Below are 112,345 nucleotides of genomic sequence, written 5' to 3'. Positions count from 1 at the left end.
CCTGCCAGGCCGCCGCGTGACGTCGGTCGTGCATCCACACACCCAGCCACAGCACCATCACACTGGCAAACAAGGCCGTTGCGCCTTCGAGCAATTCGCGCTGGGCGCCGCTGACGTCAATCACATAAGCGGCCAGCCCCCAGGTCGCCAGACCAGCCAGCAGCGCCAGCCCCCAACCGACGTTGACGCTGCGAACCGCTGACTGTTGACCGGTATTGCGCAGGAACGCCAGGATCGCCGCCAGCACCAGAATCGCTTCCAGCCCTTCGCGAAGCAGAATCAGCAAGCCCGAGATGTAACTCAACGACCAGCTCAAACCGTCGCCACCCAGCAAATTCGCCGACTCCGTCAGCTTGGCCTTGGCCGCGTCCAGGCGCTGCTCGGCCTGCTCGACCGACAAGCCATCCTGCAACGACTGACGGTAGGCCATCAGCGCTTTTTCAGTGTCCTTGCGCACATTGGCATCGACGTTATCCAGCGAACTTTCCACCAGCTCGAAACCTTCCAGGTAAGCGGCTACCGACAAGTCATAGGCTTGGTCGTGATCACCGGCGCGATACGCCGCGATGCTCTTGTCCAGGGTGGTGGCGGTGTAGTCGAGCAACTGCGCCGGGCCACGCTGCACTTGTGGCGGCTGGGCACGCTGGGCGCGAAAGGTGGCTGCCGCTTCAGGGCCCTGCGCCGCGAGGATTTCGGCCGGTGTCTGGCGCGCCAGATCAGCGAGGTTAAAGGTCTGTCCGCTTTTAGCGGCCGCCGGATCGGCGCTGAAGCTGGCGATGTACGTCGCCAGGTCCCAGCGCTGACGGTCGTCGAGCTGATCGGCAAAGGCCGGCATGTCAGTGCCTTCGACGCCCATGCCAAGCGTGTTGTAGATCGCGTAGAGACTCAGATGATCCAGGCGCGCCCCATCGCGCAGGTTGGCGGGCGCAGGCTCCAGGCCGACACCGGCGGGACCGTCGCCGGCCCCGCTGTCACCGTGGCACACCGAGCAATTCTGCGCATATAGCGGCGCACCGCGGGCCGGGTCCGGGGTGATCACCGGCGCCTGACTGACCTCATACGCCACCGCCAGTCTGGCCCCCAGTTGCCGCGCCAGGCGGGCGACCTCATCGCCGTCCTGATGCGCGGTGATGGCGCTGCGCAAGGCGGCGACGCCTTGTGTCAGCTCTGCTTTCTCAGGTTTGGCTGGCAGCGCAACGATCAGCCCTTCCAGGCGCTGGGTAAATTCCAGTTGCTCGCGGTATTCAGACTCGTCGACAACTTTGCCCGCCTGCACCGTCGCCGGATAATCCGCCCCGATGTAATCCAGTAAATGCAGCGCCTGGGGGGCGCCCTCCAGGGTGTCGGCCAATAGATTGGCGCTGCATAGCGCAAACAACGGCAGCGCTAGCCAGGCCAGAAAACGGTACGGGGCAGTCATGAATGACTCTCAGATGGAAATAAGAAGTAACACATTGTTCACTTCCAATGACCTTGACTCAAGGGTTGATGTGTTTCTGAAGCAGATTTCATCGGATCTTCACGCTTGGAAGTGATGTCACAAAAACTGCATTACGAGATTAAAAAGCCATTACATAGCCAACGGCCATGTTTATAATCCCGCCGCCCTCTTATTGTCCGAAGGCATAAAAGCTCCTCCGGTTATGAGGAACCGACAGCGCCCGGCGCTCGTCCGTGGATCGTCCCAGCCCGACCCGCACCCCCGGCTGATACCTCAGGGAAGAAGTATTCATGGCATCCCGTGCCGCTCTTTCGATCGCCCTCGGCGCGATCACCTTGTTGTCTGGCTGCTCTGCGTTTCGCAACTACGACAGCGAATTGGCCCAGACCAATCAGCAACTGGCTTCCGGCAACGTCGACGCGGCGTTGACCCTGCTGGAGAAGAACAACACCAGCCAAGACAAAGACCTGCTGTATTTCTTCGAAAAAGGCGAACTGTTGCGCGCCAAGGGCGACCTGCCCGGCAGTCAGGCTGCCTGGTCCAGCGCCGATCAGCAGGTGGGTCAGTGGGAAGATGCAGTCAAGCTCGACACAGGCAAATATCTGGCACAGTTCGGCAGCTTTCTGGTCAACGATAAAGTTCGACGCTACGAAGGCTATGACTACGAAAAGGTCATGCTGACCACGCAGATGGCCCTGAACCAGCTGGCCGTGAACGACTTCGACGGCGCGCGGATGCAGATCAAGAAAACCCACGAGCGCGAAGCGGTGATTGCCGACCTGCGGGACAAGGAATACCTCAAGCGCGAGGAAGACGCCGAGAAGCAAGGGGTCAAGACCGAGTACAAGGACCTGCAGGGCTACCCGGTGGCCAGCCTCGACGCGCCGGAAGTGATCAGCCTGAAAAACAGCTATCAGAGTGCGTTCAGCCATTACCTGGCCGGGTTCGTCTATGAAGCCTTGGGCGAAAAAGACCTGGCCGCTCCGGGTTATCGCAAAGCCGCCGAACTGCGTCCGAATACGCCGTTGCTGGAGCAGGCATTGATCAACCTCGACAAGCCCGCTGGCAAGAAGGATGAAAGCGACATCCTGATTGTGGTGCAGAGCGGCCTGGCGCCGTCCCGGGACTCGATCCGCATTCCCCTGCCCCTGCCCATCAGCGGCAATGTGGTGATCACGCCACTGTCATTCCCCCTGATCAAGCCTGACACCTCCACCGCCACGTTCACTCAAATCGGTGTCGACGGTCGTCAACTGGACCTGACCCAGCTCAACAGCACCACAGCCATGTCCCGCCGCGCCCTGCGCGACGACATGCCCGGCATCATCCTGCGCACAACCGTGCGCGCGATCACCCGGGGCGTGGCGCAAAAACAGATCAACGAAACCAATCCCCTGGCCGGCCTCGCGGTGGGCCTGACCTCGGCCGTGCTGGAAGGCGCGGACACCCGGACCTGGCGTACCCTGCCGGACTACACCCAAGTGGTGCGTCTGCGCCTGAAAAAAGGTGAACACCACGTCACCTTGCCGAGCGCGGTGGGCGGTTCGGTGGTCAAGGTTACCGTCGATCAGCGTTACCAGGTCATCAGCCTGCGGGCGGTGGGCAATCAGGTCTTCGCCGGTGGCCTGGCCGCCCAGGTGATCCCGAGCACCAACCCGACCGCCGTCGCCAGCATCAAGCAACCTTAAGAACGGAGTCTTCTTCAAATGCGTTTAAAACTGATCACCCTCGGTGTCCTGGCCTTGCTGGCCGGTTGCGCCACCCCTGCGCCGCCGGAGCCGGGCAGCGCCGCCAGCAAAGTCGTGGCCATGGGCAAGCAGAAAAACATCGTGGTCGGCGCCATGCGCGTGGCCCGGGAAAACGGCTACCTGACCGTCAATGTGCAGTTGAGCAACACCAGCTTCAACAACAAGACGATGTACTACCGCTTTGCCTGGTTGGGACCGGAAGGCTTTCCGGTTGCCGAGGAAGAAACCTGGAAAAGCCTGACGCTGTACGGCGAACAAACCAGTTTCCTGCCGGCTATCGCACCGACCCCCAAGGCTGTGGATTTCCGATTGGAAATCAATACGCCTTGAGCCACACACCTGTGGGAGCGAGCTTGCTAGCGATAGCAATGCATCAACCAGCAATGCGCTTGGCTGACAGACCGCTATCGCGAGCAGGCTCGCTCCCACAAAAGGCTCTACTGACTGGCACCACGCGTTAACCCTAATTTTTCAGCTTTCGAGAGCACTCCCATGTTTGTACGCATTTCATCCCTCGCCCTGGCCGCCCTGCTGGTCAGCGGCTGCGCCAACAACTCTCCGGTTCTGGGCAGCAAGAACATCAGCTACGGCGACACCAAGGCCGTGGAAACCGTGACCAACGAATTCGGCTCCACCGACCTGCAAATGATCGCCGAGTCCATGACCCGCTCCCTGGCCCAGTCCGGCATTTTGCAGGGCCGCCCGGTGGTTCAGGTCTATGACGTGAAGAACAAGACCAGCGAGTACATCGACACCCGCGAGATCACCACCAGCATCAAGACCCAATTGATGAAGACCGGTGCGGCACGTTTCGCCAGCGACAACAACGCCATGGACAGCCAGGTTGACCAGCTCAAGCTGCAAAACCAGAGCGGCCTGTACAAGAAAAGCACCGTGGCCAAGACCGGCAACATGATCGCGGCCAAATACCGCCTCGAAGGCTCCATCAGCTCGATCGTCAAGCGCAGCAGCGACTACAAGGACGTCTTCTACAAATTCAGCCTGCAATTGATCGACGTCGAAAGCGGTCTGGCCGAGTGGATGGACGAGAAAGAAATCCGCAAGACCACGGAGCGCTAAGCCATGTGCACATGGATCGGCATCATGGCCCTGGCCTGCGCATTCGGCGCCCAGGCGGCCCCGAAAGTCGCGGTCACTGACCTGGCGTACCAGCAACGGGTGGAGGAATACATCCACACCGTTTCGGCCCAGAGCAACTTCCAGGCGAACCCTTACAGCGCCAGCGCTTCGTCGAGCTACGACGAGATGGAAGCCACCACCAGCTACATCGAGCAGGGCGAACTGCGCAAGTTCACCGGCGACATCAAGGGCGAAATCCTGCGCAGCGGGATGTTCCAGCTCGTGCAAGGCACGCCCCACACCGCTTCGTCCACGGGCGACGTCTATGACGTGATCAAGCGAATCAAGGCCGGGCACTTCAAGGGCGCCGATTACGTGCTGTTCGGCACCGTATCGGACATCGACTTCACCCGCGACATCAATGAACTGGCCAATACCAACAGCTACTCGGCCGTGCTCGCCTTGACCCTGGTGGCGGACTTCAGCCTGATCAACACCAAAACCTACGAAATCACCTCGGCCTTCACCGCCATGGGTGAAGGCCAGGACACCAAGCTGCTGAATCATCGGGACGTACGCATCAACCTCAACCGCCCGCGAGTCGTGCGCGAGGTGTCCAAGGCCCTGGGTGAGGACGTAGCGCGGCAACTGAGCGAACAACTTGGCGGGCCGAACTACGAACAAGCCGGCGAGCCTGCGCCGCGCAACAACCTACCACGGGATACCGCGCCGGTCATTTTGCGCTAAGCGGTTCAGCGATTATTTTGTGGCGAGGAGATTTATCCCCGCCACATTGGAACCGGCGGGTTAGACCGAGGCTTTGCGAATTGTCGCCAGCAACCCCGCCGCACCAATGAACAGCCCGGCAAAGGTGCGGTTCATTCGACGCTGCTGTTTCGGAGTGCGCAGCAGGCGCAGGACTTTGGATGCCAGCCCGGTGTACCCGGCCATGACGATGAGGTCGACGCAAACCATCGTCACACCCAGGATCAGGTATTGCTTGATCAGCGGGGCATGGGGGTCGATGAATTGAGGCAACACCGCAAGCATGAACACCAATGCCTTGGGGTTGCTGATGTTGACCAGAAAACCGCGAAACACCAGCGCCAAAGGCTTGCCGATAGGCCGCACGGCCGCGTCATCACTGAGATCGCCCGGGATGGCTCGCCACTGCTTGACGCCCAGATAAACCAGATAGGCCACACCAAACCACTTGATCGCATAAAACGCGGTCGCCGATGCGGTGAGGACCGCGCCGACACCGGCGGCGACAATCACGATTTGCAACGCCAGACCCAATTGCAGGCCCAGGGCATTCCAGTAGCCGCGCCAGAAACCGTATTGCAGACCGCTGGACATCGATGCGATGGCACCAGCACCCGGCGAAAGACTGATCACCCAGCAAGCGGCGAAAAACGCCAGCCATGTCTCCAGCACCATTGCACACCTCGGCTCAGATTCGTTGAAACCACTAAGCTAATGCGCCGCCGGACGGTTGACCACAGATATTTAACGATCGAGACCCGCTTATTCGACGAACCCGCCGACCGGAAACGCCTCGTTGCCGCGCCAGCGTCGAACTGAACGTTGGAAGAACAGGCTGTTGGGCACTTGCACCATGGAACTGCCCGTACCGAGTTCCTCGGGTTCGATCAAGGTGGTGTAAAGCAGGTTGATGGCCACCACCCGCCCCTTGATGCCGGGCTTGTCGGTGGACTCCACCAGCTCAACTACATCGCCCAGACGAAACGGCCCGACGGTGTAGATCAAAATGGCGCACAACAGATTGGACAGTACGCTCCAGATGGCGAAGAACGCCACCGCCGCCACCGCGACGAACCCCGACAGCGCGGTCCACAGCACCGTGGCCGAGACGCCCAGGCGTTCAAGCACCACCAGCACCGCGCTGCCCATGATCAGCCAGCGCAGCACACCCCGCAGGATGATCACCAACTGGGACGGTAACGGGTAGCGCTCGGCAAGGCCCGTGAGGGCCCGCGCCACGCAACGCTGTGCGATGTAGCCGGCCAGCAGGATCAGCAGTATTTGCACACCGAGCCAGATCGGCTCGACCCACATGACGGGTATCGGCAAAGCCAAGGCTTCCATCAGGACAGTGCCTCCAGCTCCGCTTGCAGGTTTTCCAGCAGTTCCAGGGCTTGCATCCACGCCTCCTCAAGCTCCGCTTCCCGAACCTTCAGCCTGGCCTGTTCGGCCAGCAGATCGCGCAACTCATCCTTGCGCGCCGCTTCGTAGAGACCGCTGTCGCCGAGGCTGGTTTCGATCTTTTGCAGTTTTTCATGCAGCTTGCCCAGTTCGACTTCGAGCTTGTCGGCCTCACGCTTGTGAGGCGCCAACTGCTGACGCAATGCGGCGGCGGCCTGGCGCTGGGCTTTCTTGTCGGTCTTGTCCGGGTTAACCGGCGTGGTACTGACCGGTGCGTTGCGCTGACGGTAATCCACCAGCCAACGGGCATAGTCTTCCAGATCACCGTCGAACTCTTCGACCTTGCCGTCGGCCACCAGGAAAAAATTATCCGTGGTGCTCTTGAGCAAATGCCGGTCGTGAGACACCACCAGCACCGCGCCGCTGAATTCCTGCAAGGCCATGGTGAGGGCCAGGCGCATTTCCAGATCGAGGTGGTTGGTCGGTTCGTCGAGCAGCAACAGGTTCGGCCGGCCCCAGGCGATCAATGCCAGCGCCAGGCGAGCCTTTTCACCACCGGAAAAATTCAGTACCGGCTCATCGATGCGCGCACCACGAAAGTCGAAACCACCGAGGAAATCACGCAGGGTCTGCTCGCGTTCGTTCGGTGCCAGACGCTGCAAATGCAGCAGCGGGCTGGCCTTGGCGTCGAGAGAATCGAGCTGATGTTGGGCGAAGTAACCGACCACGGTGTTCTCGCCCCGGGTCAGACGCCCGGCCAGGGGCTCGAGCTCGCCGGAGAGATTCTTGATCAGGGTCGACTTACCAGCACCGTTCGGGCCCAGCAGGCCGATCCGCGCACCAGGGGTCAGCTGCAGCTTGACCTTCTCCAGCACGGTCTTGTCGCCATAACCCAGACGCGCATCCGACAGGTCGATCAGCGGGCTGGAAATCTTGGTCGATTCGCGGAAAACAAAATCAAACGGTGAATCGACGTGGGCCGCGGACAGTTCTTCCATCCGCTCCAGTGCCTTGATCCGGCTCTGGGCCTGACGGGCCTTGGTGGCCTGGGCCTTGAACCGGGCGATGTAGCTTTCCATGTGCGCACGCTGCGCCTGCTGCTTCTCGTAGGCCTGCTGTTGCTGGGCCAGGCGTTCGGCACGGGCCCGCTCGAATGCGCTGTAGCCGCCACGGTACAAGGTGAGCTTGCGCTGGTCGACATGGGCGACATGATCCACCACCGCGTCGAGGAAATCGCGGTCATGGGAAATCAGCAGCAATGTGCCGGGATAGCTCTTGAGCCAGTCTTCGAGCCAGATGATGGCGTCGAGGTCCAGGTGGTTGGTGGGCTCATCGAGCAGCAGCAGGTCCGAAGGGCACATCAGGGCCTGGGCCAGGTTCAAGCGCATCCGCCAGCCACCGGAGAAATCCCCAACCTGACGGTCCATCTGCTCATTGGTAAACCCAAGGCCTGCCAGCAGTTTGCGTGCGCGGGCATCGGCGGTGTAGCCGTCGGCGCTGTCGAGCTCCGCGTGCAGACGGGCCTGTGCGGCGCCATCGTGTGCCGCCTCGGCCGCCGCCAGGTCGCGTTGGACCTGACGAAGGCGCAGGTCGCCGTCAAGCACGTAGTCCACCGCCAGGCGCTCAAGGGTGTCGACCTCTTGGCGCATGTGGGCGATACGCCAATCGGCGGGCAGCAGGCAATCGCCCGAGTCCGGGTGCAGTTCACCTCGAAGCAGGGCGAACAGGCTCGATTTGCCGGCGCCGTTGGCACCGATGAGGCCAGCTTTGTGGCCGGCGTGCAGGGTCAGCTCGGCGTCTTCTAGCAGACGTTGCGGGCCACGCTGTAAAGTCAGGTTCTGAAGTCGAATCATAATGGCGGCGGAGTCTACCAGCTTCGCTCGCAACTGGCGCGAGTAGCACGATGTCCTCTGATCTATGGAGCTTTTCCCTCGACCTCTACGCCAAGCCTGGTGTGGAACAAACCTGCCTGGCGCTGCAGGGCGCCGGCGCCAATGTCTGCCTGCTGCTTTGCGGGCTGTGGCTGGAACAGCGCGGGGTAGCCTGCACTGAACAAAGACTGCAACAGCTTCAGCAATGGGTCGGCCCTTGGGACACGGACGTCGTTCAGCCCTTGCGCACGCTCCGTAACCAATGGAAAGCCCGCGCCCTTCAAGACACGGCACTCGATAGCCTGCGCGAGCAGGTCAAGCGACTGGAACTGGAAGCCGAGCGACGATTGCTGGAGCGACTGGAGACTGCGACCAGGGACTGGCCTGGGGAACAACCCAAAGATTCAGCGCAATGGCTGCAAGGACTCGTGGCGGGCGCCGACCAAGGGAACCGCGACGCGCTGCATCAGCTGCGCGTCGCGGCGTCCAGCACTTAGGAAGCGCGGGTTGGGGTGTTGCTGCTCGGCGCCGGGGCGGCGCTCGGGTTCAGCGCCGGGGTCGCAGTGCTGGCGGTTGGCGCAGGGGTCGCTGCAGGAGCCGGAGTCGATGTCGCAGGCTTGGCCGCCGGAGCAGTCGAAGGTTTTGCGGCAGCAGGCGTTTTCACGGCGGGTTTCGCAGCAGGCTTGGCCACAGGCTTGGCGGCGGCAGGCTTCGCGGCGGGTTTGGCAGCAGCCGGCTTGGCAGCCGGTTTAGCCGCAGCTTTGGCAGGTGCTTTGACAGCGGCTGGCTTGGCAGCGGGTTTAGCTGCAACTTTGGCGGGCGCTTTGGCAGCGGCTGGCTTGGCAGCCGGTTTGGCGGCGGGCTTGGCAGCAGCCGTTTTTGTAGCAGCTGGCTTGGCAGCCGGTTTAGCCGCGGCGGTTTTTGTCGCTGCGGGTTTGGCGGCGGCTGTTTTAGCGGTCGGTTTAGCAGCTGGCTTGGCGACAGGTTTAGCGGCTGGCTTGGCCGCCACTTTGGCCGCCGGCTTGGCGACAGCTTTAACGGCGGTTTTTTTCGCAGCAGGTTTTGCAGCGCTGGCAGCAACCGGTTTTTTCGCAGCCGGTTTAGCGGCTGGTTTGCTCGCTGCTTTGGCCGGCGCTTTTGCGGCAGGTTTGGCAGCTACCTTGGCCGGTGTTTTTGTCGCGACAGGTTTAGCGGCCGGTTTTCTGGCCGATACAGCGGCAGCGGCAGGCTTGGCAGCACGAAGGCTCAGTGCCTTGCCCACGGCTTCTTGCACACGACCGACGCCTTGGGCCAGTTTCAGGCTTTCCTGGGCATCACGCTTGAGTTGCAGAATATAGGCGCGGGTTTCGGACTGACGATCCTTCAAGGCATCGAGCAGATCTTCGAGTTCTTTCACAGCGTCTTTGGCCTTGGCTTGTGCCTTGGCCTTGCCGGCGGTGGCCGCGTCTTGCAGTTTGGTGCGCGACTTGTGCAGTTTTTCCTGCGCTTTGCCGCGTTGTTTTTCCAGTTTGGCGAGCAGTTTTTCAGCATCAGCCAGGGCTTGGGAGCAGGCGTTTTCCAGATGCTCGAGCAGACTGCCCGAAAGTTGTTGGAGCAAGTGCAACGGAGTGTTTACTGGCTTCTTGGTGGCCGACATGGTTTACCTCCTGACTGACGTGAGTGCGGCTCATACTAGACCTCTGCTGCAACCGCCGCTAGGGCATGTTGACAGTACACAAGACGTTGCGTTGCAAGGGACGAAAAATCTTCTACCCCACTGCCGGGGCAAACCACCTTTGCGGATATCGGCACTGGCATAATCCCCTCCATTCGAGGCCGGAGAACACTACATGTCGCGTCACTTGTTTTTATTCCTTTGCATGGTTTGCTCCATGGCTCAGGCCGCAGAAAAAACCAGCGCAAACGACGCTCATGACCTGGCGTACAGCCTGGGGGCAAGCCTGGGTGAACGTCTGCGCCAGGATGTGCCCGACCTGCAGATCCAGGCGTTGGTCGAGGGTCTGCAACAGGCTTATCTGGGCAAACCATTGGCCCTCAAGGATGAGCGCATCGAACAGATACTGGCCGACCATCAGGCACGGCTGACGTCGTCACCGGCGACACCGCAGATCGAAGCGGCACTGAAAACCGAGCAGAAATTTCTTGATGAGGAAAAAGCCCGGCCCGGTGCTCAGCAACTGGCAGATGGCATTCTGCTGACCGAACTCAAGCCCGGCAATGGCGCCAAGGCCGGCCCTCACGGCAAGGTCCAGGTGTTGTATGTCGGTCGATTGCCAGACGGCACCGTGTTTGATTCCAACGGACAAGCGCAGTGGTTCAGTCTCGACAGCGTGATTGACGGTTGGCGCAGTGCATTGCCGCAAATGCCGGTAGGCGCAAAATGGCGACTGGTCATTCCTTCGACCCTGGCCTACGGCGCCGAAGGAGCCGGGGATGTCATCCCCCCGTTCACGCCGCTGGTGTTTGAAATCGAGTTGCTGGGCGCGACGACCTGAAGTTGACTCCAAAAAAAAACGGTGCGCAATGCGCACCGTTCTTTTGATTCTGCAAAAATCCTCAAGCCTGGGCCGGCGCTTCTTCCTTGTGGGAGTTGTGCAGCACTTCGATCAGGCAGTCTTCCAGTTCGAAACGCTCGTGCAGCAAGCCACCCAGTTCCTTGAATTTTTCCGCTACGCATTTGCCTTCATCACACAGGTCATTGAAGGCCAGCAGTTTTTCGGTGATGACGTCGATACGCGGGTAGATTTGCTCGGCGAGCTCCAGGCCACGTTTATCGTTGAAGGCCTTGGCCTCACTCGTCAGTTGTTCGTATATCTCGAAATGACCGGCAGACACGTAGTCGACCAGCACACCGCAGAACTCCTGCAACGGCTTGCGGCTTTCACTCAGCGCTTCAGGCCTGTCGCCGAGAGCATCATAGGCCCGAACCAGTTCGTGACGCTCCTGCAACCAGCGGTCGATCAGCAGATGCACCCCACCCCAGCGTTCCTGAGCATTCTGACAACTTTCGAGCATGGTGATTTCTTCCCTTGTGAGTCATGCCCCTCGCAGCCTGCGCACCGCCTGAAATGATCAGGGACAAGCCAGACACAACATGATCGAGCGGCATAAATCCGATAACACGTGCGGGCCAGATTATGCCCGCACGACAACCGCTTCAAGGTACGCAGGAGATAAAGTTCATACAAGTGTTTAATCCATGACCCGGACCAGTTGCGCCGTTGTGCCGCTGAGCGGTCGTATCAGAGCGTTCCAGACAAGGCGCAGCAACAGATAGGACATCACAAAAGACACGGCGAGAAAAAACAACAGGCTCCATTCGGGAAGACTCAGATCGAACAGGGTCCAAGTGATGCTCGCGCAGTCGATCGCCCCCTCGAGTACACGATGTACAGCGCCCCACCACGAACTCACTGCCTTGAGGTGATCGATACAATCGGGCAACTGCTCCAGCGAGTCGCCTTGCACCAGAACCTGACGCCATGCCAGCGTCAACCCGCTCGACGCGAAAACCAGTCCCATCGCCCCGTAGCAGATGCTGCCTTTCTGAGCAGGACCATGCAGGCATGCGGCGAGACAGTTCATCAAAAACAGCATCAGGCACAACCGTTGCAAAACACACAGGCTGCAAGGCGTCAGACCTACCGCATATTCAAGGTAACTGGCGATACCAAAAACCAGAGCGGCGGCGATGAAAGCCATGAAAAACAAGAAGCGTGAGCAAGCCAAAGACATGGCGGTTCCGTAACAGAAGAGACAGGCCGTTACGGTAGAGGAAAGGCCGCCGGCCTTTCAAGGCGGGGCCGTGCAGACACTTCACCAGGGGTGTAGGGAATTCCCGACAAGCAAGAGAAGATTAAGCGCAGCTTGCTGTAGGACTTTACCGAAGGCATTGCTAACGCCATTAGGGGCATCAATAAACACGTGGCGAGGGAGCTTGCTCCCTCGCCACAATGATTCATACAACCCTCAAGAACGACTCACTCTCTCTCAAGTGGCCAAAACCTGAGCCGGGACCGGCAGTGGCGCGGCCAGCAAGCGCTCATCCAGTAACCCCAAGCCTTCCTGGAAGAGCTGGTTGCTGCGCTCGGCATCCCCCAGTTGCGCCAGCAGTCGCGCCAGTTCGGCGCAGGCCTCGGGATTGCGCTGCAGGCGCAAACTGCTTTCCAGATAATCCCGTGCCTTGCCCCACAAACTGTTTTGCAGGCACAGGCGGCCCAGTGTCAGCAGCAGGCCAGGGTCGTTCGGGTGATCCTTGAGCCAGCCTTCTGCCGCTTGCAGTTGGCGGCCCGGATCATTGCCGCGGACCAACCCGTACAGGCGCGCCAGGTGACTGTCATAGTGACGTTTGAGCGCCGCCCGCAGCACCTCTTCGGCCTCGGCCTGCGCCCCGAGTTGCCGCAGTTGCTCGGCATAGGCCAACACCAGCGCCGATTCCTGGCGTTGTGCGGACGACAGTTGTTGCCAGGCACGGTTAAGCGATTGCAACCCGACACTGCCGTCTTCGTCACGGTGGGCCGCCAGGGTGAGGTTTTCGCCCCAGGCCCGACGCTCCAGTTCAGCCAGCTCAGCCGGCGGCAGGACTTTGTCCTTGCGCAGCTCCGGCAACAACCGGACCACCGCAGACCAATCCCCGCGCTGCTGATGCAGACGTTGCAACTGACGCAGGGTCTGGGCGTTATGTGGGTGGCGATCATGCATGGCTTGCAACGTGTTCAATGCACCGTCGGTGTCGCCGCGGTCCATCTGCAATTGTGCGTGCGTCAGGGCAATCGCCAGCTCAGCCTGGGGCTGACGTTCAAGGGCACGTTCCAACAGGCTGTCGCACTGTTCGTAAAGACCTTGCTCATTGGCCGCACGGGCGGCGCCAAGGTAATACAGCAACGGTTGGCGCTCGGCTTCAGCGGCGCGATGCAAGTGGCGCTGGGCACTGGCCCAGCGACCTTCGGCCAGGTCCAGTTGCCCGTGTTCGATTGCCACCTGCACCCGCCGGCTGCGGTTGCGGCGCGACCATGGGTTGACCACGCCAGTGGAGGTCGTCACCAGGCCAACCAAGGCCCTCACGCCCCGCCACACCAGCCAGAGCACCGCCACCAGCGCCAGGGTGACCCAAAGGCCGGCCTCGTATCGGAAGTTCTTGTATGCCACCAGCACGTAACCCGAATGTTCGGCGATCGCCACGCCCAGCAAGGCAGCGACGGCGATGACCACGAACATAATCACGTAGAGGCGTTTCATGGCGTGGCCTCCTGCTCATCAGGTTTGGCCAGCGGCTTGACCGACTCTTCGGCGTTCAGGTTGCGGCGCTCCAGATAGGCCTGAACGCTGCTCAGGGTCCCTGTCAGATCCGGGGTCGCAACCGTCACCGGCTGCCTGGCCAGCTCGGCCACGCGCTCAAGCATGATTTTGCTTTGCGGGTTGTCCTGGTTGAAGTTGTTCTTGAGCACATCATGCGCTTGAGCCAGCGCTTGGGTGTACACCGGGGCCTGGCCGTTGAGAGCGGCCCATTGCGCCTGCTCCAGGGCCAGGCTCAAGGCCAGGCGCACCTGCACCAGACTCTGCCCGGCCAAGAGCGGACGGACATTCTCATCCGCGTTGAAATCGATACGGATATAGCGCGATATCTGGTCCCACCACTGCGCCCAGCGGCTGGCGCCATCGCCATCGGCGGTCAAGCCCAGCAACGACTCACCACGATCCTTGTATTCGGGGGCCAGTTCCGTGAGTTGCAGCACCTGGTCACGCAAGGCCCCCAACTGCAGGAACAGCCCGGTACGATCCGGCTGCTCGGTACTGCGCAACGCAGCAAGGGTCTTGGCCAGTTGCTCGCGAGCGGCGAATGAGCCAGGGTCGTTTTGCTCGCGCAGGATTTCGTCAGCACCCTGGACCAGGGCCTGGGCACTGCTGATGTCCTGCAGGGCGGAAAGACGCAGGCTGGCCAGGCGCAGCAGATGTTCGGCTTCGGCCAGGCGCCAGTCCTTGCGGCTGGCACCGAGCACGGTTTCCAGGCGCTGGTTCAGTCGTTGTTGATCACCCTGCAACTGGGCGACCTGACGCCGACGCTCTTCCAGCTCTTGCGCCGCAGGCAATTGAGCCAGACGCTCACTCAGGCGTTGCTCATTGAGCTTGAGGGTCTGGGCCTGATCATTGAGCGCCTGAACCTGAGTGACCTGCTGCTGGTTATTGGCTTGCAGATGACGCACCTGCCACACGCCCCAACCACCAACGGCCACGCCGGCGGCTCCCAACAACAACGCGACAATGGCCAGCCCGTTGCCGCGACGCGGCGCCTTCGGAGCAGGGGTTTCAACCGGCGTATCGATCGCGGGTTGGTCTTGATCTTTTGGCAAGGCTGTTTCGCTCACGTATCCATCCTTTGCATTAGAAAACGGCACGGACTGATCCCGTAACGCCGCCAGCAAAGCCGCAGCACTGGCGCCACGGCAATCCACAACTGTCAGGGCCCCGGCGGCACGGGCCATCTCAGCAACCCTTGGGCTTGGAACGAACAACGGTAACCGCGCCAGCGCGGGCCACTCATCGCCAGCCAACCGCTGCAGATGCTCGAAGCTCTGCCCACTGCTGACCACCAGCGCGTTCAAGCGTTCCGCTTTGACCCTTGCCGCCAACTCACCTTCTCGGTAATGCGGCAGGCTGCGCCGGTACAGTTCCAAATAATCGACACTAGCACCTTGCTCGCGCAAGCGCTCCGCCAGCAAGCCGCGCCCGCCCTCGCCACGCACAATCAAAACCTTGGGATTGGGTCGGGTGATAGCCTGGCGTAACACCAGATGCTCCAGCAAGGCTTCGCTGTCATCGCCGTGGTCGGGATAAAACACAGTGAGGCCGGCATCGATAAGGATCTGCCCGGTCGCCGCCCCCACGCTGAACCATGGCTGGTCTGGCGGCTGGGGCCAATATTGGCGCAGCAGCTCCACACACAAACGTGCGGCGGGCTTGCTCACCACAATCACGGCACAGTACTGGTCCAGCCGTTGAAAAGTCTCCCCCATGGCGTCGGACATGGGGACCGACTCGATATCCAGCAACGGCAGGCTGCTGCTGTAGATCCCGGCCTCGGCCAGGACAGCCGCCAGGGCCGACGACTCGTCGACCGGCCGGGTCAGCAGCAGCCGCCAGCCCGTCACGCGTGGCCCGCCTCGCCGTAGACCTTCTTGAGAATGTCGTCGGCACCCTGGCCGAGCAGGTCTTCGGCTACCCGGACACCCAGCGCTTCGGCATCGCGGCGCGGCGCATGGGCCTCGGCACTGAGCAGTCGGCCACCGTTCGGATCACCCACCAGACCGCGCAACCAGACCTGCTCGCCTTCGAGTACGGCGTAACAGGCGATCGGCACCTGGCAACCGCCATTGAGGTGTTTGTTGAGGGCGCGCTCGGCGAAGACCCGGGTGGCGGTGTCGTCGTGATGCAGCGGTGCCAACAGGGCATGGATCTCGCTGTCGGCGCTGCGACATTCGATACCCACCGCCCCCTGCCCACCGGCCGGCAGGCTGTCATCGACGCTGATGGCCGACGTGATGCGATCTTCAAAACCGAGGCGGATCAGGCCGGCGGCGGCAAGGATAATTGCGTCGTACTCACCGGCATCGAGTTTGGCCAGGCGGGTATTGACGTTGCCCCGCAGAAAGCGGATTTGCAGGTCTGGGCGGCGGGTCAGCAACTGCGCCTGGCGACGCAGGCTGGAGGTGCCGACCACACTCCCGGCGGGCAGGGCGTCGAGGCTTGCAAACGTGTTGGAAACGAACGCATCGCGTGGATCTTCTCGCTCGCAGATGCAAAACAGGCCCAGGCCTTCCGGAAAGTCCATGGGCACATCTTTCATCGAGTGCACGGCGATATCGGCTTCGTTGTCCAGCAGCGCGGTTTCCAGCTCCTTGACGAACAGGCCCTTGCCGCCGATTTTCGACAGCGGCGAGTCCAGCAGCTTGTCGCCGCGACTGACCATGGGCACCAGCGTCACGATCAGGCCGGGATGGGCCTCTTCCAAACGGGCTTTGACGTATTCGGCCTGCCAGAGGGCCAAGGCACTTTTACGGGTGGCGATGCGGATCTCGCGAGGGGACATGGATCAATCCGTACTTAAAAGATACGGCGGATAATAACAGCTCAGTCAAATTCGCTTTGACTTGAATCACGACCCCAAGGCCTCCCTGGCCGTCAATGTCCTGGAAATGGAACGCGCTAAACGGCTTGGACGCCTTGGAACCTCAAGCTAAAGCTGTTGCATCATCTTCCGCACGCCGGCCACGTGCCGCCGGCTGACAATCAGCGCGTCGCCATTGAGGCCTTTGAGAAACAGCTGGAAATGCCCAAGGGGTGTGCGCTGCAAACGCTCGATACGCTCGCGAGCCACCAAGGCGTTGCGGTGGATGCGCACGAAGCGTTCACCGAACTCGTCTTCAAGAGCCTTGAGTGGTTCGTCCAGCAACACCTCGCCGCTCTCGTGACGCAAGGTCACGTATTTATGGTCGGCGATAAAGTAGACCACCTGATTCAATGGGATCAGTTCAATGCCTTTGCGAGTGCGCGCACTGATGTGGCTGCGCGGGCCGCTGCCGCTTTCGGCGGCCGGACGGGTCAACGCCGCCAGTTGCACGCGGTTGGGCCGCTCGGCCTTGCGCAAGGCCTCGACCAGCGCCTCGGCAGTGACCGGCTTGATCAGATAGCCCACGGCGCCGGCCTGCAGCACCTCCGGCGGGAAGTCGTCCCGAGTGGTGCAGAACACCACCGCGGGCGGTGACTCACGCTCGCACAACTTCGCCGCGACCTGCAAACCGTCCAGGCCAGGCATGCGAATGTCGAGCAGCACGATATCCGGCTTGTGGCTATCAATAAGGGCCAACGCCTCTTCGCCATTGGTGGCGCTCGGCTCCAGGACACTGTAACCCTCGAGTTCGCCAACCATTCGGCTCAGGCGCTCACGGGCCAGTGGTTCGTCATCAACGATCAGGACATTCATATTGCGCTGGATTCCTGCGTGAGTCTCGCACAAGGATAGCGTAGACAGGGGAAGTGACATCCGTCACCGCGATCCACGCTAAGACTCGTTCGAGGGCCAAAAAGTGCCGCGAGGCGGTTACCTATCTTTACCCGCGCCTGCCAATCGATGCTTGAGGCCTGTTGTCGCACGGCGCCGTCGTAGGAATTGTTAACACTCCATCTGACCAATACGAGCCCCCCTCTTCTATTCGTCCAATGCTCCGTGGATGAAAAAGTAAAAGTCCTACAGTCCACTGTAGACGGTTGCCGCGCCGATATTGCTCAATCGAAAAATATCGTTGTGCAAAAAACCCATTAAATGCTCGGCTTGTGCGCAAAAAACCTGCCGACCAGTGCCAGCGCCAGTCCCGGCAACCCTGCTATCATCCGCCGCAGCCTTTAACCGCTACTTTTTCCACAGCCGATCACGAGCGAATTCATGAGCACTGACAAGACCAATCAGTCCTGGGGCGGCCGCTTCAGTGAACCCGTCGACGCCTTCGTCGCCCGCTTCACCGCCTCCGTCAACTTCGACCAGCGCCTGTATCGCCACGACATCATGGGCTCGATCGCCCACGCCACCATGCTGGCCAAGGTCGGCGTACTGACCGATGCCGAGCGCGACAGCATCATCGATGGCCTGAAAACCATCCAGGCTGAAATCGAGGCCGGCCAGTTCGACTGGCGCGTCGATCTCGAAGACGTGCACATGAACATCGAAGCGCGCCTGACCGATCGCATCGGCGTGACCGGCAAGAAGCTGCACACCGGCCGCAGCCGAAACGACCAGGTGGCCACCGACATTCGCCTGTGGCTGCGCGATGAGATTGACCTGATCCTGGGCGAGATCACCCGTCTGCAAAAAGGCTTGCTGGAGCAGGCCGAGCGCGAGGCCGAGAGCATCATGCCGGGCTTCACGCACCTGCAAACCGCTCAACCTGTAACGTTTGGGCATCACATGCTGGCCTGGTTCGAAATGCTCAGCCGCGACTACGAGCGCCTGGTGGACTGCCGCAAGCGCACTAACCGCATGCCCCTGGGCAGCGCCGCGCTGGCCGGCACCACGTACCCGATCGATCGTGAATACACCGCACAGTTGCTGGGTTTCGACGCCGTGGGCGGCAACTCGCTGGATAACGTTTCGGACCGCGATTTCGCCATCGAATTCTGCGCCGCCGCGAGCATTGCGATGATGCATCTGTCGCGCTTCTCCGAAGAACTGGTGCTGTGGACCAGCGCGCAATTCCAGTTCATTGACCTGCCGGATCGCTTCTGCACCGGCAGTTCGATCATGCCGCAAAAGAAAAACCCCGACGTGCCGGAGCTGGTACGCGGCAAGAGTGGTCGGGTGTTCGGTGCGCTGATGGGCCTGCTGACCCTGATGAAGGGCCAGCCGCTGGCCTACAACAAGGACAACCAGGAAGACAAGGAACCGCTGTTCGATGCCGCCGATACGCTGCGTGATTCGCTGCGGGCCTTTGCCGACATGATCCCGGCGATCAAGCCCAAGCATGCAGTGATGCGCGAAGCGGCCTTGCGCGGCTTCTCCACCGCCACCGACCTCGCTGATTACCTCGTACGCCGTGGCCTGCCGTTTCGTGATTGCCACGAAATCGTCGGCCATGCCGTGAAGTACGGCGTGGACAACGGCAAGGACCTGGCGGAGATGAGCCTGGACGAGTTGCGCAAGTTCAGTGACCAGATCGAGCAGGACGTGTTTGCCGTGCTGACTCTGGAAGGTTCGGTCAATGCCCGCGACCACATCGGCGGCACAGCGCCTGCCCAGGTGAAGGCTGCCGTGGTGCGCGGCCAGGCGATGCTCGCCAGCCGTTAAAAGCCGAAAGCATCGCGAGCAGGCTCGCTCCCACAGTGGATCTTCAGTGAACGCACATGTGTGAACACAGGGAGATCAAATGTGGGAGCGAGCCTGCTCGCGATGACTCACTTCAAAACACCACAAAACTCACTTCTTGGCAGCAATCATCGCCAAAAACGCTGGCATCTCTGCCTCCCTGTCGGCCGCAATCCGCTGCACATTCGGGTTCTGCTCCAGCCGCTCCATCAGCCCCTTGGCCGCCGGCATATCCGCCAGCAAGTCGATATCGAACACTTTCCGGCCCACCTGGCACGCCAGCGATACGCTGTAGAGGAAATACAGATCGGCCAGGCTCAGACTGTCACCCGCCACGTAGGGCGAGAATTTGCCGTGACGGCCGAGCGAGGCGAACCCCAGCAGCAATTCGGCCTTGGTCTTTTCCTTGATGGCGTCGGGTACCGATATGCCGAAAAACGCCTCGGCGTAGCAAGCCCGTCCCGGCAGCTCGATGTACAACTCGATTTCCCTGCACAAAGCCAGCACCTGGGCACGCTCGAACGGGTCGCTGGGCAACAGGGCTTTGCCCGGCTGGGTTTGTTCGATGTATTCGAGGATCACGCTGGTTTCGTTGATAAACCCTTGCTCGGTCTTGAGCACCGGCACCTTGCCCCGTGGACTGATGGCCAGCACATCGGGGGTCTGAGCGCCGTAGAACGGCACCTCTTCGAAAGGCAGGCCCTTCTCCAGCAACGCCAGCTTGACCATGTTGTAATAATTGCTGACGGAAAAACCATAAAGCTTGAGCATGACAAGGCCTCCAGGCCGTGCGGGGTTGGCAGCCTTGCGTTATAGACCGTCGAACCATCTCTTGCCAGACGCATCACCGCGCTGAATGCAGGTAAACTGGCGACCTTTCTCCAAGGAGCCTGCCGTGAGCGAGCCAACCGATATCGACACCGACGAAGAAGAGTTCGTCGAAAACACGCTGATCCAGGCCATCGAAAACCAGATCGAAAATGACAACCCGCCAGCGGCCAAGGCCGTTTTCAATAAATTGACCCTGGTGGGTTACGAGCGCGAAGAAATTCTCAACCTGATGGCCCATGTGCTGGCAGTGGAAATTGACGCGATCCTCGAAGAAGACCGTGCGTTCGATACCCAGTGGTACGAAACGGCGTTGCGCGCTCTTCCCGAGTTGCCGCCAGAAAAGAAATAAGGTCTCACCGACTGTGGCGAGGGAGCTTGCTCCCGCTCGGCTGCGCAGCAGCCATCAAGCTATTGGGACCGCTTCGCGCTCCAGCGGGAGCAAGCTCCCTCGCCACAACGAATTACGCCTGCGGTCACCCAAAACAAAAAAAGCATGACGCTGACACTGGACAGCTTGGCCGAGTGCGCTCACTTTAGTGACGCTGTCGACCAAATTCCTAGAAAGTCTGGAGTCCTTATGTCGCTTACCCCTGAGCTGGTTGCCGAACTGGAAATCCTTGCACTCTTCAACCTGGACAGTTCCCAGGAAGGCCTGAAAATCCATCAGACCGCTGCCCCCTCTGCCATCGCTGCCGCTAAACGCCTGTTCGAAAAAGACCTGATAACCCAGTCCGACGGTGGTTACCTGACCAGCCTGGGCCGGGATGCCGCCGAGCATGTGCAAAGCCTGCTGACCATTCTCAACGTCGTAAAAGAAGCCGCCTGATTCCTCCTGTCGCCCACGGAAATCTCCTTCATCGAGGTTTCCGCAGGCGCCCTGGCGCACTGTGTAAAAATTCTGACGTCAAAAACATACATTCAGCTTAAGAAATCCCGGGTTCGGGCGCTAAACTGCCACCACCTGTGATCTCCCACGTTCGACGCCGCGAGCCGGTTTGAGCTGACATGACCCGCAATCACGAAATACGCCCCGATCTGGACGAGGGAATCGACCGCAAGGTCCTGAGCCAGTTGCGCGCACGTTTTCTCAAGCTCAACAGCGTACGGATGGATCGCGCCCTGGAAGGTCTGTCGACCCGCCAGCAAAGCGTGCTGACGCTGTTGCCGTTGTTTTTCCACGTCAATCACCCGCTCCTGCCCGGCTATGTCTCAGGCAGCACACCTGCCGGGCTGTCCAACTATGAGCCCGACGCCAGCGTCCTCGCCGAAGCCCAGCGGCTGACCCGCTCGTTCTCCTACAAGCCGCGCCACGGCAGCAATCCGCCGCGACCGATTCTGGGTCTGTTTCTGATGGGCAGCCTCGGCACCCTCGCCCAAGCGGATCAAAGCGACATGGATGTGTGGGTCTGCCATGGTCCGGACCTGAGCGAGGACGAACTGGCCGAACTGCGCAAAAAATGTCTACTGCTGGAAACCTGGGCGGCGACCCAGGGCGCTGAAGCGCATTTTTTCCTGATCGACCCGGCGCGCTTTGTCCGCGGCGACCGGGACACTCAGCTCAGTTCCGACGATTGCGGTACAACCCAGCATTACCTGCTGCTGGACGAGTTCTACCGCACGGCGATCTGGCTGGCCGGACGCACGCCGATCTGGTGGCTGGTGCCGGTGTATGAAGAAGAAAACTATGAGCAGTACACCCACACGCTGATTTCCAAACGCTTCATCCGCGCCGATGAAACGCTCAACCTGGGGCACCTGGCCTATATCCCGCCGGGAGAATTCATCGGCGCCGGCCTCTGGCAATTGTTCAAGGGCATCGAGTCGCCCTACAAATCAGTGCTCAAGCTGCTGCTGATCGAAGTCTACGCCAGCGAACACCCGGACGTTCGCTGCCTGAGCCTGCGCTTCAAACAGGCGGTGTTCGCCAACCGCCTGGACCTGGAAGAGCTGGATCCCTACATGGTGGTTTACCGTCGTATCGAGGAGTACCTCAACGCCCGAGGTGAATCCGAACGCCTGGAGCTGGTGCGCAGGGCGCTTTACCTGAAGGTCAATCGCAAGCTGACCGGCCAGGGGCGCAGCACGGGCTGGCAACGGGTTCTGCTTGAGCGTCTGGCCCGGGAATGGGGCTGGGACCCACGGCAACTGGCGCTGCTGGACAGCCGCAGCCAGTGGAAAGTGCGTCAGGTCAGCAACGAACGGCGGGCGCTGGTCAACGAACTGACCTACAGCTACCGCTTCCTGACCCAGTTCGCCCGCACCGAAAAAACCGTCAGCCTGATCAACAAGCGCGACCTCAACGTCCTGGGCCGGCGGTTGTATGCCGCATTCGAACGCAAGGCCGACAAAGTCGAGTTCATCAACCCCGGCATCGCCCCGGACCTGGCCGAAGACACCCTGACGCTGGTGCAGTCACCGAACAAGAAAGAACCCGGGCAGAACCAGTGGGGCCTGTACAACGGCAGCCTCAACGCCCTGGAGTGGGAAAACTTCGCACCGATCAAACGCTGCCGCGAGTTGCTGGAGTTGTTGACCTGGTGCCATCGCAACGGTGTGATCGACAGCAGTACGCGCCTTGCGCTGCACCCAGGTAGCAGCGACCTGAGTGAGTTTGAGCTGTTCAACCTGCTGGGCAGCCTGCAACAGTCCATCGCCCTGCCGCTGAGCACGGTAGATGAAGAACAGCTGTTGCGCGCCAGCGTGCCCAGCGAAGTGCTGATACTGGTTAACGTCGGCGTCGATCCGCTCAAGCATCATCGCGACCTCAATATCCTGATGACCACCGAGCGCACGGACTCCCTGAGCTACGCCGGGGTTCGGGAGAACCTGGTGCTGACCCTGGATCAGGTCACGCTCAACAGTTGGAACGAGGTGCTGGTCAACCGCTTCGACGGCGAGCACGCCCTGCTCGACTGCCTGCGCGATTACCTCAATGACCTGCCCGTCACTCAGCGCCAGCCGCGTTTGCAGGTACGCTGTTTCTGCCACAACCGCGCGCAGTTCATTGCCCGCCGGGTCGAGGAAGTCATCGAAACGGCGCAGACCCTGCTGCTGAGTAGGCTCAACCACCGCTATCTGCTCCAGGTCCAGCAGCACTACCACGTATTGGAGCTGGTGCCGGGCCAGGTCAATCACGTGGCCCTGGGCAGCCTGTCGGCGCTGATGGATTACCTGGGCGAGGAGCTGACGGCCTACAGCCCTCTGCATCTGGATCCGATGGCTCTGGAGGACCATGACCTGGCGCTGATCCTGCCCATGGGGCAGCCCGAGTGCATTCAGGTGTTCTACCGGGTCAACGAGGACGACGCTGAGCTGTACGTGCTCGATGAGCTCAATGCCCTGTGGCAACAGCGCTTGCCTTATCACGACGACCACAGCCTGCTGCTGCCGCTGCAGCGCTTCCTGCAATCGGTGCTGTACCGCCGCGACGCGTTACTGCCGATGGATGCCACCCAGCCATTGCCCCTGGAAACCCTGTACTACCAGCTCCTGCCCTCGGGCAGCGGGCGGGCACGGCGGATCGAGGCGCGGCAGGCGCCGCAAACGCCAGTGAACAAGCCGTTCTATGACGTGCAGGCAATCATCGGCAAAGCCACTCATGGGCAGGTGCACGTCACCCTGTATTGCGATCAGCGGGAGTTTTCGGAGCTGGAACATGGCGACCAGTTGTTCCGCGTGGTCGCCAGGGAGATCGTCGAACAGCGCCGTGAGGCCGAACGCTATCGCTGCTACATCACCGACCTGGACCTCTCGGGTCTTGTGGGTGATGGGGCCTGCTCAAGTAATTTGTACCTGCGCTACAAGGCTGACCTGGAACGCGCCCTGAACGAGGCGCTGGCCTTGGTCTGAAGCGCCTAGAGGTGGAAATCGCCGCCCGCTTCCGGCTGGTATTCCACGGCCAGCAATGTCAGTTTCAGCGTCTTGCCGCCCGGCGCCGGCCAGTCGATGTGCTGGCCAACCTTCAGGCCCAACAGTGCGCTGCCTACCGGGGCAAGGATTGATATCTTGCCTTCGTCGGCATTGGCGTCCTGTGGATAAACCAGGGTCAGGTGATAGTCCTTGCCGCTGCTTTCTTCGCGGCAGTGCACACGCGAATTCATGGTCACGACATCGGCGGGCACTTCATCGTGGCCTACCACGGTGTCGGCACGATCCAGTTCGGTTTGCAACGCAATCACGCCCGGCAGCGTTTCATCAAGGCTATCGATCAGGCGCTCCAGACGCTGTACGTCCAGACGTGTAAGGGTGATGGAAGGTACGGTCATGATTCAGGCAGACTCCTTTGTTCTGCACGAAAAAAGCAAAACCCCGCCACAAAAAGACGGGGTTTTCACGGGCCTCGATGAGTTGAGGCGTAGCTGGACACTATCACAGCTCAATAAATAAACAACCCGGGCCAAATCTACCCATTGTCATGGGGAGCAGAATTACTGTGGCGCGGGGATTGTGGGAGCAGAGCTTGCTCGCGAAACAGGCGCCTCGATTTCTGGAAGAACGCGTCGTCTTCATAGCGGGCAAGCCTTGCTCCCGCACAGTGGGCGATTACACCAGAGATTTGCGTTTGGCCGCCTCGGCGCAGATGACCCGCCGGCGCTCATCATCGGCCGAGCGCCATTCGCGGATATCCTCCACATGACGGAAACAACCGAGGCAGACCTTCTGCTCATCCAACTTGCACACGCTGGTGCACGGAGAGGGCACTGCGGGGCTGACGTTGCTGTAGAGCGGTTTGGGCGGCCGCGCCGGAGTGTTCTGGCTCACGCTGTCAAAGGCCTTCGAAATCCAGTTCCACTCCGGCTTGCTGCTTGACGATGCGCTCAAGCATTTCGCCCAATTGCTCTTCGCTCTTGTCGCACATCCAGCGTTCGCTTTCCTCGTCGTAGTCGAAGTGGAAACCGCCGGACACCGCCGCCAACCACAGTTGCCGCAACGGCTCCTGGCGGCTGAAAATCAACTGGCTGCCATTTTCGAACTTGACGGTCAGCACCCCGGCGGAGCTTTCCAGGTCGATGTCCAGCTCGCTTTCGTCGAATACATCCTCCAGCGTTTGCTGGGTCGCATCGACCAGATCGTGGAAACGGGCTTCAGTCAAACTCATTGCGGCAACCTCGAAAATGTCTGCTCATGCTCAAGCGCCGCAAGATACGGACGCTTCCCGGCGATTGCAAAGGATATACCGACCGACGACAGCCGGCTTTGGGAAAAGCCTCCCGGCGCCGGACGGGAACCCCGTTGCATAGGCAAGCTGCCGGGTGGCCGGTATACTCCGGCGCAATTAACGCATTTTCAAGGATTTCGCCATGAAGCGCCTGATCTCTTCCCTTGCTGCGCTCGTCGCGGTTGCTTGCCTTGTGACAGCCTGTGGTCAAAAAGGTCCGCTGTACCTGCCCGACGACAGCAAATCCCCTGAAGAACAGGCCAAGTCGTCGCAATCCAAGTCCCACGCGCACGATACCCACACCACTTATTAAGGGAACGCCATGGACGCTTTTAACTACCGTGGCGGGGAGCTGTTCGCGGAAGGGGTTGCCTTGTCCGCGCTCGCGGAACGTTTCGGCACGCCAACCTACGTTTATTCCCGTGCACACATCGAAGCCCAGTATCTGGCCTTCGCCGATGCTCTGGCCGGCATGCCGCACCTGGTATGTTTCGCCGTAAAGGCCAACTCCAACCTCGGTGTACTCAACGTCCTGGCACGCCTGGGTGCCGGCTTTGACATCGTTTCCGGTGGTGAGCTCGAACGCGTGCTGGCCGCTGGCGGCAGCGCCGACAAGATCGTTTTTTCCGGCGTAGGCAAGACCCGTGAAGACATGCGCCGCGCCCTGGAAGTGGGGGTGCACTGCTTCAACGTCGAATCGACCGATGAGCTGGAGCGCCTGCAACTGGTCGCCGCCGAGATGGGTGTCCGCGCGCCGATCTCTTTGCGCGTGAACCCGGACGTTGATGCCGGCACGCACCCGTACATTTCCACCGGCCTCAAGGAAAACAAGTTCGGCATCGCCATTGCCGACGCCGAGGATGTGTACGTGCGCGCGGCCCAACTGCCGAACCTGGAAGTGCTGGGCGTGGATTGCCACATCGGCTCGCAACTGACCACCCTCGAACCTTTCATCGATGCCCTCGACCGCCTGCTGGCGCTGGTTGACCGCCTCAGCGATTGCGGCATCTACCTGCGTCACATCGACCTGGGCGGCGGCGTCGGCGTGCGCTACCGCGACGAAGAGCCGCCACTGGTGGCCGACTACGTCAAGGCGGTGCGTGAACGCCTCGACGGTCGCGACCTGGCCCTGATGTTCGAGCCGGGCCGCTACATCGTTGCCAATGCCGGCGTGCTGTTGACCCGGGTCGAATACCTCAAGCACACCGAGCACAAGGATTTCGCCATCGTCGATGCGGCGATGAACGACCTGATCCGCCCGGCGCTGTACCAGGCCTGGATGGACGTCACCGCGGTGCGCCCTCGCGCTACCGCCGCCCGCAGCTACGATATTGTCGGCCCTATCTGCGAAACCGGCGACTTCCTGGCCAAGGGTCGGGAGCTGGCGCTGGAAGAAGGCGATCTGCTGGCCGTGCATTCGGCCGGGGCCTACGGGTTTGTCATGAGTTCCAACTACAACACTCGCGGCCGCTGCGCCGAAGTGCTGGTGGACGGTGATCAGGCGTTTGAAGTGCGTCGCCGCGAGACGGTAGCCGAGTTGTTTGCCGGCGAAAGCCTGCTGCCGGAGTAAAACCATGCTGCTGCGTTTTACCAAGATGCACGGCCTGGGCAACGACTTCATGGTCCTCGACCTGGTCAGCCAGCACGCGCACATCCTGCCCAAGCATGCCAAACAATGGGGCGACCGGCACACCGGTATCGGTTTCGACCAGTTGCTGATCGTCGAGGCGCCCAACAACCCGGACGTGGACTTCCGTTACCGGATCTTCAACGCCGATGGTTCGGAAGTCGAGCAGTGCGGCAACGGCGCCCGCTGCTTCGCCCGATTCGTGCTGGACAAGCGCCTGACCGCCAAACGGCAGATTCGCGTCGAGACTAAAAGCGGCATCATCGAACTGGATGTGCGCAACGACGGCCAGATCGGCGTCAACATGGGCGCCCCGCGCCTGGCACCGAAGGACATTCCGTTCGAAGCGCCGGCCCAGGCCTTGAGCTATCAGTTGGAGGTCGACGGCACCACGGTGGAACTGGCGGCAGTATCCATGGGCAACCCCCATGCCGTCTTGCGAGTCAGCGATATCAACAGCGCGCCAGTGCATGAGCTGGGGCCGAAGATCGAAAATCATCCGCGCTTCCCCGCGCGGGTGAATGTCGGTTTCCTGCAGGTCATCGACCGCCACCGTGCGCAATTGCGCGTCTGGGAACGCGGTGCCGGGGAAACCCAGGCGTGCGGCACCGGCGCCTGCGCGGCGGCAGTCGCCGCGATCAGTCAGGGATGGATGGATTCGCCTTTACTGATCGACCTGCCCGGTGGACGCTTGTCCATCGAATGGGCAGGCCCCGGCCAACCGGTGCTGATGACCGGCCCGGCAGTACGCGTATACGAAGGACAAGTTCGTCTTTGAGTGAGTCAAACCCATGACCGACAAGCCACAGGTTCCAGCCCCGCAGCCCGACGAATCCCCCAGCCATCCGGACGCCGCAGCCGTGGCCGCGTACCTGGAGGCTCACCCGGACTTCTTCGTCGAGCATGAAGAACTGCTGGCGACGATGCGCATCCCCCACCGCCGCGGCGACACGGTGTCGCTGGTCGAGCATCAGATGAAGATTCTGCGCGAGCGCAACATCGAAATGCGCCATCGTCTTTCGCACCTGATGGACGTAGCTCGGGATAACGATCGGCTCTTCGACAAGACCCGTCGCTTGATTCTGGCGCTCATGGATGCCAACAACCTCGAAGACCTGGTGATGAGTGTCGAAGACAGTCTGCGCCAGGATTTCCAGGTGCCTTTTGTCAGCCTGATCCTGTTTGGCGATAACGCCATGCCAGTGGGGCGCTGGGTAACCCACGCCGACGCCCAGACAGCCATCGGCGGATTGCTCACGGAGAACAAGAGCGTCAGCGGCAGCCTGCGCGAACATGAGCTGGACTTCCTCTTCGGCGAAGAACAGCGCAAGCAGATCGGCTCCACCGCTGTCGTCGCCATCGCCCACCAGGGCGTACATGGCGTGCTGGCCATTGCCAGCCGTGATCCGCAACACTACAAAAGCTCGGTGGGCACGTTGTTTTTAAGCTACATCGCCGAAGTCACCGGCCGGGTCCTGCCGCGCATGACTGGTTCACTGCGCTCGGTACGCTGATGATGGAACGGCAGCTGGACGCCTACTGCGAACACCTGCGCAGTGAGCGCCAGGTGTCGCCCCACACGCTGTCGGCCTATCGCCGCGACCTGGAAAAAGTGTTGGCCTGGTGCCAGAAGCAAAACATCGGCAGTTGGGCAGCCTTGGACATCCAGCGCCTGCGCAGCTTGGTCGCCCGCCTTCATCAACAAGGGCAATCCTCCCGCAGCCTGGCGCGACTGTTGTCAGCAGTGCGAGGCCTGTACCACTACCTCAACCGCGAAGGGCTGTGCGATCACGACCCCGCCACCGGCCTGGCACCGCCCAAGGGCGAACGCCGGTTGCCCAAGACCCTGGACACCGATCGGGCCCTGCAATTGCTGGAAGGCGCTGTCGAGGATGACTTCCTGGCGCGACGGGACCAGGCGATTCTCGAATTGTTCTACTCCTCCGGCCTGCGGCTTTCCGAACTGACGGGGCTTAACCTGGATCAACTGGACCTGGCCGATGGCATGGTCCAGGTGCTGGGCAAGGGCAGCAAGACACGTTTGCTGCCCGTTGGCCGCAAAGCCCGTGAGGCCCTGGAGCTGTGGCTGCCGTTGCGGGCGCTGACCAACCCGGCCGACGACGCGGTATTTGTCAGCCAGCAAGGCCGGCGTCTCGGCCCGCGGGCGATCCAGGTGCGGGTCAAGGCCGCCGGTGAACGCGAACTGGGACAGAACCTGCATCCCCACATGCTCAGGCATTCCTTCGCCAGCCATCTGCTGGAGTCTTCCCAGGACCTGCGCGCCGTCCAGGAACTGCTCGGCCACTCCGACATCAAGACCACCCAGATCTATACCCACCTGGACTTCCAGCACCTGGCAACGGTCTATGACAGTGCCCACCCAAGGGCCAAACGAATCAAGGGCGACGAATCATGACCATCGAGCTCATCACTTTCGACCTCGACGACACCCTATGGGACACCGCCCCGGTGATCGCCAGTGCCGAGGCCATCTTACGCCAGTGGCTGACCGACAACGCCCCGAACCTGGGCAGCGTGCCGGTGGAGCATCTTTTTACCATTCGCGAGCAAGTGTTGCGCGAGGAGCCCGGCCTGAAGCACCGCATCAGCGCACTGCGCCGACGAGTGCTGTTCCGTGCCTTGCAGGACGCCGGTTATGACCAGTGGCAAGCCTCGGAGCTGGCGGACGAAGCGTTCGAAACATTCCTGCACGCCCGTCACCAACTGCAAATCTTTCCCGAGGTGCAGCCTACCCTGGAAATTCTGGCCAACCATTTCGCCCTCGGCGTGGTCACCAATGGCAACGCCGATGTACGTCGCCTGGGACTGGCGGATTATTTCAAGTTCGCCCTGTGCGCCGAGGACATCGGCATCGCCAAGCCTGACGCCCGGTTGTTCCACGAAGCCTTGCAACGCGGCGGCGCCACGGCGCAAACCGCCGTGCACATTGGCGATCATCCGGGTGACGACATCGCCGGCGCCCAACAGGCCGGCTTGCGGGCAATCTGGTTCAATCCGGCGGGTAAAACCTGGGATGCCGAGCATGTACCGGATGCAGAGATTCGCAGCCTGACCGAGCTGCCGGGGTTGCTGGCGGGGTGGCATAGCCAACCCTGAACCGCCTGTTTTGTGGCCACAAGAACTCAAATTGTGGGAGCGAGCCGCGGCGCCTGGCCTGAAGATTTTTATAGCCCATGAAAAAGCCCGCAGCGACGGCGGGCTTTTTCAGCAAGCAAGAAGCAGATGCTCAGATCGGGCGGCTGCCGTACTTGTTGTCCGGTTTCTTGGGCGGATCCGCAACAACGTTGGCCTCCACTTCCTGCACTTTACCGCCTCGGGCCAGGAACTCCTCCATAGCCTTGGCGAGCGCATCACGCTCCTTGTTCTTGGCCTCTACGCTCGGCAACTCGTCGACCGAAACCGCCGCCTTGGCCTTGCCTTTGGCGGTTGGCGCCGGTACATCGGCCCCATCGTCATCGGCGACGTCTTCAGCCGCCGCTTCCAGGCCTTCTTCGGTCTCGTCTTCGTCACCTACTTCGAGGTCGTCGTTTTCCAGATCATCGTCGCTCATGTTCTACCTCATGACTTGCGAAAAGCAGATTAGTTATAGCCCAGCTTCGCCGTCTGTCGAAGGCTGCCAGAAAAAATTCAACATCCGCCGGCAATCAGCGGTTACTCCCCATCACCGTACAAAGTGGCGAGGACTTTACGAGCACCGCCATGATCACGGTGCTCGCCCAGATAAACACCTTGCCAGGTACCCAATGCCAACCGTCCCGCCGTGACCGGCAGGCTAAGCTGACACCCCAGCACGCTGGCCTTGAAGTGCGCCGGGAGGTCGTCCAGGCCTTCGTCGTTGTGCTCATAATCGGCGGTTCCTTGTGGGATCAGCCGATTGAAAAATCGTTCGAAGTCTCGACGCACCGCCGGATCGGCGTTCTCGTTGATGGTCAACGAGGCCGAGGTATGCTGCAGCCACAGATGCAACAGACCGACACGACATGCCCGGAGTTCAGGCAGGCCGGCGAGCAACTCGTCCGTTACCAGATGAAAGCCCCGAGGCCTTGCCCGCAGGGTTATCAGCGTCTGTTGCCACATACAGATCTCCGCACGTTCGGCGCGCATTCTAGCGCGCTCTGGGAAAAAACAAAGGGCCTAATACGCCTGCTTTGGTGTAAGCCGATGGCGGTAGAAAAACCCATGTCGCGTACATAACAAAAGACGTCGGAAAAACCGGCACATCCTGTGAGCAATGACAAACTCCAGACAAAAAAATGCCCGGCGAACCGGGCATTTTTTATTGCGTGTACTTACAGATTGTAGCCACGCTCGTTGTGCTGGGCCAGGTCCAGGCCGACCGCTTCTTCTTCCTCGGAGACACGCAGACCCATGACGGCGTCCAGGACCTTGAGAATGATGAAGGTGACGATCGCGGTGTAGATCACCGTGAAGCCTACACCCTTGAGCTGAATCCACACTTGCGCGCCGATATCAGTCACGGTGCCGAAGCCACCCAGGGCCGGCGCTGCGAACACACCGGTCAGGATCGCGCCCAGGATACCGCCAATGCCGTGCACGCCGAAGGCGTCCAGGGAGTCGTCATAGCCCATTTTGCGCTTGAGGGTAGTGGCGCAGAAGAAGCACACCACACCCGCCGCCAAGCCGATGACCAGGGCGCCCATCGGGCCCACGGTGCCGGCAGCCGGAGTAATCGCCACCAGACCCGCCACCACACCCGAGGCAATGCCCAGTGCGCTTGGCTTACCGTGGGTGATCCACTCGGCGAACATCCAGCCCAACGCCGCAGCAGCGGTTGCAATCTGGGTAACCAGCATTGCCATACCGGCGGTGCCGTTGGCCGCGATGGCGGAACCGGCGTTGAAGCCGAACCAGCCTACCCACAGCATGGCCGCACCCATCAAGGTGTAACCCAGGTTATGCGGTGCCATCGGGGTAGTCGGGAAGCCCTTGCGCTTACCCAGTACCAGGCACGCCACCAGGCCAGCAATACCGGCGTTGATGTGCACCACGGTGCCGCCAGCGAAGTCCAGCACACCCCAGTCCCACATCAGGCCGCCGTTGCCGGACCAGACCATGTGCGCAATCGGTGCATACACCAGGGTGAACCACACGGCCATGAAGATCAGCATGGCGGAGAACTTCATCCGCTCGGCGAACGCGCCGACGATCAGGGCCGGGGTGATGATGGCGAACGTCATCTGGAAGGTGATGAACACCGCTTCAGGGAACAGGCCAGTCAGGCTACTAGGCGTGAGGCCCGCCAGGAATGCCTTGTTCAGACCGCCGACGAACGAATTGAAGTTGACGACGCCCTGCTCCATCCCCGTGGTGTCGAACGCAATGCTGTAGCCATAAATGACCCACAGGATGCTGATCAGACCGGTAATGGCAAAGCATTGCATCATCACGGAAAGAATGTTTTTCGACCGAACCATACCGCCGTAGAACAGCGCCAGGCCGGGAATAGTCATGAACAGTACAAGAATTGTGGCAGTGAGCATCCAGGCAGTGTCGCCGGAGTTCAGGACTGGGGCTGCCGCTTCTTCTGCCATGGCCAGGCCAGGCGTTACGAAGGACAACAGGGCTCCTAGCCCTGCGAATTTACGCAGAGTCATATTGTTTTCTCCTGGGGCGTTGGGTTTGGCGGCTTAGATAGCGTCGGTATCGGTTTCGCCGGTACGGATGCGAATAGCCTGTTCCAGATTGACCACAAATATCTTGCCGTCACCAATCTTGCCGGTATTGGCGGCCTTGGTGATCGCCTCGATAACCCGGTCCAGATCCTTGTCGTCAATGGCGACATCGATCTTCACCTTGGGCAGGAAATCAACCACGTATTCCGCGCCGCGATACAGCTCGGTGTGACCTTTCTGCCGACCGAAGCCTTTGACCTCAGTAACGGTAATGCCCTGCACGCCGATTTCGGACAGCGACTCGCGCACGTCGTCCAACTTGAACGGCTTGATGATGGCAGTGACTAGCTTCATGAAACTTTCTCCCGAATTGGTGGACTTGCCCCAGGAAAACAAACCCGACTCAAGTCTAAGCGCAGTGCCTGGCTTTGTAACGCATCGTCGGCCCAAGTTGCCCGACCGGTGCCAGCTAACCACTCTGACGAAGCTCCCCGCCTCGCCGGCTGCACTGCATTCGTCACAGCGACTGCATCAGTGCATGGGTCATCAGCCACTAAGCAGAAACCTTGCCATCTGTGCCCAAACCTTCTGATTTCAGTCTCTTACCCACTGTGCCGGCTCGCGCCGCACCCCGAACAGGAACAATACGCACAACAACAGTGCGGCGATGCCCGGTCCAGTGCGCGAAAAGCGTGCACTCCTTGCTCGCCAATTGAATATAGACGCTGCGTGATACACTGCCCTCATCGTTTTCAGGACACCTGCCATGCTTGCGCCCAAAGACCTCCTCGACGCCCTCAGCGGCCACGCCTCCCGCCTGTTGAGCGGCGACACACCCCTGCCCAAAAGCGAAATCGAAAGCCAGTTCAAGGCCCTGCTACAAAGCGGGTTCAGCAAGCTGGATCTGGTCAGCCGGGAAGAATTCGACAGTCAGATGGTCGTACTGGCCCGGACCCGGGCGCGGTTGGAGAGCCTGGAGGCGAAAGTGGCGGAGTTGGAGGCGAAGATAAATCCTCCTACCAAATAAAATCCCCAGCAGGAGCTGCTGAAAGCTGCGATTTTTTGTCTCGCTCCCCTGCAACGCTTTTTTGCCGAGACCTCAAGCCGACTAGGTCAGCCACTCGCGGCTCGCTGAGATTGACCTTGGGCCAGCGCAAGCGGCAACTCCAGGGTAAAGAGCGCGCCCTTGCCCGGCCCCGCGCTCTGCACTGTCAGCTCGCCGCCCATCTCGTGCGCAGCCAGAATGCAACTGTGCAGGCCAAAGCCGTGACCGTCGGCACGCGTCGTAAAACCATGCTCGAACACCCGGTTGAGATTGTCCCTGGAGATACCCTCGCCGTTGTCCTCGACCTCGATCCGCACACGCTTGTCGTCAGTGGCCTTCAGACGCAGGGTAATGCGCGACGGTCGATCCGCCACCGAATCAAGCGCCTGCTTGGCGTTGTTGATTAGATTGATCAGTATTTGCAGCACCTTGTGCTTGTCCAGCGACATCATCGGAATATCGGCGAGCTCCTTGATCAGCGTCACATGATGACGCGCCAGGGACACATCGCAGATGCGCACCACATCCTCGATCAGCTCTCGCAGCGAACCCGGCTCCAGCACGCTGGAGTTACCGGCATAGGACTGCTGGGTGGCGACGATTTCCTTGATATGGTCGATGCTCTTGGTCAGCTGCACCAACTCATCGATCATGCTCCGCTGCTCGGCTGCCAGGGCTTCGGCCAACTTGCCAAGATAGCCGGGTAGCGCGCGACCTTTCGGATCGCTGCTGATAAAGGCGCCGAGATCATCGGAATGCTCCTTCATCAATTCAGCAACCCTGATCACCCCCTGCCCCTTGGATGCGTGCACTTTCTCGTACAAGAGTCGGGCTGACACATTGACGCTATTGAGTACATTGCCCACGTTGTGCAGCACATTGGTGGCGATTTCCGCCATACCGGCCCGGCGCGCGGTAGTGACCAGTTCGGCCTGCGCCTCACGCAACTCGTCATTGACCCTGGCCAGTTGCTGCGGGCTGGGGATCTTAAGGGCCGCAGGCACTAGCCGAACCAGCAGGATGGCAGTAATCACCGAGGCGATAGCAGTGATTACCTTAACCAGCGCCGACAGCCAATAGTAGGGCTGCCAGATGGTCAGGATTTCCATCACATGGCTGGTCCCGCAGGCCAGGATGAACACACCAAAAGCCGTCAGCATCCAGTCAAAAGGCACGTCTTTGCGCTTGTGGATAAAGTACAGAAGGGTGAAGGGGATGGAGATGTAGGACAGGGTGATCAAGCCATCGGCAATGACATTGGTCCACAGCAAATCCGGCCGCCACATATAGCAATGCCCATGGGGTATAAAGCGCTTGTCGGTTAACAGAGCCAGCAGATCGTTCATGGGCCACTCACTCCCTGTGCCGTAGATGCCGATTGGACAAATCGGAGTCTAGCAGGGGCTGGGGCGGTCATTTCGAAGGCTCCGTGAAACGACCGCAGAGCCCTGCTGAACGAACGCGCGCCCTATCGCCATCGTGTTCGCGGGGGTGATCGGCCATTAGTAACCGCAACATCCTGGCAAAATTTTCGCCTTCGATTGCCCCACCGAAAGCCTATCCCACGACTAACCTTCAAGAGCCGCAGGACGCGGCCCCTTATTCACTCAAGGAACGATTGCATGTCGCTCGCCATTGTCCATAGCCGCGCCCAGGTGGGGGTGGAGGCTCCTGCCGTTACCGTTGAAGTCCATCTGGCCAATGGCTTGCCATCACTGACGATGGTCGGCTTGCCTGAAGCGGCGGTGAAGGAAAGCAAGGACAGGGTACGCAGCGCGATCATCAATTCGGGCCTGAATTTCCCGGCGCGGCGCATCACGCTGAACCTGGCGCCGGCGGATCTGCCCAAGGACGGCGGGCGGTTCGACCTGGCGATTGCCCTGGGGATCCTGGCGGCCAGCGTACAGGTGCCAACCCTGATGCTGGACGATGTGGAATGTCTCGGGGAGTTGGCGTTGTCCGGCGCGGTGCGCCCGGTGCGCGGTGTGTTGCCCGCGGCGCTGGCGGCGCGCAAGGCCGGGCGTACGCTGCTGGTGCCGCGAGCGAATGCCGAGGAAGCCTGTCTGGCATCGGGGCTGAAGGTGATCGCGGTGGACCATTTGCTCGAAGCGGTAGCCCACTTCAATGGCCATACCCCGGTGGTGCCTTATGTTTCCAACGGGCTGCTCTCGGCGAGCAAGCCCTATCCTGACTTGAATGAAGTACAAGGCCAGGTCGGGGCCAAGCGCGCATTGCTGATCGCCGCTGCGGGAGCTCATAACCTGTTGTTCAGCGGACCACCAGGCACCGGCAAGACATTGCTGGCGAGTCGTTTACCGGGGTTGTTGCCGCCACTGGCTGAAAGTGAAGCCCTGGAGGTCGCCGCGATTCAGTCGGTCGCCAGTTGCGTACCGTTGAGCCATTGGCCGCAGCGCCCGTTTCGTCAACCGCATCACTCGGCGTCCGGCCCGGCGCTGGTGGGTGGCGGCTCAAAGCCGCAACCGGGAGAGATCACCCTCGCCCACCATGGCGTGCTGTTTCTCGATGAACTGCCGGAGTTCGACCGCAAGGTTCTTGAGGTCTTGAGGGAGCCGCTGGAATCGGGCCACATCGTGGTTTCGCGCGCTCGTGACCGGGTGCGCTTTCCGGCGCGTTTTCAGTTGGTGGCGGCGATGAATCCCTGCCCCTGTGGATACCTTGGCGAGACCAGTGGCCGATGCTCGTGTACGCCGGACATGGTGCAGCGCTACCGCAATAAACTCTCCGGCCCCTTACTGGACCGCATCGACCTGCACCTGACCGTCGCCCGGGAAGCCACGGCGTTGAGCCCCAAAAGCGAATCCGGTGCGGATACGGCTACCGTAGCCGAGCAAGTGGCCGAGGCCCGCGAACGCCAGCAAAAGCGCCAGGGCTGTGCCAACGCGTTCCTGGATCTGCCGGGTTTGCGTCGGCATTGCAAGTTATCCACAACCGATGAAACCTGGCTGGAAACCGCCTGCGAACGACTGACCCTGTCGCTGCGAGCCGCCCACCGCCTGCTCAAGGTCGCCCGTACGCTGGCGGACCTCGAGCAAGCGGATCGAATCAGTCGGGAGCACTTGGCCGAAGCATTGCAGTACCGGCCCGCCACGCCCTGATGGGCATCATGGCTTGCTCAGGTCCACCAGCGGCGTATTTCGTACTTCGGTTTCCTGGGCGCCCTGGATTTCATCGATACGTTTGAGGGCTTTATCCACGGCACCTTTATCAGCCAACAGGCTGTAGTGGATCTGGAACTGCTTGTGCTCTTTTGGCGCGATGGTGGGCACCAGGCCCAGTGGCCGTTGATACCGGCGGTTATAGGAAAAACTGGTGCCCGGCTCCAGCCCGGTCACGTAACCCTGACCTTGGGTATCGGTGTTTTTCCACAGGGAGAACACGGGGAGCGTGCCGGTGTTGAAGCCCACCGATACACCGAGGCTACCGGCCTTGTTGTGCAGCACGGTGAGGGTGTCGCCCTTGGCATCGGCATAAGGCACGACGTTGTAGACGGTTTCGTCGTAGTCCTTGGTTGGCCCTCGGTAGGTTTGCCAATCCGCCAGATCGCCCTTGGCCTTGTCGTTGAACGGCGAGACCTGCTTGACCGGCGCCGCGAAGCGAGCCCCCTGCTCCAGGAACGGTGTACTGAAATTGCTGTGGTAAAGCGCTTGGTATTCCTTCGGATAGTCGCCGTTGTTGGTCAGCGTGTCCTTGAGTGCGAAGCTCACGCTGCCGGGCTCGGTCAGCAGTTCGGTTTGTACCGAGAAATCGACTTTCTTGAAGGCTTGTTCCTTCAGCTCGCCCCGCAGAGTAATCGCATAGGGCGGTTTTTCATCGATGTGCAGCGTCACTTTGTTGGCCGGGATGTTGGCGGCGCGGCCATGCAGCGTCAGCAGCTCGCCGTTGTCCATGCCGGGATGGCCGACCCATTCGTAGCCACAGCGGGTCACCAGCTCGTTGAAGCCTTCGAGCCAGCCCAGTCCACCGCGGCCGTTGAGCTCAATAAACGATGGATTGACCACTTCCTTGACCGGCGAATCCCAGCCCATACGCACTTCACCGACCGAGGCCTGCAGCACGTTCATGCCCCGTGTTGGGACGACCGAGAGCTTCATCGTGCCGTTGTCGATATCGACGATGCTGACGCCTTCCTGCCGACCGCCATGCAGGGTGCGCATTGTCACGGAAAAGGGCTTGTCGGTTTTCACGCCTAGCTGCTGGCTGGTGATTTTCCAGGGCTGAGCGGCTTTATCGGTGTCGAGCAGGACGTAATCCCAGGCCATGGCGTGGGACGTAGCGCCCAGGGCGCTGAGGGCAATGACAAGTTTGAGCGGAGTCATAAGGGCAGCCTTTTCTTGGAGTTGTGCGGTTTTTATAGACTTGAAGAAACGTTTCAGCAAGCTTAAAAACAGCGATAACCTTGAAAGCCGCAAACGCCCGTTCGCCGCCAAGCCTCTGTGGGAGCGAGCCTGCTCGCGATAGCGGTGGGTCAGTGGCGGGGATGTCGGCTATGCCGACGCCTTCGCGAGCAGGCTCGCTCCCACACTGGTCAGGGATGGCCGCAAAATCTTCGTTCGCCGCCAAGCCCCTGTAGGAGCGAGCCTGCTCGCGATAGCGGTGGGTCAGTGGCGGGGATGTTGGCTATGCCGACGCCTTCGCGAGCAAGCTCGCTCCCACACTGATCGGGGGATGGCCGCAAAACCTTCGTTCGCCGCCAAGCCCCTGTGGGAGCGAGCCTGCTCGCGATAGCGGTGGGTCAGTGGCGGGGATGTTGGCTATGCCACTGTTGTCGCGAGCAAGCTCGCTCCCAGAGGGATCTGGGGTGAACTTGCTCGCGATGAGTCTGCAGGACGCCTCAGCGGAACCGGTCAACCTCTTTGCGCAGGTCCTGCGCCAGTTTTTCCAGTTCCTTGGCGGTGATCGCCAGGTTCGAGACCACTTCGCGCTGTTCGCTGTTGGCCATGGCGATGCTTTGCAGGTTGCTGCTGAGCAGGGTCGCGGTGCTGCTTTGCTCCTGAGTGGCGGTGGTGATCGCCGCGAATTGCTGGCCTGCCGAGCGGCTTTGCTCGTCGATGCGCGCCAGGGCCGAGGCCACATTGGCATTGCGCGACAAGCCTTCTTGCATCAACAAGTTGCCTTTCTCCATCGTACTGATGGCGTTACCGGTTTCCTGCTGGATGCTATTGATCATGCCGGAAATTTCGTCAGTGGCCTGACGGGTACGGGACGCCAGGCTACGAACTTCGTCAGCCACTACGGCAAAGCCCCGACCCTGCTCACCCGCACGGGCGGCTTCGATGGCCGCGTTGAGCGCCAGCAGGTTGGTCTGCTCGGCGATCGAGGTGATCACCCCGACGATGCCGCCGATTTCCTGGGAGCGCTGGCCCAAGGTGTTGATGACCGTGGCAGTGCTGTTCAGTGCGCCAGCAATTTGCTCCAGCGACGAGGATGCTTCATCCATCGACGTACGACCGATGCGGGTTTGCTGGGCGTTATCCTGGGCCAGGCGTTCGGTATTGCCCATGTTATCGGCGATGTTCAACGAGGTCGCGCTGAACTCTTCCACTGCGCCAGCCATGCTGGTGATTTCGCCGGACTGCTGCTCCATGCCCTCATAGGCCCCGCTGGACAACCCGGACAGGGCCTGGGCGCGGCTGTTGACCTCTTGCGAGGCCTTGCGGATATGTTCGACCATGGTCGACAGGGCCTGGCTCATCTGGTTGAAGGCACGGGCCAACTGACCGATTTCGTCGTGGCTCGACACATTCAGACGCACGCTCAGGTCGCCGGCGCCCAGCGCCTCGGCCTGGCGCACCAGATCGCCCAGCGGGGCCAGTTTGCTGCGCAGCAGCCACACCGCCGAGCCCACGGCCAGCAACATGGCCAGCAAGCTGCCGATAGCCAGTTGCGTACCGACACTCCAGGTCACGGCGCGAATCTCGGCTTTCGGCATGCTCGCCACCACCGCCCACGGACCGTCCTCGAACGGCACGGCAACGCTGTAGAAATCTTCAGCGGTATCGCTCCAGAACACACCTTTGCCTGGCTTCTTGACCAACTCCTTGATGGTCCCGGTCGCCTGCTCCAGCGCCTGCACACCCGCTGGCGGAACCAACCATTTGTTTTGCTCATCCAGTACCGCCAGCGAACCGGTCTGACCGATACGGAAGCGCTTGAGGTTCTCGAACTGGGCGTTCTGTGCGTCGGTGTAATCGAATCCCACATACAACACGGCAATGATCTTACCGCTGCTATCGCGTACGGGGGTGTACTGCGACATGTAGAAGCGCCCGAAAAGCAGGGCCCGACCAATGTAGCTCTGCCCACTCATGACCGGGGCATAAGCCGGGCCGGCACGGTCGAGCAAGGTGCCGATCGCCCGCGAACCGTCCTGCTTGGTCAACGAAGTGCTCACGCGGATGAAATCGTCGCCGCTACGCACGAACACTGTCGCCACTCCGGCGGTCGTCTGCCTGAACTCATCAACTTCCTTGAAGTTGTTGTTCAGCACTTCGCTGCCCAGTCTCAGGGTTGGAGCCTGCACGCCTGCCACCGCGACCGGCTCATCCGGGTGCACGCTCAGCCCCGCGCTGAAGCGTTTATCGAACAGCCCGCTCAATCGCTGCGTGCTTTCACGCAGGGTGCCATGGAACGTATTGAGCTGGTCGGCCATCAGACGCGCTTCGCTGGCCAGGTGTTCTTCACGGGTCGCGAGGTTGGCGGAGTCCAGCGAGCGCAGGGCAAAGACGGTGCTGCCGGAGATCACGATCGCCAGTATCACGGCAAGGGCTAGGCCCAGCTGTGAGGCGATTCGGGCACGAGGTTGAGACATGACGGCTCCTAGCCAAGTGACCGGATCATCCTGATCACGTCGCACACTCGGCAATTTTATTCGGGTGATATGTAGGCAGTCCCTTTCTAATACGAAAGTACTACTCCCACACATTCGGCGGCGAAACCGAATACTTGAGCGCTTTGGAAGGAATAATGCCAAGTGGCTAGCACGGGCGCTTCAACGATTCAGCCCAGACGCTTTACGTCGGGTAATTGCATGGCCTTCACTTCGCCCTGGAGAAAATCGCTCAGACGGCGCAAACGTTCACCTCCTGGACGGGTTTTCGGCCAGACGAGGTAATAGTGCTCGCCGCTGGCGACGGCGGTAGGCCATGGCAGACTCAAGCGCCCTTGGGCCACGTCCTCGGCCACCATCAACAGATCACCCATGGACACGCCGTAGCCGCGCGCCGCGGCGATCATGCCCAGTTCCAGCGTATCGAACACCTGCCCGCCCTTGAGCGAGACCTGATCGGACAGACCCATGCGCGAAAGCCAGTTGCGCCAATCACGACGGTCCGGCGTGGGATGCAGCAATTCTGCGCTGGCCAACCGCGCCACATCCCAGGGCTGGTCGTTCAACAGGTTCGGTGCGCCTACCGGAATCAGCTCCTCGGGAAACAGCAAGCTTGCCTCCCAGTCGCTAGGAAAATGCCCGTTGCCCAGTAATACCGCGCAATCGAAAGGCTCGGTGTTGAAGTCCACTGAATCGACGTCCATCCAGGCGCTGGTCAGCTGCACTTCATTGCCGGGCTGAAGATGCCGGAAGCGGCTCAGGCGTGCCAACAGCCAACGCATGGTCAGCGTGGACGGCGCCTTCATGCGCAGGATGCCATCTTCGCCGTGCAAGGTATGACAGGCCCGTTCCAGCGCCATGAAACCCTCACGCACGCCCGGTAGCAGCAACCGCGCCGCTTCGGTCAACTGCAGGTTGCGACCACTGCGCTGGAACAGCCGACAGGCAAAGTGCTCTTCGAGTGTACGAATATGCCGGCTGACGGCACTTTGAGTAATCGATAGTTCTTCGGCCGCCCGGGTGAACGAGCTGTATCGCGCCGCCGCTTCGAATGCCCGTAACGCATAAAGAGGAGGGAGACGACGAGACATCGGGAAAAGCTCCTATGGCGATATTTACGCACCCTATCAGAAAGTTATCAGCATGAGTTTTAATCATGCCAGTGATCGCTTTTATCCTTTTGTGCAAACCGCTGAGAGCGCCGAGAATCGCCGTTTTACAGCCTTGTTTGAACATGGAGTGTGATGATCATGCGGCATCCGGTGCGAATCGAACTGTGGGCTATCCTGCGGCTGGCAGGGCCGTTGATTGCCTCGCAGTTGGCGCACATGCTGATGGTCCTGACCGACACCCTGATGATGGCGCGCCTGAGTCCCGAGGCCCTGGCAGGCGGCGGGCTCGGAGCGGCGACCTATTCATTCGTGTCGATTTTCTGCATCGGTGTGATCGCCGCGGTGGGCACGTTGGTGGCGATTCGGCAGGGTGCCGGTGATGTCGAAGGCGCCACCCGACTGACTCAGGCCGGGTTGTGGCTGGCCTGGTTGATGGGGTTGGTGGCCGGGCTCCTGTTGTGGAACCTCAAGCCGGTACTGTTGCTGTTCGGCCAGACCGAAACCAATGTCCTGGCCGCCGGCCAGTTCCTGCTGGTGCTGCCATTCGCCCTGCCCGGCTATCTGAGTTTCATGGCCCTGCGCGGCTTTACCAGCGCCATTGGCCGGGCTACCCCAGTGATGGTGATCAGTCTCGGCGGCACGGTGGCCAACTTCCTGCTCAATTACGCACTGATCACCGGCATGTTCGGCCTGCCAAAACTGGGCCTGATGGGAATCGGCCTGGTCACGGCCATCGTCGCCAACTGCATGGCTCTGGCCCTGGCCTGGCATATTCACCGGCATCAAGCCTACCGCGCTTATCCGTTGCTCAATGGTCTGTCGCGGCCCAATCGCCAGTACCTCAAGGAACTGTGGCGCCTGGGTCTGCCCATTGGCGGCACTTACGCAGTGGAAGTCGGGCTGTTCGCGTTCGCCGCGCTGTGCATCGGCACCATGGGCAGCACGCCATTGGCAGCGCACCAGATCGCTCTGCAGATTGTCTCGGTGGCATTCATGGTCCCGGCGGGAATGTCATATGCGATCACCATGCGCATCGGCCAGCACTATGGCGCCGGGCAACTGCTGATGGCACGGCTGGCCGGTCGGGTCGGAATTGGCTTCGGCGCAGCGGTCATGCTGGCGTTCGCGATGGTGTTCTGGTTGCTGCCAAACCCATTGGTCGGCTTGTTCCTGGACCACGACGATCCGGCGTTTCGCGGAGTAATCGAGCTGGCGGTGAGCCTGTTGGCGGTAGCGGCGTGGTTCGAGCTGTTCGACGGTGCGCAAACCATTGCCATGGGCTGTATCCGTGGGCTCAAGGACGCCAAGACCACCTTCCTGGTGGGCCTGGGCTGTTATTGGCTGATTGGCGCACCGGCGGCATGGTGGATGGCCTTCCATCTGCACTGGGGCCCGACCGGCGTCTGGTGGGGCCTGGCCCTTGGTCTGGCCTGCGCGGCGGTGAGCCTGACCCTGGCATTTGAGTGGAAGATGAAGCGAATGATCCGCAGTGAGCCTCTGCGGCACCAGGGCTTTGAAACTGTCCAGGCCGACTGAAATCCCATGCGGGAGCAGGCTCGCTCCCACAAGGCTTGGTGTCAGCCGATTTCCAGCACCGACTGCTGGCTGCCGTCAAACGTCAGGTATTCCACCAGTTCCGCCAGGGGCAACGGCTTGCTGATCAAAAAGCCCTGCACCTGGTCGCAGCCGTAACCGCGCAGCAAATCCAGTTGCTCCCGGGTTTCCACGCCCTCGGCCACCACTTCCAGGTTGAGGTTGTGGGCCAGGTTGATCATCGCATGGACCAATTTGCGATTTTCCTCGCGCTGCTCCATGCCACCCACGAAGCTCTTGTCGATCTTGAGCAAGGCGATGGGCAGGCTGTTGAGGTGCACGAACGAGGAGAAGCCGGTGCCGAAATCGTCCAGGGAAAAGCGCACCCCCAGGCGACCCAGGGCGTCCATGGTCTGCTTGACCAGTTCGCTGCGGCGCATGACGGCGGTTTCGGTGAGTTCGAATTCCAACCACTGCGCCTCGACACCGCGTTCGGCGATCAGGCGGCTCAGGGTCGGCAGCAACTGGCTGTCCTGGAACTGCCGGAACGACAGGTTGACCGCCATGTGCAGGGGCGCCAATCCCCTTTCACGCAGCGCCTGCATGTCCCGCAATGCCCGGGAAATCACCCAGTAGCCCAGCGGTACGATCAGCCCGCTCTGTTCGGCCAGTGGCACGAACTCACTGGGAGGCAATAGCCCGCGTTCGTTATGACGCCAGCGCACCAGGGCTTCGAGGCCGACGATGGTGCCGCCATCGAGGCTCAGCCGGGGTTGGTAATGCAACTCCAGCTCGTCGCGCCGCAGCGCCCGACGCAACTCGCTCTCCAGGTCGGCGAGGCTGCGGGCGTTACGATTGATGCGTTCGTTGAAGATATGAAAGGTGCAGCCCTGGGTGCTCTTGGCCTGCTGCATGGCGATATGGGCGTGCCACATCAGCGGGTCCGCGCCGGCCTGGGCGCGAGCGTGGGCGATCCCCAGGCTGCAACCGATCAGCAGGCTTTCACCATCGACCCAATAAGGTTCGGCCATGGCTTCGGTGATGCGCTCGGCCATCCACTCAGCCCGCTGAGGCGCCCGGCGGGTGTCGATCAGCAGCGCAAATTCGTCGCTGCCCAAGCGCGCCAGTTGATCGCCGGCTTCAAGCGAACCTTTGAGCCTCGATACTACTTGCAGGATCAAACGGTCACCGGCCTGGTGGCCGAGGGCATCGTTGGCATGACGGAAGTTATCCAGATCCAGATGCCCGAGCGCCAGGCCACGGCCTTCGTTTTCCGCCAGGCGCGCCGCCAGCAGGGTCTGGAAGCCCTGGCGATTGGCGATGCCGGTCAGCGGATCCTGTTCGGCAAGCCGCTGCAGCGTGTTTTCCAGCACTCCGCGCTCGCGCACATGGCGCAGGCAACGGCGCAGAGTGGCGCCATCGAGCACATCACGTACCAGCCAATCGCTGACACCATCAGGTGCAGTGGTGGGCTCGTGCTCGAGCAACAGGACCGTCGGCAAACGGCAACGACCGGGTGCCGGCTGCAACGCCGCGACGGTCAACAGCACCGCGTTGTGGTTGTCTTCGAACAGGCTGCTGACCGACTCCCAGCTCGGAGCACTGATCAACACGACCGACGGCCCCATGGGGGCCAGGCACTCGCGCAAAATCGCTGACCATACCGGCTCTTCGGCCAATAGCAGCAAACGCAAGGGTTCGACAGACGTTGACAAGCTGACTCCCTAGACTCTGCAAGGTAATAGGCGCAGGGCATTATGACCTGCTGACCGCTAATGACCAATGCCAATGGTTCTCAAACACTTGCTTCAGACGGCTTTTCTTACCCTCGAAGCCGAACGCTGGACGCCCATTCGCCCCACATCCTGCGTGAAAGTAACAAAAGCGGCAAATGACAATGCAGTGTTGCGTCACAAGTCGGACAGAGCAGCACAATTCTGTGAGCCTGTTAAAATGCCGGCCCATTTCGCAAACGACTCCCTGACCCTGTCATGTCCCGACTCAATCCCCGGCAGCAAGAAGCCGTGAACTATGTCGGCGGCCCTCTTTTGGTGCTCGCCGGTGCAGGCTCCGGCAAGACCAGTGTGATCACCCGCAAGATCGCGCACCTGATCCAGAACTGCGGTATCCGCGCCCAGTACATCGTCGCCATGACCTTCACCAACAAAGCCGCCCGGGAAATGAAAGAGCGGGTTGGCGGCCTGCTGCGCGCTGGTGAAGGCCGCGGCCTGACGGTCTGCACTTTCCACAACCTGGGCCTGAACATCATCCGCAAGGAACATGCACGGCTGGGCTACAAGCCGGGTTTCTCGATTTTCGACGAGACCGATGTCAAGGCGCTGATGACCGACATCATGCAAAAGGAATATTCGGGCGACGACGGCGTGGACGAGATCAAGAACATGATCGGCGCCTGGAAAAACGACCTGATCCTGCCGCCCCAAGCCCTGGAAAACGCCCGCAATCCCAAGGAACAGACCGCCGCCATCGTGTACGCCCATTACCAGCGCACGCTCAAGGCGTTCAACGCGGTGGACTTCGACGACCTGATCCTGCTGCCGGTCAAGCTGTTCCAGGACCACGCCGACATCCTCGAGAAATGGCAGAACAAGGTCCGCTACCTGCTGGTGGATGAATACCAGGACACCAATGCCAGCCAGTATCTGCTGGTGAAGCTGCTGATCGGCATCCGCAACCAGTTCACCGTGGTGGGCGACGACGACCAGTCGATCTACGCCTGGCGTGGTGCGCGGCCGGAAAACCTGATGTTGCTCAAGGAAGACTACCCGTCGCTCAAAGTGGTGATGCTGGAGCAGAACTACCGCTCCACCAGCCGCATCCTGCGCTGCGCCAACGTGCTGATCTCCAACAACCCCCACGAGTTCGAAAAGCAACTGTGGAGCGAGATGGGCCACGGCGACGAGATCCGCGTGATTCGCTGCCGCAACGAAGACGCCGAAGCCGAGCGCGTGGCCATGGAAATCCTCAGCCTGCACCTGCGCACCGACCGACCGTACAGCGACTTCGCCATCCTGTATCGCGGTAACTACCAGGCCAAGCTGATCGAGCTGAAATTGCAGCATCACCAGATCCCCTATCGCCTGTCGGGGGGCAACAGCTTCTTCGGCCGTCAGGAAGTGAAGGACCTGATGGCTTATTTCCGCCTGATCGTGAACCCGGACGACGACAACGCCTTCTTGCGAGTGATCAACGTCCCGCGCCGGGAAATCGGCTCGACCACTCTGGAAAAACTCGGCAACTACGCCACCGAGCGCAAGATCTCGATGTACGCCGCCACCGACGAAATCGGCCTGGGCGAGCATCTGGACAGCCGCTTCACCGACCGTCTGGCGCGCTTCAAGCGCTTCATGGACAAGGTGCGCGAACAGTGCGCCGGCGAAGACCCGATCTCGGCGCTGCGCAGCATGGTCATGGACATCGACTACGAGAACTGGCTGCGTACCAACAGCTCCAGTGACAAGGCCGCGGACTACCGCATGGGCAACGTCTGGTTCTTGATCGAGGCGTTGAAAAACACCCTGGAAAAGGACGAAGACGGCGACATGACCGTCGAGGACGCCATCGGCAAACTCGTGCTGCGAGACATGCTCGAACGCCAGCAGGAAGAGGAAGACGGCGCCGAAGGCGTGCAGATGATGACCCTTCACGCCTCCAAGGGCCTGGAATTCCCCTACGTGTTCATCATGGGCATGGAAGAAGAAATCCTGCCCCACCGCTCCAGCATCGAAGCCGACACCATCGAAGAAGAACGGCGCCTGGCCTACGTCGGTATTACCCGCGCACGTCAGACGCTGGCCTTTACCTTCGCCGCCAAACGCAAGCAATACGGCGAGGTGATCGACTGCGCCCCGAGCCGCTTCCTCGATGAGCTGCCGCCGGACGACTTGGCCTGGGAAGGCAATGACGACACACCGACCGAGGTCAAGGCCGTTCGCGGCAATAGCGCCCTGGCCGATATACGAGCGATGCTCAAGCGCTAGAATCGACTACTTTTTACCGAACTTTTTACCAAATCCAGGGGCGCCGAAGGCGTCATTAAAGGAGGCTTGATGGAAGCCCTGCACCAGAAAATTCGTGAACACGGCATCGTACTTTCCGATCAGGTTCTGAAAGTCGATGCTTTTCTGAACCACCAGATCGACCCGCAATTGATGAAGCTGATCGGCGACGAATTTGCCGCGCTGTTCAAGGACTCGGGCATCACTAAAATCGTTACCATCGAAGCCTCGGGCATTGCCCCGGCGATCATGACCGGCCTGAACCTGGGCGTTCCGGTGATTTTCGCCCGCAAGCAACACTCTCTGACCCTGACGGAGAACCTGTTGTCCGCGACCGTGTATTCGTTCACCAAAAAGACCGAAAGCACCGTGGCCATCAGCCCGCGCCACCTGACCAGCAGCGACCGGGTACTGATCATTGATGACTTCCTGGCCAACGGCAAGGCCTCCCAGGCACTGATCTCCATCATCAAGCAGGCCGGCGCCACCGTGGCAGGCTTGGGGATCGTGATCGAGAAATCGTTCCAGGGTGGACGTGCGGAGCTGGATGCCCAAGGCTATCGCGTTGAATCGTTGGCCCGGGTGCAATCGCTGGCCGGTGGTGTCGTGACCTTTATCGAATAATCGCCCTGCATCCCTGTGGGAGCGAGCCTGCTCGCGATGAGGCCGGCACATCCAACACCAATGTTGACTGACAGTCCGCTATCGCGAGCAGGCTCGCTCCCACAGGGGCTTTGAAGTGGCCGTTAAGGCGCGGTGATCTTGAGACCAGCGAGCAACAAGCGCTGACCCAGCTCTTCTTTCAGCCCTTCGGGGCTCGCCAACTGCATCCGCTCCAAATGCTCGGGAAACTCCGACGGCGGCGGCGCATCCAGCGCAGCCTTGCCCAGCTCCAGCATTTCGGTGAGTTTGAACTTGCTCTTGAGCCAGTTCAGCGCCCGCAACAGGTCCCGCTCCACCCCGTCGAAATCGCTGCCCAGCGGATACTCCGGGAACAAATTAGGATGCCGTGCCTGGATGGCCTGCAAGCGTTCCGAGGTGTTCTCGGCGAAGCGCGGATCGAGGCGAAAATCCTTCGGCAACTTGCCGGCATTTTGCGCCTGCTCGATCAGCTCCGGCTGGAAGCGTGAGTCGCTGATGTTCAGCAGCGCCTCGATCACCGCGGCATCAGTCTTGCCCCGCAGGTCAGCGATACCGTATTCAGTCACCACGATGTCTCGCAAGTGTCGGGGAATGGTGCAATGGCCGTATTCCCAGACGATGTTCGAACTGATCTCGCCCCCCGCCTCGCGCCAACTGCGCAGAAGCAGAATGGAGCGCCCGCCCTCCAGCGCATGGCCCTGGGCAACGAAGTTGTACTGCCCGCCGACGCCGCTGAGTACGCGACCATCTTCCAGTTGGTCCGCCACCCCGGCGCCCAGCAAGGTCATGGTGAAAACCGTGTTGATAAAACGTGCATCGAGTCGCTGCAGGCGCTTGAGTCTTTCCTGGCCGTACAGCTCGTTGATGTAACTGATGCGGGTCATGTTGAATTCGAGGCGCCGACTCTGGGGCAACTCGCGCAAGCGTTCGTAAAAACTGCGAGGGCCGAGGAAGAATCCGCCATGGATGCAGATGCCATCGGGTTGCGCCGCCTCGTCGAGGGTGCCGGCGTTGGCTCGTTCCTGGGTCGGCTCGTCGGGATAGACCTTGCGCCGGATAATTCCGGCCTCTGCCAGCACCAGCAAGCCGTTGACGAACATTTCGCTGCAACCGTACAACCCTTTGGCAAAGGGTTCGACCCCGCCCTCACGCTCGATCAACTGCGCCCACTGGCTGAGATTCAGCTCCGCCAGCAACGCCTGGTAAGCGGCATTGTCGGCTTGACGCGCCAGCAGTGCCGCCGTCAACGCATCGCCCATGGAGCCGATGCCGATCTGCAACGTACCGCCGTCACGCACCAGGGCACTGGCGTGCAGGCCGATCATATGATCCTGAAACCCCACCGGCATGTTCGGCGTGGAAAACAGCGTGTGGCTGTCCTTTTCGTCGATCAACAGGTCGAACGTGTCGATGCCGACTTCCGCATCACCGGGCATGTAGGGCAGATCACTGTGAACCTGGCCCACCATGAGGATGGTCTCCCCCGCCGCACGCCGCTTGGTGACCATCGGCAGCAGGTCGAGGGTGATGTCCGGGTTGCAACTCAAGCTCAGGCGGTCAGGATGCTGCGCATCACTGGCCACCAGTTGCGCGATCAGGTTCAAGCCAGCGGCATTGATGTCCCGCGCGGCGTGGCTGTAGTTGCTGCTGACGTAATCCTGCTGGGCCGACTCGCTGTGCAACAGGCTGCCCGGTTGCAGGAAGAATTGCTGGACGTGGATGTTGGCCGGCAGGCTGTCACGGTGCAGATCGGCCAGGTAATCCAGTTCCGGATAATCGCCAAAGACCCGTTCGATAAAGGGCTCGAGAAAGCGCTTCTGCAAACCATCGCCCAGATTGGGTCGGCCCAGGCTCAGAGCGGTGTAGATGGTCAGTTGTCGCTCAGGCAGTTGCGCGATACGCCGGTACAGGGCGTTGGCGAACAGATTGGGTTTGCCCAACCCCAGGGGCATCCCCAGATGAATGTGCGCTGGCAGGCGCGCGAGTACGTCATCCACCGCCTGTTCGATTGAACACAACTGCACCATCCGACCCTCCGGGACATTCCATGAATGTGGGTTGGACCGAGCTTGCCGGGTCTTGGTTGCGATGAACAGCCTTTGTAAAACCACCGGGCACAAAAAAGCCGCTCGTAAGCGGCTTTCTTGTGGAAGATGCTGGCTATTACAGACCCGACATCTCTTTGATCGCGCCCATGAGCTCTTCATCCGAGCAATCGGCGCAGGTGCCTTTAGGCGGCATGGCGTTGATGCCAGTGATCGCCTTGGCCAGGATGCCGTCGAGGCCGCCCTGATGATCGGCGCGCTCTTTCCAGGCAGCCGTGTCGCCGATTTTCGGAGCGCCCAGCAGGCCGGTACCGTGGCAAGCATTGCAGTGTTTTGCAATAACATCCTTCGGCGTCTTGGCTCCACCGCCGCCAGCCGAAGCCACGACCTCCATGCCCTTGCATTCCTGCCCCTGAACGCAGACCTGGCCGACCGGTTCAAGGCGCTTGGCGATTTCGTCGTTGGGCGCTGCTTGGACACTGGCTGCCCATAGGGCCAATACGGTTGCTGGTGCAGCCAGCATTTTCATAATTAGATTCACGCGTACACCCTCAATGGTGGCTAGTCACGCCTGCGGCCACGGTTTGCAGGCGGGCGCAAGTATAGCGGGAAGGCCGTCACACTGAAACAACCCCAAAGTCGCAAGGGTCTTGTTTGTCATGACAGCTCATCCTTCGGGCGCCTTTGCCGTCCGGGCACGGCGCCTCTTTTCCTAGAAATTGGCCGGTGTGGCTGCGCTGATCAGTCGCGCCGGCGCATCGAACGGATTACGGAAACGGTGTGGCTTGGTGCTCTCGAAATAGTAGCTATCGCCCGCTTCGAGTACGAAGGTTTCGGCGCCGACCACCAACTCCAGCCGCCCTTCCACCAGAATCCCGGTCTCTTCGCCCTCATGGGTAAGCATCTCGTCACCGGTATCGGCGCCAGGTGGGTAGATCTCGTTGAGAAAGGCAATCGCCCGGCTGGGGTGCGCCCGGCCCACCAGTTTCATGGTGACGGCACCGTCGGAAATGTCGATCAGTTCATTGGCTTTGTAGACGATCTGAGTCGGTTTCTCCTGCAGAATTTCTTCGGAGAAAAACTCGACCATGGACATGGGAATCCCGCCAAGGACCTTACGCAGCGAGCTGATCGAGGGGCTGACGCTGTTTTTCTCGATCATCGAAATGGTGCTGTTGGTGACGCCCGCGCGCTTGGCGAGTTCACGCTGGGAAAGGCCTTTGAGTTTACGAATGGATTGCAGTCGTTCACCGACGTCCAATGCTGGAGCCTCCAGGGAATCAGGTTGTGTGGAAAGTGAGCGTTATCATGGCGACAGCGTTCAGTATTTACAACACTTTGACCTCAATCCCGTGCGGTGAAGCGACTTTCGGTAGATTGCGCTTTGCGTCAGCCCCCGGAATAGAGCCGTGGAACCCGGCGCAGGTTGCAGAAAATCTGATAAGGAATCGTGCCGGCCGCCTTCGCGACATCACTGGCCAGGATAGTCTTGCCCCACAGCTCCACGGTCGAACCGAGCCCGGCGTTGGGGATATTCGTCAAGTCGACACACAGCATGTCCATGGAGACCCGACCGACCAGTTGACTAGGCTGCCCGTGCACCAGCACCGGCGTACCGTTCGGCGCCTGGCGCGGGTAACCGTCGGCGTATCCCATGGCAACCACGCCGACCCGCGTCGGTTGCGCGGTGACAAAACGGGCGCCATACCCCACCGGCTCGCCGGCGGGCAATTCACGCACGCTGATGATCTTGGACTCCAGAGTCATGACCGGCTGCAGCCGCGCAGCGACGGCGTTGGCTTCCTCGAAGGGGGTCGCACCGTACAGCATGATGCCTGGCCGCACCCAGTCGCTTGGTATCTGCGGCCAACCCAGCACTGCCGGGGAGTTGCGCAAACTGATCTGCGCCGCCAGCCCCTGGCGGGCCGCCTCGAACACGGCCAGTTGCTCGGTGCTGCTGGGATCGTGCAGTTCATCGGCGCGGGCGAAATGGCTCATCAACACGATCTTCGCCACCTTGCCGCTGGCCAGCAGTCGACGATAGGCCGCCTGATAATCCGCCGGATGCAGCCCCACCCGATGCATCCCCGAGTCGAGCTTGAGCCAGACCGTAATCGGCTTGCTCAAGGTCGCGTTTTCAATCGCTTCGAGCTGCCACAACGAATGCACCACACACCAGAAATCGTGTTCGACGATCAGCGACAGTTCATCGGCCTCGAAGAATCCTTCCAGCAGCAAGACCGGCCCACGAATCCCGCCGGCCCGCAGTTCCAGCGCTTCTTCGATGCAAGCCACGGCAAACCCATCGGCCATGTCCTGCAAAGCCTCGGCGCAGCGCACTGCGCCGTGCCCATAGGCATCGGCCTTGATCACCGCAAGAGCTTTGGCCCCCGTCACTTCGCGGGCCAATTGGTAGTTGTGACGTAAGGCTTGAAGGTCGATCAGAGCACGGGCAGGACGCATGGCGGCAGGCTTCTAGGCGGACTAGGTAAAAAAAACGGCGCTGGCTGACGGCATGAACCACCAACAGCACCGCAAGAGGGATCGTTTTCCGGGTTTAGGGCAGCGCTGCCACGACGGACAGCTCCACCAGGATTTCCGGTTCGCACAGTTTGGCTTGCACAGTGGCCCGGGCCGGCGCGACGCCCTTGGGCAGCCATTTGTCCCAGATCGCGTTCATGCCTTCGAAATGGGCGTCGATGTCTTTCAGGTAAATCGTCACCGACAACAGATGATTTTTGTCGGTCCCGGCCAGGTCCAGCAAACGCTCGATATTGGCCAGGGTTTCACGGGTCTGCTGTTCGATACCGGCACTCATGTCGTCGCCAACCTGCCCGGCTAGGTAAACAGTGCCGTTGTGCAGGACGACCTGACTCATGCGGTCATTGGTGAGCTGGCGCTGGATTGACATGTTTTGCAGACTCCTGGTGTTTACTGCCATAACGGGAAATATCGAGGCCTTCGGCGCTGATCTGTGGTTTTTTCTTCGCCATCAGGTCCGCCAGCAAGCGCCCGGAACCACAGGCCATGGTCCAACCGAGGGTGCCGTGGCCGGTGTTCAGGAACAGGTTCTTGAACGGGGTGGCGCCCACGATCGGCGTGCCATCCGGAGTGGTCGGACGCAGACCGGTCCAGAAACTGGCCTGGGCCAGATCGCCGCCCTGAGGATAAAGGTCGTTGACGATCATCTCCAGGGTTTCACGCCGACGCGGGTTGAGAGACAGGTCAAAACCGGCGATTTCCGCCATGCCGCCCACACGGATGCGGTTATCGAACCGGGTAATCGCGACCTTGTAGGTTTCGTCGAGAATGGTCGAGGTCGGAGCCATCGCCGGATTGGTGATCGGCACCGTCAGGGAATAACCCTTGAGCGGATACACCGGCGCACGAATGCCCAGCGGTTTGAGCAATTGCGGTGAATAACTGCCCAGGGCCAGGACGTAGCGGTCAGCGGTTTCCAGCTTGCCATCGATCCAGACGCCGTTGATGCGATCACCGGCGTAGTCCAGGCGCTGGATGTCCTGGCCAAAGCGGAATTCCACACCTAGTTTTACAGCCATTTGCGCCAGGCGCGTGGTAAACATCTGACAGTCGCCAGTCTGGTCATTGGGCAGACGCAAGGCACCCGCCAGGATGTCGGTGACATTGGCCAACGCCGGCTCGACGCGGGCAATGCCTTCACGGTCCAGCACTTCAAAGGGCACACCGGACTCTTTCAGCACGGCGATGTCTTTGGCCGCACCATCAACCTGAGCCTGGGTACGGAACAATTGAGTGGTCCCCAGACTGCGGCCTTCGTAGGCAATCCCGGTTTCGGCGCGCAGTTCGTCGAGGCAGTCGCGGCTGTACTCGGACAGGCGCACCATGCGCTCCTTGTTCACGGCATAACGATTGGCGGTGCAGTTACGCAGCATCTGCGCCATCCACAGGTACTGGTCGATGTCGGCGGTGGCTTTGATCGCCAGCGGTGCGTGGCGCTGCAACAGCCACTTGATGGCCTTGAGTGGCACACCTGGTGCGGCCCACGGCGAGGCATAACCCGGCGACACCTGGCCGGCATTGGCAAAACTGGTTTCCATGGCTGGCGCCGGCTGACGATCAACCACCACGACTTCAAACCCGGCACGGGCCAGGTAGTAAGCACTGACGGTACCGATGACGCCGCTACCTAAAACCAGAACGCGCATGTTGAAGCCCTCATCGCGGATAACCGCTGACGTTTTGTTGTACAGACCGTAATGTGCGCAGTTTAGAAAAGATCAGGCAGTGCTTTTCACTATATAAATGCCTATATTTGGCGAGAATTCTCGGCAAAAACCCTTTTCATGGAGGAGCATCACCTGTGCGGACCAACACTCAGACCAAACGTGAGCTGGACAAGATCGACCGCAACATCCTGCGCATCCTCCAGGCGGATGGACGGATTTCCTTTACGGAGCTTGGGGAAAAGGTCGGCCTCTCCACCACGCCCTGCACCGAGCGGGTTCGTCGCCTGGAGCGCGAGGGAATCATCATGGGCTACAACGCCCGGCTCAATCCGCAGCATCTGAAGGGAAGTCTGCTGGTGTTCGTCGAAATCAGCCTCGACTACAAATCCGGCGACACCTTTGAAGAATTCCGGCGCGCGGTGCTGAAATTGCCTCACGTGCTCGAATGCCATCTGGTGTCAGGCGACTTTGACTATCTGGTGAAAGCGCGGATTTCCGAGATGGCTTCGTACCGCAAGCTGCTGGGCGACATCCTGCTCAAGCTGCCCCACGTGCGCGAATCCAAGAGCTACATCGTGATGGAAGAAGTGAAGGAGAGCTTGAACCTGCCGATTCCGGATTGAGGGGCGTTCTTGGCTACACCAATACCTGCCGGGTGCTGGCCATATATTCGTGAATCTGCTTCTCGACCCGCGGATGAATCAGTTCCACCGGCCGCCGGCCATTGGGACACGGCAAGGTGGCGGTGGTGCCGAACAACCGGCAGATCAGCGGCCGCTCGTCATAGACCGTGCAGCCATTGGGTCCCAAGTGCACGCAGTCGAGCGCTTCCATGGCCGCGTCCTGTTCGGCGCGAGTCTTGCGTGGCAAGCGGGCCATTTCCTCGGGCGAGGTGGTCACTGGCCCGCAGCAGTCATGGCAGCCCGGTACGCACTCGAACGAGGGAATCTGTTGGCGCAGCGTGCGGATTTTTTGACTGTTGCAGCTCATCGAAGCGGCTACCGAGACGGGACAAGGCAGGATTTTGCACGAAAAGCCCTGTCCCAGACAGCGCCAACCGACCGGTGTTGCCCATGGACGAATCCCCGGCTTATGCTCCGTAAAATTTCTCAAACACAATAATCAGGATTACGCACATGAACGCCCGTGTTCAGCAACCTGTCCCGAGCCATTCGCACGCCGCCTCTTACTACGCCGCCAGCAGCTTGCCGCAACCGGATCATCCGCTGCTGCAGGGCGAGCTGGTGGCGGATGTCTGCGTGGTAGGCGGTGGGTTCTCGGGGTTGAACACAGCGATCGAACTGGCCGAGCGCGGCATGAGCGTAGTGCTGCTGGAAGCGCACAAGATCGGCTGGGGGGCCAGCGGGCGCAACGGCGGTCAACTGATTCGCGGCGTCGGTCATGGCCTCGATCAGTTCGCCCCGGTCATCGGTGCCGACGGCGTACGCCAGATGAAGCTCATGGGCCTTGAGGCGGTGGAAATCGTCCGTCAACGGGTCGAGCGCTTTCAGATCCACTGCGACCTCACCTGGGGTTATTGCGACCTCGCCAACAAGCCAAGCGATCTGGAAGGTTTCGCTGAGGACGCTGAAGAGCTGCGCAGCCTGGGGTATCGCCATCAGACCCGGCTGCTGCAAGCCCACGAAATGCACAGTGTGGTGGGTTCGGATCGCTACGTCGGCGGCCTGATCGACATGGGCTCGGGCCATTTGCATCCGCTGAACCTGGCCTTGGGCGAAGCCTGCGCCGCGCAGCAACTGGGGGTCCGGCTGTTCGAGCAATCGGCGGTCACGCGCATTGATTACGGCCCGGAAGTGAAGGTGCATACCCAACAGGGCGCGGTCCGGGCCAAGACCCTGGTGCTGGGCTGCAACGCCTACCTCAATGGGCTCAACCCGGAACTCAGCGGCAAAGTGCTGCCCGCCGGCAGCTACATCATCGCCACTGAACCTTTGAGCGAGGCTCAGGCCCAGGCGTTGTTGCCGCAGAACATGGCGGTCTGTGATCAACGGGTGGCGCTGGATTACTACCGGCTTTCCGCGGATCGACGCTTACTGTTCGGCGGAGCCTGCCATTACTCGGGTCGTGACCCGCAAGACATTGGCGCGTACATGCGTCCGAAAATGCTCAAGGTGTTCCCGCAACTGGCGCAGGTGAAAATCGACTTTCAATGGGGCGGGATGATCGGCATCGGCGCCAACCGCTTGCCGCAGATCGGTCGACTCAAGGATCAGCCCAACGTGTACTACGCCCAGGCCTACTCCGGCCACGGAGTGAATGCCACGCACCTGGCCGGCAAGCTGTTGGCCGAAGCCATCAGTGGGCAACAGAGTGGTGGTTTCGATCTGTTCGCCCAGGTGCCGCACATGACCTTCCCGGGCGGAAAGCATCTGCGCTCGCCACTGTTGGCACTGGGGATGCTGTGGCATCGGTTGAAAGAGTTGGTTTAAAGCGCCCAGCGCTACTGGTGACGCTATCGCGGGCACGCCTTGCTCGCACAGATTGAAAGAGGGCTGTAAGAGCAAGGCGTGCCCGCGATAGCAGTTTCAGGCCCGGTACCGCTTCAAAGCCGCCAGAACGGCTTCAAGCCCTCCTCCCGCGCCTGCTCTCGGCTCAGCCCGATATCACGCAACTGTTCGGGTGTGAGCTCCAACAAGGCCTTGCGTGTATGCAGACGACGCCAGAACAGGGCCCAGCGGCTCAGGCTGGACGGGGCACTGTGCAACATCGCATTGCGTAGCTCCTTTTCCTGCCCCGCCGCCAGTTCCTGGCTGTGTAACGTCAGCCGCACATCGCTCAAGCCGTTCATTTTGATCGCTCCTGTTTACTTGGGTAGCCAGAGCTTTCATGATGCGCGGACGGCCAGAATCAATACAGATTCAAACAATGTGTTTTCCATGCATACAGATTGCGGCTTTTCGACACTGAATTGTCTTTTTCCGCCGCAACTGTATTGGTTACCGTTGTCCACTTCATCGAGAGCGCGCCATGACCCTTTATGTGAACCTCGCCGAATTGCTCGGCACCCGCATCGAACAGGGCTTCTACCGTCCCGGCGACCGGCTGCCGTCAGTGCGCGCGCTGAGCATGGAGCACGGTGTCAGCCTGAGTACGGTGCAGCAGGCCTATCGCGTGTTGGAGGACAGCGGGCTGGCGATGCCAAAACCCAAATCAGGGTATTTCGTACCGGCCAGCCGTGAACTACCGGACCTGCCGGTAGTGGGTCGCCCAGCCCAACGACCGGTGGACATCTCCCAATGGGACCAGGTGCTGGAGCTGATACGCTCGGTACCACGCAAAGACGTGGTGCAACTGGGCCGAGGCATGCCGGATATCAACTCGCCGACCATGAAACCGCTGTTGCGCAGCCTTGCGCAGATCAGCCGCCGGCAAGACATGCCGGGCCTGTATTACGACAACATCTACGGCAACCTCGCGCTGCGCGAACAGATCGCTCGCCTGTCGCTGGACTCGGGTTGCAAACTGGGAGCCGGCGACCTGATCGTCACCACGGGCTGTCACGAAGCGCTGTCGGTCAGCATTCGCGCCACCTGTGAACAAGGCGATATCGTCGCGGTGGACTCCCCCAGCTTTCACGGCGCCATGCAAACCCTCAAGGGCCTGGGCATGAAGGCCCTGGAAATCCCCACCGATCCGCTGACCGGCATCAGCCTGGAGGCACTGGAGCTGGCGCTGGAACAGTGGCCCATCAAGGCCATACAGTTGACGCCCAGTTGTAACAACCCGCTAGGCTACATCATGCCCGAGGCCAACAAACGCGCGTTGCTGACCTTGGCGCAGCGCTTCGACGTGGCGATTATCGAGGACGATGTGTATGGAGAACTGGCCTACACCTACCCGCGGCCCCGCACGATCAAATCCTTCGACGACGATGGCCGCGTCCTGCTCTGCAGTTCTTTTTCCAAGACACTGGCACCGGGTTTGCGAGTGGGCTGGGTCGCACCCGGCCGCTATCTGGAACGGGTGCTGCACATGAAATACATCAGCACCGGCTCCACCGCACCGCAACCGCAGATAGCCATTGCGGAGTTTCTCAAGGGCGGGCACTTCGAACCGCATTTGCGGCGGATGCGCAGCCAATACCAACGCAATCGCGACGTCATGATCGACTGGGTCAGCCGCTATTTTCCAGCGGGTACTCGCGCCAGCCGCCCGCGCGGCAGCTTTATGCTCTGGGTCGAACTCCCCGAAGGCTTCGATACACTCAAGCTTAATCGGGTCCTGCATGACCAGGGCGTGCAGGTGGCGGTCGGCAGCATATTTTCCGCCTCGGGCAAGTACCGCAATTGCCTGCGCATGAACTACGCTGCCAAACCAACGGCACAGATCGAGGACGCCGTCCGCAAGGTCGGCGCCGCGGCCATTGCGTTGTTGAACGAAACCCGACTCGACGCCGTCTGAGCTTTACTCAGGGAAGCAGCACCCACAAGCCGATCAACGCAAACAAGCGGAACGAGCCTACGTGAGACCCAGACCCATCCTGCCTGTGCTCCTGCTAGTCGCCTCGCTGCTGGGCGGCTGTGCCAGTTTTGACATCACCCGCGAACCTTCCCAGGCGCTCCCGGCAACCGAATCTTCGTTCGGACGCTCGGTACAGGCCCAGGCCGCTCCACACGAGGGACGCTCGGGTTTCCGCCTGCTATCTGACAGTACCGACGCCTTCTCCGCCCGGGCCGAGTTGATCCGCAACGCCCAAAGCAGCCTGGATTTGCAGTACTACATCGTTCATGACGGCATCAGCACGCGAATGCTGGTGGATGAATTGCTCAAAGCCGCCGACCGCGGCGTACGCGTGCGCATCCTGCTGGATGACACCACCAGCGATGGCCAGGATCAGATCATCGCGACCCTCGCCGCTCATCCGCGGATCCAGATACGCCTGTTCAACCCACTTCATCTGGGGCGCGCCACCGGGGTAACCCGCAGCCTCGGGCGGCTGCTCAACCTCTCATTGCAACACCGGCGCATGCACAACAAGCTCTGGCTGGCGGACAACAGCATGGCCATCGTCGGCGGTCGCAATCTGGGGGATGAATATTTCGACGCCGAACCCAACCTGAACTTCACCGACATCGACCTGCTTGGCGTTGGGCCGGTGGCCGAACAATTGGGGCACAGCTTCGACCAATACTGGAACAGCGCCCTGAGCAAACCCATCGAACAATTCCTGTCCCGTCGGCCAACCCCCAAGGATCTGGCCAACAGCCGCCTACGCCTGCAAGAGTCACTGGAGCAGACGCACAAGGAAAATCACGCGCTTTACCAGCAGTTGACCTCCTACCGGACCCAACCGCGCCTGGACATCTGGCGCAGGCAATTGATCTGGGCCTGGAACCAGGCGCTGTGGGATGCACCCAGCAAAGTACTGGCCAGGGATGAGCCTGACCCGCAGTTGTTGCTGACCACGCAATTGGGCCCGGAGCTGACGGGGGTCAGTGAAGAACTGATCATGATTTCGGCCTACTTTGTACCCGGCCAGCCAGGGTTGGTCTACCTGACCAGCCGCGCCGATGCCGGAGTGGCGGTGAGTCTTTTGACCAACTCCCTGGAGGCCACCGACGTACCGGCGGTGCACGGCGGTTACGCGCCGTATCGCAGGGCTTTGCTGCAACATGGGGTGCGGCTGTACGAATTGCGTCGCCAGCCCGGGGACACGGGTGGCAGCCCCCATTTGTTCTACAGCAAGTCCTACGGCGAATCGGACTCCAGCCTGCATAGCAAGGCGATCATCTTCGACCGGAAGAAATCCTTCATCGGCTCGTTCAATTTCGATCCGCGTTCAGTGCTGTGGAACACCGAAGTGGGGGTCTTGGTCGACAGTCCCGAACTCGCCGGCCAAGTGCGCGAACTGGCCTTGCAGGGCATGGCACCGGCCCTGAGTTACCAGGCCCGCCTGAAGGACGGGAAGCTGATATGGACCACCGAAGACAACGGCCAACTGCATGACCTGGACCGCGAACCCGGCAGTTGGTGGCGCCGCTTCAACGCCTGGTTCGCCACCACCGTTGGGCTGGAGCGAATGCTGTAGAAGCCCCGGGTTCAGCACGTTTCCCAAGGCTTCACTTTGTTCAGGCAGGTTGCGTGGCGCCAAACGCCCCTTGGCGCAACAACAGAACCACCAAGCCGAACGCTCCCGCGGCCATGAACAAGGGCAGCGCATGCCCACTGATCCATTGACTGCCCGCCCCCGCCGCCAGTGGGCCAATCAGGCAACCGATCCCCCACAACTGGGCAATATGGGCGTTGGCCCGCACCAGTGCATCGTCGCGATAACGCTCGCCGATCAGGATCAGTGACAAGGTGAACAACCCGCCTGCGCTGGCGCCAAACAGCACCCACAGTGGCCAGATCAGCAAGGTATCGATCAGCAGTGGAACCGCCAGGCTCGACAGCATCAGCGCCACCGCACAGCCAGTGAACAACGACCGGCGCGACAGGCGGTCCGCAAGAGCGCCAATGGGCAACTGCAACAAGGCATCACCGACCACTACCGTGCTGACCATCGCCAGCGCAATGTCGGCGCTGAAGCCCTGACGCAAACAGTAAACCGGCAGCAGAGTCAGGATCATTGCCTCGAACGCCGCGAACAACGACACCGCCCAGGCGATTGCCGGCAACCCACGACAAAACGCCCATAGATCCTTGAAAGTGACGCTGCAGGCTTCACTGCTGGGCGCACCGCTGCGTCCCAGCAACAGCAACGGCGAAACCAGCAAAAGACCGACACCCACCCAAAAGCCATAATCGTGATCAGTCCCCAGCGCACCCAGCAGCAACGGACCAGACAACTGACTCAGGGCGTAACTGCTGCCGTACAACGCCACCAACCGTCCGCGCCATTGTTCGATCACCAGTTGGTTGATCCAGCTTTCACCCAGAATGAACACCAGGGTCAGGACGACGCCGATCATCAGCCGCAGCACCAACCAGACCGGATAGCTGGGCAACAGCGCCAGCAACCCGATGGACACCGCCCCACTCCACAAGCACAAGCGCATCAACGCCGCCGTGCCGAACCGCGCCGCAAGCCGACTCGACACCTTGGCCCCGACCAGCACCCCAACGGCCGGCATGGCGGCCATCACCCCGATGGCAAACGAACCATAACCCCAGCCTTCCAGACGCAGCGACACCAGCGGCATGCTCACGCCCAGCGCCAAGCCGACACTCAGGACAGATGCCAACACGGCGAAATAGGTCGCCCAACGCATTTCCACGCTCCTGTGGATAGTTATCGATTTTCAGGCCCCACAAAACACTGTGGGAGCGAGCCTGCTCGCGATAGCGGCGCAACATTCAACAGAGTCGTCGACTGTCACACCGCTATCGCGAGCAGGCTCGCTCCCACAGGGGACCAGCACTGCATGCAGCCCCGAACAGGATCCGGGGCCGCCCCTGTCAGAGCTTGATCCAGGTCGCCTTCAGCTCGGTGTACTTGTCGAACGCATGCAGCGACTTGTCGCGGCCGTTACCCGACTGCTTGAAGCCGCCGAACGGTGCGGTCATGTCGCCGCCGTCATACTGGTTGACCCAAACGCTGCCAGCACGCAGCGCCTTGGCGGTCAGGTGAGCCTTGGAAATGTCCTTGGTCCATACCGCCGCGGCCAGGCCGTACGGCGTGTCGTTGGCAATCTGGATGGCCTCCTCGGCGGTATCGAAAGCGATGACCGACAACACCGGACCGAAAATCTCTTCCTGGGCGATTTTCATGGCGTTGCTCACCCCGTCGAAAATCGTCGGCTCGACATAGGTGCCGCCGGTTTCTTCGAGGATCCGCTTGCCGCCGGCCACCAGCTTGGCGCCGTCGCTGTGACCGGCCTCGATGTAGGACAGCACGGTGTTCATCTGCTGGGTATCCACCAGGGCGCCGACATTGGTGGCCGGGTCCAGGGGGTTGCCAGGTTTCCAGCCCTTGAGCGCTTCAATCACCAGCGGCAGGAAGGTGTCCTTGATGGAACGCTCCACCAACAGTCGCGAGCCGGCGGTGCAGACTTCGCCCTGGTTGAAGGCAATGGCGCTGGCGGCGGACTCGGCGGCGGCTTGCAGGTCCGGGGCATCGGCGAACACGATGTTCGGGCTCTTGCCGCCGGCTTCCAGCCAGACACGCTTCATGTTGGACTCGCCCGAGTAAACCATCAGTTGCTTGGCTATTTTGGTGGAACCGGTGAACACCAGGGTATCGACGTCCATGTGCAGGGCCAGGGCCTTGCCAACCGTGTGGCCGTAGCCCGGCAGCACGTTCAGCACGCCCTTGGGAATACCGGCCTCCACTGCCAATGCGGCAATGCGGATAGCGGTGAGCGGGGATTTTTCCGACGGCTTGAGCACCACCGAGTTACCGGTGGACAGCGCCGGGCCGAGCTTCCAGCAGGCCATCATCAGTGGGAAATTCCACGGCACGATAGCGCCTACGACGCCCACCGGTTCACGGGTCACCAGGCCCAACTGATCGTGGGGGGTCGCGGCCACTTCATCGTAAATCTTGTCGATGGCTTCACCGCTCCAGCTCAACGCTTGAGCTGCACCGGGAACATCGATATTCAAGGAGTCGCTGATCGGTTTGCCCATGTCCAGGGTTTCGAGCAGCGCCAGTTCTTCGGCGTTCTGCTTGAGCAGGCCGGCAAAGCGAATCATGGTCGCTTTACGCTTGCTCGGCGCCAGGCGCGACCAGACACCGGAGTTGAAGGTGGCGCGGGCGTTTTCGACGGCACGTTGGGCGTCGGCGACGTCGCAACTGGCGATCTTGCCCAGCACACGGCCATCCACCGGGCTGAGGCAGTCAAAGGTTTCGCCGGACACCGCATCGGTGTATTCGCCGTTGATGAAGGCACGGCCTTCGATGGTCAGGTCGCGGGCGCGTTGTTCCCAGTCGGCACGAGTCAGGGTGGTCATGCGAGTGTCCTCCTCTTATTGAGTACGAACGCCACGCGATGCGCAGCGCTCCACGAATTCTGCCCAGCCGGCCTGTTTTCGGCGCGGGGCACCCGCCACCCTAAACCAGCGGCTGGTAATGTTTCAATATATTTGACACAACACTGGCAAACGGCCTTGCGATGTTCGTTTTAATAAACATAGACTTTGGCTCTTCCAGCCATTCGCGCCGTCATTACCGGAGAATTGCCGCATGAGCATCCAGGACATCGTCGATTTCAGTCAGGCCAGTACCACCGCCGAACGCTATCGCCCGGACGCAGCCAAGGTACTCAAGGGTGATCCCGAACAAACGGTGTTCAACCACTACAGCAGCCCTTGCGGGCAAATGAATGCAGGCGTGTGGGAAGGCGCGGTCGGCCAGTGGACGGTCAACTACACCGAACATGAATACTGCGAGATCGTCCAGGGCGTTTCCGTGTTGCGGGACAATGATGGCAATGCCAAGACCCTGCGGGCCGGCGACCGCTTCGTGATCCCGGCGGGGTTCACGGGCACTTGGGAAGTGTTGGAGGCGTGCCGCAAGATTTATGTGGTGTTTGAACAGAAGGCTTGAGGATTTACATCGTTAGGCCTGGCCTCATCGCGAGCAGGCTCGCTCCCACATTGGCGCTGTGTAATGCCTGAGTTTCAGGCAAGCACAATGCCCTGTGGGAGCGAGCCTGCTCGCGATGAGGCCCCGACAGGCAACAAAAATCCGGCAACAAAAAAGGCCCGTATCTTGCGATACGGGCCTTTTTCGTAAGAAGGGAAAAATCAATTACTTGATTTTGCCTTCCTTGTAGATCACGTGCTTGCGAACAACCGGATCATATTTCTTGATCTCGATTTTGTCCGGGGTAGTACGCTTGTTCTTGTCGGTAGTGTAGAAGTGACCAGTACCGGCGCTCGAGATCAAACGAATCAATTCACGCATGATTAGCTCCCTTAAATCTTGCCATCGCGGCGAAGTTCGGCGAGCACGACACTGATGCCACGCTTGTCGATGATACGCATGCCTTTGGCAGATACGCGCAGACGCACAAAACGTTTCTCTTCTTCAACCCAGAAGCGGTGATGCTGCAGGTTCGGCAGGAAACGACGACGGGTTTTGTTGTTTGCGTGGGAAATGTTATTCCCAGTCACCGGACCCTTACCGGTAACTTGACAGACTCTCGACATGCCTCAGCCCTCTAAAACCACATGCCCAACCCGGCATGGGTTGGCCGCTTAATCTCTCAGTCATTTGGCGCCAGGCGCCGCGTTTCTTTAAGGGTCTTACCGGCTACACCTACAGTGAAGGAACCGGGCCCCTAGAAAAGAGCGCTGCTTTATACCAGAAAGACCACAGTGCAACAACTGCCGGTGTGATTTGTCTTCGTTGGAAAGCGACGCGTAACGCCCCCGAACGGCTGGGGCACAGGCTGGCGCCGCCTTTGACCGCTCGTCGCTGCAGGCCGGTTTTTTTAACCGATGCCGAGCTTGAGCCGTTAATACAGCGTCGCAGGGTGCCGGAAAATGCAAAAAGGGGATAGTCATTTTCCAACGAGGCCACTAGGGTAGGTCTTTTCCAGACTGCACATGCAGATGGGCCTTCGACTTGCACAGGAAACCGACCATGCGCCTCGCTGCCCTCCCACTGTTGCTCGCCCCTCTGCTGATCAGCCCGCTGGCCCAGGCCGCCGCCCTGAGCGTTTGCACCGAGGCCAGCCCGGAAGGATTCGATGTCGTTCAGTACAATTCGCTGACCACCACCAACGCATCCGCCGACGTGCTGATGAATCGCCTGGTGGATTTCGACACCGCCAGCGGCAAGGTCATCCCCAGCCTCGCCGAGAGCTGGGAAGTCTCGTCCGATGGACTGACCTACGTGTTCAAGCTGCGCCCCCAGGTCAAATTCCACCGGACCGAATACTTCACGCCGCGCCGCGATCTGACCGCCGAGGACGTCAAGTTCAGCTTCGAACGCATGCTTGACCCGGCAAACCCTTGGCACAAAATCGCCCAGAGCGGTTTCCCCCACGCCCAGTCCATGCAGCTACCGAGCTTGATCAAGAAAATCGACGCGCTGGACCCGCTGACCGTGCGCTTCATCCTCGATCATGCAGATTCGACCTTCCTGGCCACCTTGAGCATGGGCTTTGCCTCCATCTATTCGGCCGAATACGCCGATCAGTTGATGAAAGCCGGTACGCCAGAAGCACTCAACAATCAGCCCATCGGCACAGGCCCGTTCATTTTCAACCGGTTCCAGAAAGACGCTTCGATTCGCTACAAGGCCAACCACGACTATTTCGCTGGCAAGCCCCAGGTGGATCCGCTGATCTTCGCCATCACGCCGGACGCGAATGTGCGCCTGCAAAAACTGCGGCGCAACGAATGCCAGATCGCCCTGTCACCCAAGCCGCAGGACGTCCAGGCCGCCAGGCAGGAGCCGACGTTGAAAGTGGCGCAGACCGACGCCTTCATGACCGCGTTCGTGGCGATCAACAGCCAGCACCCGCCCTTCGACAAGCCCGAGGTTCGACAAGCCGTCAACCTGGCCTTCGACAAGGCCAGCTACCTCAAGGCCGTTTTCGAGGGCACCGCCGAAGCGGCCAAGGGCCCCTACCCTCCGAACACCTGGAGCTACGCCAAAAACTTGCCCGGTTACGCCCATGACCCGGCCAAGGCCCGTGATCTTCTGGCCAGGGCCGGTTTGAAGGACGGCTTTCAGACCACCATCTGGACCCGCCCTTCCGGCAGCCTGCTGAACCCCAACCCCAGCCTGGGCGCGCAGCTGCTGCAGGCCGACCTGGCGCAGATCGGCATTCAGGCCGAGATCCGCGTGATCGAATGGGGCGAACTGATCCGTCGCGCCAAGGCCGGCGAACATGACTTGCTGTTCATGGGCTGGGCCGGTGACAACGGTGACCCGGACAACTTCCTCACGCCGCAGTTTTCCTGCGCGGCACTCAAGTCCGGCACCAACTTCGCCCGTTATTGCAACCCGGACCTGGATAAAGTGATCAGTGCCGGCAAAACCACCAGCGAGCAGGGCGTGCGCACCAAACTCTATGAGCAGGCCCAGGCGCAGATCCAGCAACAGGCCCTGTGGCTGCCCCTGGCGCACCCGACCGCGTTCGCCCTGACCCGCAAGGATGTGCAGGGTTACTCGGTCAGCCCGTTTGGGCGGCAGGATTACTCCAAGGTCAGTATCAAGTAACCACTGCCAGCCCCCCCCTGTGGGAGCAAAGCTTGCTCGCGATGACGTCGTTACATACAACACTTCTGTTGGCTGTAAAACTGCTATCGCGAGCAAGCTTTGCTCCCACCAGGGATTATTCACGCCTGACCGTGCTTACATCCACCCATACTCCGCCATGGACAGCGGCTCACCATCGCCGACGATGAAGTGGTCGAGCACCCGCACATCGATCAACTCCAGTGCTTCCTGAAGCCGCTCAGTGAGCATCCGGTCGGCCTGGCTGGGTTCGGTGTTGCCGGAGGGGTGGTTGTGGCACAGGATCAACGCTGCGGCGTTATGGGCCAGGGCGCGCTTGACTACCTGCCGGGGATAGACACTCGCGCTGTCGATGGAACCGCGAAACAACGCCTCATACGCCAGCACCCGATGCCGGGAATCGAGGAACAGGCAGCCAAACACTTCATGAGGCTCGTGACGCAACATGGCCTTGAGGTAGTCCCGCACGGCCAGCGGGCTCTCCAGCACCGATTCCCGCCGCAAATTTTCGGCCAGATGCCGACGCCCCATCTCCAGCACGGCCTGCAACTGCGCGAATTTCGCTGGGCCCAGCCCCAGATGTGCGTTGAAGGTATGCAGATCAGCCTCGAGCAAAACCCGCAGGCCACCAAATTGATGCAGCAGATGTCGCGCCAGGTCCACGGCGCTTTTACCCGACACACCCGTGCGCAAGAAAATCGCCAAAAGCTCGGCGTCCGAAAGACTCGCCGATCCCAACTCCAGTAACCTCTCCCGTGGCCGCTCGGCCACCGGCCAGTCGCGAATACTCATAGCATCTCCCTGATTGTGGGCGCCGCTGTTCCGTAGCGGTCGCTGTGATATCGTAGCCCATCTTTTTTGCAGGCGATTTGCACCCAGGCAGGCTGCTGCCGTGGGGTTCGTCCTGCACTGACCATTGAAATCGAAAGGCAGGCCTATGCAGCGGCTGTATCGGAAACGCATCGTTCTGGGCGTCGGCGGCGGCATTGCCGCCTACAAGAGCGCCGAGCTGGTCCGCAGGCTTATCGACCAGGGCGCGGAAGTACGGGTCGTCATGACTCGCGGCGGCAGTGAATTCATCACCCCGCTGACCATGCAGGCCCTGTCCGGGCACCCGGTCCACTTGGATCTGCTCGACCCGGCGGCCGAAGCCGCCATGGGTCATATCGAACTGGCCAAGTGGGCCGACCTGGTGCTGATCGCCCCAGCCACGGCCGACCTGATCGCCCGCCTGGCCCAAGGCATCGCCGATGATTTGCTGACCACCCTGGTGCTCGCCACCGACGCCGTGGTTGCCCTCGCGCCAGCCATGAACCAGGCCATGTGGCGCGATCCGGCCACCCAGGCCAATCTGCAATTGCTCCAAAGCCGCGACCTGAAAGTCTTTGGCCCGGCTTCCGGCAGCCAGGCCTGCGGCGATGTCGGCATGGGACGTATGCTCGAAGCCAACGACCTGGCCCAGTGCGCCGCCGACTGCTTCCAGCGCCAGGCACTGACCGGCAAGCATGTGCTGATCACCGCCGGGCCGACCCAGGAAAACATCGACCCGGTGCGCTACATCACCAACCACAGCTCCGGGAAAATGGGCTTCGCCCTGGCCGAAGCCGCCGTGGAAGCCGGCGCCCGGGTCACGCTGATCACCGGCCCCGTGCATTTGCCAACCCCTGATCGGGTGACCCGCATCGACGTGGTCAGCGCCCGGGACATGCTCGCAGCCTGCGAAGCGGCCATCCCGTGCGACCTGTTCATCGCCTCGGCGGCGGTGGCGGACTACCGTCCCGAAGTCGTCGCCCCGCAAAAACTTAAGAAAGACCCTACGAGCGGCGACGGCCTGCTACTACAAATGGTGCGCAACCCGGACATCCTCGCGACCATCGCCACCCGCCCGGACCGTCCGTTCAGTGTCGGCTTCGCCGCCGAAACCGAGCACCTGCTCGACTACGCCGCGCGCAAGCTCAAGGACAAGAACCTGGACTTGATCGTCGCCAACGACGTCGCCAACCCGAGCATTGGCTTCAACAGCGAGGAAAACGCCTGCAGCGTGATCGACCGCCAGTTGCACGCCACCCTTTTCGCCCAGACCAGCAAGAGCAAGATTGCCCGCCAGCTGATCACTTTTATCGCCGAACGGCTGAACCAGGTTTAATTGACATGCACGCTCTACAAGCCAAGATCCTTGACCCTCGCATCGGCGCCGAATTCCCGCTGCCGCAATACGCCACACCGGGTTCCGCCGGCCTCGACCTGCGGGCCATGCTCAAGCAGGACACCGTCCTGGAGCCCGGCCAGACCCTGCTGATCCCAACCGGCCTGTCGGTGTACATCGGCGACCCGGGCCTGGCTGCGTTGATCCTGCCGCGCTCGGGCCTGGGCCATAAGCATGGCATCGTACTGGGCAACCTGGTGGGCCTGATCGACTCCGATTACCAAGGCGAGCTGATGGTGTCCTGCTGGAACCGTGGTCAAACGGCATTCAACATCGCCGTGGGCGAGCGCATCGCCCAACTGGTGCTGGTACCGGTGGTCCAGGCGCACTTCGAACTGGTGGAAGAATTCGACGAGAGCCAGCGCGGCGCTGGCGGCTTCGGGCATTCCGGCAGCCACTGATCCAGCTGTTTCAGGCCGGGCGCCTTGCCCGGCCCCTTTATTAAGCTTCTGTTTCAGGACGAAAAATGCCCACAGGCTGGCTGCAGGGTTTCCCACTTGGAATCAATGTATTAGGCGATAGAGGCGAGGTAACGCTGTCTCATGGCACTTTCCCACCACGAACTCTCTGCCAAAAACGCCGTCATACCCTTCAGTTTGAGCCTGTCGACGCGAACCGTCGGCCTGTCCAGTCATCTTCCTGATAGAGCGCCCCGCCCATGAACACCCCAGCCGCAATCGCCCCAATTTTTCCTGATAGCATCTTCCGCGCCTACGACATCCGTGGCGTGGTACCGGAGACCCTCACCGCCGAAACCGCCTATTGGATCGGCCGCGCCATCGGCTCCCAGAGCCTGGCCCAGGGTGAACCGAACGTGTGCGTCGGTCGCGATGGTCGCTTGTCCGGCCCCGAGCTGGTTGAACAATTGATCAAAGGGGTTGCCGACAGTGGTTGCCATGTCAGCGACGTGGGCCTGGTGCCGACGCCAGCGCTGTACTACGCCGCCAACGTGCTGGCCGGTAAATCCGGCGTGATGCTCACTGGCAGCCACAACCCGTCGAACTACAACGGCTTCAAGATCGTCATCGCCGGCGACACCCTCGCCAACGAGCAGATCCAGGCCTTGCACACCCGCCTCAAGACCAATGACCTGAGCAGCGGCCAGGGCAGCGTCACCAAGGTGGACATCCTGGAGCGCTACAACGATGAAATCGTCAAAGATGTGAAGCTCGCCCGCCGCCTGAAAGTGGTGGTCGATTGCGGCAACGGCGCCGCTGGCGTGATCGCCCCACAACTGATTGAAGCCCTGAACTGCGAAGTCATCCCGCTGTTCTGCGAAGTGGACGGCAACTTCCCCAACCATCACCCGGACCCGGGCAAGCTGGAAAACCTGCAAGACCTGATCGCCAAGGTCGAGGAAACCAACGCCGACCTGGGCCTGGCCTTCGACGGCGACGGCGACCGCGTGGGCGTGGTCACCAACACCGGCAGCGTCGTGTTCCCGGACCGCTTGCTGATGCTGTTCGCCCGTGACGTGGTGGCGCGCAATCCGAACGCCGAAATCATTTTCGACGTTAAATGCACCCGCCGCCTGGTGCCGCTGATCAAGGAATACGGCGGTCGCCCACTGATGTGGAAAACCGGCCACTCGTTGATCAAGAAGAAAATGAAAGAGAGTGGCGCCCTGCTGGCCGGCGAAATGAGCGGCCACATCTTCTTCAAGGAGCGCTGGTTCGGTTTCGACGACGGCATCTACAGCGCCGCACGCCTGCTGGAGATCCTCAGCAAAGAGAAATCCACGGCCGAAGAGCTCTTCGCGACCTTCCCGAACGATATTTCTACGCCGGAAATCAATATCCATGTGACCGAAGAGAGCAAATTCAGCATCATTGATGCACTGCACGACGCTCAATGGGGCGAAGGGGCCGAACTGACCACCATCGATGGTGTGCGGGTCGACTATCCCCAAGGCTGGGGCCTGGTTCGCGCATCCAACACCACGCCGGTGCTGGTGCTGCGTTTCGAAGCCGACAACGAAGCCGAACTGCAGCGCATCAAGGATGTGTTCCACACCCAACTCAAACGTGTTGCACCTGATCTTCAACTACCGTTCTGATTTTTGAAGCACCACCGGAGCCCTGAATGACCCTCGAACGCGAAGCCGCCGCCAATACCGCCAAGGTCCTGTCCGAAGCGTTGCCTTATATCCGACGCTATGTCGGCAAGACCCTGGTGATCAAATACGGCGGCAACGCGATGGAAAGCGAGGAGCTGAAAACCGGCTTCGCTCGCGACATCGTGCTGATGAAGGCTGTGGGCATCAACCCGGTGGTCGTTCACGGTGGTGGCCCACAGATCGGCGACCTGCTCAAGCGCCTGTCGATCGAGAGCCACTTCATCGACGGCATGCGCGTCACCGACGCGCAGACCATGGATGTGGTGGAGATGGTCCTCGGCGGCCAGGTCAACAAGGACATCGTCAACCTGATCAACCGGCATGGTGGCAGCGCCATCGGCCTGACAGGTAAAGACGCCGAGCTGATCCGGGCGAAGAAACTCACCGTTACCCGCCAGACGCCGGAGATGACCCAGCCGGAAATCATCGACATCGGCCATGTGGGCGAAGTGGTCGGCATCAACACCGACTTGCTGAACCTGCTGGTCAAGGGCGACTTCATCCCGGTAATCGCGCCCATCGGCGTCGGCGCCAACGGTGAGTCGTACAACATCAACGCCGACCTGGTGGCAGGCAAGGTTGCCGAAGCACTGAAAGCCGAAAAGCTGATGCTGCTGACCAACATCGCCGGCCTGATGGACAAGACCGGCAAGGTCCTGACCGGATTGTCGACTCAACAGGTCGATGAACTGATCGCCGACGGCACCATCTACGGCGGCATGCTGCCGAAGATCCGCTGCGCACTGGAAGCGGTCCAGGGCGGCGTTGGCAGCTCCTTGATCATCGACGGCCGGGTACCGAATGCGATCCTGCTGGAGATCTTCACCGATACCGGCGTGGGTACGTTGATCAGTAATCGCAAGCGTCCGTAAGCGACACCCATAAAAAGACCCCGCTCAGCCAGACTGAGCGGGGTCTTTTTTTACGCACTGTAGGAGCGAGCTTGCTCGCGATAGCGGTGATTCAGCCAACATGAATGTTGAATGGCTATCGCGAGCAGGCTCGCTCCCACCAGGGAATGTGCAAATCTTTAAACGCCGAACTGCGCCCGATAAGCCTCAACCGCCGGCAAATGCTGCTTGAGCTGCGGGTCGTCGGCCAAAAACTCCAGCACCTGGGTCAGCGACACGATGCTGACCACCGGAATGTTGAAGTCACGCTCCACTTCCTGGATCGCCGACAACTCACCGTTGCCGCGCTCTTGGCGATTCAGGGCGATCAGCACACCGGCGGCCTTGGCGCCTTCCTGGGAACCGATGATCTGCATCACTTCACGAATGGCGGTGCCGGCGGTGATCACGTCGTCGATGATCAGCACTTCACCGGTCAGCGGCGCGCCCACCAGGCTGCCCCCTTCACCATGAGCCTTGGCTTCCTTGCGGTTGAAGCACCAGGGCAGGTCGCGGCCGTGGTGTTCGGCCAGGGCGACCGCAGTGGTGGCGGCCAGAGGAATGCCTTTGTAGGCCGGGCCGAACAGCACGTCGAACGGAATGCCGCTCTCGACAATGGCCGCCGCATAGAAACGGCCCAGTTGCGCCAGGGCGGCACCGGTGTTGAACAGGCCGGCATTGAAGAAGTACGGGCTCGTGCGGCCGGACTTGAGGGTGAACTCACCGAAGCGCAAAACGCCGCGATCGATGGCAAAACGAATGAAATCGCGCTGATACGCCTGCATGAAAAAAGCCCCAAATACCACGGATTTAGCTAAATAGGTACACGCCGTGTATCATACACGCACGTGATTTTTGGGGCCATTTATGCGGATCATCAGTGTGAACGTCAATGGTATTCAGGCTGCAGTGGAGCGAGGGTTGCTCAGTTGGCTGCAAGCACAGAATGCCGACGTCATCTGCCTGCAGGACACCCGCGCCTCCGCCTTTGAACTGGACGATGCAGCCTTCCAACTGGATGGTTACTTCCTTTATGCCTGCGATGCCGAAGTCCCCGCCCAGGGTGGCGTGGCTTTGTACTCGCGGCTGCAACCGAAGGCTGTCATCAACGGTCTCGGTTTCGAGACGGCGGACCGCTACGGGCGCTACCTGCAGGCCGATTTCGACAAGGTCAGCATCGCGACCTTACTGCTCCCTTCGGGGCAGAACGGCGATGAAGATTTGAATCAGAAATTCAAGTTGATGGACGACTTCGCCCGTTATCTGGATAAACAGCGGCGCAAACGTCGCGAGTACATCTATTGTGGCTCGCTGTACGTGGCGCAACAGAAGCTGGATATCAAGAACTGGCGCGACAGCCAGCAATCCCCGGGTTTCCTGGCGCCGGAACGGGCCTGGATGGACGAGATTGTCGGCAACATGGGCTATGTTGACGCCCTGCGGGAAGTCAGCCGTGAAGGCGACCAATACAGCTGGTGGCCAGACAACGAACAGGCCGAGATGCTCAACCTCGGCTGGCGTTTCGACTACCAGTTGCTGACGCCTGGTCTGCGCCGCTTCGTGCGCAGCGCCCGCCTGCCGCGCCAGCCACGGTTCTCGCAGCATGCGCCACTGATCGTGGATTACGACTGGACACTGACGATCTGAGTGTCGTTTCGCAGCCACAAAAAAACCGACAGCCATGTCGGTTTTTTTGTGGACAACCCTTTCTACTGTGGAAGCGAGCCTGCTCGCGATGGCGGTGGGTCAGCCAACATTTGTGTTGAATGATGAACCGCTATCGCGAGCAGGCTCGCTCCCACAAGTGCTTACTCGTTGATCGTTATTTGACCAGCCGCCAGGTAAACGGATACCGATACGGCTGCCCTTCATTGGCCTTCACCCCACCGATGATGGTCAGCACCAGCGCACCGATAGCCACCAACCCGAACAGGAAGAAGCCGATCACCACGATCATCAGGAGCAGGCTGATCGCCGAGGCAATTGCCACAGTGATCTGGAAGTTCAGCGCTTCCTTGCCTTGTGCATCGATGAACGGGTCAGTCTCGCGCTTGAGCTGCCAGAGCACCAGCGGGCCGATCAACGTACCGAACGGAATCCAGATGCCCAACAAGGCGGACAAGTGACAGAACATCGCCCATTGGCGCGCCTCCTTGCTGGGCTGGGGCAGTAGGGTTTGCTCATCACTCATGACGTTCTCCTTGTCTGAAGCGCGAAACGATCAGTCAGCCAGTGCGGCTTTTTGCAGTTCGAAAATCTCGTTCATGCCTTTCTTTGCCAATTCCAGCATAGCGCTCAATTCTTCCGGCTGGAACGGCGCGCCTTCGGCGGTGCCCTGGATTTCGATGAAGCCGCCAGCGCTGGTCATGACCACGTTCAGGTCGGTCTCGGCGGCGGAGTCTTCCAGGTAGTCCAGGTCCAGCACCGGCTCGCCCTGATACATGCCCACGGAGACCGCGGCGATCATCTGCTTGAGCGGATCGCCGCCCTTGAGGCCGCCACGCTTCTTGATCACTTTCAAGGCATCGGCCAGTGCGACCATGGCGCCGGTGATGGACGCGGTGCGAGTACCGCCGTCAGCCTGGATCACGTCGCAATCGACATACAACGTCACGTCACCGAGCTTGGACATGTCCAGCGCGGCGCGCAGCGAACGGCCAATCAGACGCTGGATTTCCAGGGTACGTCCGCCCTGCTTGCCGCGGCTGGCTTCACGCTGGTTGCGCTCACCGGTGGAGCGCGGCAGCATGCCGTATTCGGCGGTCAGCCAGCCTTGACCCTGGCCCTTGAGGAACCGTGGCACACCGTTTTCGACGCTGACGGTGCAGATGACTTTGGTATCACCGAATTCGACCAGTACAGATCCCTCGGCGTGTTTGGTGTAGTTGCGGGTAATGCGGATCGAGCGAAGCTGATCGGCAGCGCGACCACTTGGACGTTTCATAGGGAACACCTGTACAGAGGACGGAAAACTGCCGAGCATTATAGAGCCGTGGGCCGCCATAGGGCAGTTTAAACGTCGCGCGGTTCCAAAAAACCGCTGCAACGAGCCAAGCCCCTTTGACCTCTGACCGACGAGCCGCAGCGCTTTGTCACATGCACGGTTTGGGGGCATGCACCTCACTGCGCTACAATCCTGCGCCTTTGCTGCCCTTCGGCTTTTATCCACAGATACCAGGCGCTACGACTACCCGTTGCGTCCGCCTGCATTGCGAGGAATCTCCATGGTGCACAGCATGACCGCCTTCGCCCGCGTCGAGAAAGCCGGCATCCAAGGCACGCTGAGCTGGGAACTGCGCTCGGTCAACAGCCGCTACCTGGAGCCGCACCTGCGCCTGCCCGAATCCTTTCGCGACCTTGAAGGCAGCGTGCGTGAAGCCCTGCGCCAGGGCCTGTCCCGGGGCAAGCTGGAATGCACCCTGCGCTTCACCGAAGAAAGCACCGGCAAGGCCTTGCAGGTGGACCGCGAGCGCGCCGCGCAACTGGTGGCTGCCGCCGAAACCGTCGCCAGCCTGATCAAGCACCCCGCGCCTCTGAACCCGCTGGAAGTCCTGGCCTGGCCCGGCGTGCTGGTAGGTGATGCGAGCGACCCGCAGGCCCTGAATGCCGAAGCGCTGGCGTTGTTCAATCAAGGCCTGAAAGAACTCAAGGCCGGCCGCGAGCGCGAAGGCGCGGAACTGGCCCGGTTGATTGACGAGCGCCTGACTTCCATAGAGGAAGACGTCGTCACCCTGCGCGAACTGGTCCCGCAAATGCTCGCCACCCAACGTCAGAAAGTGCTCGACCGCTTCGTCGACATGAAGGCCGAGCTGGACCCGCAGCGCCTGGAACAGGAAATGGTCATGCTCGCGCAAAAAAGCGACGTGGCCGAAGAACTGGATCGCCTGAGCACCCACATCATTGAAGTTCGCCGGGTACTCAAATCCGGTGGTGCGGCCGGTCGCCGCCTGGACTTCCTGATGCAGGAACTCAACCGCGAAGCCAACACACTGGGCTCCAAAGCCTTCGACCCGCGCAGCACCCAGGCTGCGGTCAACCTCAAGGTGTTGATCGAGCAAATGCGCGAACAAGTGCAGAACATTGAGTAAGGCTAACCCGACATGACCCACAGCACCGGCACTCTCTACATCATTTCCGCGCCCTCTGGGGCCGGCAAGACCAGCCTGGTCAAGGCGCTGATCGACGCCGAGCCGCAGATCCGCGTCTCGGTCTCGCACACCACCCGCGCCATGCGCCCGGGCGAAGTGGACGGGGTGAACTATCACTTCGTCGACCGCGAACAGTTCGTGAAAATGGCCGAGCACGGGGACTTCCTCGAGCGCGCCGAAGTCTTCGGCAACCTCTATGGCACCTCGCAAAGCTATCTGCAGCAAACCCTGGATGAAGGCCACGACCTGATCCTGGAAATCGACTGGCAGGGTGCCGAGCAGGTCCGCAAGCTGATGCCCCAGGCCCGTTCGATCTTTATCCTGCCACCGAGCCAGCAGGCCTTGCGCCAGCGCCTGACCAATCGCGGCCAGGACAGCGACGACATCATCGAAGGCCGGATGCGCGAAGCGGTCAGCGAAATGAGCCACTACGTCGACTACGATTACCTGATCATCAACGACGATTTCGCCCATGCGCTAGACGATCTGAAGGCGATTTTCCGCGCCAGCCAGCTGCAGCAGAAACGCCAGCAGCAACGTTTCGGTAAATTATTGGCCGAACTGCTGGGCTGAACAGCCCTTCCCAAAACCGCTGCGACGGCTTTACATTGGAGCTTGTAGCGGGTCGAGGGGCTGGTCAAAAAATCAGCGCTTCCCTAAACGCTGGCGTTTTTTTAAACTGTTGAGTCCGCTCGCCCAACCGGGCAGCGCGCATATTGCATTCGCTCCGAGGAATACCATGGCCCGCGTAACCGTTGAAGACTGCCTAGAACACGTGGAAAACCGCTTTGAGCTGGTCATGCTCTCTACCAAGCGTGCCCGTCAACTGGCCACCGGTGGCAAAGAGCCGTTGGTCCAGTGGGAAAACGACAAGCCTACCGTGGTAGCGCTGCGTGAAATCGCCGAAGGCCTGATGAGCTACGAGTTCATCGCCAACGCTGAAATCGTTGAAGACGAACCGCTGTTCGCAGCGTTCGAGGACGAGTCCAACGAGGCGGTCTAAGCCTATGCCTGGTCGACGTAGCACGGCGCGGGGTCACAGCAAACGGCAGGAGTCATTATCATGCCGAGCATAGACGCCCTCGCCGATCGCTTATCGGCCTACCTCGGCACGGACCAGGTCAACCTGGTCCGCCGAGCCTATTTCTACGCCGAACAAGCCCACGACGGCCAGCGCCGCCGCAGCGGCGAGGCGTACGTCACGCACCCGCTTGCGGTGGCGAACATTCTTGCCGACATGCACATGGACCATCAGAGCCTGATGGCGGCGATGCTGCATGACGTGATCGAAGACACCGGCATCGCCAAGGAAGCGCTGCAAGCGCAGTTCGGCGAAACCGTGGCCGAACTGGTCGACGGGGTCAGCAAACTGACCCAGATGAACTTCGAGACCAAGGCCGAGGCCCAGGCCGAAAACTTCCAGAAAATGGCCATGGCCATGGCGCGCGATATTCGCGTGATCCTGGTCAAGCTCGCCGACCGCCTGCACAACATGCGAACCCTGGAAGTGTTGTCCGGTGAAAAACGCCGGCGAATCGCCAAGGAAACCCTGGAAATCTATGCGCCCATCGCCAATCGCCTGGGCATGCACGCGATCCGCATCGAGTTCGAAGACCTCGGTTTCAAGGCCATGCACCCGATGCGTTCGGCGCGGATCAACCAGGCCGTCAAGCGCGCCCGGGGCAACCGCAAGGAAATCGTCAACAAGATCGAAGAATCCTTGAGCCACTGCCTGACCATCGACGGCATCGAAGGCGAGGTCAGCGGCCGACAGAAACACCTCTACGGCATCTACAAGAAGATGCGCGGCAAGCGTCGGGCCTTCAACGAGATCATGGACGTCTACGCGTTCCGGATCATCGTCGACAAGGTCGATACCTGCTACCGCGTACTGGGCGCTGTACATAATTTGTACAAGCCATTGCCTGGGCGCTTCAAGGACTACATCGCGATTCCCAAGGCCAACGGCTACCAGTCGCTGCACACCACGCTCTTCGGCATGCACGGCGTACCGATCGAAATCCAGATCCGCACCCGTGAAATGGAAGAGATGGCCAACAATGGCATCGCTGCGCACTGGCTGTACAAGTCCAGCGGCGACGAACAACCCAAGAGCACCCACGCCCGGGCCCGCCAGTGGGTCAAAGGCGTGCTGGAAATGCAGCAGCGGGCCGGCAACTCCCTGGAATTCATCGAAAGCGTGAAGATCGACCTGTTTCCGGACGAGGTCTACGTTTTCACGCCCAAAGGCCGGATCATGGAGCTGCCCAAAGGCTCCACGGCGGTGGACTTTGCCTATGCAGTACACACCGACGTCGGCAACAGCTGCATCGCGTGCCGGATCAACCGCCGCCTGGCGCCGTTGTCCGAACCGCTGCAAAGCGGCTCCACGGTGGAAATCGTCAGCGCCGCCGGCGCACGGCCAAATCCGGCATGGCTCAATTTCGTGGTCACCGGCAAAGCCCGCACACACATCCGCCACGCCTTGAAGCTACAACGCCGCTCTGAATCCATCAGCCTGGGCGAACGCTTGCTCAATAAAGTCCTCAACGGTTTCGACAGCTCCCTGGACAAGATCCCGGCTGAACGCGTGCAGATCATGCTCAGCGAGTACCGCCTGGAGCTGATCGAAGACCTGCTGGAAGACATCGGCCTGGGCAATCGCATGGCCTACGTCGTCGCCCGCCGCCTGCTCGGCGAAGGCGAACAGCTGCCTAGCCCCGAAGGTCCCCTGGCCATTCGTGGTACCGAAGGCCTGGTGCTCAGCTATGCCAAGTGCTGCACGCCGATTCCTGGCGATCCGATTGTCGGCCATCTGTCCGCAGGCAAAGGGATGGTGGTGCATCTGGATAACTGCCGCAACATCAGCGAAATCCGCCACAACCCGGAAAAATGTATCCAGCTCTCCTGGGCCAAGGATGTCACCGGCGAATTCAATGTCGAGCTGCGGGTCGAACTGGAGCACCAGCGTGGCCTGATCGCCTTGCTGGCCAGCAGCGTCAACGCCGCCGACGGCAATATCGAAAAAATCAGCATGGACGAGCGTGATGGCCGCATCAGCGTCGTCCAACTGGTGGTCAGCGTGCACGACCGCGTGCACCTGGCCCGCGTGATCAAGAAGCTGCGCGCCCTGACTGGCGTCATCCGTATCACTCGTATGCGTGCATAGCTCCCCATCCATTACAAGGAGTCATAAATGACCAAGACCGTTATCACCAGCGACAAAGCCCCGGCCGCCATCGGTACGTATTCCCAGGCAATCAAGGCGGGCAACACCGTGTACATGTCGGGCCAGATCCCGCTGGACCCGAAAACCATGGAACTGGTAGAAGGCTTCGAAGCCCAGACCGTGCAGGTGTTCGAGAACCTCAAGGCCGTGGCCGAGGCTGCCGGCGGTTCGTTCAAGGACATCGTCAAGCTCAACATCTTCCTCACCGACCTGAGCCACTTCGCCAAGGTCAACGAGATCATGGGCAAGTACTTCGACCAGCCTTACCCTGCCCGCGCCGCCATCGGCGTAGCTGCCCTGCCGAAGGGTTCGCAGGTTGAGATGGACGCCATCCTGGTCATCGAGTAACACGCCCGGCGCAGCCTCCCCCCCGCTGCGCCGTTTTCGTTTAAGGATTCCACCATGCGCAAAGCGCTTGCTCTTTCGCTGGCTGCCCTGCTGTTGGGCGGCTGCGCCAGCGACCCTGCCGACCGTGATATCAGCGGCACCTGGATCAACCAGGCGGCAATCGACGCCGCCGCCAAGGGCGGCCCGCTGCGCGAGGCGCTGCAGGCCTATGGCCCGAACCTGGAATGGGACGTCAACACCCGGGCCGGCCAGGCGCGTTACACCAACGGTTTCGAGAATGTCGAAGGCAAGCTGCTGGGCGAAGAAGACGGTGCGTGGAAAGTCGATTTCTACGGCAGCTCCGCCAGCGAACTGCAACGCGACGGCGACCAGTTGAACCAATCTGCCACCGAGAACGAGCCGCAGCAAGTGTTCGAGCGCGCCCAGGTCCAGGTGCCCGAGGGTGCGCCGCTGGGCGCCAGTTTCGAACGGGCGCTGTATACCGCTTATCTGGGCGGCACCTGGAACATCGTCAACGGCCCTGGCCAGGGCGCCAGCGTGCAGTTCCAACCCGACGGCCAGGTCAGCGGACTACCAGGCGCCGACCGCTACGCCCTGTGCCTGGCCGGCGACTGCGCGTCCATGAGCGGCGGCAACGACAACATCTGGCTGCAGCAGAACGGCCAGGGCAACACCTGGATCTTCTCTCGCGACGGCAAGAAGCTGGAAATTTTCCAGACCGTGAATGCGGCACTGGCGGATGAAATGCCTTCGTTCACGCCGGGTGACCGGCAGTGGGTGTTGGAGAAGCAGTAACTCGGACTCCCTGTGGGATCGAGCCTGTGGGAGCAAAGCTTGCTCGCGATGACGTCGTCACAGACAACACCTCTGTTGGCTGTAAAACCGCTATCGCGAGCAAGCTTTGCTCCCACCGTTTGTTTTTGGGGTGCTTAAAAGATCAGCAGCGCCCCTCCAGAATCGCCGCATACCCCTCACGAAAACTCGGATACCTCGGTGTCCAGCCCAGGGCCTTCGCCCGTGCATTGCTGCAGCGCTTGCTGCCGGCGCGGCGGACGCTGGCGTTTTCGGCCCATTGGGTGACGCCCATGTAATCACGCAGCCAACCCACCACCTCGGCCAGCGCGGCGGGAGTGTCGTCGACGCCGATGTAGCAGTCTTCCAGGGGCTTGCCCTGGCGGTCGGCTTCCAGCAGGAAGGCCAGCAGGCCCGCCGCGTCGTCGGCATGGATGCGGTTGGCGTAGAGGGGCGGGTCCTCCACCACGCTATAGCCCTGGCGCACCTGGCTCAGCAACCATTCACGGCCCGGACCATAGATACCGGTCAGACGCACGCGGCTGGCCGGGATGCCGCTGTCGAGCGCCACCTGTTCAGCTTCGAGCATCAGCCGGCCGGAATAGCCACCGGCCACGGTGGGCGAGCTTTCATCGACCCACTCGCCACCCTTCTGTCCGTAGACGCTGCTGCTGGAGACAAAAAGCAGTCGTTTTGGCTGCTGTCCATGCTGCTTCAGCCAGCTCAACACATGCTGTAAGCCTTGGACATAAGCCGCGCGGTAACCCGCCTCGTCATGCTCGGTGGCGGCGACGCTGTACACCACGTAATCCAGTGGACCGGTGGGCCAATCAGCGGGACATTGCTCGTTGAACAAGTCCCCCGCTACCCCGACAACCCCGGCCGGCAGCTGCGAAACCGTACGGCGCAAGCCGTAGACCTGCCACTGCTCGGCCCGCAACTGACTCGCCAGGCGGCCACCGATATCACCGCAGCCGGCGATCAAAACAGAAGGCGCGGACATCAAAATCTCCTCTCGTAAAGCCGCAGACTAGCTGCCAGAGGGGACGAGCGGCTAGCAATGCAGGAAAAAAAGATACTGTATTACTTTTGTTAACAAGAATTACTTGCAATAATGCGAGCCAGTTTTGTTCTCGGCCCACGAGGCCTGGAAGAACATCAACCTTCTTTTTCTCTCAGGTCCGGCCAGCATGACACGCTATCTCCCCTCCGCTTCGCCAACCAACCGACCTCGCGCCTGGAGTGCCATGGCAGCCCTGCTGCTCAGCCTGCTGCTAGCACCCGCCGCCGCGTTCGCCGATGCCCAAGCGCCAGCCACGACCCCGGCCACCGCACCCGCCGCCAGCCAGGCGCCGGTCGATGCAGCCGAGCCTGTAGCGGCTCCTCAGGCCAGCGAGCCGGCCCAGGCCGTCGAAGCCGACGCCGCAGACGCACCTCAAATGCTCGAAGCCGACAATACCTTGGGCATGGCCCACGATCTGTCGCCATGGGGCATGTACCAGAACGCCGACATTATCGTGAAAATCGTCATGATCGGCCTGGCCATCGCCTCGATCATCACCTGGACCATCTGGATCGCCAAGGGCTTCGAGCTGATGGGCGCCAAGCGCCGCTTGCGCGGTGAAATCGCCAACCTGAAAAAAGCCACCACCCTCAAAGAGGCCAGCGCCTCTGCGGCCAAAGAGGGCACCCTGGCCAATCTGCTGGTTCACGACGCCCTCGAAGAGATGCGCCTGTCGGCCAACAGTCGTGAGAAGGAAGGCATCAAGGAGCGCGTGAGTTTCCGCCTCGAGCGCCTGGTCGCAGCCTGCGGTCGCAACATGAGCAGCGGCACCGGCGTGCTCGCCACCATCGGTTCCACCGCGCCGTTCGTCGGCCTGTTCGGCACCGTGTGGGGCATCATGAACAGCTTCATCGGCATCGCCAAGACCCAGACCACCAACCTCGCTGTCGTGGCGCCTGGCATCGCCGAAGCCCTGCTCGCGACGGCTCTGGGTCTGGTCGCGGCGATCCCGGCGGTGGTCATCTACAACGTGTTCGCCCGCTCCATTGCCGGTTACAAGGCCCAGGTCTCGGACGCTTCGGCCGAAGTCCTGTTGCTGGTCAGCCGCGACCTCGACCACCTGCCACCCGAGCGTGGCTCGCAACCGCACATGGTGAAAGTGGGGTAATCGGCCATGGGCCTGCATTTGAAAGAAGGCGCAGACGACGATCTGGCCGAGAACCACGAAATCAACGTCACGCCGTTCATCGACGTGATGCTGGTGCTGTTGATCATCTTCATGGTGGCCGCTCCGCTCGCCACCGTGGACATCAAGGTCGACCTTCCGGCTTCGACGGCCAAGCCTTCGCCGCGGCCGGAAAAACCGGTATTCCTCAGCGTCAAGGCTGACCAACGCCTGTTCCTGGGCGAAGACGAGGTCAAGGCCGATAGCCTCGGCGCGACCCTCGACGCCAAGACCCAAGGCAAAAAGGACACGACGATCTTCTTCCAGGCGGATAAAGGCGTGGATTACGGCGACTTGATGAGCGTGATGGACGCCCTGCGCGCCGCCGGATACCTGAAGGTCGGCCTGGTCGGACTTGAGACGGCGCCCAAGAAATGATCACGACGCGCCAAAAGCTGACGCGTTACAGCGGTAGCCTGGCCGTGGTGCTGGGCGTGCATGCGCTCGCCATTGCCCTGGCCCTGAACTGGACGTCAAACCCGCCCATTGAATTGCCGCCCCAGGCAATGATGGTCGAGCTGGCGCCGGTTCCGGCCCCACCACCGCCCGCACCGCCTAAAGTCGTCACGCCACCGCAGCCTCCGGAGCCGGTCGAAGAACTGCCGCTGCCTAAAATCGCCGAAGCCGAGAAACCGGAGATTTCGGTGCCCAAGCCGGTCAAGCCCAAGCCTAAACCGCCCAAGCCCAAACCCAAGCCCGTGGAGAAAAAACCGGAACCGCCCAAGGAAGAACCGTCGGAGCAAAAGCCCAGCGATACTCAACCGACCAAGGCACCGACCGAGAAATCCGCGCAACCGGCGCCTGGCCCATCCCCCGCGCAAATGGCGGCCAAGGCCAGTTGGCAAGGCACCTTGCTTGCGCACTTGGGCAAGTACAAGAAATACCCCGCCAGCGCCCAGTCGCGCGGCAAGGAAGGCTTGAACCGTTTACGGTTCGTGGTGGACGCCGAAGGCAATGTGTTGTCCTTCGAGCTGGTGAGCAAGTCCGGCAACGCCGCCCTGGACCGGGCGACCCTGGAAATGATTCGCCGCGCCCAACCGCTGCCCAAGCCTCCGGCCGACATGCTGGTTAACGGCTCCATCGAAATCGTCGCGCCGTTCGTGTACTCCATCGACAAGCGTCGGCGTTAACCCATTGGCAAGCCCCTGTTACAGGGGCTTATTGTTTCTGGTGAAGGGAATGTATCTGTAGAGCAAGGGGCCTGTGGGAGCAAAACTTGCTCGCGATACAGGCACCTCGGTTCCAGAGAGGACCGCGCTCGCTTCATCGCGGGCAAGCCTTGCTCCCACAAATAATCCATATGCGTCGTTAAATCCCCTCACCATACCCACATTAGGCAGTGTCACACCGCGCCCCCAGTCTGATAACGTGCGTCTATCGATTGCAGCCGGTATGCTTGGCTCGCAACTTCACGGACGCTCGCCATGACCCTCACAGAATTACGCTACATCGTCACCCTCGCCCAGGAGCAACATTTCGGCCACGCCGCCGAGCGTTGCCATGTCAGCCAGCCGACGCTTTCGGTGGGCGTGAAAAAGCTTGAAGACGAGCTCGGCGTGCTGATTTTCGAGCGCAGCAAAAGCGCCGTGCGCCTGACCCCAGTGGGCGAAGGCATCGTTGCCCAGGCACAGAAAGTCCTGGAACAGGCTCAGGGCATCCGTGAACTGGCCCAGGCCGGCAAAAACCAGCTGACCGCCCCACTGAAAGTCGGCGCCATCTACACCGTCGGCCCGTACCTGTTCCCGCACCTGATTCCGCAACTGCACCGGGTCGCCCCGCAGATGCCGTTGTACATCGAAGAAAACTTCACCCATGTGCTGCGCGACAAACTGCGCAACGGCGAACTGGACGCGATCATCATCGCCCTGCCGTTTAACGAAGCCGATGTCCTGACCCTGCCGCTCTACGACGAGCCGTTCTACGTGTTGATGCCGGCCCAGCATCCGTGGACCCAGAAAAAATCCATCGACGCCGGCCTGCTCAACGACAAGAGCCTGCTGCTGCTCGGCGAAGGCCACTGCTTCCGCGACCAGGTGCTGGAAGCCTGCCCGACCCTGACCAAAGGCAGCGAAGGCGCCAAGCACACCACGGTGGAATCCAGCTCCCTGGAAACCATTCGCCACATGGTCGCCTCGGGCCTGGGCATTTCGATTTTGCCGCTCTCGGCGGTGGACAGCCATCATTACGCCCCTGGCGTGATCGAGGTTCGCCCACTGACGCCGCCCGTGCCGTTCCGCACCGTTGCCATCGCCTGGCGCGCCAGCTTTCCGCGACCCAAGGCCATCGAGATCCTCGCTGACTCGATCCGCCTGTGTTCCGTGGCCAAGCCGCCCACTGCCAAGTAAGCCCCGGCCATGACTGAGCTGTCGAAAGTGCCGGTCACGGCACTCAAGGGTGTCGGTGAAGCCATGGCCGAGAAGCTGGCCAAGGTTGGCCTGGAAAACCTTCAGGACGTGCTGTTCCACCTGCCGCTGCGTTACCAGGACCGCACCCGCGTCGTGCCCATCGGGCATTTACGTCCGGGCCAGGACGCCGTGATCGAAGGCACCGTCAGCGGCGCCGATGTGGTCATGGGGCGGCGCCGTAGCCTGGTGGTGCGCCTGCAGGACGGCACCGGCGGGCTGAGCCTGCGCTTCTATCACTTCAGCAATGCGCAAAAGGAGGGCCTCAAGCGTGGCACCCGCGTGCGTTGCTACGGTGAAGCGCGGCCCGGTGCGTCCGGGCTGGAGATCTATCACCCGGAATACCGCGCCATCACCGGCGACGAGCCGCCCCCGGTGGATGAAACCCTGACCCCGGTCTACCCGCTCACCGAAGGCCTGACCCAACAGCGTCTGCGCCAGCTCTGCCAGCAAACCCTGACCCTGCTCGGCCCCAGCAGCCTGCCCGACTGGCTGCCCAACGAACTGGCCCGGGATTATCAACTGGCGCCGCTGGCGGATGCGATTCGCTACCTGCACCATCCGCCGGCCGATGCCGATGTCGACGAACTGGCCCTGGGGCATCACTGGGCCCAGCACCGGCTGGCCTTTGAAGAGCTGCTGACCCATCAACTGTCCCAGCAACGCCTGCGCGAAAGCCTGCGTTCCCTGCGCGCCCCGGCCATGCCCAAGGCCAAGGATCTGCCGGCCCGTTACCTGGCTAACCTCGGCTTTAAACCCACAGGGGCCCAGCAGCGGGTCGGCAACGAAATCGCCTACGACCTGAGCCAGCCCGAACCGATGCTGCGGCTGATCCAGGGCGATGTGGGTGCCGGCAAGACCGTGGTCGCCGCCCTCGCCGCGCTCCAGGCCCTGGAAGCCGGCTATCAAGTGGCGTTGATGGCGCCCACCGAGATTCTCGCCGAACAACATTTCATCACCTTCCAGCGCTGGCTCGAACCCCTGGGGATCGAAGTCGCCTGGCTGGCCGGCAAGCTCAAGGGCAAGAATCGCGCAGCCGCCCTGGCGCAGATCGCCGAAGGCGCACCGATGGTGGTCGGCACCCATGCGTTGTTCCAGGACGAAGTGCAGTTCAAGAACCTGGCGCTGGTGATCATCGACGAACAGCACCGCTTCGGCGTGCAGCAGCGCCTGGCGCTACGGCAGAAAGGCGTGGGCGGGCGGATGTGCCCTCACCAATTGATCATGACCGCCACGCCGATTCCGCGGACCCTGGCCATGAGCGCCTATGCCGACCTCGACACCTCGATCCTCGACGAACTGCCTCCCGGACGCACACCAGTCAATACCGTGCTGGTCACCGACACCCGGCGCGTCGAAGTGATCGAGCGCGTGCGCGGTGCCTGCGCCGAAGGGCGGCAGGCCTATTGGGTATGTACGTTGATCGAAGAGTCGGAAGAGCTGACCTGCCAGGCGGCCGAAACCACCTATGAAGACCTCACTGCCGCCCTCGGCGAACTGAAAGTCGGGCTGATCCACGGGCGCATGAAACCCGCCGAGAAAGCCGCCGTCATGGCCGAATTCAAGGCCGGGGCGCTGCAATTGCTGGTCGCCACCACGGTGATCGAAGTCGGGGTCGATGTGCCCAATGCCAGCTTGATGATCATCGAGAACCCCGAGCGCCTGGGTCTGGCACAGTTGCACCAGCTACGCGGCCGCGTCGGCCGGGGCAGTGCCGCCAGCCATTGCGTCTTGCTGTATCACCCGCCGCTGTCGCAGATTGGTCGCCAGCGCCTGGGCATCATGCGCGAAACCAACGATGGTTTTGTCATCGCCGAAAAAGACCTGGAATTGCGCGGACCCGGTGAAATGCTCGGCACGCGCCAGACCGGCCTGCTTCAATTCAAGGTAGCCGACCTGATGCGCGACGCCGATCTGCTCCCCGCCGTACGCGACGCCGCCCAGGCGCTGCTGGAGCGCTGGCCGGAGCATGTCAGCCCGCTGCTGGATCGCTGGTTGCGTCACGGGCAGCAATACGGCCAAGTGTGAGCACGCTCTCAGTTTCTGGGCGCGCCTGCCCGGCAAGCTGGTTATACTGCTGAACTTGTAGGAAAACGGATACAGACCATGACAGAAGCTGCCCTCGTCCCCGAAACCCCGCACGCTCCGTCTGTTATTCGGCTGTTGCTCGAGAAACTGGGCATCGGCTTTGACGAAGTAATCGAACGACCAGGCCTGAATCCCGCCCGTAAAGTGCAGGCTGTTTTGTTGCACGATGCCGTTGGCGCCCTCATGGTGCTGTTTCCGCAAAGCCAACTGCTGGACCTCAACCGCTTGGCCGAACTCACCGGTCGCAAACTCACGGCGGTGCCTACTGACCGTCTGGAGCGCATGCTCGGCAAACATAGCCTGAGCCTGCTGCCCGGCCTGCCGGCGCTGACCAGCTCCCCTTGCCTGTATGAGGAAAGCCTGCTGCGCGAGCCGAAGCTGCTGATCAACTCAGGCGAACCAGGGCTGCTGCTGGAAGTGACCAGCGAAGCCTTCAAGAGCATGCTCACCAAGGCCAGTGCCGCGACCTTCGGCGAAGCCGTGAGCAACATCACCCCCAACCTTGATCGCCCGCACGACGACCGCGCGGAAATCACTCAGGCTGTGCAGGCGTTCACCGCCCGACGTATCCAGCAACGGCTGGAAGAAACCATCGAAATTCCACCACTGGCCGAAACGGCGCAGAAGATCATCAAGCTGCGGGTCGACCCGGACGCCACCATCGATGACATCACCGGCGTCGTGGAAACCGATCCGGCCCTGGCCGCGCAAGTGGTGAGCTGGGCTGCCTCGCCGTATTACGCCTCGCCCGGCAAGATCCGTTCGGTGGAAGACGCCATCGTCCGGGTACTGGGCTTCGACCTGGTGATCAACCTGGCACTGGGCCTGGCCTTGGGCAAGACCCTGAGCCTGCCTAAGGACCACCCGCAACACACCACGCCGTACTGGCATCAGTCGATCTACACCGCCGCCGTCATCGAGGGCCTGACCCGCGCCATGCCGCGCGCCCAGCGCCCAGAAGGCGGCCTGACCTACCTGTCCGGCCTGCTGCACAACTTCGGCTATCTGTTGCTGGCCCACGTCTTCCCGCCGCACTTCTCGTTGATCTGCCGCCACCTGGAGGTCAACCCGCACTTGTGCCACAGCTATGTGGAGCAGCACCTCTTGGGCATCAGTCGCGAGCAGATCGGTTCATGGCTGATGCGCTACTGGGACATGCCCGACGAACTGGCCACCGCCCTGCGCTTCCAGCACGACCCACATTACGACGGCGAATACGCCGCCTACCCGAACCTGGTGTGCCTGGCCGTACGCCTGCTGCGCGCCCGTGGCATTGGCTCGGGTCCCGACGAGGAGATTCCCGACGCACTGCTCGAACGCGTCGGCCTGAGTCGCGACAAAGCCAATGAAGTGGTCAGCAAAGTGCTGGAGGCTGAGGTGTTGTTGCGCGAACTTGCTTCGCAGTTCAGCCATAGTTGAAATAGCTCATGATCAAGCCAGCCTCGCAATCGGGTTGACGAGCCCTTTGTGGCGAGGGGATTTATCCCCGCTGGGCTGCGAAGCAGACCCAAAAAAGGCTGACTGTGTTCAGCCTGCTTAACCGGGGAAGCAGGTTTTAGGGCTGCTGCGCAGCCCAGCGGGGATAAATCCCCTCGCCACAGGTACCGCAGCAACTCAAAACTAGGCTTTAGCCTTTTTCGGCTTCAAATACCGCATCAACCCCTGAAACCAGATCACCAGCGCCGGGTTGCCCTTGATCTGGATCGACTTGTCCTGAATCCCGGTCATGAACGCCAACTGCTTGTTCTTCGCCTGCATCGTGGCAAAGCCATAAGCCGCGTCCTTGAAGGCGATGGCGAACGCAGGCGTCGGGTAAGTGCCGGACTGGCTGGTGATGCGCTGGTCTTTCACCGTGAAGTGCCGGGCGACCTTGCCGTCCAGGGTTTGCAGTTGAAACACCAACTCCTTATCGCCCAACTGCTGCTGGAACGCCGGATTGGTCCGGCTGGCCCTGCCCATCAACAACCCCAGCATCCACAGCAGAAAGCGAAACTTCATGGGCACGGCCTCGTAAAAAAGATGAATGGCGGGAGCAGTTTAGCGATTCCACAGCGGAACGCCATCATCGGATCGCTTTAACGGGAGATGGATGAGTTTTCTCGCATGATGACTGCCAAGTCACACCGAAACCCTGCTCGCCAATGCCTCCGAAGACCTGCTGTCCATCAGCACCATCGCCGCCGACCTGGCTGACGATGTCGATGACTCACGCCGCTGCGTAGCCCTGGCGATCAGCCGCATGGCCGATGGGGTTCAGTTGTTGGTTGAGCGAGCGTTGGATCATTTGGAAACGAAGGATATGGCGGCGCCTGGGACCAAGGGGTAGCGCTTTGGCTTTGATGCAAACTGTGCCGACGCCATCGCGAGCAAGCTCGCTCCCACAATTGGATTGGAGTACACCCGCAAGAGCCAGGCCGGCTATAAGGCCGCCTCGCGAGCAAGCTTTGCTCCCACAGGTTCTGCTCAAACAAGTCTGATTGGTGTACACCCGCCAAAGCCAGGCCGGCTGTCAGGCCGCCTCGTTTCGGCTTTTGATCTAGGGGCCCCGTTAACCACGCTGGCCGAACGCAGGTATTGCGTAGTGGGCATCCCGGCATGGATGCCGGGATAGCCGCGCTGGGCCATGGATGGCCCTTCGCGGCGGGCCCACGGAGCAATGCCTGCGTTCGGACATGCCGAGCCTAGGCGAGGCACCGAGTGGTGGGGCAAGACCTTTTGGTTACTTTTGGGGCGTTTACCAAAAGTGACCCGCCGTAAGGGCGGAACCGCCAGTAGCCGCTACCGCAGCAACGGATATGTACCCAGTCAACCAAATCCTGGCCGGCTATCGGGCCGCCATCGCGAGCAGGCTCGCTCCCACAGTTTGATCGACGTACAACCGGGAGAGCCAGGCCGGCTATCAGGCCGCCATCGCGAGCAAGCTTTGCTCCCACAGGGGATTGAGAGCAGTCGCGGATATTCAAACCAACACAAAACAAATGTGGGAGCGAGCCTGCTCGCGATGGCGGCGTATCAGTCCACATTGATGCCAACTGAACCACCGCTATCGCGAGCAGCTTCGCTCCCACAGGTTTTTGTGCACTGATCACTCCCTCGAGGGAATGATCAGCAACAGTCAATCAAACATTCGGGCAAGGCACCGGTGCCCAGTCACCCAGGTCCGGGTTTTTGCACATGCTGTTGACCTGGCTGGTGCCGGCGCTGGCGACCTGCTTGCTTTCATCCTGCTTGGCCTTGGCGGTCTGCAGGGTTTTCTCGGTGGTTACCGCTTCTTTCGGCACGGTTGGCAACACCGGTTTTTTCGCCGGTTTCACCGCTTTTTTGGTCTTGGTCGAAGCCACAACCGGCTTGGTTTCGGCGGTCGCTACGGTCACCACGTCAGTACGCTGCACACCCACTTGTTGCAGGTCTTTTTCATAGGCCTGGGTGTAGTTGTTCAGGTCTTCGGCGGCTTTGCCGTTGACCGCGACGATCAGGTCGTTGGACTCTTTCAGGCCGGAGACGATTTCTGCCAGGCGCTTGCGGCCTTCAGTTTCGTTGACGGTCTTGGCCTTGCGGTCGGCCACCAGCTTGGTGAACGCGCTCTGGTAGCACTGCTGCGAAGCCTTGGCGTACGCGGTGCTGCGATCGATATCGGCGGCGCTTTTGTTGACGTCAGCGGCGTAGGAGGCGATGCGCTGGTTGTCATCGGCGATCTGCTTCTGACGCTCGGTGTAGTAACCGGTTGCGCCACCGGCCAAGGCACCACCGGCGGCGCCGATGGCGGCGTTGCGGCCACGGTTTTCCGAATCGGTCAGCGCACCCAACAGGGCACCACCGACCGCACCGACGGCCGCGCCGGTGAGTACCGATTTGGTCATGTTCCCCTCGGTGGAGCGCAAGTGCTGCACCGGCTCGTAGCAGTTAGGGTAGTACTCGACCTTGGTGCTCGACGCGACCTTGGAAGTCGGCGACGTAGCGCAGCCGGTCAGGACGGTGCTGAAGCCGACAGCGACCATCAGCAGGTGACGCTTGGAAACCGAAGCAAAAGGTTTACGGGAGAAAAGCATGATTGTGTTCTCTTTTTAAGTGTTGACCAGCTCAGCACGGCCCACCGCCGTCTGAGTCCCTTCCAAGCTCGCTGACAATCAACGATCAAGACCGCTGACTGCTCGATGCGAGCAGTTCCTTCAATATCGCCGCCGGGTCGGCTCGTTTTTGCTGACGATACTGACCGACATGGCGAACGAATAACGTTGCGCGCGCCACCAGGCTCTTGCCCAGCACCGGCTTGCGCTCCAATTCCTCCTTGATGCGTTGAAACTGCGCCTGGATCACGGCATCGGTGTAACGCGTGCCGGTGGCCAGGTTGTCGATGTAAATCGCCACGGCGCCATCGAGCGCGCTGCGGCCGTTGTTGATGGCCGTGGCGAACAGCTTGGCGCTGGCCTCGTCCTTGGCGTCCAAGGCCTGCTGGCGACTGTTCTGCAAATTGGTCAGGCGAATGTTGTAGTTATTGATGGTCTCGACCACCAGGGCCGCCGACTGGATCAGGTTGCCCGCCGCTTCCTCGCGCTGCTGGGCGATGAGCGAGACGTTGCGCTTGAGCTCTTCGTTGACCAGCCCTAGCTCGGCCTGCAGGCGTGGGTCGACGCTGGCGGCGATGATGCTGTCCAGGCGCTTGGTCGGGTCTTCGGCTTCATCGATGGCATCAGTCAGGGATGCGAGGCGGCCTTCTTTCTCCCATTGGGCGAACAGCTCTTTGTAACGTGAGCGCGGCGCCGACAATGCCCCGACCGCCACGCGGAACCCGGTGGTTTCGTTGCTTTGCTCGGTGCCGTCGGCGGCGAACAACGGATACTCGCGGCGCATTCCGGTGAACAGCGTGCCTTCGCCTTCCAGGTAGTTACCGCCCTTGACCACGAAGCCACCGTAGGCGCCCTGGCGGCGACCGGCATGCACCAGTTGGAAGGACTCCTGAACCATCTCGGCGGCGTTGCCGATCACGTCGAACAAGCCGATGGGATTTGGCAGTTTGATCCCGACGGGCATCAGCCGCGCCGCCTGGCCGGTGCCGCCAGCGACCTGATTGAACACCGCCCAGTCGGCCAGTGGCCCATCGCTTTCACTGCCTTCCAGACGTCGGGGAAACAAGCGCCCCTCCAAGTCCTGGCGGCTGACGGCTTGCCCGCCACGGGCGGCGAATTCCCACTCGACTTCGGTGGGCAAACGCACGAAGCCCAGCCCGCCGTCTTCGGCGGAGGTGCCGCGACCGCTCACCGGCAGCAGATCCTTGTGGTATTTCATCAGCCAGGCGCTGTACACCGCCGCAAAACGTTCGGCCTCGAACTTGGACAGTTTCACCTTGGGCAAACGCCCGGCCATGCCTTGGGGCAGCTCGGTTTTGAGGGTCTCGCAGGCCGGCGCGGGTTCGCCGCTGGCCAACGACTGCGCCTGGGCCATGACCTGGGCGTATTGGCGAGCGGTGACCTCGTATTTGCCGATGAAGTACAGCATCGGTTTGAGCGGAGTCTTGGCGTCAGCCTTGGGCATCAACGGCGCGATGGTTTTGTTCCAGTCCTTGGGCAGGTCCTTGAGGGTGAACTGGCCGTTGATGAAGTCCCGACGGTAACCGGAAATGAACGACTGCTTATAGCCGGCCTCGCCCTCGCTGAACGGGTAGCCAAGGCTGATCTCCCGATCATCCAGGGTGCCTTGGGCGAGGATGTAGACGTAACGGAACACCATTTGCCCTTCGCACGGCAGCGGCAGGCTGACGTCACCGGGCAGCGGTTTGGGGTTGTCCAGTTTGTCGGTGCTTTCGTCGGCCCAGGTTAAACCGGCCAGGCTCAGCGCCACGGCGGCGCCCAATAACTTATACATCGCGAATTCCTTCACACGCCTGGATGCGCGCCACCCGCCAGCCACCACAAGCCGCCGCCACGGCGCTGACGCCGAGCACGGCCACCAGAGCCAAGGTGTAGTGACGCGGCAACAGATGGCTGGCGTACTCGCCCGGCAACTGCGCAAATAAATAATTGAGGCCCGACTGCGCCAGGCCATACAGTCCGGCACTCAACAAGGCCGCCAGTGCGGCGCTGTAGAGCGCCTGCAACACCACGAACAACAACAGCGCCGCCGTAGAAACCCCCAGCAGGCGCAACACCGACAGTTCCCGGCGCTTACGCTCGACCGCCGCCAGGGCACCGGCAAAAATCGCCGCGAACGCTCCCGCCAACGCCAACCCAGCGATGATCCAGAACACAATCGACAGGTTGCGGCTCAGCGATTGCACCTGTGCGATGGTCTGGGCCTGGGTGGACACCAGCAGGTTCTGCGCCGCGAAATACTCGCGCAGCGGCTCCACATCACCCAGGTTGCGGGCGTACAGGCGAAACGCCGGGTAGACCCGCTGCGCGCTCTGCCCCACCGCGTCGCCCGGCCAGCCGAACGCGGGCACGGCGCGACCGTCGCGGTAATCCTCGGCCGCTTCCAGCAGCGCCAGCGGCGCGAACAAACCATCCCGGGCAAAGGCTTGCAGCGGCAGTACGTGCAACACCTGCACGCGCGTGCGCTGCGCCTCGCTACGACCGGCCACCTGCCGACCGAAACTGGCCTGCAGCCAATCACCGGCCCTGGCGCCGAGTTTTTCGGCGGCGGTGTGGCTGAGCACCACTTGATCCAGGCCTTGCGGCACCGGCAGGCGCTCAAACAAAGGATCATTGGCCGCCGTGGGGATCATCTCGACGGTGACGGGCTCAGCCTCGCGGCTCAAATCCGCAGTGGCCGCAATCTGCCGCGTGCGGGCCAGGGCAAACGCCACGTCGTTGCGCCGGCCCAATTGCTCGACGAACTCAGCGCTGAACCGGCCGCCACCCAACGGGATGATTTCCCGGGTAGCCGGATCATTCTCGAGGCGCTCGGTGAGGCTGCTGACCAGACCGAATTTCAGGCCGAACAACACCAGCAACGGCGCGACCACCGCCACCAGCGCCAGCACCGAACAGGCCGACAGCCAGGCGTCGTTGCGGTAATCCTGCCAGGCCAGGGAAGCCACCAGCGCGCCGCGCATCAGCAAGCCTCCCCGAGGGTTGCGGTGACGCCACCATCGGCGTCGCGACGACAACTGATGCGCCGCACCTGCAAACCGCTGGCGCGGGCCAGTGACTCATCGTGGGTGGCGACCACACAACACACACCGTGATCGCGGGCCTGGGCCACCAGCAACTGCATGACCCGCTCAGCGTTCAGTGGGTCGAGGGCTGCGGTGGGTTCATCCGCCAGCAACAGGCGCGGCCCATGCGCCAAGGCGCGGGCGCAACTGACCCGCTGGCGCTGGCCGACGGACAAATCCGCCGGCTTCTTGCCCAGTTGGTCGGCGATGTCCAGTTGACCGACCAGGCGCGTGACGCTGCCGTCATCCGCCATGCCAAGCAGTTTGCGCGACAACTCGATGTTGCCGCGCACGTCCAGAAAACCCAGCAAACCACCGGTTTGCAGCACATAACCCAAATGCCGGCTGCGCAGGTCCGCCAAGGTGCCCTGCTGCCCCGCACGCCACAGCGCGGCGATGTCCAACGGCGTGTTGGCCGGTATGAAGTCAAACTGCCCGGCCTGATCCGGCGCCAGCACCAAGGCCAGCAGATCCAGCAAAGTGCTCTTGCCGCAACCGCTGGGGCCGACCACCGCCAGTTGTTCGCCGGCACGCAATTGCAGCCGTGGAATCACCAGGCTGTAGCGCTGGCTGCCGACGCCCCGGCTTTTGTGTACGGCGCTCATATTCAGCATCACGGCAGCGTCGACAATGGAACGCGGTACAGGGCATCGCCCGGCTCGGCATCGCCGAACCGCACCCAGTTGGCCAGATCGTTGTGGAAGGTCTCGTAGAGGCGGATTTTCGAATCCAGCTCGTCGATGAAATCTTCCTGCTCGGCCACGCTCAGGGACAGCCACAAATCCTGGGTCATGTTCAGCGACTTGCTGCGGTACGGCAGCCCTTCGAGGTACTCACCGAGAATCCCGCCATCAGCCAGGTTGCCGCCCTTGCGCAACGCCGAAGGATCACGGCTCATGTAGGCACTGGCGCTGGCGATTTCCTGGAAGAAATCCTTGGGCGAAGTCTGGGTCTTGCGCGCCGCATCGACGATCAGCTTCAGCGACTGCTGCAAGTCGTTGAGTTGCAGTTTGGTCAGCATCACGCACACCTGGAACGCCGGCAGCGCCGGGTTGGTCAGGTCACGGTCGGCAGTCCAGGCGCTGACCAATTGCGGGGCCTGGCTGGCGGATTTGCGTCCCAAAAAGTCCATGTGCATCGCGTAGCCCACCGCCGCCGATTTATCGCTCAGGCTCGGCGCCGCGCCCAACTGCGGCACGCTTTGCGGTTTGTTGCTGCGCACCTGGTGCACCAGGTCGGCGAACACCGAGCCGATCTCGTCGACGCGCTCACCCAACTTGCGCACATCGGCGCCCGGCACCGGAATGTACAGGTCACCGATCTGCGGGTTGGCGTCGGCGGTCAGGGTGCGATATTGGCTCTGCGCACCGCCGTGTGTTTTCTTGCCAGCGTCGCTGAGCAGGTGCAGGGCGTAGATCTTGATCTGTTTACCCAGCGCCGCCTGCCGCACTTCGGCCTCGTTCATTTGCGTGGCGGCAAACGGATCGTTCTTGCGCAGGGCGCCAGCGTCGGTGACCAACAGAATCAAGCGCCCGCCATAACCGGACCAGTCCATGCCCTCCACCGCTTCCATGACGCCGGCAAACGCATCCTCGTTGAACGAATGGCTCGACACCGTGGACGCCTTGACCTGTCGCGCCATCTCCATGAAGCGTTGCGGGTCGCGGCCCTGCTCCAAGGTGATCAGGGTCTTGGCGACGTATTCCAGGCCGGGGGTTTTCTGGGTGCTGCTGCGAAAACCCACCATGCCGAAGCTGACACTGTCCAGCTCGCCACGCTCGGCGATGCGGCTTTGCAGCTCGTGGACCACGTCGCGGACCTGATCGATGTAGGGCTGCATCGACACGGTGGTGTCCACCACCAGCACCACGGCGGTACGGAACGCGTCGGCGTTGGCGGTGCTGATGGGCGTGTTGGGGGTAGCCTTCGGCGTGTTGCCGGGGTCGATGGACGCCACGTTCAGCAACTGCACCGGCTGGCCGGTCTCATCGAAGCTTTCGCGGAAATCGAAGATCGGCAACAGGTAGAACTGATTCTGCGGCACGGCGCTGGCGGCCGGTTCCAGGGCCAGCACTTGCTGATTGTCTTCACGGTTCTGCTGGGCCTTGAGCAAGACATTCCTGGCCGCTGAAGGGTCGGCCAGCAGCTTTTCCACTTCGCCGGGCTGGCGCAGGAACATTACCGGCGCACGGCCGGAACGCTCGGTGAACTTGAGCACCAGGCTTTGCTTCCAGTCGCTGACCTGCGTGGCCGGCAACCAACCGTCGCTGCGCCCGTCCGTGGCCGCGCCGACCCGCAACCAGGGGCTGCCATCGAGGTCTTTGCGCTCATACACGTAGAGCACGGAAAACGCCGGCAAAGCCTTGCCCGGCGCAGCGCCCGCTTCTTCAGTGAGCTTGGCGCCCGGTTTGCTCAGCACTCGCTGGAACAGGGTTTTCTTGCCAGCCATCAACAATGGACGCTGGCCGCCATCGGCCTGCGTTGCCACAGGCGGTTTTGCCGGGGGCACATCTGGAGTTTTCACCGGTGGTGGATTTACCGGCGGCGTCGAGACAATCGGCGGCTTCGTGGCTTCTCCACCATCGCCCGACAGCCACCAATAAGCCCCACCCCCCAACGCCAGCGCAACGGCCACCGCGACGGCGGCCAGGGCGAATAGCGGGGTCTTGGGCTGCGACGAAACGCTAGAGCTTTGAGTCGGGCTCACCGGCGGCGGGGTTGGCTTGGGCTGGGATTGCGGCTGTGCCGGCCCTGTCGGAATATCGATGGACACCGGAGTCAATCCAGCCAGGTCATCGCCGCTCGGTGGCGTCGACACGGGCAGCGGCAACGGCCGGATCAGCGTCGCTTGCGCCGATTCCTCAGGCAGATTGTCCAGCGCCCGCAAGAGAGCCGCTGCATCCGGGAAACGCTCCGCCGGGTCTTTGGCCAGCAGTTTGCGCAGTACGTCCTGGTAATGACCGTGATGCACCGGCAACTCCGGCAGCGGTTCGGTCAAGTGCGCCAGGGCCGTGGACAGCGCGTCGTTGCCGGTATACGGCAGTTTGCCGACAAGGATTTCGTAGAGCACCACGCCCAGGGCATACAGGTCGGCACGACCGTCGATGTCTTGCCCACGGGCCTGTTCCGGGCTCATGTAGCTGGGCGTGCCGACGGCGAAACCGGCCTGGGTGAATTGGGTGCGGTCGTCCAGGGACTTGGCGATGCCGAAGTCCGAGAGCACCGCCGTACCGTCAGCGCGGAACAGGATGTTGGCCGGCTTGACGTCACGGTGCACCAGGCCCAAGCCATGGGCGTAACCCAAGGCCGAGGCAATCTGGCGGATGTAGATCAGGCCCTGCTCCGGTGACAGGCCGGCGGCGATGCGCTCCTTGAGCGTGCCGTTGGGCAGGTATTCCATGGCCATGTAATACAGCTCACCGACGTTGCCGATGTCATGGATGGTGACCGTGTGCGGATGGGACAGGCGCGCCAGGGTCTTGCCTTCGCGCAGGAAGCGCTCGCAGAACGTCGGGTCGGCCGCCAACGCGGCCGCCATGACTTTCAGCGCCACCTTGCGCTCCAACGAGCGCTGGGTCGCCAGGTAGACGCTGGCCATCGCGCCTTCACCGATCGGCCCTTCGATGTCGTAGCCAGGGATGACAATGTTCAAGGTCAAGCTCATGACGGCACCTTCACGACAACCACAGTGATGTTGTCCGGCGCGCCACGCATCAGGCCCAGGGACACCAGGCTGCTGGCGATCTCACCGGGATCGTCGTGGTTCAGGACTTCACGGATTTCATCGTCCTCGACGGTCTTGGTCAGGCCGTCGCTGCACAGCAGGTAGCTGTCGCCGGGCACCAGCAGCAACTCGACCATCGCCAGATTCAGTTGCGCCTCGACCCCGATGGCACGGGTAACGATGTTGGCCCGTGGATGCACCCGGGCTTCGGCTTCGCTGAGCAGGCCACTGTCCTGCAGGTCCTGGACGTAGCTGTGATCGCGGGAGATGCTGTCGAGCTTGCCATCGCGCAGGCGATACAAACGACTGTCACCGGCCCACAGGCACATGCCGCGCAGGTCCCGCGCAACCAGCACCACCACAGTGCTGCCCATCATGGTCACGCCACGGTTGGCGGTTTCTTCACGCACGGCGGCGTTGACCCGCAGCAAGTCGCTGTGCAGTGCGGCGACGTATTCGTCCAGCGAACGGCCCGCGGCAATGCCGCGCAGGCTGTCGACGATCAGACTGCTGACGTAGTCGCCCGCCGCGTGCCCACCCATGCCATCGGCGACCACCCACAGGCCGTTTTCCGGCAGTTCCAGGCACGCGTCTTCGTTGACCTGGCGAACCATGCCGACATGGCTCTTGCTTGCAGACTTGAAGGCTTTCCCAGCACTTGGACGCATCTACACAACACCTTCTTGGCCGAGCAAAAATTGCGCAAAATCAGCGGCGGCCGGCAAACCCTGGCAGCGCATCAGACCGGGCGCGATACGTTCCGAACCCTGGCCCCACCACACGCTCACGCCTTCGCAGGCCGCTTCGGCCAGGGCGCTCATGCGCCGCTGCGGGTCGGTGGCGTCGAAGCGATGCAGGCTGGCAAAGCGGCTGCTCGGCGTGCGCGGCAGATACATCGGGCTGCCGAGGGTCTCCAACTGTTCGTTGAACGCTTCGAAACTGGCCTCCACACTCAACGTGCTCAGCAACAGGTTCTCCACCCGCTCAAACCACTCGTCCGCACCGCCCACCACGGACGCCGGGTCCGCGTCGGGCTCCAGCAACACCGCGACGGTCAGCGGAAAATAGCGGCCGACCCGATCGATACTCGGCATCACCACGCCCACGGCGGCGTCGGGCCCACAGACCCCAGGCGCGACCATGAAGCGCCACAGCGGGCTGACCAGATAGGCATCCAGCCAACGCTCGCCCAGGCCGGTCTGGCTGGCGAGCAATCCCGCCGCCAGCCACGAATCCCACGGGCCGATAAAACTCTGGGGCAAGCCCCGGCTGACGAAGTCCCCGCGGCTGGCCAACTTTCCATAGAAGCCCGCTGTACTCATAGACGCTCCGGCAGGCTGAAGCCGCTGAGCACGCGGCTCTTGAACGGGTTGAAGGCACTGTTGGCCCGCAGCTCGTAAGAGGCGCTGGCGCCGTCGACCCGCAGCCGCAGGTTGAAGCGGTCTGGCGAGTTGCCGGCGGTCAGGTCCGATTGTTCCAACAGGCGGAACCAGGCCCACGGGCCGTCCAGAGTGATACCGGAGCGCCCATTGGCCGAGGGCGGCAGGATCGAGATCCGTACCACGCCGATGCTGCCGGGGTTGGGCCACTGCATGGCGGTCGGACGACTCGGGCCGTGGTCGTAGCTCAGCTGCTGGCCGTCGAGGTCGAGCAAAAACTGGGTGATGGTCGAGTCCATCGCCACCGGCTTGAGCTCGAAGCGCACCATCGGCTGGGTGCCGCCGGAACGGAAAAACGCATCGCGGATGGTGGCCGCACGCTGGAAGGTTTGCAGCACGCCAGGGGCGATACCGAGCTTCTGTGCCGCACCCGGCTGCCAGCGCCAGGCCGGGGTCGAGGTGTCGACGTAGGGCTGCAGGTATTTGCGGAAGTAGTTGTCCATCACCCCGCCGACGCCGAAGAACTGACCGAAGTCGTCCAGGGTTGCGTCCCGCGCACTGCCCGGCGACATGGGATAACGACCGGCCAGGGACTGGCGGTAGATGTTCACCACTTCGCTGGTCCAGGCGGCGTTCAGTTGATTGCGCACCCCGCCCATCATGCTGTTGGTGGTGGAGTTGACCACCGATTTGACCAGGCCTTGCACCAGCGGCGGCTGGCGTTCGGCGTTGAGGCTGACCCGTGTGGCAGCAGCCTGGGCCTGGTTCTTGGCTTCGCCGAGCAGGGCGTCGCCGCTGGCGCCGACCATGGCGCTGACCTGCACGTACAAGGCATTCATGTCGGCGAGCAGGCCATCGATAGCCGCCGGTTCGCCTTCGTTTTTGCTGACGATGCTGTTGAGCTCGGCGAAATGCGCAGTGACCGGATCAACGCTGGCCTGGGGTGCGTTTTGCGCCGCTTGCTCCTGGCCGAGCAAGCTGCCCAGGCGCTCCTTGAGCTTGTCCACACCGCCTTCGACCTGCTCGCCTTGGGCCGCCAGCAAGCGTTCCTCCTGTTGCAGGTCGGTCTCTTTCGCCACCGCCACCAGCAGTTTTTTCAACGGCGAACTTGGCCCGGACAGGACCCGCAAGACATCGGCGGCCTGGGCCACGCTGGTGATCGGCACAAAGTCGATGTCGGCCAGCAAGGCGTCCCATTGGCGCTGATAGTCCTGGAAATACAGGCGGCGCACTTCGGCGGCCAGGCTGGCGACGTCCTGCTGCCCGGCCTCGTCGCGACCCAACACCCATTGCTCTTCAGCCAGCGTTCCAGCCTGGTTCAGGCTGGTGAGCAAAAAGCCCTGGCGATAGCCCTTGACCGTGAAGAACCCGCTCAGTGGCTCGCCCAAGGGTTTGCCGCTCTTGCGGCTGAACACCAGCGCAGCGTCGCGCCCGGCGGCTTCGTTGAGGCGAAAATCGGCGATGCCCTCGGGCAGTTTCTGGCGCTTGACCCGGTCATAGACGCGCTGGGCCACGGGCAGTTGCTGCAATTGCCGGCGCAGGTCTTCGATCAAGCGCGGGTCCAGGCGGGCGGTGGGCGGACGACGCTCGAACAGCGCCTGTAAATGCTCGCCCAGGGCCAGCCGTTGATCGGCCGGCAGATCACGCGGCAGGCTGCGGTCCCAATCCAGGGCAACCCAGGCCTTGATGAAGTCGGCATCGTAGTGCTCGTTGTCAGCGAGCATCAGGTAGGCCTTCAATCCTTCATAGAGGAAATCCGAACTGCCGCCGCTGTGCAGTTGCTCTTCGATACGTGTCAGCAAGCGTGGCGCGAACACGGCGATCAGCAACTTGCGATAGACACTGCCGGACTCGGCTTCGAGCATGTCGCCCTGATACAGACCCAGGCCCTCGGCCCAATCGGGCGCGTCGTCGGCCAGGTGCTTCACGGCGTTGAGCAATGGCAATACGGCGAGGACATCGCGTTGTGCCGGACTGAGGCTCTGCACGGCCTGACCCAGCGGCGCGACTTTCTGATCGACCTGGGTGATGTACGCCTGGTTGGCCCGATAGCTGATCCACCACAACGTCGAAACCACCAGCACCAAAGCCACGGTCGAGGCCAATACGCCCCGGGCGATCCACTTGCGCCGACGCTCGACCTTGGGATCGACGCCCACCAACCCACGCTCGGCGAACGCCACGGCGGTGAAGAGTTTTTCGATGAAGTAACTGCGCCCGGTGCCGGTCTGGCGTGCCAGGTGCTGGCGGTCCAGGTTCATGCTTTGGGCCATGGAGCCGATCAAGCGATCGATCGGGCTGCCTTCCTGGGTGCCGCTGGTGAAATACACCCCGCGCAGCAGCACACGCTCTTCGAAAGCGTTGGGTTTGAACACACCTTCGAGGAAACTTTGCAGACAATCTTTCAGCGCGCCGAACTGCTGCGGGAAACCGTAGATCAAGTCGCGCCGCGCCGGGTCGCGCTCTTGCTGCAAGCGTTCCACCAGGCGGTCGTTGAGGCGCTGCTCAAGGCCGGCGAATTCGCTTTGCAGATGCGCCAACGGGCTGTCGTTGCTCTTGCCATCGTCCAGGGCGAAGGTCATGCCCCAGACCTGGGCGCGCTCTTCCTTGCTCAGGCTGTCGAAGAACTCCATGAACCCGGGCACCAGGTCGAGCTTGGTCAGCATCAGGTAGATCGGGAAGCGTACGCCCAGTTGGGTGTACAGCTCCTGGATGCGCAAGCGAATCGCCGCAGCATGAGCCGCGCGCTCGGCGTCGCTGCCCAGCAGCAGGTCCGACAGACTGATGGCAATGAACGCACCGTCAATCGGGCGACGGGCGCGTTGTTTTTTCAGCAGCCCGAGAAAGCCCAGCCACGCGGCCTTGTCGACGGTCGCGTCACTGTCCTGAGTGGTGTAGCGGCCAGCGGTGTCGAGCAGCACCGCCTGGTCAGTAAACCACCAATCGCAGTTGCGCGTACCGCCCACGCCGCGTACCGCGCCGGCGCCCAGTTGCGCGGCCAACGGGAAATGCAGCCCAGAGTTGACCAGCGCAGTGGTCTTGCCCGAACCCGGCGGGCCGATGATCACGTACCACGGCAGCTCGTAGAGGTTGCGGCGCTCGTCCCCACCCAGCTTGGCTTTCTTCAACAGCGCCAAGGCTTCGTCCATGCGCTGGCGCAGGGTTTCGAGTTCTTCGGCCGTCGCGATGCTGGTAGGGTCGGGCGGGGTTTGCGCGGCCAGGCTGCGCATGACTTCGGCGGCCTGCCGGCGGGCCTGGATGATGCGAAACACCCGGTAGGCGACCCACACCGCGAACACCAGGATGATCAACGCCCAACGGCGACCTTCGGGCACCAGCCAGTCCAGCAACGGGCCGACGAACCAGATGATCAGGCTCAGGGCGATCAGCCCCAGCAGCGGGATGACCCAGCGGATCATAAAACTGAAAAACGCCTTCACTCGACCCCCTCCGCCAATACTGTGATTTCAACCCGACGATTGCGCGCACGCCCCTCTGCGGTGGCGTTGGAAGCCAACGGCTCGGTGTCGCTGCGGCCTTCGGCGCTGAAGCGCTCGGCCTGGCCGGTCTTGGCCGAAAGGATTTGCAGCACCGACTTGGCCCGCGCTTCGGACAACGCCCAGTTGGATGGGAACCTGAGGGTGGCAATCGGGCGATTGTCGCTGTGGCCGGTCACCAGTACCTGGCCCTTGACCTTGCGAATGGCATCGGCGATGCGCAACATCAGCGGCTCCAGATCATCGGAGATGCTGGCGCTGCCCGAGGCGAACAGTTCATCGCCACGGATAGTCACCACCGAGCGATCCACGGCATCTTCCACCGCGACCCGACCGGCCCGGATTTCATCGGCCAGGAAACCGGCCAGGCGTGGTCGCTCGATCACTTTGGGCTGCACCACGGGGCGGTCGATGGCCTGCACCGGGATTTCTCCCAGGGCATGGATGTTCTTGAACACCGGCTCGGCATCGGAAGCCAGTTTCATGCGCAGACCGAACAGCAGCGCCAGCAACAAGGCCGCGCCGATGGCCACGGCGATCCACGGCGGCATGAATTGCGCCAGCCGATCCCGGGCCACGGTAACGCCGCGCCAGTGCGGCGACAGCTCACGCTCGTAGTCGCCACGGGCGCTGCGGATCACCGCGCTGGTGCGCTCGCGCAAGGCTTCCAGTTGGCTGCGCCCGTCGTTCATCACCCGGTAGCGCCCTTCAAAACCCAGGCACATGCACAGGTACAGAAGCTCCAGCAGGTACAAGCGTTCCCGTGGACTTTGCAGGCAATGCTCCAGAAGCTGGAACACCTTCTCGCCGCCCCAGGCTTCGTTGTGCACGGTGATCAGCAGGCTCTGTTTGCCCCAGTCGCTGGTGCCGCCCCAGGGGGTACTCAACACGGCTTCATCCAGGGCGGTGCACAGGGCGTAACGAGCCAGCAGCACGTCATTGCGCACCACGCCGGCGGCTTCGGCGCGCTCCTCGAATTGACGCAGGTACGCCAACAGTTGCGCCCGCAGGCTGGCCGGAGCCGGATGGGCAATGGTGTTGCGCAGGCGCGTCAACAGCGCCAGCAGCGGACCGGCCGCGCTTTCCAGCGGGTTGAGGCCTTGGGCCTTACCGGTCAGGACCGGGGCGGCCGGCATCGACAGCGGTGCGGGCGCCGGCTGTGGACGACCAGGGTCCGGACGGCCAGAGTCCGGGCGGAATGGGTCGGCGCCACGGCCACCGGGCGTCGGCATGAACTGAGTACGATCGTCGTTGCTCATCGCGGTTTATCCTCGGATCGCCCAGAAAGCCAGATTCAGCCCCGGGAACTGGCCGGCGATGTGGAACGCGAACCCGCCGGAGTTGCTCAATTGCTGCCAGTGATCGCTACCGCGGTCGAGTTCGTAGTAAGTGGAGCCGGCGTGGTAGGGAAGCTGGCGTGGCGCCACCGGCAACGGCAGCAGGCCGATGCCCGGCAGCTGCAGGTTGACCAGATCGCGAATGTGCTCCACCGAACCGACCTTGCTCTGCTGGCCGAAGCGACCGCGCAGGGTTTCGGCCGGGACATCGGCACGCACCACCAGGATGAAACTGGCGCTCTCGAGCAGGGTCTTGTCGGCCAGCATCGCCACGTGGATGCCGTAGGCTTTCTCGACAATCGGAATCGGCGTGGCCTTGCTGTCGATCAGCATCGACAGGGCCTCACGCAGGGCTTGCATGACCGGCGCGTAGCTGAGCGCCAGGTCATCGTGCTGGTATTGCGGATACTCCTGAGGCCGACGCCCCGAAGCGGTGAAGGTCGAGAACTCACCGGCCAGGCTGACCAGCTCGCTGTAGAACCGTTCGGGGTGCAACGGGCTCAACTGGCTCAGGTGCTGGATCAGCGGCTGCGCGCGGTTGACCAATTGCAGCAGCATGAAATCGGCGATCTCCGAGGCGCCCCCGGCACCGGACGCCACCACCCGCCCGGCGAGGGCTTCGCCGCGTTGATGGAGCAGGCCCAACAGTTCGCTGCGAAACGCGGCCAACGGTTTGGAGGCGGCCACATCCAGCAGCGGCGGGATGTAGCTGTCGTCCAGCACCAGGGCGCGGTCGGCGCGTTTCTCCTTGATGCGTACCAGGCCGATGGCGGCGTAGTCACTGATGCCGTCCTGCGCGGTCAACAGGCGCAAGGCCCGCGAACCCAAGGCAACCGGCGCGCGGTTCTCGAACGGTGCGTTATCGTCACGCACTTCGCACACTTGGCTCACGTAGCGCGCAGCGCCGAGGGCTTCACCTTCGTCAACGGTGTCACGCGCACCGGCACGCTTGAGCGGCAAAGCCAGATACACCAGACCATCGCGCAGGTTGTCATCGACGTTCAGCGCAGGCGGCGCCAGGTCATCCTCGGGGATGTTGAACGGTGTGCCGTCCGGCAGCAGGCCCCGCGCCGAAACGATCGCCAGCTTGCCCTGGGCCAGCAGGCCCTGGTCGATCAGCAATTGGGAAAAACCCCAGGCGCCGGCCGACAGCGGGCGGCTGCGGGCGTCGATGAGGTTTTCCAGGTAACGGTCATGCTGCTGGAAGTGCTGCGTTCCAATGAACATGCCTTCCGACCAGACCACGCGATTGTTCCAGGACATGGGGGCTCCGATTGCTTATTGGGCAGGGCTGGATGGGGGAACGACGACGGCGCTGCGCACGGCGCGCACGTCGAGGCTGATCTGGTATTCGGTGTATTGGCGCGGCGGGACATTCATCACCGTGCGCCACAGTGACCGGTCCAGTTCGCGATAGCCCACCAGCACGCCGATATGGCGGGTAGCCGGATCGAGATCGCGTTGCAGGCTCAACTGCTGACCGGGCTGGACCAGCACTTCGTCCTGATCGATCAGGTCGGCGCCGAGGGTCGCCTGGGCCCGTTCGGCCAGGGCGAAATAATCGGAGCGGGCGAAGGTGGCGGCGTTTTTCAGTTCGAAAATTCGCACCCGGACCGGCGCCGGATGGCCGGTGGCGCCGGGGTTGAGGCCGGCAATGGCGTGAAAGTGCAGTTCGACGGCGGCGGTGTCAGCCTCTTCGGACTGTGGATCGGCCGCATCCTTGGCGCATGCCGTCAGCAGAAGCACGGTGGCGACTGCGAGTAAAAACCTGAAAATCATCCTGCGTCCTCAATGACGTTTGAGCTATCCGTTGATTGCTTTTAAAAGTGTTATAGGCGGCGCTGTCGCGCGCTGTGCTCTTCGTAGGCGCGACTGAATTCGCGTCCGAACAGGTCCTGGAAATCCTCCTGGGCTTCCCGGGAAATGTTGCTGTAGAGCTCGGTGAATTGCTGCCAGTACTGAGCCTGTCGCGAGCCGTTGAAAATGCTCGACAGACCAGCGGGTTTGCCCATGCGCTCTTCCAGTTGCGCCGGCTCAAAGCGCGCCAGCAAATGCTTGATGGCCGCTTCCACGCCGGCCATCACTGCCAGTTGGTGAGCGCGCAGGTCGTCGAAGCTGTCACGCACCGCCACATCCGGCGCCATGAATGCCTGGTTGCCATGGCGCAGCAGCAACAACATGGCCTCCTCGACATTAGGGGCGAACTTCAGCGGGTTGTTTTCCACCGGCTGGATCATCGTTTGCTGAATGCGGAACTCGCCCTTGAGGCTGCTACGGGCACGCAAGACATCGATCAAGCCTTCGACCATCAGCCGATAGCTGCGCCCGATGCTTTCCATCTGCGCCTCGGCCTGGGCCTGGTCCAGGCGCAACTGATCCAGCCCGGCGCCGCGCAGGAAGGCTTGCAACAGGTCGGGCTGGGCGGCGTCGAGCGGCTTGGGCGGCGTGGCCAGGGTTTGAACGCTGGTCACCGGCGCCTCGCGCAGCGGCGCAGGTTCGGCGGTGGCGTGGACCTGAGGCGGGGGTGTCGGCACCGGCTCTACGACAGGCGGCTCTACGACAGGCCGCTCGACAACGGGCGGTGGCGCAGCGACAGGAATCGGAGCAACTGCCACGGGCGCGGGCTTGTCGCTGAACGGGTCCCAGTCCTCCGGTATCACCGAGGCCGAGGCCTGCGCCACAGGCTCGATCACCGGCGGCGGGCTGGGAGCAGCAATGGGCGTAGGTGGACGGAAATCATGCTGTTGGGCCGGCACATGGTCAGGCTGGGTGGCCGGCGGGACACTGCCCGGGCTCAGGAAGTCGAACAGGTCGGGCAAGGTGTCCATGGCCGAGGCACCCTGGAAATGGGCCGGGGGAGCCACGGGCATCGGCGTAGGTGTATTCAAGCCGGCACCCTGATGCCCCATCAAGGCTTCGAAGCTGCTGGGCGCCTCAGCGAACGGATTGCTGTCGGAGACTGGCAGGTTGAAATCCACCCGCGCCTGGATTTCATAATCGCCAATGCGGATAACTTCGCCGTCTTGCAGCGGCTCACTGTTGCCCTTGCGCAAACGGACACCGGCCTTGACCAATTCCACACCATTAGTGCTGTTATCGGTTAAGTAATAACGCCCGTCTTTGTATTGAATAACGCAATGTTTGCCGGAAACCAGGCGCTCAGGGTCCGGTAATACCCAGTCATTATCGGAGTTACGGCCAATTGCCATCACTCCCTGGTCCATGGACTTTTCAGAACACTGGCCCGGGGTAATCTTGTGATAACTAGTGATAGTCAAACACAGCGCCATCTTGCCTCCTTGCTGAACACTTGCGCATGCGATCGAGTGCCGGGATCTACGCCCGAACGACTCGCCGACAAACCTTTGCAACCAACTGCGAAACGGCTTTTTGCCAGCATGATTGCTGATATTAACCCGCCTGCATGACAAAAAACCTGCATCAGTGCCTGCCTTGACCTACTGGTCGCGCAGGTTGTTAAGCGCCTCACAACTGTCACACAGGGGAAATAGCTTACCTTGACAAGCCATAAGTACTACACCAAAAATGCACAACTTCTTGAATATACGTGATGGCACTTTAAGATCATTAAGCATCTAAAGAGCCATTAGCCTCAAGGAACATGTGGAGTTCCATTCGGAACTTGCGTGTGCACTGCCCGAGTTATTCAGCGGGCGATAGGGAGATCGAACGAAGTGGATGTGCCTCTGCTGCTCGCCGCCGTATCCGCGACTTCGCCGTGCGGTGAAGATTTGGAATATGACGCGGATTTCTTGCGCCTGGAACGCGATTCCCAAGGTCAGCCCGAGCGCAGCATGGGCGATTCGATATTGCCTGCCGAACCCCCTGAGTGGCGCAGCATCCAGCAGCAAAGCCTGGACCTGCTGCAACGCAGCAAAGACCTGCGCATCACCCATTTCCTGCTGCAAAGTTCCCTGGCCCTGGAAGGCATACCGGGCCTGGCCCGTGTGTTGACGCTGACCAGCGAATTGCTCAAGCAGTACTGGGCCGAGCTGCATCCGCGCCTGGACGCCGAGGACGACAACGATCCCACCGTGCGCATCAACGCCCTCGCCGGCCTGACATCCGATATCACCATTGGCCTGCTGCGCGAAAGCATTCTGGCCCGCTCGCGCACCTTCGGTGCCGTGAGCCTGCGCGCCGCCGCCAATGCCAGCGGCCTGCAAAGTTTCCCGAATGAAAGCCTCGGCGCTGAACAGCTCGCCGGAGCCCTGCTCGACAGTGATCCCGAGCAGCTGGAAATCACCCGCGCCGCCCTGTTGGAAGCCCGCAGCGCCGCCGAAGCCATCGAGCAACACGTCAGCGATCAAGTCGGTTCCGCCCAAGGCGTGGACCTTGGCCCGCTGAAGCAACCGCTCAAGATGGCCCTGCAGATTCTCGGCCAGTTCGCCCCACAGAGCGGCGACAGCGCCCTGCCCGAAGTCATCAGCAGCGGCGACGACAACACCGCGCCGGTTGAACACACCACCGCGCCGAGCGCGGGCGCGCCACGCAGCACCGCCCCTGGCGAAATCAACAGCCGCGACGACGTGCTGCGCAGCCTGGACCGGATTCTCGCGTACTACGCCCGTCAAGAGCCCTCCAGCCCCCTGCCGGTGCTGTTGAATCGGGCCAAGATTCTGGTGAACGCCGACTTTGCGACCATCGTGCGCAACCTGATTCCCGACGGCATGAGTCAATTTGAAAACCTGCGCGGCCCAGACAGCGAATAAAAGCGAACGGATCACGCAGTCACGTCACCGGCACCCCCGATGACGCCAACACCGTCGCTCAAGCGACCAGGAGCAGCAACGTGGCGAAGCAAAGTTCTCAGAAATTCATCGCGCGCAACCGTGCGCCTCGAGTGCAGATCGAGTACGACGTCGAGCTCTACGGCGCCGAGAAAAAGGTCCAGTTGCCCTTTGTCATGGGGGTGATGGCGGACCTGGCCGGCAAGCCCGCCGAGCCTCTGGCACCTGTGGCCGATCGCAAATTCCTTGAAATCGATGTCGACAATTTCGACTCGCGCCTCAAGGCCATGCAGCCTCGCGTGGCGTTCCATGTTCCCAACGAACTGACCGGCGAAGGCAACCTGAGCCTGGACCTGACTTTCGAAAGCATGGACGACTTCAGCCCGGCGGCCGTGGCCCGCAAGGTCGACTCGCTGAACAAGCTGCTCGAAGCGCGCACCCAACTGGCCAACCTGCTGACCTACATGGACGGCAAGACTGGCGCCGAAGAAATCATCATGAAAGCGATCAAGGACCCTGCCCTGTTGCAGGCCCTGGCCAGCGCGCCCAAGCCCGCCGATAACGAGCCCAAGGCTTAATCAGGACGAATGATCATGAACGAATCAGCACGTGAAAATCAGTCCCAGGCCCTGGGCACCACCGAAGTACCCAGCGAGTTCGCCTCGCTGCTGATGCAAGAATTCAAGCCCAAGACCGAGCGCGCTCGCGAAGCCGTCGAAACCGCCGTGCGCACGCTGGCCGAGCAGGCCCTGGCGCAGACTGACCTGGTGTCCAACGACGCCATCAAGTCGATCGAATCAATCATCGCCGCCATCGACGCCAAGCTCACCGCCCAGGTCAACCAGGTCATCCACCACCCCGACTTCCAGCAGCTGGAAAGCGCCTGGCGTGGCCTGCACTACCTGGTCAACAACACCGAGAGTGACGAGCAGCTCAAGATCCGCGTGCTCAACATCTCCAAGACCGACCTGCACAAGACCCTGAAGAAATTCAAGGGCACCGCGTGGGACCAGAGCCCGATCTTCAAGAAGATGTACGAAGAAGAATACGGCCAGTTCGGCGGTGAACCGTACGGTTGCCTGGTGGGCGACTACTACTTCGACCAGTCGCCACCGGACGTGGAGTTGCTGGGCGAGCTGTCGAAAGTCTGCGCCGCCATGCACTCGCCGTTCATTGCCGCCGCATCGCCGACCGTGATGGGCATGGGCTCGTGGCAGGAACTGTCGAACCCGCGCGACCTGACCAAGATCTTCACCACACCGGAATATGCCGGCTGGCGTTCGCTGCGTGAATCGGAAGACTCGCGTTACATCGGCCTGACCATGCCGCGTTTCCTGGCGCGCCTGCCGTACGGCGCCAAGACCGACCCGGTGGAAGCCTTCGCCTTCGAAGAAAACACCGACGGCGCCGACAGCTCCAAGTACACCTGGGCCAACGCCGCTTATGCGATGGCGGTGAACATCAACCGTTCGTTCAAACACTTCGGCTGGTGCTCGCGCATCCGTGGCGTGGAGTCCGGCGGTGAAGTGGAAAACCTGCCAGCCCACACCTTCCCTACCGATGACGGTGGCGTGGACATGAAGTGCCCGACCGAAATCGCCATTTCGGACCGCCGTGAAGCGGAGCTGGCGAAGAACGGTTTCATGCCGCTGCTGCACAAGAAAAACACCGACTTCGCCGCGTTCATCGGCGCCCAGTCGTTGCAGAAACCGGCCGAATACGACGACCCGGACGCCACCGCCAACGCCAACCTGGCCGCGCGCCTGCCGTACCTGTTCGCCACCTGCCGTTTCGCCCATTACCTCAAGTGCATCGTGCGCGACAAGATCGGCTCCTTCAAAGAGAAGGATGAAATGCAGCGCTGGTTGCAGGACTGGATCCTCAACTACGTCGACGGTGACCCGGCGCACTCCACCGAGACCACCAAGGCCCAGCACCCACTGGCCGCCGCCGAGGTCATCGTCGAGGAGGTCGAAGGCAACCCGGGGTACTACAACTCCAAGTTCTACCTGCGCCCGCACTATCAGCTCGAAGGGCTGACTGTGTCGCTGCGCCTGGTATCGAAACTGCCTTCGGCCAAGGGTGCGTAAAAACCTGTTGAACGGTACGCGGTAAACATGTGGGAGCGAGCCTGCTCGCGATAGCGGTGGATCCGTCGCCACCTGCGTTGCCTGACACGCCGTCATCGCGAGCAGGCTCGCTCCCACAGGGGGTCTTCAGTGGGTTGGAGATCGCCTTCGTAGCGTTCAGCAGAACAGATTTCGCAAGGTCGGCGTCAATCAAACAATGTGGTAGAGACCACACAGGGAGAAAACATGGCTGTTGATATTTTCATCAAGATCGGCGACATCAAGGGCGAGTCCATGGACAAGGCCCACAAGGACGAGATCGATGTCCTGAACTGGAGCTGGGGCATGTCCCAGTCCGGCAACATGCACGTGGGCAGTGGCGGTGGCGCGGGCAAGGTCAACGTGCAGGACCTGTCGCTGACCAAGTTCGTCGACAAGGCATCGCCCAACCTGATGATGCATTGCGCCAGCGGCAAGCACATCGACAAGGTCAAGCTGACCGTGCGCAAGGCCGGTGGTGAAAGCCAGGTCGAGTACATGATCATCAATCTTGAAGAAGTGCTGATCACGTCCCTGAGCACCGGTGGCTCGGGCAACGATGATCGCCTGACCGAAAACGTCACCCTGAACTTCGCCAAGGTGATGGTCGACTATCAGCCGCAAAAAGCCGACGGCACCAAGGAAGGCGGTCCGGTCAAGTTCGGCTGGAACATCCGTCAGAACGTCAAGGTGTGATCGAACACGCCCCCGGTGCCAGGCGCCGGGGGTGTTTGGTGCTTGCTCGAATCCAATCCTTTCCCACCCGGTATCTGAGTCATGGCCAAGCCTTCGTTTATCAATTTGTGGAACAGCTATCCGCCCTACCCGTCCGCCAGTCCGGCTTGCGACGGTCCCTATGTCAACCAGTGCGCTATTCGTATGAGCATCGCCTTGTGCGGAGAAAAGACCTTATCGGTCAACTCATCGACTTATACGCTGGATCCCAAATGCGCCCATGGACATGCCCGCGGCGCGGAGTCATTGGCCAACTGGCTATGGAGGAAGAACCGCCTAGGCCCACCGAAGGTCTACACCACCAGCGTGGCAGACCGCACAACACTGATGGGCAAAACCGGAATCATCTTCTTCAAAGACTGCTACCAACAGAACAGCGACACTGCCGGTCGACCTACTGGTGATCACATCGACCTGTGGAACCGTGGCCTGACCAAGAGCGGTGATCTGTTCTCAAGATCCAAGGCCATCTGGTTCTGGGAGCTTTCGTGATGCGCAGCCCTTTGTTTCTTTCGGCGCTGGCGGCAAGCCTCGTCAGTCTAAGCGCGTGCGCCGGGCAGGAAACAGTCGCTCCGGCAGCCCTGACGCAAGCAGTTTTCGTCGGACATCCGGTGAGCCTGATCGACGTTCAAGGTCGCTGCACGCTCGTTAAACCTGACCAGAGCCACCTGACGCTCGATATGGAATGGCCTTGCCAGTTCAGCCTGGGCCCGGACAAGCAACTGCGTGTGGAGACCTTCAACCAAGTGCCGATTTTCTTGGTCGAACGCAGCGAACACATGCCCGCTCCCAGCCGCGATTGCTTGACCAAAATTCAAGCAGTACGCCTGGTCAAGGAAACATTGGAGGTCTCGGATGTGAGCCAATTCGCCTCCTGCGGCCCTGGCCAATGGGATCAAAAAATGTATACGGCGCTCTTTCGGTGGTAACCGAAATCGCCACCCGCGATCGCCTGCAACCGTCCCTGTTGGACCGGTTGACCGACGACGATCCGAGCAACCCCAAAGAAAGCGCCGACAAGCGCGTGTTGTCGCTCACCCAGTTGAAAGCCTCGGTGCTGCGTGACCTGGCGTGGTTGCTCAACACCACATCGTTGCTCGATACCGACGCCACGCTGCACACCCCGGCAGGCACGTCTGTGGTCAATTTCGGGTTGCCGGCGCTGGCCGGCAACAGCGCAT

The 112,345-nt window shown here is 61.4% G+C and carries 104 protein-coding genes and 3 pseudogenes (2 of these 107 only partly in view); 52 read left to right on the top strand and 55 right to left on the bottom strand.

Features of this window, described 5'->3' with window-relative positions:
* Window positions 1-1,420, bottom strand: the 5' portion of a protein-coding gene (locus tag AC3I65_RS00775; protein WP_488523401.1) for an FTR1 family protein. Its footprint begins 479 nt before the window's first position; 1,420 of the gene's 1,899 nt are visible here — the first part of the coding sequence; the start codon lies at window positions 1,418-1,420; its stop codon lies beyond the left edge, outside the window.
* Between the two features lie 311 nt (window positions 1,421-1,731).
* On the opposite strand from AC3I65_RS00775, the gene AC3I65_RS00770 reads away from it, so the two are divergent.
* The 4 genes from AC3I65_RS00770 to AC3I65_RS00755 all read left to right on the top strand — a co-directional run bounded on the left by AC3I65_RS00770 (window position 1,732) and on the right by AC3I65_RS00755 (window position 5,016).
* The gene (locus AC3I65_RS00770) at window positions 1,732-3,129 is read left to right on the top strand and encodes a COG3014 family protein (RefSeq protein WP_047226109.1); all 1,398 of its coding nucleotides are present in this window, start codon (window positions 1,732-1,734) and stop codon (window positions 3,127-3,129) included.
* Between the two features lie 18 nt (window positions 3,130-3,147).
* Window positions 3,148-3,519: a YcfL family putative periplasmic lipoprotein gene (locus tag AC3I65_RS00765; RefSeq protein ID WP_047226110.1), complete on the top strand. Its 372-nt coding sequence runs from the start codon at window positions 3,148-3,150 to the stop codon at window positions 3,517-3,519.
* A gap of 162 nt (window positions 3,520-3,681) precedes the next feature.
* Window positions 3,682-4,269, top strand: coding sequence for a penicillin-binding protein activator LpoB (lpoB, locus tag AC3I65_RS00760; protein WP_047226111.1), 588 nt, complete (start codon window positions 3,682-3,684; stop codon window positions 4,267-4,269).
* Window positions 4,270-4,272: 3 nt separating this feature from the next.
* The gene (locus tag AC3I65_RS00755) at window positions 4,273-5,016 is read left to right on the top strand and encodes a penicillin-binding protein activator LpoB (protein WP_488523400.1); all 744 of its coding nucleotides are present in this window, start codon (window positions 4,273-4,275) and stop codon (window positions 5,014-5,016) included.
* Between the two features lie 60 nt (window positions 5,017-5,076).
* Here the strand turns inward: AC3I65_RS00755 and rhtB are convergent, their stop codons facing one another.
* From rhtB to AC3I65_RS00740, 3 genes are all read right to left on the bottom strand, one after another.
* Window positions 5,077-5,709, bottom strand: coding sequence for a homoserine/homoserine lactone efflux protein (gene rhtB / locus AC3I65_RS00750; RefSeq protein ID WP_047226113.1), 633 nt, complete (start codon window positions 5,707-5,709; stop codon window positions 5,077-5,079).
* A gap of 87 nt (window positions 5,710-5,796) precedes the next feature.
* Window positions 5,797-6,378, bottom strand: a complete 582-nt coding sequence (locus AC3I65_RS00745) for a mechanosensitive ion channel family protein (protein WP_047226114.1) — start codon at window positions 6,376-6,378, stop codon at window positions 5,797-5,799.
* Window positions 6,378-8,288 (bottom strand): ATP-binding cassette domain-containing protein, encoded by a 1,911-nt coding sequence (locus AC3I65_RS00740; protein WP_047226115.1) that lies wholly within the window; start codon window positions 8,286-8,288, stop codon window positions 6,378-6,380. Before AC3I65_RS00740 ends, AC3I65_RS00745 begins: the two co-directional genes overlap by 1 nt.
* Before the next feature lie 50 nt (window positions 8,289-8,338).
* Between AC3I65_RS00740 and AC3I65_RS00735 the strand changes: the two genes are divergently transcribed.
* The gene (locus tag AC3I65_RS00735; RefSeq protein ID WP_076383072.1) at window positions 8,339-8,803 is read left to right on the top strand and encodes a TIGR02444 family protein; all 465 of its coding nucleotides are present in this window, start codon (window positions 8,339-8,341) and stop codon (window positions 8,801-8,803) included.
* Here the strand turns inward: AC3I65_RS00735 and AC3I65_RS00730 are convergent.
* Window positions 8,800-9,942: an AlgP family protein gene (locus AC3I65_RS00730; protein ID WP_076383073.1), complete on the bottom strand. Its 1,143-nt coding sequence runs from the start codon at window positions 9,940-9,942 to the stop codon at window positions 8,800-8,802. The genes AC3I65_RS00735 and AC3I65_RS00730 overlap by 4 nt on opposite strands.
* A gap of 193 nt (window positions 9,943-10,135) precedes the next feature.
* Between AC3I65_RS00730 and AC3I65_RS00725 the strand changes: the two genes are divergently transcribed.
* Window positions 10,136-10,801 carry an FKBP-type peptidyl-prolyl cis-trans isomerase gene (locus AC3I65_RS00725; RefSeq protein WP_322834319.1) on the top strand — a complete coding sequence of 222 codons (666 nt, stop codon included), beginning with the start codon at window positions 10,136-10,138 and terminating at the stop codon, window positions 10,799-10,801.
* A 61-nt stretch (window positions 10,802-10,862) separates the two neighbouring features.
* Here AC3I65_RS00725 and AC3I65_RS00720 read toward each other — a convergent pair whose 3' ends face one another.
* The 7 genes and pseudogenes from AC3I65_RS00720 to AC3I65_RS00690 all read right to left on the bottom strand — a co-directional run bounded on the left by AC3I65_RS00720 (window position 10,863) and on the right by AC3I65_RS00690 (window position 17,286).
* Window positions 10,863-11,321 (bottom strand): Rsd/AlgQ family anti-sigma factor, encoded by a 459-nt coding sequence (locus AC3I65_RS00720; RefSeq protein ID WP_047226119.1) that lies wholly within the window; start codon window positions 11,319-11,321, stop codon window positions 10,863-10,865.
* Between the two features lie 177 nt (window positions 11,322-11,498).
* The gene (locus AC3I65_RS00715) at window positions 11,499-12,041 is read right to left on the bottom strand and encodes a disulfide bond formation protein B (RefSeq protein WP_488523399.1); all 543 of its coding nucleotides are present in this window, start codon (window positions 12,039-12,041) and stop codon (window positions 11,499-11,501) included.
* A gap of 255 nt (window positions 12,042-12,296) precedes the next feature.
* Complete coding sequence (locus AC3I65_RS00710) at window positions 12,297-13,544, bottom strand: heme biosynthesis HemY N-terminal domain-containing protein (protein WP_488523398.1); 1,248 nt, start codon at window positions 13,542-13,544, stop codon at window positions 12,297-12,299.
* Window positions 13,541-14,671 (bottom strand): uroporphyrinogen-III C-methyltransferase, encoded by a 1,131-nt coding sequence (locus AC3I65_RS00705; protein ID WP_274091179.1) that lies wholly within the window; start codon window positions 14,669-14,671, stop codon window positions 13,541-13,543. The genes AC3I65_RS00710 and AC3I65_RS00705 overlap by 4 nt, the downstream gene beginning before the upstream one ends.
* A 36-nt stretch (window positions 14,672-14,707) precedes the next feature.
* Window positions 14,708-15,454, bottom strand: a pseudogene (locus AC3I65_RS00700) (uroporphyrinogen-III synthase); the annotation flags it as partial.
* Window positions 15,451-16,392 carry a hydroxymethylbilane synthase gene (gene hemC / locus AC3I65_RS00695; RefSeq protein ID WP_488523397.1) on the bottom strand — a complete coding sequence of 314 codons (942 nt, stop codon included), beginning with the start codon at window positions 16,390-16,392 and terminating at the stop codon, window positions 15,451-15,453. The gene hemC and the pseudogene AC3I65_RS00700, both read right to left, overlap by 4 nt.
* Before the next feature lie 147 nt (window positions 16,393-16,539).
* Complete coding sequence (locus AC3I65_RS00690) at window positions 16,540-17,286, bottom strand: LytR/AlgR family response regulator transcription factor (protein ID WP_047226123.1); 747 nt, start codon at window positions 17,284-17,286, stop codon at window positions 16,540-16,542.
* Between the two features lie 459 nt (window positions 17,287-17,745).
* On the opposite strand from AC3I65_RS00690, the gene argH reads away from it, so the two are divergent.
* Entirely contained in the window at window positions 17,746-19,140 is a 1,395-nt protein-coding gene (gene argH / locus AC3I65_RS00685; protein ID WP_047226124.1) for an argininosuccinate lyase, read from the top strand.
* Between the two features lie 129 nt (window positions 19,141-19,269).
* Here the strand turns inward: argH and AC3I65_RS00680 are convergent, their stop codons facing one another.
* The gene (locus tag AC3I65_RS00680) at window positions 19,270-19,929 is read right to left on the bottom strand and encodes a glutathione S-transferase family protein (protein WP_047226125.1); all 660 of its coding nucleotides are present in this window, start codon (window positions 19,927-19,929) and stop codon (window positions 19,270-19,272) included.
* 124 nt (window positions 19,930-20,053) lie between these two features.
* Between AC3I65_RS00680 and AC3I65_RS00675 the strand changes: the two genes are divergently transcribed.
* The 3 genes from AC3I65_RS00675 to AC3I65_RS00665 all read left to right on the top strand — a co-directional run bounded on the left by AC3I65_RS00675 (window position 20,054) and on the right by AC3I65_RS00665 (window position 23,838).
* Entirely contained in the window at window positions 20,054-20,338 is a 285-nt protein-coding gene (locus AC3I65_RS00675) for a hypothetical protein (RefSeq protein WP_047226126.1), read from the top strand.
* A 228-nt stretch (window positions 20,339-20,566) separates the two neighbouring features.
* A complete protein-coding gene (locus AC3I65_RS00670) occupies window positions 20,567-20,815 on the top strand; it encodes a TIGR02647 family protein (protein WP_047226127.1) in 249 nt (82 codons plus the stop codon).
* A 179-nt stretch (window positions 20,816-20,994) separates the two neighbouring features.
* Entirely contained in the window at window positions 20,995-23,838 is a 2,844-nt protein-coding gene (locus tag AC3I65_RS00665; protein ID WP_047226128.1) for a class I adenylate cyclase, read from the top strand.
* A gap of 5 nt (window positions 23,839-23,843) precedes the next feature.
* Here AC3I65_RS00665 and rnk read toward each other — a convergent pair whose 3' ends face one another.
* From rnk to cyaY, 3 genes are all read right to left on the bottom strand, one after another.
* Window positions 23,844-24,254, bottom strand: a complete 411-nt coding sequence (gene rnk / locus AC3I65_RS00660) for a nucleoside diphosphate kinase regulator (protein ID WP_047226129.1) — start codon at window positions 24,252-24,254, stop codon at window positions 23,844-23,846.
* A 277-nt stretch (window positions 24,255-24,531) separates the two neighbouring features.
* Window positions 24,532-24,750: a DUF1289 domain-containing protein gene (locus AC3I65_RS00655; protein WP_047226130.1), complete on the bottom strand. Its 219-nt coding sequence runs from the start codon at window positions 24,748-24,750 to the stop codon at window positions 24,532-24,534.
* A gap of 4 nt (window positions 24,751-24,754) precedes the next feature.
* Entirely contained in the window at window positions 24,755-25,087 is a 333-nt protein-coding gene (gene cyaY / locus AC3I65_RS00650) for an iron donor protein CyaY (protein ID WP_047226131.1), read from the bottom strand.
* Window positions 25,088-25,289: 202 nt separating this feature from the next.
* Here cyaY and lptM point away from each other — a divergent pair, with 202 nt between their 5' ends.
* From lptM to AC3I65_RS00620, 6 genes are read left to right on the top strand one after another with little or no spacing between them, the layout of a single operon-like run.
* On the top strand, window positions 25,290-25,460 hold the full coding sequence (lptM, locus tag AC3I65_RS00645; protein ID WP_047226132.1) for an LPS translocon maturation chaperone LptM: 171 nt from the start codon (window positions 25,290-25,292) through the stop codon (window positions 25,458-25,460).
* 9 nt (window positions 25,461-25,469) lie between these two features.
* Window positions 25,470-26,717, top strand: coding sequence for a diaminopimelate decarboxylase (gene lysA, locus AC3I65_RS00640; RefSeq protein ID WP_047226133.1), 1,248 nt, complete (start codon window positions 25,470-25,472; stop codon window positions 26,715-26,717).
* Between the two features lie 4 nt (window positions 26,718-26,721).
* On the top strand, window positions 26,722-27,552 hold the full coding sequence (dapF, locus tag AC3I65_RS00635) for a diaminopimelate epimerase (RefSeq protein ID WP_047226134.1): 831 nt from the start codon (window positions 26,722-26,724) through the stop codon (window positions 27,550-27,552).
* A gap of 13 nt (window positions 27,553-27,565) precedes the next feature.
* Window positions 27,566-28,288: a DUF484 family protein gene (locus AC3I65_RS00630; protein ID WP_488523396.1), complete on the top strand. Its 723-nt coding sequence runs from the start codon at window positions 27,566-27,568 to the stop codon at window positions 28,286-28,288.
* Between the two features lie 2 nt (window positions 28,289-28,290).
* Window positions 28,291-29,190 carry a tyrosine recombinase XerC gene (gene xerC, locus AC3I65_RS00625; RefSeq protein WP_076383081.1) on the top strand — a complete coding sequence of 300 codons (900 nt, stop codon included), beginning with the start codon at window positions 28,291-28,293 and terminating at the stop codon, window positions 29,188-29,190.
* Complete coding sequence (locus AC3I65_RS00620) at window positions 29,187-29,891, top strand: HAD family hydrolase (RefSeq protein WP_047226137.1); 705 nt, start codon at window positions 29,187-29,189, stop codon at window positions 29,889-29,891. Before xerC ends, AC3I65_RS00620 begins: the two co-directional genes overlap by 4 nt.
* A 130-nt stretch (window positions 29,892-30,021) precedes the next feature.
* Here AC3I65_RS00620 and sutA read toward each other — a convergent pair whose 3' ends face one another.
* From sutA to glnK, 4 genes are all read right to left on the bottom strand, one after another.
* On the bottom strand, window positions 30,022-30,345 hold the full coding sequence (gene sutA, locus AC3I65_RS00615) for a transcriptional regulator SutA (RefSeq protein ID WP_014340827.1): 324 nt from the start codon (window positions 30,343-30,345) through the stop codon (window positions 30,022-30,024).
* 101 nt (window positions 30,346-30,446) lie between these two features.
* Entirely contained in the window at window positions 30,447-30,872 is a 426-nt protein-coding gene (locus tag AC3I65_RS00610; RefSeq protein ID WP_047226195.1) for a secondary thiamine-phosphate synthase enzyme YjbQ, read from the bottom strand.
* A 212-nt stretch (window positions 30,873-31,084) separates the two neighbouring features.
* Window positions 31,085-32,410: an ammonium transporter gene (locus tag AC3I65_RS00605; RefSeq protein WP_047226138.1), complete on the bottom strand. Its 1,326-nt coding sequence runs from the start codon at window positions 32,408-32,410 to the stop codon at window positions 31,085-31,087.
* Between the two features lie 33 nt (window positions 32,411-32,443).
* Window positions 32,444-32,782 carry a P-II family nitrogen regulator gene (gene glnK / locus AC3I65_RS00600; RefSeq protein ID WP_002555808.1) on the bottom strand — a complete coding sequence of 113 codons (339 nt, stop codon included), beginning with the start codon at window positions 32,780-32,782 and terminating at the stop codon, window positions 32,444-32,446.
* A gap of 412 nt (window positions 32,783-33,194) precedes the next feature.
* Here glnK and AC3I65_RS00595 point away from each other — a divergent pair, with 412 nt between their 5' ends.
* The gene (locus AC3I65_RS00595; protein ID WP_160893875.1) at window positions 33,195-33,455 is read left to right on the top strand and encodes an accessory factor UbiK family protein; all 261 of its coding nucleotides are present in this window, start codon (window positions 33,195-33,197) and stop codon (window positions 33,453-33,455) included.
* Between the two features lie 86 nt (window positions 33,456-33,541).
* Here AC3I65_RS00595 and AC3I65_RS00590 read toward each other — a convergent pair whose 3' ends face one another.
* Entirely contained in the window at window positions 33,542-34,819 is a 1,278-nt protein-coding gene (locus tag AC3I65_RS00590; protein ID WP_160893877.1) for a sensor histidine kinase, read from the bottom strand.
* Between the two features lie 276 nt (window positions 34,820-35,095).
* Between AC3I65_RS00590 and AC3I65_RS00585 the strand changes: the two genes are divergently transcribed.
* Window positions 35,096-36,589, top strand: a complete 1,494-nt coding sequence (locus tag AC3I65_RS00585) for a YifB family Mg chelatase-like AAA ATPase (RefSeq protein WP_047226141.1) — start codon at window positions 35,096-35,098, stop codon at window positions 36,587-36,589.
* 6 nt (window positions 36,590-36,595) lie between these two features.
* Here AC3I65_RS00585 and AC3I65_RS00580 read toward each other — a convergent pair whose 3' ends face one another.
* The 3 genes from AC3I65_RS00580 to AC3I65_RS00570 form a co-directional block, all read right to left on the bottom strand.
* A complete protein-coding gene (locus tag AC3I65_RS00580; protein WP_305467065.1) occupies window positions 36,596-37,810 on the bottom strand; it encodes an aldose 1-epimerase family protein in 1,215 nt (404 codons plus the stop codon).
* Between the two features lie 515 nt (window positions 37,811-38,325).
* A complete protein-coding gene (locus AC3I65_RS00575; protein ID WP_047226143.1) occupies window positions 38,326-40,302 on the bottom strand; it encodes a methyl-accepting chemotaxis protein in 1,977 nt (658 codons plus the stop codon).
* A gap of 188 nt (window positions 40,303-40,490) precedes the next feature.
* Window positions 40,491-41,411: a LysR substrate-binding domain-containing protein gene (locus AC3I65_RS00570; protein ID WP_047226144.1), complete on the bottom strand. Its 921-nt coding sequence runs from the start codon at window positions 41,409-41,411 to the stop codon at window positions 40,491-40,493.
* A gap of 159 nt (window positions 41,412-41,570) precedes the next feature.
* On the opposite strand from AC3I65_RS00570, the gene AC3I65_RS00565 reads away from it, so the two are divergent.
* Entirely contained in the window at window positions 41,571-42,968 is a 1,398-nt protein-coding gene (locus AC3I65_RS00565) for a NorM family multidrug efflux MATE transporter (RefSeq protein ID WP_047226196.1), read from the top strand.
* A gap of 41 nt (window positions 42,969-43,009) precedes the next feature.
* Here the strand turns inward: AC3I65_RS00565 and AC3I65_RS00560 are convergent, their stop codons facing one another.
* Window positions 43,010-44,680: a putative bifunctional diguanylate cyclase/phosphodiesterase gene (locus AC3I65_RS00560; protein WP_047226145.1), complete on the bottom strand. Its 1,671-nt coding sequence runs from the start codon at window positions 44,678-44,680 to the stop codon at window positions 43,010-43,012.
* A gap of 276 nt (window positions 44,681-44,956) precedes the next feature.
* Between AC3I65_RS00560 and rep the strand changes: the two genes are divergently transcribed.
* Window positions 44,957-46,966 (top strand): DNA helicase Rep, encoded by a 2,010-nt coding sequence (gene rep / locus AC3I65_RS00555; RefSeq protein WP_047226146.1) that lies wholly within the window; start codon window positions 44,957-44,959, stop codon window positions 46,964-46,966.
* A 69-nt stretch (window positions 46,967-47,035) separates the two neighbouring features.
* Window positions 47,036-47,608, top strand: a complete 573-nt coding sequence (locus tag AC3I65_RS00550) for a xanthine phosphoribosyltransferase (protein WP_047226147.1) — start codon at window positions 47,036-47,038, stop codon at window positions 47,606-47,608.
* Between the two features lie 122 nt (window positions 47,609-47,730).
* On the opposite strand, the gene AC3I65_RS00545 is transcribed toward AC3I65_RS00550, so the two are convergent.
* From AC3I65_RS00545 to dadA, 6 genes are all read right to left on the bottom strand, one after another.
* Window positions 47,731-49,653, bottom strand: a complete 1,923-nt coding sequence (locus AC3I65_RS00545) for an acetyl-CoA hydrolase/transferase C-terminal domain-containing protein (RefSeq protein ID WP_488523395.1) — start codon at window positions 49,651-49,653, stop codon at window positions 47,731-47,733.
* 136 nt (window positions 49,654-49,789) lie between these two features.
* Window positions 49,790-50,200, bottom strand: a complete 411-nt coding sequence (locus AC3I65_RS00540; protein ID WP_047226149.1) for a c-type cytochrome — start codon at window positions 50,198-50,200, stop codon at window positions 49,790-49,792.
* A gap of 183 nt (window positions 50,201-50,383) precedes the next feature.
* On the bottom strand, window positions 50,384-50,932 hold the full coding sequence (locus AC3I65_RS00535) for a cupin domain-containing protein (protein ID WP_047226150.1): 549 nt from the start codon (window positions 50,930-50,932) through the stop codon (window positions 50,384-50,386).
* Between the two features lie 128 nt (window positions 50,933-51,060).
* A complete protein-coding gene (alr, locus tag AC3I65_RS00530; protein ID WP_288913048.1) occupies window positions 51,061-52,134 on the bottom strand; it encodes an alanine racemase in 1,074 nt (357 codons plus the stop codon).
* Between the two features lie 94 nt (window positions 52,135-52,228).
* A complete protein-coding gene (locus AC3I65_RS00525; RefSeq protein WP_047226152.1) occupies window positions 52,229-52,582 on the bottom strand; it encodes a RidA family protein in 354 nt (117 codons plus the stop codon).
* Window positions 52,554-53,858: a D-amino acid dehydrogenase gene (gene dadA / locus AC3I65_RS00520; protein ID WP_047226153.1), complete on the bottom strand. Its 1,305-nt coding sequence runs from the start codon at window positions 53,856-53,858 to the stop codon at window positions 52,554-52,556. Before dadA ends, AC3I65_RS00525 begins: the two co-directional genes overlap by 29 nt.
* A gap of 155 nt (window positions 53,859-54,013) precedes the next feature.
* On the opposite strand from dadA, the gene AC3I65_RS00515 reads away from it, so the two are divergent.
* Entirely contained in the window at window positions 54,014-54,502 is a 489-nt protein-coding gene (locus AC3I65_RS00515; protein WP_003206849.1) for an Lrp/AsnC ligand binding domain-containing protein, read from the top strand.
* Window positions 54,503-54,515: 13 nt separating this feature from the next.
* Here the strand turns inward: AC3I65_RS00515 and AC3I65_RS00510 are convergent, their stop codons facing one another.
* Window positions 54,516-54,869, bottom strand: coding sequence for a YkgJ family cysteine cluster protein (locus AC3I65_RS00510; protein WP_003206850.1), 354 nt, complete (start codon window positions 54,867-54,869; stop codon window positions 54,516-54,518).
* 146 nt (window positions 54,870-55,015) lie between these two features.
* On the opposite strand from AC3I65_RS00510, the gene AC3I65_RS00505 reads away from it, so the two are divergent.
* Window positions 55,016-56,329, top strand: coding sequence for an NAD(P)/FAD-dependent oxidoreductase (locus AC3I65_RS00505; protein WP_274091381.1), 1,314 nt, complete (start codon window positions 55,016-55,018; stop codon window positions 56,327-56,329).
* Window positions 56,330-56,442: 113 nt separating this feature from the next.
* Here the strand turns inward: AC3I65_RS00505 and AC3I65_RS00500 are convergent, their stop codons facing one another.
* Window positions 56,443-56,688 (bottom strand): DUF1127 domain-containing protein, encoded by a 246-nt coding sequence (locus AC3I65_RS00500; RefSeq protein WP_047226155.1) that lies wholly within the window; start codon window positions 56,686-56,688, stop codon window positions 56,443-56,445.
* 179 nt (window positions 56,689-56,867) lie between these two features.
* Between AC3I65_RS00500 and AC3I65_RS00495 the strand changes: the two genes are divergently transcribed.
* Window positions 56,868-58,301, top strand: a complete 1,434-nt coding sequence (locus AC3I65_RS00495; protein ID WP_047226156.1) for an aminotransferase-like domain-containing protein — start codon at window positions 56,868-56,870, stop codon at window positions 58,299-58,301.
* Between the two features lie 61 nt (window positions 58,302-58,362).
* The gene (locus AC3I65_RS00490) at window positions 58,363-59,928 is read left to right on the top strand and encodes a phospholipase D family protein (protein ID WP_047226157.1); all 1,566 of its coding nucleotides are present in this window, start codon (window positions 58,363-58,365) and stop codon (window positions 59,926-59,928) included.
* A gap of 40 nt (window positions 59,929-59,968) precedes the next feature.
* Here the strand turns inward: AC3I65_RS00490 and AC3I65_RS00485 are convergent, their stop codons facing one another.
* Complete coding sequence (locus AC3I65_RS00485) at window positions 59,969-61,111, bottom strand: MFS transporter (protein ID WP_488523394.1); 1,143 nt, start codon at window positions 61,109-61,111, stop codon at window positions 59,969-59,971.
* Window positions 61,112-61,298: 187 nt separating this feature from the next.
* Window positions 61,299-62,792 (bottom strand): aldehyde dehydrogenase, encoded by a 1,494-nt coding sequence (locus tag AC3I65_RS00480; RefSeq protein ID WP_107321363.1) that lies wholly within the window; start codon window positions 62,790-62,792, stop codon window positions 61,299-61,301.
* A gap of 232 nt (window positions 62,793-63,024) precedes the next feature.
* On the opposite strand from AC3I65_RS00480, the gene AC3I65_RS00475 reads away from it, so the two are divergent.
* The gene (locus AC3I65_RS00475) at window positions 63,025-63,387 is read left to right on the top strand and encodes a cupin domain-containing protein (protein ID WP_047226160.1); all 363 of its coding nucleotides are present in this window, start codon (window positions 63,025-63,027) and stop codon (window positions 63,385-63,387) included.
* Window positions 63,388-63,591: 204 nt separating this feature from the next.
* Here AC3I65_RS00475 and rpmG read toward each other — a convergent pair whose 3' ends face one another.
* Both rpmG and rpmB read right to left on the bottom strand, forming a co-directional pair.
* The gene (rpmG, locus tag AC3I65_RS00470; RefSeq protein WP_003177274.1) at window positions 63,592-63,747 is read right to left on the bottom strand and encodes a 50S ribosomal protein L33; all 156 of its coding nucleotides are present in this window, start codon (window positions 63,745-63,747) and stop codon (window positions 63,592-63,594) included.
* Window positions 63,748-63,758: 11 nt separating this feature from the next.
* Window positions 63,759-63,992 carry a 50S ribosomal protein L28 gene (gene rpmB, locus AC3I65_RS00465; protein WP_003229474.1) on the bottom strand — a complete coding sequence of 78 codons (234 nt, stop codon included), beginning with the start codon at window positions 63,990-63,992 and terminating at the stop codon, window positions 63,759-63,761.
* A 436-nt stretch (window positions 63,993-64,428) separates the two neighbouring features.
* Here rpmB and AC3I65_RS00460 point away from each other — a divergent pair, with 436 nt between their 5' ends.
* Window positions 64,429-66,015, top strand: a complete 1,587-nt coding sequence (locus tag AC3I65_RS00460) for an ABC transporter substrate-binding protein (RefSeq protein WP_076383090.1) — start codon at window positions 64,429-64,431, stop codon at window positions 66,013-66,015.
* A gap of 135 nt (window positions 66,016-66,150) precedes the next feature.
* On the opposite strand, the gene radC is transcribed toward AC3I65_RS00460, so the two are convergent.
* Window positions 66,151-66,825 (bottom strand): RadC family protein, encoded by a 675-nt coding sequence (gene radC, locus AC3I65_RS00455; protein WP_454865243.1) that lies wholly within the window; start codon window positions 66,823-66,825, stop codon window positions 66,151-66,153.
* A gap of 145 nt (window positions 66,826-66,970) precedes the next feature.
* Between radC and coaBC the strand changes: the two genes are divergently transcribed.
* The 4 genes and pseudogenes from coaBC (at window position 66,971) to argB (ending at window position 71,227) form a co-directional block, all read left to right on the top strand.
* The gene (gene coaBC / locus AC3I65_RS00450) at window positions 66,971-68,179 is read left to right on the top strand and encodes a bifunctional phosphopantothenoylcysteine decarboxylase/phosphopantothenate--cysteine ligase CoaBC (RefSeq protein WP_047226163.1); all 1,209 of its coding nucleotides are present in this window, start codon (window positions 66,971-66,973) and stop codon (window positions 68,177-68,179) included.
* 5 nt (window positions 68,180-68,184) lie between these two features.
* Window positions 68,185-68,640, top strand: a complete 456-nt coding sequence (gene dut, locus AC3I65_RS00445) for a dUTP diphosphatase (protein WP_274091378.1) — start codon at window positions 68,185-68,187, stop codon at window positions 68,638-68,640.
* 251 nt (window positions 68,641-68,891) lie between these two features.
* A pseudogene (locus tag AC3I65_RS00440) lies at window positions 68,892-70,295 on the top strand (phosphomannomutase/phosphoglucomutase); the annotation flags it as partial.
* Window positions 70,296-70,321: 26 nt separating this feature from the next.
* Entirely contained in the window at window positions 70,322-71,227 is a 906-nt protein-coding gene (gene argB, locus AC3I65_RS00435; RefSeq protein WP_047226166.1) for an acetylglutamate kinase, read from the top strand.
* 158 nt (window positions 71,228-71,385) lie between these two features.
* On the opposite strand, the gene pyrE is transcribed toward argB, so the two are convergent.
* The gene (gene pyrE / locus AC3I65_RS00430) at window positions 71,386-72,030 is read right to left on the bottom strand and encodes an orotate phosphoribosyltransferase (protein WP_047226167.1); all 645 of its coding nucleotides are present in this window, start codon (window positions 72,028-72,030) and stop codon (window positions 71,386-71,388) included.
* A gap of 82 nt (window positions 72,031-72,112) precedes the next feature.
* On the opposite strand from pyrE, the gene crc reads away from it, so the two are divergent.
* Window positions 72,113-72,892 carry a catabolite repression control protein Crc gene (gene crc / locus AC3I65_RS00425; RefSeq protein ID WP_003177265.1) on the top strand — a complete coding sequence of 260 codons (780 nt, stop codon included), beginning with the start codon at window positions 72,113-72,115 and terminating at the stop codon, window positions 72,890-72,892.
* 175 nt (window positions 72,893-73,067) lie between these two features.
* On the opposite strand, the gene AC3I65_RS00420 is transcribed toward crc, so the two are convergent.
* On the bottom strand, window positions 73,068-73,436 hold the full coding sequence (locus AC3I65_RS00420; protein WP_047226168.1) for a DUF4870 domain-containing protein: 369 nt from the start codon (window positions 73,434-73,436) through the stop codon (window positions 73,068-73,070).
* Window positions 73,437-73,466: 30 nt separating this feature from the next.
* Window positions 73,467-74,189: a ribonuclease PH gene (rph, locus tag AC3I65_RS00415; protein ID WP_047226169.1), complete on the bottom strand. Its 723-nt coding sequence runs from the start codon at window positions 74,187-74,189 to the stop codon at window positions 73,467-73,469.
* A gap of 280 nt (window positions 74,190-74,469) precedes the next feature.
* On the opposite strand from rph, the gene AC3I65_RS00410 reads away from it, so the two are divergent.
* The 6 genes from AC3I65_RS00410 to AC3I65_RS00385 all read left to right on the top strand — a co-directional run bounded on the left by AC3I65_RS00410 (window position 74,470) and on the right by AC3I65_RS00385 (window position 79,765).
* The gene (locus tag AC3I65_RS00410; protein WP_047226170.1) at window positions 74,470-75,333 is read left to right on the top strand and encodes a YicC/YloC family endoribonuclease; all 864 of its coding nucleotides are present in this window, start codon (window positions 74,470-74,472) and stop codon (window positions 75,331-75,333) included.
* Between the two features lie 12 nt (window positions 75,334-75,345).
* Complete coding sequence (gene gmk, locus AC3I65_RS00405) at window positions 75,346-75,966, top strand: guanylate kinase (protein WP_047226171.1); 621 nt, start codon at window positions 75,346-75,348, stop codon at window positions 75,964-75,966.
* A 166-nt stretch (window positions 75,967-76,132) separates the two neighbouring features.
* Window positions 76,133-76,396, top strand: a complete 264-nt coding sequence (gene rpoZ / locus AC3I65_RS00400) for a DNA-directed RNA polymerase subunit omega (protein WP_003177259.1) — start codon at window positions 76,133-76,135, stop codon at window positions 76,394-76,396.
* 60 nt (window positions 76,397-76,456) lie between these two features.
* Window positions 76,457-78,562 (top strand): bifunctional GTP diphosphokinase/guanosine-3',5'-bis pyrophosphate 3'-pyrophosphohydrolase, encoded by a 2,106-nt coding sequence (spoT, locus tag AC3I65_RS00395; RefSeq protein WP_047226172.1) that lies wholly within the window; start codon window positions 76,457-76,459, stop codon window positions 78,560-78,562.
* A gap of 27 nt (window positions 78,563-78,589) precedes the next feature.
* Entirely contained in the window at window positions 78,590-78,970 is a 381-nt protein-coding gene (locus AC3I65_RS00390) for a RidA family protein (RefSeq protein WP_003229509.1), read from the top strand.
* A gap of 54 nt (window positions 78,971-79,024) precedes the next feature.
* Window positions 79,025-79,765: a hypothetical protein gene (locus AC3I65_RS00385; RefSeq protein WP_076383093.1), complete on the top strand. Its 741-nt coding sequence runs from the start codon at window positions 79,025-79,027 to the stop codon at window positions 79,763-79,765.
* A 142-nt stretch (window positions 79,766-79,907) separates the two neighbouring features.
* Here the strand turns inward: AC3I65_RS00385 and AC3I65_RS00380 are convergent, their stop codons facing one another.
* On the bottom strand, window positions 79,908-80,765 hold the full coding sequence (locus AC3I65_RS00380; protein WP_076383094.1) for an SDR family oxidoreductase: 858 nt from the start codon (window positions 80,763-80,765) through the stop codon (window positions 79,908-79,910).
* Window positions 80,766-80,952: 187 nt separating this feature from the next.
* Here AC3I65_RS00380 and exbB point away from each other — a divergent pair, with 187 nt between their 5' ends.
* The 6 genes from exbB (at window position 80,953) to AC3I65_RS00350 (ending at window position 87,899) form a co-directional block, all read left to right on the top strand.
* Entirely contained in the window at window positions 80,953-81,933 is a 981-nt protein-coding gene (gene exbB, locus AC3I65_RS00375) for a tonB-system energizer ExbB (RefSeq protein ID WP_047226197.1), read from the top strand.
* 6 nt (window positions 81,934-81,939) lie between these two features.
* Entirely contained in the window at window positions 81,940-82,368 is a 429-nt protein-coding gene (gene exbD, locus AC3I65_RS00370; RefSeq protein ID WP_047226179.1) for a TonB system transport protein ExbD, read from the top strand.
* Window positions 82,365-83,120: an energy transducer TonB family protein gene (locus AC3I65_RS00365; RefSeq protein ID WP_076383095.1), complete on the top strand. Its 756-nt coding sequence runs from the start codon at window positions 82,365-82,367 to the stop codon at window positions 83,118-83,120. Before exbD ends, AC3I65_RS00365 begins: the two co-directional genes overlap by 4 nt.
* A gap of 294 nt (window positions 83,121-83,414) precedes the next feature.
* Complete coding sequence (locus AC3I65_RS00360) at window positions 83,415-84,335, top strand: hydrogen peroxide-inducible genes activator (protein WP_047226181.1); 921 nt, start codon at window positions 83,415-83,417, stop codon at window positions 84,333-84,335.
* Window positions 84,336-84,344: 9 nt separating this feature from the next.
* Window positions 84,345-86,420, top strand: coding sequence for an ATP-dependent DNA helicase RecG (gene recG, locus AC3I65_RS00355; protein WP_047226182.1), 2,076 nt, complete (start codon window positions 84,345-84,347; stop codon window positions 86,418-86,420).
* A gap of 78 nt (window positions 86,421-86,498) precedes the next feature.
* Window positions 86,499-87,899, top strand: a complete 1,401-nt coding sequence (locus tag AC3I65_RS00350; RefSeq protein ID WP_419417171.1) for an HDOD domain-containing protein — start codon at window positions 86,499-86,501, stop codon at window positions 87,897-87,899.
* A gap of 201 nt (window positions 87,900-88,100) precedes the next feature.
* Here the strand turns inward: AC3I65_RS00350 and AC3I65_RS00345 are convergent, their stop codons facing one another.
* Window positions 88,101-88,478, bottom strand: coding sequence for a helicase (locus AC3I65_RS00345; protein ID WP_139048871.1), 378 nt, complete (start codon window positions 88,476-88,478; stop codon window positions 88,101-88,103).
* 124 nt (window positions 88,479-88,602) lie between these two features.
* Here AC3I65_RS00345 and AC3I65_RS00340 point away from each other — a divergent pair.
* Window positions 88,603-88,806 (top strand): annotated as a pseudogene (locus AC3I65_RS00340) (DUF6124 family protein); the annotation flags it as partial.
* A 793-nt stretch (window positions 88,807-89,599) separates the two neighbouring features.
* On the opposite strand, the gene tagQ reads toward AC3I65_RS00340, so the two are convergent.
* The 12 genes from tagQ to tagH all read right to left on the bottom strand — a co-directional run bounded on the left by tagQ (window position 89,600) and on the right by tagH (window position 106,860).
* Window positions 89,600-90,529, bottom strand: coding sequence for a type VI secretion system-associated lipoprotein TagQ (gene tagQ, locus AC3I65_RS00335; RefSeq protein WP_047226786.1), 930 nt, complete (start codon window positions 90,527-90,529; stop codon window positions 89,600-89,602).
* Window positions 90,530-90,614: 85 nt separating this feature from the next.
* Window positions 90,615-92,342, bottom strand: a complete 1,728-nt coding sequence (locus AC3I65_RS00330) for a formylglycine-generating enzyme family protein (protein WP_047226785.1) — start codon at window positions 92,340-92,342, stop codon at window positions 90,615-90,617.
* On the bottom strand, window positions 92,335-93,531 hold the full coding sequence (locus AC3I65_RS00325; protein WP_047226784.1) for an FtsX-like permease family protein: 1,197 nt from the start codon (window positions 93,529-93,531) through the stop codon (window positions 92,335-92,337). The genes AC3I65_RS00330 and AC3I65_RS00325 overlap by 8 nt, the downstream gene beginning before the upstream one ends.
* The gene (locus tag AC3I65_RS00320; RefSeq protein WP_047226783.1) at window positions 93,531-94,247 is read right to left on the bottom strand and encodes an ABC transporter ATP-binding protein; all 717 of its coding nucleotides are present in this window, start codon (window positions 94,245-94,247) and stop codon (window positions 93,531-93,533) included. The genes AC3I65_RS00325 and AC3I65_RS00320 overlap by 1 nt, the downstream gene beginning before the upstream one ends.
* On the bottom strand, window positions 94,247-97,297 hold the full coding sequence (locus AC3I65_RS00315; protein WP_488523393.1) for a serine/threonine-protein kinase: 3,051 nt from the start codon (window positions 97,295-97,297) through the stop codon (window positions 94,247-94,249). Before AC3I65_RS00315 ends, AC3I65_RS00320 begins: the two co-directional genes overlap by 1 nt.
* Window positions 97,294-98,025: a PP2C family protein-serine/threonine phosphatase gene (locus tag AC3I65_RS00310; protein ID WP_047226781.1), complete on the bottom strand. Its 732-nt coding sequence runs from the start codon at window positions 98,023-98,025 to the stop codon at window positions 97,294-97,296. Before AC3I65_RS00310 ends, AC3I65_RS00315 begins: the two co-directional genes overlap by 4 nt.
* Entirely contained in the window at window positions 98,026-98,679 is a 654-nt protein-coding gene (gene tagF / locus AC3I65_RS00305) for a type VI secretion system-associated protein TagF (protein WP_076383101.1), read from the bottom strand. It lies immediately after the preceding gene.
* Window positions 98,676-102,176: a type VI secretion system membrane subunit TssM gene (gene tssM / locus AC3I65_RS00300; RefSeq protein ID WP_160891380.1), complete on the bottom strand. Its 3,501-nt coding sequence runs from the start codon at window positions 102,174-102,176 to the stop codon at window positions 98,676-98,678. Before tssM ends, tagF begins: the two co-directional genes overlap by 4 nt.
* On the bottom strand, window positions 102,173-103,492 hold the full coding sequence (locus tag AC3I65_RS00295; RefSeq protein ID WP_047226778.1) for a DotU family type VI secretion system protein: 1,320 nt from the start codon (window positions 103,490-103,492) through the stop codon (window positions 102,173-102,175). The genes tssM and AC3I65_RS00295 overlap by 4 nt, the downstream gene beginning before the upstream one ends.
* Window positions 103,493-103,498: 6 nt before the next feature.
* On the bottom strand, window positions 103,499-104,833 hold the full coding sequence (tssK, locus tag AC3I65_RS00290; RefSeq protein ID WP_047226777.1) for a type VI secretion system baseplate subunit TssK: 1,335 nt from the start codon (window positions 104,831-104,833) through the stop codon (window positions 103,499-103,501).
* Window positions 104,834-104,848: 15 nt separating this feature from the next.
* Window positions 104,849-105,349, bottom strand: a complete 501-nt coding sequence (gene tssJ, locus AC3I65_RS00285; RefSeq protein WP_047226776.1) for a type VI secretion system lipoprotein TssJ — start codon at window positions 105,347-105,349, stop codon at window positions 104,849-104,851.
* A gap of 50 nt (window positions 105,350-105,399) precedes the next feature.
* A complete protein-coding gene (tagH, locus tag AC3I65_RS00280) occupies window positions 105,400-106,860 on the bottom strand; it encodes a type VI secretion system-associated FHA domain protein TagH (RefSeq protein WP_488523392.1) in 1,461 nt (486 codons plus the stop codon).
* A 405-nt stretch (window positions 106,861-107,265) separates the two neighbouring features.
* Here tagH and tssA point away from each other — a divergent pair, with 405 nt between their 5' ends.
* The 7 genes from tssA to tssE form a co-directional block, all read left to right on the top strand.
* On the top strand, window positions 107,266-108,303 hold the full coding sequence (tssA, locus tag AC3I65_RS00275) for a type VI secretion system protein TssA (protein WP_454864260.1): 1,038 nt from the start codon (window positions 107,266-107,268) through the stop codon (window positions 108,301-108,303).
* An 80-nt stretch (window positions 108,304-108,383) separates the two neighbouring features.
* A complete protein-coding gene (gene tssB, locus AC3I65_RS00270; RefSeq protein ID WP_047226773.1) occupies window positions 108,384-108,899 on the top strand; it encodes a type VI secretion system contractile sheath small subunit in 516 nt (171 codons plus the stop codon).
* Window positions 108,900-108,914: 15 nt separating this feature from the next.
* Window positions 108,915-110,411 carry a type VI secretion system contractile sheath large subunit gene (gene tssC, locus AC3I65_RS00265; protein WP_047226772.1) on the top strand — a complete coding sequence of 499 codons (1,497 nt, stop codon included), beginning with the start codon at window positions 108,915-108,917 and terminating at the stop codon, window positions 110,409-110,411.
* Between the two features lie 225 nt (window positions 110,412-110,636).
* Window positions 110,637-111,125, top strand: a complete 489-nt coding sequence (locus AC3I65_RS00260; RefSeq protein ID WP_047226771.1) for an Hcp family type VI secretion system effector — start codon at window positions 110,637-110,639, stop codon at window positions 111,123-111,125.
* 81 nt (window positions 111,126-111,206) lie between these two features.
* Window positions 111,207-111,656 carry a type VI secretion system amidase effector protein Tae4 gene (locus AC3I65_RS00255; protein WP_488523391.1) on the top strand — a complete coding sequence of 150 codons (450 nt, stop codon included), beginning with the start codon at window positions 111,207-111,209 and terminating at the stop codon, window positions 111,654-111,656.
* Window positions 111,656-112,093, top strand: a complete 438-nt coding sequence (locus tag AC3I65_RS00250; protein ID WP_047226769.1) for a hypothetical protein — start codon at window positions 111,656-111,658, stop codon at window positions 112,091-112,093. The genes AC3I65_RS00255 and AC3I65_RS00250 overlap by 1 nt, the downstream gene beginning before the upstream one ends.
* Window positions 112,087-112,345, top strand: the 5' portion of a protein-coding gene (gene tssE / locus AC3I65_RS00245) for a type VI secretion system baseplate subunit TssE (protein ID WP_047226768.1). 254 nt of this gene lie beyond the right edge of the window; only the first 259 of its 513 coding nucleotides appear in the window; its start codon is at window positions 112,087-112,089; its stop codon lies beyond the right edge, outside the window. The genes AC3I65_RS00250 and tssE overlap by 7 nt, the downstream gene beginning before the upstream one ends.

Source organism: Pseudomonas sp. N-1-13, assembly GCF_057787095.1.
This window is presented reverse-complemented; position numbering and strand designations above follow the sequence as displayed.

What these genes read in the sequence shown, in the direction of transcription:
- AC3I65_RS00720 (WP_047226119.1), bottom strand. Translation starts at nt 11,321, where the DNA reads ATGCTCGAAAGTTGTCAGAATGCTCAGGAACGCTGGGGTGGGGTGCAT.
- lpoB (WP_047226111.1), top strand. Translation starts at nt 3,682, where the DNA reads ATGTTTGTACGCATTTCATCCCTCGCCCTGGCCGCCCTGCTGGTCAGC.
- dapF (WP_047226134.1), top strand. Translation starts at nt 26,722, where the DNA reads ATGCTGCTGCGTTTTACCAAGATGCACGGCCTGGGCAACGACTTCATG.
- pyrE (WP_047226167.1), bottom strand. Translation starts at nt 72,030, where the DNA reads ATGCAGGCGTATCAGCGCGATTTCATTCGTTTTGCCATCGATCGCGGC.
- AC3I65_RS00365 (WP_076383095.1), top strand. Translation starts at nt 82,365, where the DNA reads ATGATCACGACGCGCCAAAAGCTGACGCGTTACAGCGGTAGCCTGGCC.
- crc (WP_003177265.1), top strand. Translation starts at nt 72,113, where the DNA reads ATGCGGATCATCAGTGTGAACGTCAATGGTATTCAGGCTGCAGTGGAG.
- AC3I65_RS00390 (WP_003229509.1), top strand. Translation starts at nt 78,590, where the DNA reads ATGACCAAGACCGTTATCACCAGCGACAAAGCCCCGGCCGCCATCGGT.
- AC3I65_RS00420 (WP_047226168.1), bottom strand. Translation starts at nt 73,436, where the DNA reads ATGAGTGATGAGCAAACCCTACTGCCCCAGCCCAGCAAGGAGGCGCGC.
- AC3I65_RS00460 (WP_076383090.1), top strand. Translation starts at nt 64,429, where the DNA reads ATGCGCCTCGCTGCCCTCCCACTGTTGCTCGCCCCTCTGCTGATCAGC.
- spoT (WP_047226172.1), top strand. Translation starts at nt 76,457, where the DNA reads ATGCCGAGCATAGACGCCCTCGCCGATCGCTTATCGGCCTACCTCGGC.
- AC3I65_RS00360 (WP_047226181.1), top strand. Translation starts at nt 83,415, where the DNA reads ATGACCCTCACAGAATTACGCTACATCGTCACCCTCGCCCAGGAGCAA.
- tssK (WP_047226777.1), bottom strand. Translation starts at nt 104,833, where the DNA reads ATGTCCTGGAACAATCGCGTGGTCTGGTCGGAAGGCATGTTCATTGGA.
- AC3I65_RS00295 (WP_047226778.1), bottom strand. Translation starts at nt 103,492, where the DNA reads ATGAGCAACGACGATCGTACTCAGTTCATGCCGACGCCCGGTGGCCGT.
- AC3I65_RS00575 (WP_047226143.1), bottom strand. Translation starts at nt 40,302, where the DNA reads ATGTCTCAACCTCGTGCCCGAATCGCCTCACAGCTGGGCCTAGCCCTT.
- rep (WP_047226146.1), top strand. Translation starts at nt 44,957, where the DNA reads ATGTCCCGACTCAATCCCCGGCAGCAAGAAGCCGTGAACTATGTCGGC.
- AC3I65_RS00510 (WP_003206850.1), bottom strand. Translation starts at nt 54,869, where the DNA reads ATGAGCTGCAACAGTCAAAAAATCCGCACGCTGCGCCAACAGATTCCC.
- AC3I65_RS00385 (WP_076383093.1), top strand. Translation starts at nt 79,025, where the DNA reads ATGCGCAAAGCGCTTGCTCTTTCGCTGGCTGCCCTGCTGTTGGGCGGC.
- AC3I65_RS00320 (WP_047226783.1), bottom strand. Translation starts at nt 94,247, where the DNA reads ATGCTGAATATGAGCGCCGTACACAAAAGCCGGGGCGTCGGCAGCCAG.
- AC3I65_RS00485 (WP_488523394.1), bottom strand. Translation starts at nt 61,111, where the DNA reads ATGCGTTGGGCGACCTATTTCGCCGTGTTGGCATCTGTCCTGAGTGTC.
- AC3I65_RS00545 (WP_488523395.1), bottom strand. Translation starts at nt 49,653, where the DNA reads ATGGTGCAGTTGTGTTCAATCGAACAGGCGGTGGATGACGTACTCGCG.
- recG (WP_047226182.1), top strand. Translation starts at nt 84,345, where the DNA reads ATGACTGAGCTGTCGAAAGTGCCGGTCACGGCACTCAAGGGTGTCGGT.
- AC3I65_RS00590 (WP_160893877.1), bottom strand. Translation starts at nt 34,819, where the DNA reads ATGAACGATCTGCTGGCTCTGTTAACCGACAAGCGCTTTATACCCCAT.
- glnK (WP_002555808.1), bottom strand. Translation starts at nt 32,782, where the DNA reads ATGAAGCTAGTCACTGCCATCATCAAGCCGTTCAAGTTGGACGACGTG.
- AC3I65_RS00725 (WP_322834319.1), top strand. Translation starts at nt 10,136, where the DNA reads ATGTCGCGTCACTTGTTTTTATTCCTTTGCATGGTTTGCTCCATGGCT.
- AC3I65_RS00740 (WP_047226115.1), bottom strand. Translation starts at nt 8,288, where the DNA reads ATGATTCGACTTCAGAACCTGACTTTACAGCGTGGCCCGCAACGTCTG.
- AC3I65_RS00580 (WP_305467065.1), bottom strand. Translation starts at nt 37,810, where the DNA reads ATGACTCCGCTCAAACTTGTCATTGCCCTCAGCGCCCTGGGCGCTACG.
- AC3I65_RS00770 (WP_047226109.1), top strand. Translation starts at nt 1,732, where the DNA reads ATGGCATCCCGTGCCGCTCTTTCGATCGCCCTCGGCGCGATCACCTTG.
- AC3I65_RS00745 (WP_047226114.1), bottom strand. Translation starts at nt 6,378, where the DNA reads ATGGAAGCCTTGGCTTTGCCGATACCCGTCATGTGGGTCGAGCCGATC.
- AC3I65_RS00680 (WP_047226125.1), bottom strand. Translation starts at nt 19,929, where the DNA reads ATGCTCAAGCTTTATGGTTTTTCCGTCAGCAATTATTACAACATGGTC.
- cyaY (WP_047226131.1), bottom strand. Translation starts at nt 25,087, where the DNA reads ATGAGTTTGACTGAAGCCCGTTTCCACGATCTGGTCGATGCGACCCAG.
- AC3I65_RS00250 (WP_047226769.1), top strand. Translation starts at nt 111,656, where the DNA reads ATGCGCAGCCCTTTGTTTCTTTCGGCGCTGGCGGCAAGCCTCGTCAGT.
- AC3I65_RS00255 (WP_488523391.1), top strand. Translation starts at nt 111,207, where the DNA reads ATGGCCAAGCCTTCGTTTATCAATTTGTGGAACAGCTATCCGCCCTAC.
- AC3I65_RS00630 (WP_488523396.1), top strand. Translation starts at nt 27,566, where the DNA reads ATGACCGACAAGCCACAGGTTCCAGCCCCGCAGCCCGACGAATCCCCC.
- AC3I65_RS00595 (WP_160893875.1), top strand. Translation starts at nt 33,195, where the DNA reads ATGCTTGCGCCCAAAGACCTCCTCGACGCCCTCAGCGGCCACGCCTCC.
- AC3I65_RS00330 (WP_047226785.1), bottom strand. Translation starts at nt 92,342, where the DNA reads ATGTATAAGTTATTGGGCGCCGCCGTGGCGCTGAGCCTGGCCGGTTTA.
- exbD (WP_047226179.1), top strand. Translation starts at nt 81,940, where the DNA reads ATGGGCCTGCATTTGAAAGAAGGCGCAGACGACGATCTGGCCGAGAAC.
- dut (WP_274091378.1), top strand. Translation starts at nt 68,185, where the DNA reads ATGCACGCTCTACAAGCCAAGATCCTTGACCCTCGCATCGGCGCCGAA.
- xerC (WP_076383081.1), top strand. Translation starts at nt 28,291, where the DNA reads ATGGAACGGCAGCTGGACGCCTACTGCGAACACCTGCGCAGTGAGCGC.
- AC3I65_RS00495 (WP_047226156.1), top strand. Translation starts at nt 56,868, where the DNA reads ATGACCCTTTATGTGAACCTCGCCGAATTGCTCGGCACCCGCATCGAA.
- AC3I65_RS00550 (WP_047226147.1), top strand. Translation starts at nt 47,036, where the DNA reads ATGGAAGCCCTGCACCAGAAAATTCGTGAACACGGCATCGTACTTTCC.
- tagF (WP_076383101.1), bottom strand. Translation starts at nt 98,679, where the DNA reads ATGAGTACAGCGGGCTTCTATGGAAAGTTGGCCAGCCGCGGGGACTTC.
- rnk (WP_047226129.1), bottom strand. Translation starts at nt 24,254, where the DNA reads ATGACCGTACCTTCCATCACCCTTACACGTCTGGACGTACAGCGTCTG.
- AC3I65_RS00710 (WP_488523398.1), bottom strand. Translation starts at nt 13,544, where the DNA reads ATGAAACGCCTCTACGTGATTATGTTCGTGGTCATCGCCGTCGCTGCC.
- AC3I65_RS00620 (WP_047226137.1), top strand. Translation starts at nt 29,187, where the DNA reads ATGACCATCGAGCTCATCACTTTCGACCTCGACGACACCCTATGGGAC.
- AC3I65_RS00665 (WP_047226128.1), top strand. Translation starts at nt 20,995, where the DNA reads ATGACCCGCAATCACGAAATACGCCCCGATCTGGACGAGGGAATCGAC.
- AC3I65_RS00585 (WP_047226141.1), top strand. Translation starts at nt 35,096, where the DNA reads ATGTCGCTCGCCATTGTCCATAGCCGCGCCCAGGTGGGGGTGGAGGCT.
- lysA (WP_047226133.1), top strand. Translation starts at nt 25,470, where the DNA reads ATGGACGCTTTTAACTACCGTGGCGGGGAGCTGTTCGCGGAAGGGGTT.
- AC3I65_RS00735 (WP_076383072.1), top strand. Translation starts at nt 8,339, where the DNA reads ATGTCCTCTGATCTATGGAGCTTTTCCCTCGACCTCTACGCCAAGCCT.
- tagH (WP_488523392.1), bottom strand. Translation starts at nt 106,860, where the DNA reads ATGGCGCTGTGTTTGACTATCACTAGTTATCACAAGATTACCCCGGGC.
- AC3I65_RS00610 (WP_047226195.1), bottom strand. Translation starts at nt 30,872, where the DNA reads ATGTGGCAACAGACGCTGATAACCCTGCGGGCAAGGCCTCGGGGCTTT.
- rpoZ (WP_003177259.1), top strand. Translation starts at nt 76,133, where the DNA reads ATGGCCCGCGTAACCGTTGAAGACTGCCTAGAACACGTGGAAAACCGC.
- lptM (WP_047226132.1), top strand. Translation starts at nt 25,290, where the DNA reads ATGAAGCGCCTGATCTCTTCCCTTGCTGCGCTCGTCGCGGTTGCTTGC.
- AC3I65_RS00260 (WP_047226771.1), top strand. Translation starts at nt 110,637, where the DNA reads ATGGCTGTTGATATTTTCATCAAGATCGGCGACATCAAGGGCGAGTCC.
- rhtB (WP_047226113.1), bottom strand. Translation starts at nt 5,709, where the DNA reads ATGGTGCTGGAGACATGGCTGGCGTTTTTCGCCGCTTGCTGGGTGATC.
- AC3I65_RS00755 (WP_488523400.1), top strand. Translation starts at nt 4,273, where the DNA reads ATGTGCACATGGATCGGCATCATGGCCCTGGCCTGCGCATTCGGCGCC.
- AC3I65_RS00315 (WP_488523393.1), bottom strand. Translation starts at nt 97,297, where the DNA reads ATGAGCTTGACCTTGAACATTGTCATCCCTGGCTACGACATCGAAGGG.
- AC3I65_RS00570 (WP_047226144.1), bottom strand. Translation starts at nt 41,411, where the DNA reads ATGTCTCGTCGTCTCCCTCCTCTTTATGCGTTACGGGCATTCGAAGCG.
- AC3I65_RS00690 (WP_047226123.1), bottom strand. Translation starts at nt 17,286, where the DNA reads ATGAATGTCCTGATCGTTGATGACGAACCACTGGCCCGTGAGCGCCTG.
- dadA (WP_047226153.1), bottom strand. Translation starts at nt 53,858, where the DNA reads ATGCGCGTTCTGGTTTTAGGTAGCGGCGTCATCGGTACCGTCAGTGCT.
- AC3I65_RS00500 (WP_047226155.1), bottom strand. Translation starts at nt 56,688, where the DNA reads ATGAACGGCTTGAGCGATGTGCGGCTGACGTTACACAGCCAGGAACTG.
- radC (WP_454865243.1), bottom strand. Translation starts at nt 66,825, where the DNA reads ATGAGTATTCGCGACTGGCCGGTGGCCGAGCGGCCACGGGAGAGGTTA.
- AC3I65_RS00480 (WP_107321363.1), bottom strand. Translation starts at nt 62,792, where the DNA reads ATGACCACCCTGACTCGTGCCGACTGGGAACAACGCGCCCGCGACCTG.
- AC3I65_RS00325 (WP_047226784.1), bottom strand. Translation starts at nt 93,531, where the DNA reads ATGCGCGGCGCGCTGGTGGCTTCCCTGGCCTGGCAGGATTACCGCAAC.
- hemC (WP_488523397.1), bottom strand. Translation starts at nt 16,392, where the DNA reads ATGTCCCCTCGCGAGATCCGCATCGCCACCCGTAAAAGTGCCTTGGCC.
- AC3I65_RS00730 (WP_076383073.1), bottom strand. Translation starts at nt 9,942, where the DNA reads ATGTCGGCCACCAAGAAGCCAGTAAACACTCCGTTGCACTTGCTCCAA.
- rph (WP_047226169.1), bottom strand. Translation starts at nt 74,189, where the DNA reads ATGAAACGTCCAAGTGGTCGCGCTGCCGATCAGCTTCGCTCGATCCGC.
- sutA (WP_014340827.1), bottom strand. Translation starts at nt 30,345, where the DNA reads ATGAGCGACGATGATCTGGAAAACGACGACCTCGAAGTAGGTGACGAA.
- AC3I65_RS00525 (WP_047226152.1), bottom strand. Translation starts at nt 52,582, where the DNA reads ATGTCAATCCAGCGCCAGCTCACCAATGACCGCATGAGTCAGGTCGTC.
- AC3I65_RS00540 (WP_047226149.1), bottom strand. Translation starts at nt 50,200, where the DNA reads ATGAAAATGCTGGCTGCACCAGCAACCGTATTGGCCCTATGGGCAGCC.
- tagQ (WP_047226786.1), bottom strand. Translation starts at nt 90,529, where the DNA reads ATGCTTTTCTCCCGTAAACCTTTTGCTTCGGTTTCCAAGCGTCACCTG.
- AC3I65_RS00475 (WP_047226160.1), top strand. Translation starts at nt 63,025, where the DNA reads ATGAGCATCCAGGACATCGTCGATTTCAGTCAGGCCAGTACCACCGCC.
- argB (WP_047226166.1), top strand. Translation starts at nt 70,322, where the DNA reads ATGACCCTCGAACGCGAAGCCGCCGCCAATACCGCCAAGGTCCTGTCC.
- argH (WP_047226124.1), top strand. Translation starts at nt 17,746, where the DNA reads ATGAGCACTGACAAGACCAATCAGTCCTGGGGCGGCCGCTTCAGTGAA.
- rpmG (WP_003177274.1), bottom strand. Translation starts at nt 63,747, where the DNA reads ATGCGTGAATTGATTCGTTTGATCTCGAGCGCCGGTACTGGTCACTTC.
- gmk (WP_047226171.1), top strand. Translation starts at nt 75,346, where the DNA reads ATGACCCACAGCACCGGCACTCTCTACATCATTTCCGCGCCCTCTGGG.
- tssC (WP_047226772.1), top strand. Translation starts at nt 108,915, where the DNA reads ATGAACGAATCAGCACGTGAAAATCAGTCCCAGGCCCTGGGCACCACC.
- AC3I65_RS00505 (WP_274091381.1), top strand. Translation starts at nt 55,016, where the DNA reads ATGAACGCCCGTGTTCAGCAACCTGTCCCGAGCCATTCGCACGCCGCC.
- coaBC (WP_047226163.1), top strand. Translation starts at nt 66,971, where the DNA reads ATGCAGCGGCTGTATCGGAAACGCATCGTTCTGGGCGTCGGCGGCGGC.
- tssJ (WP_047226776.1), bottom strand. Translation starts at nt 105,349, where the DNA reads ATGATTTTCAGGTTTTTACTCGCAGTCGCCACCGTGCTTCTGCTGACG.
- AC3I65_RS00380 (WP_076383094.1), bottom strand. Translation starts at nt 80,765, where the DNA reads ATGTCCGCGCCTTCTGTTTTGATCGCCGGCTGCGGTGATATCGGTGGC.
- AC3I65_RS00310 (WP_047226781.1), bottom strand. Translation starts at nt 98,025, where the DNA reads ATGCGTCCAAGTGCTGGGAAAGCCTTCAAGTCTGCAAGCAAGAGCCAT.
- rpmB (WP_003229474.1), bottom strand. Translation starts at nt 63,992, where the DNA reads ATGTCGAGAGTCTGTCAAGTTACCGGTAAGGGTCCGGTGACTGGGAAT.
- AC3I65_RS00765 (WP_047226110.1), top strand. Translation starts at nt 3,148, where the DNA reads ATGCGTTTAAAACTGATCACCCTCGGTGTCCTGGCCTTGCTGGCCGGT.
- AC3I65_RS00345 (WP_139048871.1), bottom strand. Translation starts at nt 88,478, where the DNA reads ATGAAGTTTCGCTTTCTGCTGTGGATGCTGGGGTTGTTGATGGGCAGG.
- AC3I65_RS00410 (WP_047226170.1), top strand. Translation starts at nt 74,470, where the DNA reads ATGGTGCACAGCATGACCGCCTTCGCCCGCGTCGAGAAAGCCGGCATC.
- AC3I65_RS00670 (WP_047226127.1), top strand. Translation starts at nt 20,567, where the DNA reads ATGTCGCTTACCCCTGAGCTGGTTGCCGAACTGGAAATCCTTGCACTC.
- AC3I65_RS00565 (WP_047226196.1), top strand. Translation starts at nt 41,571, where the DNA reads ATGCGGCATCCGGTGCGAATCGAACTGTGGGCTATCCTGCGGCTGGCA.
- exbB (WP_047226197.1), top strand. Translation starts at nt 80,953, where the DNA reads ATGACACGCTATCTCCCCTCCGCTTCGCCAACCAACCGACCTCGCGCC.
- AC3I65_RS00605 (WP_047226138.1), bottom strand. Translation starts at nt 32,410, where the DNA reads ATGACTCTGCGTAAATTCGCAGGGCTAGGAGCCCTGTTGTCCTTCGTA.
- alr (WP_288913048.1), bottom strand. Translation starts at nt 52,134, where the DNA reads ATGCGTCCTGCCCGTGCTCTGATCGACCTTCAAGCCTTACGTCACAAC.
- AC3I65_RS00715 (WP_488523399.1), bottom strand. Translation starts at nt 12,041, where the DNA reads ATGTCTTTGGCTTGCTCACGCTTCTTGTTTTTCATGGCTTTCATCGCC.
- AC3I65_RS00350 (WP_419417171.1), top strand. Translation starts at nt 86,499, where the DNA reads ATGACAGAAGCTGCCCTCGTCCCCGAAACCCCGCACGCTCCGTCTGTT.